Here is a 115,343-nt window from a genome sequence, read left to right on the forward strand (position 1 = left end):
CACCCAAGTTTGAAAGAATTAAAATGGGGGGGGGGGGGCGCCCCCGCGAAGAGGTCAGCACCAACACCATAAAAATAAAGTGTGGAACTCGGACCATGCGCCAACTCCCCTCCCTCAACATGCTCCGCGTCTTCGAAGAAGTCGCCCGCCACCGCAGCTTCAGCCAGGCCGCCGTCGGCCTCAACGTGACCCAAGGAGCGGTCAGCCGGCAGATCAAGCAGTTGGAGGACTACCTCGGTGTCGCTCTGTTCATCCGCACGCCGCAAGGCCTGGCCCTGACGGAAGCCGGCTTCGCCCTCTCGCCGCACCTGAGTGACGCCTTCGACCATATCGAGCGAGCCCTGCAGGCCGTGCGCGTGCCCAACCTGCGCCAGCGCCTGCGCATCGTCGCGCCGCCGACCTGGGCCACGCGCTGGCTGTCCGCGCAATTGCGGCGCTTTTGCGAGCGCTACCCGGACATCAACCTCAGCGTCACCCATCAAAACAGTCACGCAAGCCTGGCGGAAATCGACTGCCAGATCCGCTTCGGCCTGGAACCGGCGCTGCATTGCAGCAGCGAATTGCTGGTGATGGAACGCCACATCGCCGTGGCCAGCCCGGAGCTGTTCATCGACGGCCAGCCGCCCGACCTGCGCCGCGCCCCGCTGCTGCATATCCTGCACGACGGCAAGCGCTTGAAGGTCTGGGAGAACTGGCTGGCGGCCATGGGCCGGGAGGACATCGATGCGGACCAGGGCCTGGAATTCAGCACCCTCGACCAGGTGATTCACACCGCGCTGGCAGGCGGTGGACTGGCAGTGATCGACCGGCAGATGATCGAGCGGGAGTTGGCCAATGGCAGCCTGCTGCCGATCACCCCCGTGGAGGTGATCGGCCCGTATGGCTATTGGCTGGATGTGGCGCCGGACAAGCTGGGCTTATCCAAGGTTCGGCTGTTTACGCAGTGGCTGGGCCAGGTCAGCAATCCCTGATGGCACGGGCGCCTCGGCCTTGCACGCCTGGCTCAAGGTCAACGCCTTGGTTTCCGGCGCCCAGGCCCAGGAGATGAGCGCGCCCAGCACCAGGATCGCCGAGAGAATGCCCATGGTCGGGCTCAAGCCGATGCCGGCCACGCTCACCGGCAGCAGGAAGGTACTGACCGCCGAGCCCAGGCGGCTCACCGCCGTCGCCAGGCCGATGCCGCTGGCACGCACTTCGGTGGGGAAGCTTTCTGCCGGGAACACCCCGACCAGGTTGCTCACCGCCGACAACACCAGGGTGAACACGCCGAAGGTCAGCACCATCAGCCAGGCCATGCTGGCCGGCAACACCGCGAGCAGGAACAGCGCGACGGCGAGGATGATGAACGAGTTGATCAGGAAGCCCCGGCGCGAGAACTTCACCGTGCACCAGATGCCGATCAGCGCACCGACAATCAGCAACAGGTTGAGCAGCAGTTCGGTGCCAAAGCCCTGGGACAGGCCCATCTTCTGCAGGATCGACGGCAGGAACGTGTAGATCGCAAAGTACGGCATCACGATGCACACAAAGAACAGGCAGTTGAACGCCGTGCGCTTGCGGTATTCACGGCTGAACAGGACGCCGTAGCCCGAGCGGGTCGGCGTCGACGGTTCTTCATCGAGGACCACGTGTTCGCCGAGGTGCTTCTTGACGATGGCGCGGGCTTCGGCGATGCGCCCACGGTTGATCAGCCAGCGCGGTGATTCCGGGGTGCCGATACGCGCGATCAGGATCAGCCCGGCGGGAATCGCCGAGGACGCCAGCATCCAGCGCCAGGCATCGTCACCCAGGCTGAGCATCGCCGTGCCGACAAAGGTTGCGGCCACGTAGCCGAAGGTCCAGATCACACTGAATGAGCCCAGCAGCACGCCGCGATGTTTCTTCGGCGAGAACTCCGCCAGCATGGCATGGCCGACACTGAAATCACCGCCCAGGCCAATGCCGATGAGGATGCGGCACAACAACAGGCCCATGGCCGTTTCGGCATAGAACTGCATGACCGAGGCGACAGTGATCAACACAAAGCTGACCAGGAAGATTTTCTGCCGGCCGAGGGTGTCGGAGATCCAGCCGAAAAACAGGCTGCCGAGGAACAGCCCGATCAGCGCCGAGGCACCGATCAAGCCTTGCCAGAAGGCGTCGAGTTGCATCTGTGGGCTGAGCAGGGTGAAAGCGATACCGATCAGGCCGAGGATGTAGCCATCGGTGAAGTGCGCGCCGAAGGTCAGGCCGGCGATCTTCAGGTGAAAGCGGCCGATCGGCAGGTCGTCGATATTGACGGGTTGGGCGGTCATGGTGTTCTCCCTATTGTTGTTTTTGATGGAGTAACGGTGGGCGTGCGCCTTGTGGTTGCTCTGTGTAGGCGCTGGCTTGCCTGCGAGCGGTGGATCGGTCGAAACATGGGTCGCTGGCGTACCGCTGTCGCAGGCCAGCCAGCTCCCACAGTCGACCTCTGCTGCTTGCAGACCTGGGATCTACAGCCCGCCCATCAACAGGTATTTGATCTCCAGGTAATCATCCAGGCCGTACTTGGAGCCTTCGCGGCCGAGGCCGGATTCCTTGATGCCGCCAAACGGCGCGACTTCGGTGGAGATGATCCCTTCATTGATGCCGACCATGCCCGCCTCCAGGCCTTCGGCCATGCGCCACACACGGCCGATGTCGCGGCTGTAGAAGTAGGCTGACAAGCCGAACGGCGTGTCATTGGCGCGCTGCAGCACCTCGGCTTCATCGCTGAAGCGGAAGCACGCCGCCACCGGGCCGAAGGTTTCTTCCTGGGCGATCAGCATCTCGCCGTGGGCTTCGGTGAGGATGGTCGGCTCGAAGAAGGTGCCGCCCAGCGCATGGCGCCGGCCGCCGCACAACAGCTTGGCGCCCTTTTCCAAGGCGTCGCCCACGTGGGCTTCAACCTTGGCCAGCGCGGCGGCGTTGATCAGCGGGCCTTGCTCGGTGTCGCCGTCCAGGGCGCTGCCGACGCGCATGGCCTTGACCGCCTCGGCGAGTTTGGAGGTGAACGCGTCATACACGCCGCCCTGGATAAAGAAGCGGTTGACGCACACACAGGTCTGCCCGGTATTGCGGAACTTGGACGCCATCGCGCCTTTGACGGCGGCGTCGAGGTCGGCGTCGTCGAACACAATGAATGGCGCGTTGCCGCCCAGTTCCAGCGAGACTTTTTTCAGCGTGTCCGCCGCCTGGCGCATGAGCAATTTGCCGGTGCGCGTCGAGCCGGTGAACGACAGCTTGCGCACCACACTGGAGGCCTGCAGCGCGCCGCCGATGGCCACGGCGTCACCGGAGACAATATTGAACACACCGGCGGGAATGCCGGCCTGCTCGGCAAGGACCGCCAGGGCGAAGGCCGACAGCGGGGTTTCCTCCGAGGGCTTGAGGATCATCGTGCAGCCCGCCGCCAGCGCCGGGCCGACCTTGCGGGTGACCATCGCCAGGGGGAAATTCCACGGCGTGATCGCCGCGACCACGCCGATGGCTTCCTTGGTCACGATGATGCGGGCATCGGCCTTGTGGCTCGGAATCACGTCGCCATAGGCACGCTTGGCCTCTTCGCCAAACCACTCCAGGAAGCTCGCGGCGTAGACCACTTCGCCCATGGCTTCGGCGAGGGGCTTGCCCTGCTCGAGGCTGAGCAACTGCGCGAGGTCTTTCTGATGGCTGAGCATCAGCTCGCTCCAGCGCTTGAGGCGCTGGCTGCGCTCCTTCGCCGTGAGCGTGCGCCAGGCTGGCAACGCCCGGTGGGCGGCGGCGATGGCCAGGTCGGTGTGCTCAGCGCCGGCGCGTTGTACGTCGGCGATCAGCGCGCCATTCGCCGGGTTGAGCACCGGGTAGGTCGGGCCACCGCTGGACCATTGGCCATCGATGTAGTTGCCAGTACGGATCAGCGGGTTCATGCCACGGCCTCGATCAGGTTGAAACGGTCCAGGCCCGGACGGGCCGCACGCAGGATGCGCTTGCCGGCGGTGTAGTCGTTGATCACATCGCACGGTGTGTAGTTGCGTTCCAGCTCATGCAGTTCTTCGGCATCCAATTGGGTGTCGAGGGCGGCCAGCGCGCTGTCGAACTGCGCGGTGGTGTCGGCACCCACCAGCATCACATCGACACCTGGATGGTTGGCGACCCACGCCTGGGCGATCTGCGCGTTGGACACGCCACGGGCACGTGCCACGCGCTGCACCGAATGGGCGATATCGAACGAGGTTTGGTCGCTGTACATCTGCTGGGTGAAGAAATCGGTCTGGTTGCGCGTCGACTGCACCTCGCCGGTGAGCAAGCCGCGCGCCAGCGGGCTGAACACCGAGACGCCGAGGCCCTGGTCGCGGCAGAACGGAATCATCTCGCGCTCTTCCTCGCGGTAGGCGCAGTTCAGTTGCAGCTGCATGTTGATCGGCTTGACCCAGCCATTGCGTTCGCAGGCCAGGAGAATTTTCGCCAGCTGGCCGGTGAGCATGGTCGACACGCCGATGTAGCGCGCCTTGCCGGAACGCACGATGTCATTGAGGGCGCTCATGGTTTCTTCGACCGGGGTGTTCACGTCGAAGTAATGCAGCATGAACACGTCGACGTAATCCATGCCCAGGCGGCTGAGGGATGCGTCGATGCTGTCCATGATGTGCTTGCGCGAATGGCCGCTGGCGTTGATGCCGCCGCGGGTGCCGTAGCCGACCTTGGTGGTGACCACGATCTCGTCACGCCGGGCGACGCGCTTGAGGATGCGCCCTACCACTTCCTCGCCGACACCGGCGGAATAGAAGTCGGCCAGGTCGATGAAATTGACGCCGTTGGCCAGGGCGTGGGCGACGATCGGCTCGCTTTGCTTCTCGTCGAAGATCCACGGTTTCCAGTCCGGGGTGCCCATGTTCATGGTGCCCAGGCACAGGCGCGAGACTTGCAGGCCGGAGTTGCCCAAACGAATGTATTGCATGGGGATGTCCTCAGGCTTTAGGCGTGTAGAAAGGGTTGCTGATCTGGTTGACCACGTCCGCCAGTTGCGCGGTGTACGGCGTACCGGTGAGGGCGGCGCGGATCGCGGTGCGGCAGGCGTTGTAGTTGTTCAGGTAGACGGCATCGAGGTCGTCGCAGGCCGGGTTGACCCAGTTGGCGGTGACGATGGCCCACTCGTCTTCGGCCTCGGCCGGCAAGGTGCCGTCCAGCAACGCTTCGAGCACGGCCTTGGCGATACCGGCCTGGGACGCGCCCCAGGTGGCGTTGCCGTGCAGGTCGCTGCCGATCGCGGCCTTGTTGACGTAGAGGGTCATGGGCTTGACCGGGATGTTCGGCTGGGCGATCACCATGAACGGGCAATGCCCTTGGCTGGGAGACGCCAGGCTGTTGGCGAACGCCTGGCCGGCCGGGCCGTTGCGCGGGCCGATCAGGATATTGATGTGGGCCGCGTTGACGCCCGGGCCTTCAAAGCCTTCGCCGATGTACAGATCCAGTGTTTTCATTTCGCAAACGCTCTTTGTTGTTATGGGGAGCTGGTTGGCGATTTTTTAGCACTGGCGCTGAGGGTGGGCGTAACCATTAAAAGTCATGGGGCTGTGAGTTTTTCTCATGCCCGCGGAAAAGCGCGCTCCATCTTGATGATCTCGATGCAAACCGGGCTGTTGCCACGGCTGAAGGTGCCCTCGCCAATCTTGCGAAAGCCGCTCGCGGCATAGAATTTTTCGGCGGTGAGGGTCGCTTCCAGATACGCCTTGGCATGACCGGCAGCTTCGATGCGCGCCAGCGCTTCGCGGAGCAGGCGAGCCCCTACGCCCTGCCCGGCGGCCTGGCCACGCACAAACAGTTTACTGACTTCGTGGCCATCGATTTCCACGACCCCCTGGATCACGTCCGTGCAGGCCAGCCACACATTGCCGGCTACGATTGCCTCGCGGTACGTCTCGGGCGAGCGGCCATCCAGCCACATGCTGATCTGGGTCGGGCCGTAATCGGCGTGGCACAGGCTTTCGACGGAGTTTTTATGCACCTGGAAAATGCCTTCGGCGTCTTCCAGACGGGCGGCGCGGATCAATAAATCGCTCATTCCCTTGAGGTCCTGATTCGGGTCAATAATCCCGGCCTTTATAGCTGACCCGCGTCACGGCAGCCACTCGAGAGCGCACATCTTGTGCGTTGACCATCTTTGTTACACACCATATAGTGTGCCCACAAACAGAACAGACCACTACATAGTGTGCAGAATCGATATTTACCGACCACACTATGCGCAGTATTTCAATGCCTAGTAGCCTGCAAATTACATATTTTTGGACGGGTTCACACGCCGTCAGAACAGACCAGGAAGGAGTATTTCAATGCTGAGTTGGGATGAAGTCGACAACGAAGACACCGGTGCAGCGGTGATCAAGGGCGCCAACGCCGGCCACGCCAGTGAAGCCAACATGGACCGCCTGGATGGCGCAGGCGCCGCCGCCGCGCTGGAAGCGCGCAACGTGACGGCCAACGACTCCGCCGCGATCATCCGCGCCAAGGCCGCCCTCGACAAACTCGACGTCGCCGAAGGCCTCGCCGAGCTGGAAGGCTCCGCCGCCCGCGTCGCCGTTGACGAAAAGCGCATGATCAACTGCCGCGCCGACCTCAACCAACTCGTGCCCTTCAAGTACGACTGGGCCTGGCAGAAGTACCTCGACGGCTGCGCCAACCACTGGATGCCGCAAGAGGTCAACATGACCGCCGACATCGCCCTGTGGAAAAACCCCGAAGGCCTGACCGACGACGAACGTCGCATCGTCATGCGCAACCTCGGCTTCTTCTCCACCGCCGATTCGCTGGTTGCCAACAACCTGGTCCTGGCCGTGTACCGCCTGATCACCAACCCGGAGTGCCGCCAGTACATCCTGCGCCAGGCCTTCGAGGAAGCGATCCACACCCACGCCTACCAGTACTGCATCGAATCGCTGGCCATGGATGAAGGCGAGATCTTCAACATGTACCACGAGATCCCATCGGTCGCGAAAAAAGCCGCCTGGGGCCTGAAATACACCCGTTCGATCTCCGATCCCAAGTTCGAAACCGGCACCGTCGAGACTGACAAAGAGCTGCTGCGCAACCTGGTCGCCTACTACTGCGTCCTGGAAGGCATCTTCTTCTACTGCGGCTTCACCCAGATCCTGTCGATGGGCCGCCGCAACAAAATGACCGGCGTCGCCGAGCAGTTCCAGTACATCCTGCGTGACGAATCGATGCACCTGAACTTCGGTATCGACGTGATCAACCAGATCAAAATCGAAAACCCACACTTGTGGGATGCCGAGATGAAGGAAGAAGCGACCCAGATGATCCTGCAAGGGACTCAGCTGGAAATCGAATATGCGCGTGACACCATGCCTCGTGGGGTGTTGGGGATGAATGCGGCGATGATGGAGGATTATCTGAAGTTCATCGCCAACCGTCGCCTGTCGCAGATTGGGTTGAAGGAAGAGTATCCAGGGACCACTAACCCGTTCCCGTGGATGAGCGAGATCATGGACTTGAAGAAAGAGAAGAACTTCTTTGAGACCCGTGTGATCGAGTATCAGACTGGTGGGGCGTTGAGCTGGGACTGATTGACTTTGTGGACGCTATCGCCGGCAAACCGGCGATGGCGCCCTGAATACCGCCATCGCTCCTCAGTTGGAAACCTGCTCCAGAAAGATCAGCTTCAACGGCTCGCTGAGCAGCTCATCCGCCGTCGCGGCAAACCGCTGAAAGTATGCCGTCGCAAAATGCGCATCGAGTGCCGCCTGGTCCTTGAACGCTTCACGCATGTAGAACGTGCCGGGTTCGTCCCGCAGTTCATACAGCACATAGTCAAGGTTGCCGGGTTCTGTGCGCGTAGGCTCCACCAGCGCCAACAAGCCTTCCTTGAGCGCCTGTTGTTTGCCTGGCTTGGCCTTGAGGACTGCGATCGATACCAGCTGTTTGTTCATGACGGTAACTCCGTTAGAGGGCGGACTTGCGAAGACGCTGCTCGCAACGGCAATCATCACTGCGCAGAGCCAGTATCCCAGGGGTTTGAGGGTGAGTTTCATGATCGGTACTCGGTGTGGAATGCGCCCATCTTTGCCCGCTCAGCCACAAAGAAAAACCGACAAAACGCGCTAACACTTTCATCACCAGATTGAAAATGAGCCCACGTTTTCTTGATTAGAAAAGCAGTCGCTATTTATGCCCAATCAAACCATCAAGACGCCCTGCGTCGGCCTCTGCTCTACCGTCTACGGTGACCTGGTCTGCCGGGGGTGCAAGCGTTATCACCATGAAGTCATCCAGTGGAATGGCTACAACGCCGATGAAAAGCAGGCGGTGTGGCTGCGCCTGGAACAGCTGTTGGTGCAGGTGATGGCCAGCAAGCTCGAAGTGCTTGACCCGCAGCGCCTGCGCCAGCAGCTGGAAGACCGCAAGATTCGCTTCATGCCGCACCAATCGCCGTATTGCTGGGCCTACCAGCTGATTGCGCGGGGTGCGCGGGTGATTTCCAAGCTGGATGCGTATGGCCTGGCGTTGCTGCCGGAGTTTCGCGAGCGCAGCCTGGCGGATTTGCGCGATGCGATTGACCGCGAGTTTTTCCTGCTGTCCGAGGCGCATTACGAGCGGTATATCGCCCCGGTCTTCTTGAAAGAAGCGTTTGGGCCGGCCCTGATCGCCACCCTCTGACCAACACCGCCGCCCCGTAGGAGCCCGGCTGGTCGGGCTCCCGCAGGTTCAGCGGGTCCAGGACGCTTCGCGTTCCGCCTGCAGGCCGTACCGCTCAATCGCCTGCTGGCACACCTGCGGCTGCAGACTCCCCTGCTCCACCAACGCCGTCAGCGCTGCCAGCACCAGGTGATGGCGGTCCACTTCAAAGAAATCGCGCAACGCCGCCCGCGTATCACTGCGCCCGAAGCCATCGGTGCCGAGCACGGTGTAGCGCGAGTCCAGGTACGAGCCAATCATCTGCGGCACTGCGCGCACGTAGTCAGACACCGCGATCACCGGCGCGCCGGTGGGCAGGCAATCCGCGAGGTGGCTGCTGCGTGCGGCTTCCTGCGGGTGCAGGCGGTTCCAGCGTTCCACCTCGCGCGCTTCACGCGCCAGTTCGCTGAAACTGGTCACGCTGAACACTTCGCTGCTCACCTGCCAATCGTCTGCCAGCAACTGCGCCGCAGCCTGCGCCTCGCGCACCAGCGTGCCCGCACCGAGCAGGCGCACCTGGGCGCCGGCGGTGCCTTGCAGACGATACAGGCCCTTGATGATCGCCGCTTCAACCCCTTCCGGCAGGCTCGGCTGCGGGTAGTTTTCGTTCATCAGGGTCACGTAGTAGAACTCGTCCACGTCGTGCTCCAGCATCTGGCGCATGCCGTGGTCGAGGATCACTGCAAATTCGCCGGCAAATGCCGGGTCATAGGCGCGGCAGTTCGGCACGGTGGCGGCCGTGAGGTGGCTGCTGCCGTCCTGGTGCTGCAGGCCTTCGCCGCCGAGGGTGGTGCGCCCGGCAGTGGCGCCGAGCAGGAAACCGCGGGCGCGCTGGTCGGCGGCGGCCCAGATCAGGTCGCCCACGCGCTGGAAGCCGAACATCGAGTAATAGATGTAGAACGGCAACATGCGCAGGCCATGCACCGAGTAGCTGGTGGCCGCTGCGACCCAGGAGCTGATGGCGCTGGCTTCGCTGATGCCTTCCTCCAGGATCTGCCCGTCCGTGGCCTCGCGGTAGCTGAGGATCGAGCCGATGTCTTCCGGCTCGTAGCGCTGGCCGACGCTGGAATAGATACCGATCTGCTTGAACAGGTTGGCCATGCCGAAGGTGCGCGCCTCGTCCGCCACAATCGGCACGATGCGCGGGCCCAGCGCCTTGTCCTTGAGCAACTGGGTGAGCATGCGCACGAAGGCCATGGTGGTGGACATTTCCTTGCCGTCGGCGGCCGTGGCGAAACCGGCATAGCCCGCCATGGGCGGGATGCTCACCGGCGCAGCAAATTGGCTGCGGCTGGGCACATAACCGCCCAGGGCCTTGCGCCGCTGATGCAGATAACGCAGCTCAAGGCTGTCGTCCTCGGGCTTGAAGAAACTCAGCGACTCGGCCTGTTCATCACTCAGCGGCAACTGGAAGCGATTGCGAAAGGCGATCAGAGCCTCGCGATCAAGCTTCTTCTGCTGGTGCGTGGTCATCTTGCCCTGCCCCGCCTCGCCCATGCCGAAGCCCTTTTTGGTCTGGGCGAGGATCACCGTGGGCTTGCCCTTGACGCGGCGCGCGGCGTGGTAGGCGGCGTGGATCTTGACCATGTCGTGGCCGCCGCGCTTGAGACGGTCGATCTGTTCGTCGCTCATGCCCTCGACCAGCCTGGCCAAGGCCTCGCTCTGGCCAAAGAAGTGTTCGCGGTTGTAGGCACCGTCCTTGGCGGCGAAGGTCTGGAATTGCCCATCGACGGTGTTCGACAGCGTATCGACCAGCGAGCCGTCGGCGTCCTTGGCGAGCAAGGCGTCCCAATCCGAACCCCAGACCAGCTTGATCACGTTCCAGCCAGCGCCGCCGAACAACGCCTCCAGTTCGTCGATGATGCGCCCGTTGCCGCGCACCGGCCCATCGAGGCGCTGCAGGTTGCAGTTGACCACCCACGTCAGGTTATCCAGGCCTTCGCGCGCGGCCAGGGTCAGCGCAGACATGCTTTCCGGCTCGTCCATTTCACCGTCGCCGAACACGCCCCACACGTGGCGGTCGGTGGTGTCCTGCAAGCCGCGATGCTGCAGGTAGCGCATAAAGCGCGCCTGGAAAATCGAGCTGATCGGGCCAATGCCCATGGAGCCGGTGGGGAATTGCCAGAAATCCGGCATCAACCACGGGTGCGGATAGCTGGAGAGCCCGCGCGCACCGGCTTTTGGTCCGCCGAGTTCCTGTCGATAGTGGGCCAGGTCGCCCTCGTCCAGGCGCCCCTCGAGAAACGCACGCGCATAGATGCCCGGCGCGGAATGCGGTTGGTAGAACACCAAATCGCCGCCAAACCCATCGTTGCGGGCGCGAAAAAAGTGGTTGAAGCCCACTTCGAACAGATCCGCCGCACTGGCGTAGCTGGCAATGTGGCCGCCGAGTTCGCCATACGCCTGGTTGGCGCGCACCACCATGGCCAGCGCGTTCCAGCGCACCAGCGAGGCCAGGCGCTCTTCCGTCGCGAGGTCACCGGGGAACGCCGGCTGCTGCTCGACGCTGATGCTGTTGATGTAGGGCGTGCCGTGGCGCGGAGTCCAGTCGATGTGCGGCGCACTGGCGTCGCGGGCCAGCAGGTCGAGGATCTGGCGGGCGCGCTCGGACCCGGCGTTGGCCACCAGCGAGGCCAGGGCATCGCGCCACTCGTCCTGCTCCAACTGATCCGTGGCTGTGTGATTGACTGCACTCGCGAAACCGTTCATGGGCACCTCCGGGCTTTTTTTCCAGTTTATGTGGGTGCCGGAGGATTTTTTGCCTGTTATCAGGCGCAGATAGCAGAATTTTGAGCATGAATCACTGCCAATCCTGGTTTTACCAGCACGTTGTGCTCAGCCAACCCGCAAGCCCGCAAGTGTGTTTAAAATGCCGCCCGCTCAATGACTGACGTTTAACGATGACCCCAGACGCCCTCGCCACCCTGCATGCCCACCTGCTCACCGCCCTGGCTACTCCGCCGAGTGAAACCCGGCGCCTGTTCCACGGCCGTGGCCGTTGCTGGCCGGGCCTGGAACAATTGACCGTGGACTGGCTGCAAGGCGTGCTGCTGGTCGCGCTGTTCAAGGAGCCCGAGGCCGCGCACCTGCAGGCCTTGAAACACCTGCTGCAGGCTGAGTTCGGTACCCATACCATTGCCCTGCAACACCGCTACCTGCCGCAAAGCACCACCGAATGGCTGGCGGGCGCCGCCGTCGACGAGAAGGTGATTACCGAAGGCGGCCTGCGCTACCTGATCGACCTGGGTAAAAAACAGAATAGCGGGCTGTTCCTCGACATGCGCTACGGGCGCAACTGGGTGCGCGAACAGGCCAAGGGCCAGCGCGTGCTCAACCTGTTTGCGTACACCTGCGGGTTTTCCGTGGCGGCCATCGAAGGCGGCGCCGACCATGTGGTGAACCTGGACATGGCGCGGGGCGCGCTCAGCCGTGGCCGCGACAACCATCGCCTGAATGGTCACGACCTGAGCAAGGTCAGCTTCCTGGGCCACGACCTGTTCAAGTCCTGGGCCAAGGTCATCAACAGCGGCCCTTATGACCTGGTGATCATCGACCCGCCGTCGTTCCAGAAAGGCAGCTTTTTGCTGACCAAGGACTACCAGCGCGTGCTGCGTCGCCTGCCGGACTTGCTGACGCCACAAGGCACGGTGCTGGCGTGCATGAACGACCCGGCCTTCGGCGAAGACTTCCTGATCGACGGCGTAACCCGCGAAGCACCGGGCCTGCGCTTTGTCGAGCGGCTGCAGAATCCGCCGGAATTTCCGGATATCGACCCACAAAGCGGCTTGAAGGCCCTGGTGTTCCGCCAGGGTTGATGCCGAAACGTCCTACGCTTGCTACGCTAAGCAATACACCGGGGTGGTGAACCTTATCCCCCCCTTCCCGGTCGATACCTGCATTCCCCGGCCAGACCCGACGGTGTCACACCGTCGGCTGCCCCGTTTCACCTTTTGGAGAACCGCCCGTGATATCGACCCTGCATGTAGCCAGACTCAAAGCCTGGGGCGCCCACGGCTTTACCGCCACCGGCGTGGTACTGGCCTTCCTGGCCACCCTGGCGCTGCTGGAAAACTCGCCCAAGGCCTGCCTGCTCTGGCTCGGCTTCGCGCTGGTAGTGGACGGCGTCGATGGCTCCCTGGCGCGACGGGTCAATGTCAGCACGGTGCTGCCCAGCTTCGACGGCTCGGTGCTGGACCTGGTGATCGATTACCTCACCTACGTGTTTATCCCGGCACTGTTTATCTACCGCTATATCGACCTGCCGGAATTTACTCACCTGTTCACGGTGTCGGTGATCCTGGTGTCGTCGCTGTTCTGCTTCTGCAACGTGAACATGAAGAGCAAGGACAACTACTTCGTCGGCTTCCCCGCCGCCTGGAACGTGGTGGCGCTGTGCGTGTACATCATCCAGCCGGAAGCCTGGGTGACCTTGCTGACGGTGATCGGCCTGGCACTGCTGACCGTGACCCCGATGAAGTTCCTGCACCCGTTCCGGGTCAAGCGGTTCATGCCGATCAACATCGCAGTGACCACCATCTGGCTGCTGTGCAGCTTTTTGATGGTGATGGATTACCCGAATACCAACCCGTGGACATTTGGGTTGTGGTCGTTGATGTCGGCGTACTTCCTCGGGATTTGTATCTGGCGTACGGCGCTGGAGTGGCTGGGCAACCACAAATAACCGCGCCGACACCAATCATTTGCAGGGGCCGGCTTGTCGGCGATTGCGGTTCGTCAGCTCCTGAGAGAGTGGCTGATGTTGCGCTATCGCCGGCAAGCCGGCTCCTACATTTGGATCTGTGGACATCCGGCAGGTAAGATGCAGGCCTTCGGTGTAGCCCCTTCGCTGCGCCCTTCCAAGAATAAGCCCTGCCATGCCCTTCGAACTCAGCGTTGACCTGACCACCCTCGCCATTCTCGCCGTCGTTGCCTTTATCGCCGGTTTCATCGACGCCATCGCCGGCGGTGGTGGCCTGCTGACCACCCCGGCACTGCTCACCGCCGGCATGCCGCCACACCTGGTACTGGGCACCAACAAGCTCAGTTCCACCTTCGGCTCCGCCACCGCCAGTTTCACCTTTTACCGGCGCAAGCTGTTCCATCCGCGCCAGTGGGTGCATGCCATCGTCGGGACGCTGATCGGCGCCCTCACCGGTGCCGTAGTCGCGCACTACCTGCCTGCCGAAACCCTGAACAAGATGCTCCCGGTGATTGTGTTCGGCTGCGGCCTGTACCTGTTGTTCGGCGGCACGCCCAAGGCGCCGCTGGACGCCGATGCGCCGATCAAGAAGAAATGGCAATCCACCCAGGGCTTTGGCCTGGGCTTCTATGATGGCGTGGCCGGACCCGGCACCGGGGCGTTCTGGACCGTCAGCACGATGCTGTTGCACCCCATCGACCTGGTGAAGGCCAGCGGCGTGGCGCGCAGCATGAACTTTGTCAGCAACGCGGCAGCGCTGTCGGTGTTTATCTTCAATGGCTCGGTGGACTGGATCGTCGGCCTGGCCATGGGCATCTCGGTGATGGGCGGCGCGTTTTTTGGCGCACGCAGCGCTATCAGCGGCGGCGCCAAATTCATTCGCCCGGTGTTTATCACCGTGGTGCTCGGGCTGACAGTGCGCCTAGCCTGGCAACACTGGTTCAGCGTGGCCTAGGCGCCGAGCCACATAGAGGTCGATCAGGTAACGCGCAATCGAACGTGACGCCGGCAGCGGCGGCAGGTCGTGGATGTTGAACCATTGCGCGTCCTCGATTTCGTCGGCCTGTGGCACGATGTCGCCGCCGGCGTACTCGGCGTGGAACCCCAGCATCATCGAATGCGGGAACGGCCAGCACTGGCTGCCCTGGTACTCGATATTCTTGACCTCGACCTGCACTTCCTCGCGAACTTCGCGGATCAGGCAGTCTTCGGCCGACTCGCCCGGCTCGGCAAACCCTGCCAGCGTGCTGTAGACACCGGTCACAAAACGCGGCGAACGCGCCAGCAGGATTTCGTCGCCACGCGTCACCAGCACAATCATGCTCGGCGAGATCCGTGGATAGCTGCGCAGGTCACAGGCCTGGCAAAACATCGCCCGTTCCCGTGGCACCTGGACCATCGCCTGGCCACAACTGCCGCAGAAACGGTGTTCGCGCGCCCAGGTACCGATCTGCGCGGCGTAGCCGAGCACTTTGTACAGGGTGTGATCGCCTTGCAGCATGAAGCCGCGCAGGCCTTGCCAGCTGCAGTCGGGCACTTGCGCCGCCGCGTCGAGTTCCAGCAGGTACACCGGTTCGCCATCAAGGTGACCAATGCCGTGTTCGGCGAACACAGCAAGGTCCTGGCGCTTGAGCCATTCCCGGGGGAACAGCGGGCCGTTGGCATCATGCAAAAAGCCGTCGCGGCTGCGGGCGACGGCCCAGCCGCCGGGGGCGTCGTTGTCCAGCAGCGTTGTGGTAATCCAGCCTGGGGTCATGTCAGTCAATCCACGAATTCGGGTTTCTGCTTACTCATATGGGCCGCAATGGCCACGCGCAGGTCGTTGGATTGCAACATAGCCGAGTTCCAGGTGGCAACGTATTCCAGACCATCATTGACTGTATGGTCACGCATGTAGCTGATCATCGCCTTGGTGCCAGTCACCGCAATCGGCGACTTGGCGGCGATTTCATGCGCGATTTCGAAGACTCCGGCCAGCAGGCTGTCCTGATCGGCATACACCCGATTGACCAGGCCGATGCTGCGCGCTTCCTCGGCGCCGAACTGGCGACCGGTGTAGGCCAGTTCGCGCAACATGCCGTCGCCGATAATGCGCGGCAGGCGCTGCAGGGTGCCGACGTCGGCGGCCATGCCGATGTCGATTTCCTTGATCGAGAACTGCGCGCCCTCGGCGGCGTAACGCATGTCGCAGGCGCTGATCAGGTCGATGGCGCCGCCGATGCAGTAACCCTGGATCGCCGCCAGTACCGGTTTGCGGCAGTTGTCGACGGCGTTGAATGAGGCTTGCAGCTCGAAGATCTTGCGGCGCAGCAAGCGTGCGTTACGGCCCACATCCTTGCCGAATTCATTCGCGACCGAAGCCAGCATCATCAGGTCGATACCCGAGGAGAAATGCTTGCCGGCACCACTGAGCACCACCGCGCGGACGGCGTCGGTGTCTTCGATCCATTGGAAAATGTCGATGATCTCGGTCCAGAACGCGGCGTTCATCGCGTTGATCTTTTCCGGGCGGTTGATCTGCACATGGGCAACGTTGCCGGTGAGTTCGACGACAAAAGCTTGGTATTCGGACATGGCAGTGATCCCTGACTGGCGAGTGATAAGGCCCGAACTATAACAAGGGTACGCCACGGCGCATCGGCCAAAACCGGGACTGGCAAAGGTAATGGAATGTTGTGAGGACGCGCTGCGTGCAGTGCCGATACATTTCATCCGTAAGGCCCGGTTTATCGGCTATACAATCAGGGCCACTGCCTGGAGCCGCCTATGCCGACCACGTTTCGCTCATCCTTGATCCTGGCCCTGGTGGTCGTGCTGACCGGCATCGGTGCCGGCTTGGGCGGGATGCTCCTGGCGTTGCTGCTGCATGGCATCCAGCACCTGGCTTACGGCTACAGCCTCGACAGCCTGGTCAGCCATGCAACCTTTTTATCCGGCGTGACCGCCGCAGCGCCCGAACGGCGCCTGCTGGTGCTGGTGGTGTGCGGACTGGTCGCAGGGCTGGGCTGGTGGACGCTTTATCGCTACGGCCGCCCGCTGGTGAGCATCCGGCAGGCGGTGTCCGAGAAGATGCCGATCATGCCGCCCAAGACCACCCTCGCCCACGCCTTGCTGCAGATCATCACCGTGGCACTCGGCTCGCCGCTGGGGCGTGAAGTGGCGCCGCGCGAAGTCGGTGCGCTGGCGGCGACGTGGTTGTCGCAGCGGGCGCGGCTGGAACCGCACATGCACCGCCTGATCGTCGCTTGCGGTGCAGGGGCCGGATTGGCGGCGGTGTACAACGTGCCATTGGGCGGCGCGGTCTTTGTGCTGGAAGTGCTGGTGGGCGCGTTCAGCTGGCCGGCGGCGATCATCGCCCTGGCTACCTCGGCGATTGGCGCGGCGGTGGCCTGGGTCGGGCTGGGTGCCGAATCGCAGTACGTGGTGCCGCACTTTGTGCTGAGCCCGGCATTGATCGCCTGGGCGCTGGTGTGCGGCCCGGTGTTCGGCGTGGCCGCGTATGGATTCACCCGCCTGACCGGCGCGGCGCGGGCCAACGCCGCGCGCGGCTGGCGCCTGCCAGTGTGGTCATTGATCAACTTCACTCTGATCGGCGGCCTGGCGATGCTGCTGCCGCAAATCCTCGGCAATGGCAAAGGCCCGGCGCAACTGGGTTTCGACAATGAACTGACGATCGGCCTGGCGGCGCTGTTGCTGCTGGTCAAGGTGTTGATCACCACCAGCAGCCTGCGCGCCGGCGCCGAGGGTGGCCTGCTGACGCCGGGCCTGGCGAATGGCGCGCTACTGGCGATCATCCTCGGTGGCGCCTGGAGCCTGGCCTGGCCCGGCGTGCCGCTAGGCGCGTTCGCGATCATCGGCGCCGCAGCGTTCCTGGCCGCCAGCATGAGCATGCCGCTGACCGCGATCGTGCTGGTGGCGGAATTCACCCGGATCGACCATGACTTCCTGGTGCCGATCATTCTGGCGGTAGTGGGCGCGGTGTGCGTGAGCAAACTGTGCCAGCGGTTCGGGTAAAAACCCTGCAAACCGCTGGATAAAAACCGCCTCAAGCGCCATCCTTTGCGCTTTAAGCCGCCCCATCTGCGGCGCTCGACGCTCAAGGAAATGCCATGCACGCCCAACCCCTCACCGCCGCCGATTTCGACTTCATCGAAGAGACCCTGCTCAAGTACGGCGACGACCACTCGGTGCTGAACCTGGCCGAACTCGACGGTTACTTCACCGCGCTGGTCTCCAGCCCAGCCCAGGTCGACGTGGCCGAGTGGTTCCCGGCGATATGGGGCGGGCAGAACCCGGAGTGGGACAACATGGATGAAGCACAAAGCTTCCTCGAACTGTGCGTGCGCCACCTCAACACCCTGGCCAGCCAACTGGCCACCGACGCCCGTGGCTTCAAGGCTCGCTTCGACGAAACCGAACACCAGGGCCAGAACGTCACCCTGGCCGAAGAATGGTGCTTTGGCTACATCCGCGGCGCGGCCATCGGCAACTGGCCGGAACTGCCGGCGGAACAAGCCGCACTGCTGGAAAAAATCTCCTGGTGCGCCGAACAGGACAACTTCGAATTACCCGCCGACCTCGACGTGCAAACACACCAGCAGCGAGTCAGCGAACTCGAACCCGCCGCACGCGCGCTGCATGACTACTGGTTGGCAAAACGATAAAAAGCTGCAGAGCGCATCTAAAACCCCGAGTCGCCAAGCCGGCTCCTAAAGGTTTTTGCTTTTGATCTAACCTCTCAGGCCGGCTATCAGGCCGCCGTGCTTTTGCTCTTGATCGTGATCGTGATCTTGATCTTGATCTTGATCTTGATCTTGATCTTGATCTCAGGCGCCCCATCAAACACGCTGGCCGGAATTCGATATTGATTTGGGGGGTAAACCGGCAGGGATGCCGGTTTAGCCGCCCCGCGCCATGGATGGCGCGTGGCGGCGGCCCCCCAAATCAATGTCGGATTACGGGCACACCGAGCCTAGGCGAGGTGCCGAGTGTTGGGGCAAGAGCCCTTTTGGTTACTTTTGGGGCTCTTTTCCAAAAGTGACCCGCTGTAAGAGCGGAACCAATCTCAGCCCTCACCCAAACAACGGATATGCCCCCAACCTGATCCAACCCCCCCAGCGCCCCGAAGCCCGCCATCGCAGGCAAGCCAGCTCCCACAGTGACACCAAATCCCACCCAATAAATATCAGCAACCACGACCCCAAGCTCGACAAGCACCGCATCTATACCCGATTATTCAAATCCGCCCCGTCGGCCACTCCGTGCCACCTCGCCTAGAATCAGGAGCCTCGTACCTTGAGTTCGCAGAAAACCGTGACCGTGACACCGCCCAATTTCCCCCTCAATGGCAAGGTCGCGCCCCCCGGCTCCAAATCCATTACCAACCGCGCCCTGCTGCTGGCGGCCCTGGCCAAGGGCACCAGCCGCCTGAGCGGCGCCTTGAAAAGCGATGACACCCGCCACATGTCGGTCGCCCTGCGCCAGATGGGCGTGACCATCGACGAGCCGGATGACACCACCTTCGTCGTCACCGGCCAAGGCAAACTGCAATTGCCGACGCAGCCACTGTTCCTCGGCAATGCCGGCACCGCCATGCGCTTTCTGACCGCCGCCGTCGCCACCGTTGAAGGCACCGTCGTGCTGGACGGCGACGACTATATGCAAAAACGCCCGATCGGCCCGCTGCTGGCCACCCTGCGCCAGAACGGCATCGCGGTCGACAGCCCGACCGGATGCCCACCGGTCACCGTGCACGGTGCGGGCAAAGTCGCGGCTAAACGCTTCGAGATCGACGGCGGCTTGTCCAGCCAGTACGTGTCGGCCCTGCTGATGCTGGCGGCCTGCGGCGAAGCGCCGATTGAAGTGGCGCTGACCGGCAAGGACATCGGTGCACGCGGCTACGTCGACCTGACCCTGGACTGCATGCGCGCGTTCGGCGCACAGGTCGAGGTGGTCGACGACACCACCTGGCGTGTGGCACCGACCGGCTACACCGCGCACGACTACCTGATCGAACCCGACGCCTCCGCCGCCACCTACCTGTGGGCCGCTGAAGTGCTGACCGGTGGGCGCATCGACATCGGCGTCGCCGCGCAGGACTTCACCCAGCCGGACGCCAAGGCCCAGGCGGTGATCGCGCAATTCCCGAACATGCAGGCCACGGTCGTCGGTTCGCAGATGCAGGACGCCATCCCGACCCTGGCGGTGCTCGCCGCATTCAACAACACCCCGGTGCGCTTCACCGAGCTGGCCAACCTGCGGGTCAAGGAGTGCGACCGTGTGCAGGCGCTGCATGATGGCCTGAATGAAATCCGTGCGGGCCTGGCCACGATCGAGGGCGATGATTTGCTGGTCGCCGCCGACCCTGCGTTGGCCGGCACCGCGTGCAATGCCTTGATCGACACCCACGCCGACCACCGCATCGCCATGTGCTTTGCGCTGGCCGGGCTGAAGGTCGCGGGCATCCGCATCCAGGATCCGGACTGCGTGGCCAAGACCTATCCTGAGTACTGGAAGGCCCTGGGCAGTCTCGGGGTCCAACTGACCTACTGAGGTATCGGCGCCGGAATGGGGAGGCAATGCACATGACAATTCGCCAACCCTGCCCACCCGGCGCCTGCGTCTGCGAACGTGAACAACTGCTGGAACGTCCCGGCGCCGACCTGCGCATCCTCAGCCTGACGCGCCAGGAAGAAAAACGTCTGGTCGAACGCCTCGAAAACCTGCAGAGCCTGCAGGACCTCGAACGCATGCAGCAACGCATGTACGAACTCCTCGGAATCCGCGTGCAAATCGCCCCCGGCCACACCGAGGTCAAGAGCATGCGCGGCATCCAGATCGTCATCGACGACCTGCCAGGCCTGTGCCGCAAGACCCGCCAATCGATCCCGGCGGCGATTCGCCGGGGCATGGAAAAACACCCCGAGATCGCCTACCGCCTGCTGGATGCCCACGACCTGTTTCGCGACGGTTGAACCGCGCTCGAACTAGCGCCCTGGCACATGGCACTGGGTACGCTTGATTCATTCAAAGCAACCTGGAACAGGCTGGCGCTCAGGCGTTCTCTCGTACCTGACGCGGGACAAACAACTGCCGGCCGAGCTTCTCGGCGGTGCGTAAATGGCTTTGCGCGCTGTCGCTTTCCGACTCCAGCAACAGCTCGGACGTCAGCACCTGCGCCCCACAGTAGTCAAAAATCCCGTAGTCGATCTGCGTACGCATCGCCTGGGCATAACCATGCCGTTCAAACGCGCTTTCATCGGCGGCGCCCAGCGCCAGCAGATGCACCTGCAAGTGCCGCAGCTTTTTCACCACCGGCGTGTCCGGGCCGTAGTCGATGGCCCAGCCGTTGACGAACACGCGGTCGACCCAGCCCTTGAGCAGGCCCGGCAGCGACCACCAGTAGATCGGGAATGCCAGTACCAGCGCATCGGCGCGGTCGATGCGCGCCTGCTCGGCCAATACGTCGGCCGGTGGCGTGGCGCGAGTGCGGTGTACGCGGTGGTCGGCGGCGGTGTAGCGCGGGTCGAAGCCTTCGGCGGCGAGGTCGGCGATTTCCACGGTGTGGCCGCTGGCAGTCAGGCCGGCGGCCACCTGCGCCGCGACGGCGTGAGTGAGGGATTGTGGGTCGTGGTGCGCGACAACGATGAGTGCATGCATGACATTGACTCCCTTTGGGCTTAAGCTACGACTAGTAAGTTACAGCCACTAAGTTACTTTTGGTATATAAGCATGTCAAGCAGTCAGTCCCCTGCCCCACGCCGGCGCTTGAGCCGTGAAGATCGTCTGCGCCAACTGCTCGATGTGGCCTGGCAACTGGTCCGCGATGAAGGCACCGAAGCCCTGACGCTGGGGCGCCTGGCGGAACTCGCCGGAGTGACCAAGCCGGTGGTCTACGACCATTTCGTCACCCGCGCGGGTTTGCTCGCCGCGCTGTATGCCGACTTCGACGCGCGCCAGGACAAGGTGTTTACCCAAGCCATCGAGGCCAGCGATGCCACGCTGGAAGGCCGCGCGTGGGTGATCGCTTCGAGTTATGTCGATTGCGTGCTGTTGCAGGGCCGGGAGATTCCGGGGGTGATCGCCGCGCTGAGCAGCTCCCCGGAACTGGAAACCCTCAAGCGCGAATACGAGGCGATTTTCCTCGCCAAGTGCCGCGACGCGCTGTCGCCCTTCGCGCCCGGCGGCACGGTGTCCCAGGTCGGCCTGCGGGCGGTGCTGGGTGCGGCGGAAGCCTTGTCCCAGGCGGCAGCCAGTGGCGAAGTCAGCCGTGAAGAGGCGCAGCAGGAACTGCTCGCGACCCTGCTGGCGATGGTCAACCGCGGGCGCGGTTGACGCGGCGGTTTACGCCGGAAGATTCTGGACGAACAACCGCACCTTGCGCGTCAGTTGATCCAGATGCCGGTCGCGCTGTTTCTCCGCGTCGAGCATCGCGCGCTTGCCGTGCTTTTGCAGCAGGTACGTGTGGATCTGGCGCACTTCCAGCGAGCTGTAGATCGACGCCACGTCCAACACCCCCATCAGGCCATCAGTGCCGTAGTCGCGGGTATTCATCAGCACCTGGGTGCCGCGCGCGCCCCGCACCTGAAAGCCCATGCGTTCAAAAACCGGTACTTTTTCTACCGAGCACGCGAGTTCCGCATGGGGATAACGGCTTAACACATCGTGCATCATCGCGCGCGCCACACCCTGGCGCCGATGGCCGACTTGCACGGCCATGAACGCAATCCCGCAGGCTTGCGGATCGTCCTTGACGGGCAGGTACAGGCAAAAGCCAAGCAGTTTTTCCGCGTCCATCGCCACGACCAACTCGACGGCAATCCCCTTTGAACCGTCCAGGGCTTCCAGGTACAGGTGCACTTCAAAACCGATGGCGTACTGGTAGATGTTGTAGAGCAGGTTGCTCGGCGGCAGCGCGACGCTGCTGATGTCGGTGAGGTTGTCCACCACCATCTGCAGGACCTGCGCGTTGATGGGCTCGGGGCACGGTGTCGTGTAGCGGGTAAGGCTGTACATGCAAATTCCTGGGGTTTCGCGTCAAGGCAGCGGCGATTGTACCTGTTGCGGCGAGTGTATGGCCTGCCGGCCGCACCCAAAAGCCACGCCGATATTGACAAGGTAAAATCGTAACGACTATTGTCTGACAACCTGATCAACAAGGTTTTCCCATGCTTGAGCTTCAACGCCCCGATTCGCTGGTCGTACGGGTTGTCAGTGCCATCCGCGCAGAAATCGACTCCGGCCAACTGCCGCCGGAGTCGCGCTTGCCCACGGAACAGCAACTGGCCGAACAACTCAACGTCAGCCGCTCTGTAGTGCGTGAAGCCATTGCCCAGCTCAAGGCCGATGGCGTGATCACTGCGCGCCGGGGCCTGGGCTCGTTTATCTCGCAGACGCCAGCCGGTACGGTGTTTCGTTTCCCGCAGCCGAATGGACGACGCCCCGACCTCGCGCAGATGTTCGAAGTGCGCCTGTGGATCGAGACCCAGGCCGCCGCGATTGCCGCGCAACGCCGCGATGAAGCCGACCTGCAGCGCATGAAAAGCGCGCTGCAGGCCATGCAGGAGCACCGCGACAACTTCGAAGCGGCCGCCCTCGCCGATGTGGAGTTCCACCGCGCCATCGCCGACGCCAGCAAGAATGACTACTTCGTGGCCTTCCATGACTTCCTGCGCAGCCAGCTGGCCAGCGCCCGCAAGACCGCTTGGGAAAACTCCGCCTCGCGTTTTGTCACCGGCTCTGCCGACGCCACCCAGGAACACCAGGCACTGTTCCAGGCGATTGCCGACGGCGACGCCCAGCGTGCCGCCGCGAGTGCCGAGGCCCACCTGCGTGCGGCAGCACGCCGCCTGAGCCTGGAACTGCCCGCCAAACATTGACCGAATACACCCTTTTGCAGCGTGTCCTCGACACGCCATTTTTTTAACCAAAACATTAGTCTGACAACCTGATAAGCAGACTGATGTGCAACCGTAGGTACCCCACGCAATGATTCACGATTTTTGCATCATCGGCGGCGGCATCGTCGGCCTCGCCACCGCCATGGAGCTGCTCAAGCGCCAGCCGGGCGCCTCCCTGGTGATCCTCGAAAAGGAATCGGTGCTGGCCAAGCACCAGACCGGCCACAACAGCGGCGTGATCCACGCCGGCATCTACTACGCGCCGGGGAGTCTCAAGGCCGACCTGTGCAAGCGTGGCGCCGAAGCAACCAAGCAGTTCTGCACCGAGCACGGCATCAAGTTCGAGGTGTGCGGCAAGCTGCTGGTGGCGTCCAGCCCGCTGGAAATGCAGCGAATGGAAGCGCTGCATGCCCGCGCCCAACTCAACGGCATGCAGGTCGAGCGCCTCGATGCGGACCAGTTGCGCGAGCGCGAACCGAACATCGTCGGCCTGGGCGGGCTGTTCCTGGATGCCACCGGCATCGTCGATTACCGCCAGGTGTGCGAGACCATGGCGCGGGTGATTCGCCGCAGCGGTGGCGAGATCTGCCTGGAACGCACCGTCACCGGCATCCATGAAGACACCGACACCGTCACCATCAACACCCTTGGCGAAACCTGGCGGGCGCGTCACCTGGTGGTGTGCGCTGGCTTGCAGTCGGACCGCCTGGCGACCCTGGCCGGGATCAAGATCGACCACCAGATCATCCCCTTTCGCGGCGAATACTTCCGCCTGCCACCGGAAAAAAACGGCCTCGTCAATCACCTCATCTACCCGATTCCCGACCCGGACTTGCCGTTCCTCGGTGTGCACCTGACCCGCATGATCGACGGCAGCATCACCGTCGGGCCGAACGCCGTGCTGGGCCTGGGTCGCGAAAACTACCGCAAGTTCTCGATCAACTGGCGCGACGTGGCCGAGTACGCGCGCTTCCCCGGCTTTTGGAAAACCGTCTGGCAGAACCTCGGTTCGGGCACCACCGAGATGAAGAACTCGTTGTTCAAATCCGGCTACCTGGAGCAGTGCCGCAAGTATTGCCCGTCACTGACCCTCGACGACCTGCTGCCCTATGAAGCCGGGATCCGCGCCCAGGCGGTGATGCGCGACGGCAGCCTGGTGCACGACTTCCTGTTCGCCCAGACCTCGCGAATGCTCCATGTCTGCAACGCGCCCTCACCGGCCGCGACGTCAGCCATGCCGATCGGCGCGATGATCGCCGACCGCCTGTTCACGCCCCAGTAACACCCGGCAATACGCCTCCATTTGACAATAACTACAAAGACTCAGAAGGAAGTACAGCATGACGGCATCTGCCTCCATCCCCGGCACCGAAACGCCCGAACAAACCCGCAAGCGCCTGCGCAAAGTCGCCGCCGCGACTATCTTTGGCTCAATGCTGGAGTGGTACGACTTTTACCTGTACGCGACCATGGCGGCGATTGTGTTCTCGAAAATCTTCTTCGATAACAGCGACCCGAAGACCGCCACGCTGATGGCCTTTTCGACCTTTGCCATCGGCTTTATCGCACGCCCGTTCGGCGGCATCCTGTTTGGCTACCTGGGCGACAAGTTCGGTCGCAAGCAAGTGCTGGTACTGACCTTCTGCCTGATGGGCGTGTGCACCACGCTGATCGGCCTGATCCCCAGCTACGCCTCCATCGGCATCTGGGCGCCGATCGTGCTGGTGTTCATCCGCATCATCCAGGGCCTGGGTGCGGGGGCCGAACTGTCCGGCGCAGCGGTCACCTCGTATGAGCACGCTGCGCAGGGCAAGCGCGGCAGCCAGGGCGCATGGCCGGCGCTGGGCCTGAACTTGGGCCTGTTGCTCTCGTCGCTCACCGTGTACCTGCTGACCATCAACGGCAACGAGTTCCTGCTGGCCGGCGGCTGGCGTATTCCCTTCGTCTGCAGCATCGTGCTGGTGGGCGTCGGCCTGTGGGTACGCAAGAGCATTCCGGAAACCCCGCAGTTCAAGGAGCTGAGCAAAGAAGCCGCCAAGGCCAAGGCCTCGCCGCTCAAGGCCCTGTTCAAGAACGACCTCAAAGGCCTGGCGGTGGTGTTCTTCGTGGCCATCGGCTACAACGCCCTGAGCTACATCTTCAAGACCTTCTCCCTGGCGTACCTGACCCAATTCAAAGGCGTGGATGTGCACGTCACGTCGCTGTCGGTAACCATCGCCAGCCTGATCGCCATCGTCGCCGTGCCATGCTTCGGCTGGCTGTGTGACAAGTGGAGCAGCAAGCACGTGCTGATCCTCGGCGGGCTGTGCTCGCTGCTGTTCGCCTACCCGTTCCTGGCCCTGCTCAACAGCGGCGAAAGCCTGATGATCTACATTGCGATCGGCGTCGGCACCGGCGTCCTCGCACCGATGATGTTTGCCCCGCAGGGCTCGTTCCTGAGCCGGCAGTTCCCGACCCAGACGCGCTCTTCCGGCTTCGGTACCGGCCGTGAAATCGGCACCGCCATCGCTGGCGGCCTGGCGCCACTGGGTGCGCTGTCGATGGTGGCGGCATCGGCCACCCATTCCACTGATGGCGTGGTGATAATCCTCGCCATTTCGGCGCTGCTGGTGGTGGTGTTTGCGTTGTGTGACCAGGGCCGCAAGCACTCGGCATTCAAGAACTGAGGAAAAAAGTTCGGACCAACGGGTGCATGGACGCACCTACATCGCGCATCATGGGCACTTTCAAGCTCAAGGGTAACGTCCATGCGCGTTCTGTCATTGATGATGGGTCTTACGACGCTGGCCGCCAGTACGGTGTTCTGCGCCAGCGCGATGGCGAATGAAGAAATCCAGCTGGTGCAACAGATCAACGACTACCGCAGCCAGGTACAGCGCTGCGGTGACCAGGGTTCCCAGGAACTGCCACCTTTGGCCAGCGACACCCGCCTGGTGCTGCCGGCCACCAATGTCGGCGACTTGCAACAGGCCCTGGCCCGGGCGGCATACCCGATGGTGAATGTACAGGCCATCAGCCTGTCCGGCCCCAAGGATGCCCAGGCTGCCATGAAGGCGGTGCGCGAGAGTTTCTGCCGCGTGGTGCTGGACCCGCAATTTGTCGATATCGGTGTGAGTAACAGCGGCCAGGACTGGCGCATCGTCCTCGCCCGTCCACTGCTGTCCAGCGGCCTTGGCGACTGGCAGACTGAAGGCAAGCAACTGCTCACCCTGATCAACACCGCGCGCGCGCAAGCGCGCCAGTGCGGCACCCAGGCATTCAGCGCGACCACCCCGCTGTCCTGGAACGACGACCTGGCCGGCGCCGCCAACAGCCACACGCGCAACATGGCCAACGGCAATTTCTTCGACCACCTCGACCACGACGGCCGCACCCCCGGTGACCGCGCCGAACTGGCCGGCTACCCGGCGAAAAACATCGGCGAAAACATCGCCGCCGGCCTGGACACGCCGCGCAAGGTCGTCGACGGCTGGCTCGCCAGCCCCGGGCATTGCGCCAACCTGATGAACCCGCAGTTTCGCGAATTGGGCGCGGCCTATGCCATGGACCCGAAAAGTGACGCAGGGATCTACTGGACCGGTTTATTCGGCACATCGCAGTAAAAAACAGCGCCCGGATCGCGGAATATTTATCTATTCAAATGGATGCAGCATCAAATTGCCATCTCGTGGATAATTCCGCTGAACTGGCAACGGTCATTCCGGTCTGTTGCTTGTTAGCCTGACCTCTTCAGGCGCTCGACCGATTGTGGCAAACAAGGTGTTCTCCCAATGATGAATTGGCTGCAAAGCAGCAGCGACATGGCTGAGCGGGTACGCCAGCATGATTGGGCAAGTACGCCCCTGGGCCCGCTGGAACAATGGCCGGATGTGCTCAAGACCACGGTAGCGTTGTGCTTTGCCTCGAGCTTTCCCCAGGCCATCGTCTGGGGGCCGCACCTGATCACGCTCTACAACGATGCGTTTGTGCCCATCCTTGGCGACAAACCCTATTCGCTGGGGCGACCTTTCAGCGAAACCTGGCACGAAGTGTGGGACCAGGTCGGCCCCATCGCGGACGCGGCTTTCGAAGGGCATGCCACCTACATCGAGAACTTCCCGCTGCTGATCGAGCGTGGCGCGGGCCCCGAGCAGGCCTACTTCACCTTTTGCTACAGCCCTATCCGCGATCCGCAGGGCAAGGTCGTCGGCTTGCTGGACACGGTGACCGAAACCACCGCCACGGTATTTCTTGCGCGGCGCCTGGCGGTGCTGGATGCGATCGGCAACGCCGTGACCAATGCCACCGATGCCGAAACCATCATGTCCACCACCACGCGCCTGCTGGCCGAGCACCTGCAGGTGTCCAACTGCGCCTATGCAGACATGGACGCCGATGAAGACGGCTTCACCATTCGCGGCAATTGGGCGGCGCCCGGCTCGCCGAGCATCGTCGGACGCTACAGCCTGGCTTCGTTCGGTGAGTTGGCCGTACAACGCCTGCATGCCGGCGAGCCGGTGGTGGTGCAGGACAATCGCATCGAATTCGCGCCGCACATCGCCGCCAGCTACCAGGCCCTGGGCGCGTTGGCGACCGTGTGTTTCCCGCTGATCAAGCATGGCCGGCTCACCGCGCTGATGGCCGTGCATCACAAAGCGGCGCGCGTGTGGTCGCCCTATGACCTGGCCCTGGTGGGCGAAGTCACCGAACGCTCCTGGGCACATATCGAGCGCGTGCGTGCCGACGTCGCCGTGCGTGAAGGCCTGGCGGCATTCACCGAGCTGAATGCGACCCTGGAACAGCGGGTGGCGGAACGCACCACCGCCCTCTCCCAGGCCGAAGCCGCGCTGCGCCAGTCCCAGAAGCTGGAAGCCATCGGCCAGTTGACCGGCGGCGTCGCCCATGACTTCAACAACCTGCTGACGATCATTCGCTCGTCGGTGGATTTCCTGCGCCAGCCCGGTCTCTCCGAGGAGCGGCGCCAACGTTACATGGGCGCGGTGTCGGACACCGTCGAGCGGGCGAGCAAACTCACCAGCCAGCTGCTCGCCTTCGCCCGGCGCCAGCCATTGAACCCGGAAGTGTTCGATGTGAGCCTGCGGGTCAAGAATATCGGCGAGATGCTGGAAAGCCTCACCGGGGCGCGGATCCAGGTGCGCGTCGAGCTGCCCGACAGCCCGTGCCATGTGCGCGTCGACTCCAGCCAGTTCGAAACCGCGCTGATCAATATGGCCCTCAACGCCCGTGACGCCATGAACGGCCAAGGCACGCTGACCCTGCGCGTGACCACCGTGGCGGCCCTGCCGCGTATCCGTGGCGACGCCGAGTCGCGCCAGCCCTTCGTCACGGTGTCCCTGGCGGACACCGGCAGCGGCATGGCCAGCGACAACCTGGAGCGCATCTTCGAGCCGTTCTTTACCACCAAGGCCGTCGGCAAAGGCACCGGGCTGGGCTTGTCCCAGGTGTTCGGTTTCGCCAAGCAGTCCGGCGGCAACGTCGACGTGGCCAGCACCCCGGGCCAGGGCACGGTATTTACCCTGTACCTGCCGGCCGTTGAGTCCCAGGCAGTCCAGTTGGCGCACCTGCAGCAAGCCGCGTGCCCGGACCATGACCCGTCGCACCGCCATATCCTCATCGTGGAAGACAACCTCGACGTGGGCCGCTTCGCCAACCAGATCCTCCAGGACCTGGGCTACCAGACCACCTGGGCCACCGATGCCGAACAGGCACTGGCGATGGCCGGCGCGGACGCCATGGCCTTCGACGGGGTGTTCTCGGACGTGGTCATGCCGGGGATCACCGGCGTGATGATGGCCAGGGTGCTGCGCGAGCGCCGGCCGGACCTGCCGATAGTTCTCACGTCGGGCTACAGCGAGGAGCTGGCTGACAGCGGCTATGAAGGCTTCGAGTTCCTCGCCAAGCCCTATTCCGCCGACCAGGTCGCACGGGTGCTGGCCAAGGCCATGCTCAAGGACTGAGCCTATTCCGCCACGGCCACTTGATTGCGACCCAAGGCCTTGGCGCGGTACAGCGCCTTGTCGGCGGTGTTCATCAGGCCGTGCAAATCCTGGTCAAGGGTATGGGTGGAGGCCACGCCGAGGCTGGCGGTCAAGCCATGCACCGGCTCGGAGACCAGGCCGGAAATCGCCTTGACCAACTGCTCGGCAATGTCTCGCGCCGCCTCCAGCGAGGTATTGGGCAGCAGCACCGCGAACTCCTCGCCCCCCAGGCGGCCGTACACATCGGCCTGGCGGAACGAAGCACTGATCACCCCGCCAATCTGGCGCAACACCTGGTCACCGGCCTGGTGACCGTAGGTATCGTTGATCTGCTTGAAATGGTCCATGTCCAGCATCAGCGCGCACAACGGCTGCTGGTTGTGGCGGCATTGCGCGTACAACACCTGGGCATGTTCGAAAAACGCGCGACGGTTCATCAGCCCGGTGAGTTCGTCGGTCTGTGCGGCGCGTGTAGAGATGTTGTGGGCCCGTTCCATTTGCCGGGTCAGGCGAAAGGCTTTTTCCAGCGCATCCGACAGCTTGCGCGTGGCGCTGACCACAAACGTGGAGAACACCAGCACCGCGACAGCCACCCCGACTTGCATCGACGACGGCTGGAACAACAGCCACAGCGTGCACGGCAGCAGCACCAGGGCCAGGGACGCCAGGGTCATGTAGCGATACGCGGAATAACACGAGACGGCACTGACCGACATGCCCACCGTAAACAGCATGACCAGCACCTGCGACACTCGATCGTCTGTCGGCATCACGGCCAGTGCGCCGGCACCCCAGACGCCGGCAGACAGCATCAGCGTGATCCAGTAGCGACGCTCCCAGCGCTGCGGGGTGCGCTCGTCGTTGGGACAGCGGAACCACTCCATGAACATCTTGACCCGCAGCAATGACGTGGCCGCCAGCACCAATAGCCAGACCAGCATGACCGTGTGGTCAAAGCGCTCCCAACACAGCCAGCAGAGCATCACCGCAGCGAGGTAACTGCCGAAAATCGCGGCAAAGGATTGCCGAAACAACTGATGCAAACGGTCAGTCCGCACCTGTTCCTCTATAAAGCAATCCTGGTCCTGCCTACGCCCAAGGCCGTTCATGAAATTCGCCTGATTCAACTGCCACGACAAGGGTGCCATTGTGGCACCCTGCCAGTAGCGCGGACAACAGAATCCAGCCGTGTAGAGCGCTTTAAAGCGCTTGCGGCCGCAGAATCAGCACCCCCAACGGCGGCAGATTCAACGACAGCGAGACCGCCTGCCCATGACGCGGCTCATCACGCGTGGAAACGGTGCCACCGTTACCGTAATTGGAACCCGCATACAGGTCGGCGTCGCTGTTGAGCACTTCGCTCCAGCTCCCGGCAAACGGCACGCCGACGGCGTACGCCTCACGCGGCACCGGGGTGAAGTTGGCAACCACCAGCACCGGCTTGCCATCCTTGCTCCAGCGCAGCCAGGCATACACGCTGTTGATCGCATCGTCGCCGATCAGCCATTGGAAGCCCTGGGGCGCGTCGTCCTGTTCGTGCAGGGCCGGTTCCTCGCGGTACAGGCGGTTCAAGTCGCCCACCAGTTTCTGCACGCCGCGGTGTTCCGGGTATTGCAGCAGGTACCAATCCAGCTGCTGATCGTGGTTCCACTCGCGCCACTGGCCGAATTCGCAGCCCATGAACAGCAGCTTCTTGCCAGGGTGCATCCACATGAACGCCAGGTAAGCGCGCAGGTTGGCAAATTTTTGCCAGCGGTCGCCGGGCATCTTGTCGATCAACGAGTGCTTGCCGTGCACCACTTCATCGTGGGAAATCGGCAGGATGAAACGCTCGGACCAGGCATACACCAGGCCGAAGCTCAGTTCATTGTGGTGATGGGCGCGGTACACCGGGTCCTGCTGGATGTAGTGCAGCGAATCGTGCATCCAGCCCATGTTCCACTTGTAGTTGAAACCCAGGCCGCCCTGTTGGGTGGGCTGGCTGACGCCGGGCCAGGCGGTGGATTCTTCGGCAATCACCAGCGCGCCGGGCGCCTCCAGGGCGACCACGTCGTTGAGGTGGCGCAGGAAGTCGATGGCTTCGAGGTTCTCGCGACCGCCGTGGCGATTGGGCACCCATTCGCCGGCCTTGCGCGAATAATCGCGGTACAGCATCGACGCCACGGCATCCACGCGCAGCCCATCGATGTGGAAGTGCTTGAGCCAGTGCAGCGCCGAAGCCAGCATGAAGCCGTGGACTTCGGTGCGGCCCAGGTTGTAGATCAGCGTGTCCCAATCCTGGTGAAAGCCTTCGAGCGGATTGGCGTATTCATACAGCGCGGTGCCATCGAACTGCGCCAGACCGTGGGTATCGGTAGGAAAATGCGCCGGCACCCAGTCGAGAATCACACCAATATCCGCCTGATGCAGTGCATTGACGAAGTAGGCAAAGTCTTCCGGCGAGCCAAAGCGTGCCGTCGGGGCGAATTGCGACAGCGCCTGATAGCCCCAGGAGCCGCCGAACGGGTGCTCCATGATCGGCATCAGTTCAACGTGGGTGAAGCCCAGTTGCTGCACATAGGGCACCAGCCGTTCGGCCAGCTCGCGCCAGTTGTATTGGCGCGAGACCTCGCCCGCCTCGTCCAGCTCGCACTGCCAGGAACCCACGTGCAGCTCGTAGATCGACAGCGGCGCGGTGGTCTTCTGACGCTCGACGCGCGACTGCATCCACGCATGGTCCTGCCAGTCCACCTGCAACGGCGCCGCGACCTTGGAGGCGGTGTCCGGCGGCAGTTGGGTCGCCAGCGCCATCGGGTCGGCCTTGAGCGGCAGGATCCCGTTGGCAGCGAGAATTTCGTATTTGTAGGCTGCGCCCGGTTGCAGGCGTGGGATAAAGATCTCCCATACACCGGACGGATGACGCAGGCGCATCGGGTGCCGACGCCCGTCCCAGATGTTGAAGTCGCCGACCACCGACACACGCCGGGCATTCGGCGCCCACACGGCAAATCGCACGCCCTCCACGCCGTCGACGCTGGTCACTTGGGCGCCCAGGCAGCTGCCGAGGTCGCGGTGATTGCCTTCGGCAAACAGGTACAGGTCCATTTCACCCAGCAGCAGTTGCTGGAAGCTGTACGGGTCTTCGGTGATCTGCTCACCGCCCGCCCACTGGATTTTCAGCAGGTAGGCCTGGCGAGTCGCGAAGTGCCCGACAAACAAACCCGGCACCTGGGTCGCATCGAGGCTGCCGATCTGCTCGCCGCTGTCGCGTGCCAGCACCTGCACACTGAGGGCTTCCGGCAGGAAGGCGCGGATAAACTGGCCGCCCTGCTCGTCATCGTGCGGCCCCAGGATCGAGAACGGATCATGGTGCTCGGCGCGCACCAGCGCTTCGACGTCGTTGGACGCCGGCAATGCAGTCAATTTCGGCTGCAGCGGTTCTTTATGTGTAAAGCTCATGACGTCTCCCCACCGCGTACAGTTTTCGATATAGGTACAAGCCCGCTCAGCAAGCCGTGCAACCCTTGCAGGGGCACTGGCAGCCAGGTCGGGCGATTTTCCGCTTCGTAAGCCACTTCATACGCGGCCTTCTCGAGGCTGAACAACGTCAGCGCAGCGTCCTGGCCCTTGGCATCCTGCCAGTCATGCGCCAGTGTAGACGTAGCTGCCTGATAAGCCTGGATAAATGCCTGGCGCGCTTCTTTCAGGTAACGGTCGGTCACGCGCTTGCGGGCAATGTCCGCCTCCGTCGAGTGATCCACGCCCTGCACATTCAGCGCCATCGCCGCCGCGTAATCAAAGGAGCGCAACACCCCGCTCACATCCTTGTACGGGCTGTGCTTGCCCCGGCGCTCATGCAGCGGCCGCGCGGGCTCGCCTTCAAAGTCGATCAGGTAGGCATCGCCCTTCACCACCAGCACCTGGCCCAGGTGCAAATCACCGTGGACACGAATGCGCAGGCCGCCCAGCGTGGCTTTCGCCAAGGCCTGCACATGGCTGGCGATGGCTTTTTTCTGCGCCAGCAATTCACTGACCAGCGCCTGATCGCCAGGGTTCAATTGGCTTTGGTGCAGCTTGAGCAATTGCAGGGCGCGGTCGATCTGTGCACCGACATCCTTGGCCCAGGCCTGGGTGTCCTTGACCGTGGTGACCTCGGGCTTGAAGTCTTTGTTGGTGGTCTTCGCCCCCAGTACCCCATGCATCTCGCCCAGGCGCTGCCCGAGCAATCCGGCAAAGTCGGCCAGTTCGCCCAGGGCGTTGTAGTGTTGTTCCTGCTCGGAGATGGCTTCGGCGAGTTCGTCGCGGATCGCGCGTTCGAGGTTGTTCTGGGTCCAGCTCCAGGCATCGCCCTGGTTGCTCAGGTAGCCTTGGGCAATCATCAACAGGTTGTCGTCGCCCGCCGCATCGCGGCGCACCATCGAGCCCAGCAATGGTGAAATGTTCGGGTAGTCGGCGGCGGTCAGGTAGGCGCTCATTTCCAGCTCCGGGTGCACCCCGGCGCTGACTTTGCGGATCAGTTTGAGCACCAGGCTTTCGCCCACCACCACTGAACTGTTGGACTGCTCGGCCGACAGGTAGCGCACCACCGACTCGTCATTGAGCTGCAACTTGGCCAGGTGAGGCGTGGCTTCAAAACGCAGGTCGCCATCGCTGGTGTTCAGCACGGTGCCGGCTTGCAGGCCCTGGATGACCGCGCGAATAAAGTGCTCAAGGCTGAAGGCATCCGTCACCAACCCGACCTGGCGCACACGGCGCACGCGGGCCAGCGCCAATTGCTGTGGCAAGGCGCTGGTGAACTGGTCTTCGCCGAGAAAGCCGAACGGCAGCTGATAACGGTTGACCTGGCCACCCGCGGTCACCTCAAGCTCGCTGAGCAACACCGGGTGCTGCGGGTCGCCAAAGCGTGCGCCATAGACAATGCGCACGCTGTCGATGGCCGTGTCCTTGCCGGCAAACCAGCGCCGCTTGGGCAGCCAGGCCGGCAGCGAGGTCTGCTCCAGGGTCGCGCGGCACGGCTCTTCGAGCAGCTCTTCCATGCGTTTTTTCAGCACCAGCGTGGTGAAGTCCGGCATGCTTTGCGCCGGTTCCACATGCCAGCTCGGCATCTGGTTTTCTGCCGCCAGCACGAACCAATAGAAGCCGTATGGCGCCAGGGTCAGCAGGAAATTCAGCTGGCCAATCGGCGGGAATGCATTACCGCCCAGCATCTCCACCGGCACCATGCCGGCGAAGGCCGACAGGTCCAGTTCGGCTGCCTGGGCACTGCGCGACACGTTGGCCACGCACAGGATGATTTCGGTACGCCCATCGTCGCCGGTGAATTCGCGGGTGTAGGCGAGGATGCGGCGGTTGCTGGGCGAGAGCATTTTCAGGCTGCCACGGCCGAACGCCTTGGACTGCTTGCGTACCGCAAGCATGCGGCGGGTCCAGTTGAGCAGCGAGTGTGGATCCTGGGCCTGGGTTTCGACGTTGACCGACTGGTAGCCGTATTGCGGGTCCATGATCGGCGGCAACACCAGGCTCGCCGGGTTGGCGCGGGAAAAACCGCCGTTGCGGTCGATGGACCACTGCATCGGCGTGCGCACCCCGTCACGGTCGCCCAGGTAGATGTTGTCGCCCATGCCGATTTCATCGCCGTAATACAGGGTCGGCGTGCCTGGCATCGACAGCAACAAGCTGTTGAGCAATTCGACACGTCGACGGTCACGCTCCACCAACGGCGCCAGGCGCCGGCGGATACCCAGGTTGATCCGCGCGCGGCGGTCAGCGGCGTAGTAGTTCCACAGGTAATCGCGTTCTTTGTCGGTGACCATTTCCAGGGTCAGTTCATCGTGGTTGCGCAGGAAAATCGCCCATTGGCAGTTGGCGGGGATCTCCGGAGTCTGGCGCAGGATGTCGGTGATCGGGAAGCGATCTTCCTGGGCCAGCGCCATGTACATGCGCGGCATCAGCGGGAAGTGGAAGGCCATGTGGCACTCGTCACCGTCATCACCCTTGCGGTCACCGAAGTACAGCTGGGTGTCTTCAGGCCACTGGTTGGCCTCGGCGAGCAGCATGCGGTCGGGGTAATGCGCGTCGATCTCGGCGCGGATCTGCTTGAGCACGCCGTGGGTTTCCGGAAGGTTTTCGTTGTTGGTGCCATCGCGCTCGATCAGGTAGGGAATCGCGTCCAGGCGCAGGCCGTCGATGCCCATGTCCAGCCAGTAGCGCATCACCGACAGCACGGCTTTCATCACCTGCGGGTTGTCGAAATTGAGGTCCGGCTGGTGGGAATAGAAGCGGTGCCAGAAGTACTGGCCGGCGACCGGGTCCCAGGTCCAGTTGGATTTTTCGGTGTCGAGGAAAATGATGCGTGTGCCGTCGTACTTCTGGTCATCATCCGACCACACGTAGAAGTCCCGCGCCGCCGAACCGGGCTTGGCCTTGCGCGCGCGTTGGAACCATGGGTGCTGGTCCGAGGTGTGGTTGATCACCAACTCGGTGATGACCCGCAATCCGCGCTTGTGGGCCTCGGCGATAAAGCGCTTGGCGTCGGCCATGGTCCCGTAGTCGCTGTGCACGCCCCGGTACTCGGCAATGTCATAGCCATCGTCGCGGCGCGGCGAGGGGTAGAACGGCAGCAGCCAGATGGTGTTCACGCCCAGGTCGGCGATGTAGTCGAGCTTGGCGATCAGCCCGGGAAAGTCACCGATGCCGTCGTTGTTGGAGTCGAAATAGGATTTGACGTGAACCTGATAGATCACCGCGTCCTTGTACCAGAGCGGGTCTTTGATAAAGGTGGCAGCCTTGGGTTTCTTCGCCATTGGAAACTCCTGAAATGCGTGAACATCCACTTGAAACACCGCGAACCCGTGTCGGAGCCGGCTTGCCGGCGGTCGCGGTGTTTCAGCGAAAAAAAGGTGTCAGGCCCGCTGCCATCGCCGGCGAGCCGGCGCGTGCAGGGGAGACGGTCTCAGGCAACAGTGAGGCGCCAGATCCCGAACGGCATATGCGGCTCCAGGCGGGTCCACTGGTTTTTGCCGTACCAGGTCCAGCGATGGCCGTTCATCAAGTCTTCGCCTTGGGTCTGGGCATCGTCGGGCAGGCCCAACTCCCATAGCGGCAGCTCGAAATGCGCTTCCTGGGCGTTGAACGGGTCGAGGTTGACGGCCACCAGGATGAAGTTGCTGCCATCCTCGCTGCGTTTGCCGAAATACAGGATGTTGTCATTCCAGGCGTTGTAGAGCTTGAGGCCCAAGTGCGTGTGCAGGGCCGGGTTCTGTCGGCGAATGCGGTTGAGTTGGGCGATCTCGGCAATGATGTTGCCGGGCGCGGTGAAGTCCCGGGGACGGATCTCGTATTTCTCCGAGTCCAGGTATTCCTCTTTGCCCGGCACCGGCGCCGCTTCGCACAGCTCGAACCCCGAATACATGCCCCACAGGCCCGAGCCCATGGTCGCCAGTGCGGCGCGGATGAGAAACCCCGGCCGACCGGATTCGTGCAGGAAGCCGGGGTTGATGTCCGGCGTGTTGACGAAGAAGTTCGGCCGGTAGCATTCACGCCACGGCGACTGGTTCAGCTGCGTCAGGTACTCACCGAGTTCGGCCTTGGTGTTGCGCCAGGTGAAATAGGTGTAGCTCTGGGAATAGCCGACCTTGCCCAGGCGCGCCATCATCGCCGGTGTGGTGAACGCCTCGGCGAGAAAGATCACGTCGGGGTACTTGGATCGCACGTCGCTGATCAGCCATTGCCAGAACGGCAGCGGCTTGGTGTGAGGGTTGTCGACGCGAAAAGTCTTCACGCCCTCTTCCACCCAGCCCACCACGATGTCGCGCAATTCGGTCCACAGGCTCGGGATCGCGTCGGCGGCATAGAAGTCGACGTTGACGATGTCCTGGTATTTCTTCGGCGGGTTCTCGGCGTATTTGATCGTGCCGTCCGGGCGCCAGTTGAACCAGCCCGGGTGTTGCTTGAGCCACGGATGGTCCTGGGAGCATTGGATGGCGAAGTCCAGGGCGATTTCCAGGCCGTGATCGGCGGCGGCCTTGACCAGGCGCCGGAAGTCATCGCGACTGCCCAATTGCGGATGGATTGCCTCATGGCCGCCCTCCTCGCTGCCGATCGCATACGGGCTGCCCGGATCCTCCGGACCGGCGGTGAGGGAATTGTTCTTGCCCTTGCGATGGCTGCGGCCGATGGGATGGATCGGCGGGAAATACAGCACGTCAAATCCCATGTCGTGGATCATCGACAGGCGCGAGTGCACATCGTTAAAGGTGCCGTGACGGGCGGGATCGTCAGTGATCGAGCGCGGAAACAGCTCGTACCAGCTGGCAAATTGCGCCGCCTCGCGCTCGACATCAATCGGGTAGACACGGCTGATGCTCAAATAGGCACGGTGGTCGGCCTGGGTCATCAAATGTGCACTGTCTTCGTGCAGGAACTGCGCGACCTGCTCGGTTTCCAGCAGGCCGGAGAGTTCGTGGTGCAGCAGCATCAGGCGGTCGCGCAACTCGTTGTCGCTGCGTTCGGCGGCCTGCAGCACAAGGCTGCGACCTTCCTGCAACTCCAGGCTGACCGGTACCCCGGCCTCATGTTTTTTGCGCAGTTCGTAGCAGAAGCTGGCGAAGGTATCGATCCAGGCTTCAATGCAGTATTCGTGGGGGCCTTGGTCACTGACGGTAAACCCGCCTTCCCAGCCATTGTTGCCCACGTCGTTCATCACCACGCTGTGCCAGTTTTCCTGGTGCAGCGGGCGCCAGCGGATCAGCACCGCCAGCTTGTCGTGGCCGTCGGCAAAGACTTTGCTGGTGACGTCAATGCGCTGGCCAACCACCGCCTTGACGGCGAATTCGCCGCCATCGATCACGGGAGTGGTGCTTTCGATCGCGATCCTGGGCAGCAACAATGCCTGGGACAGCGGCAAGAGGGATTCTTCTGGAACCTGTGTTTCAGCAGTCATCGAGCATCTTCCCCTTACGCCCTGTGGACGCTCTTTGCTTGATCTGAATTCTGAGACGACGCCGCTCTCCCTGAGCAGGGCCGTATAAGGTCCGAGCCTGCCTCACCGGGAAAAGTTCAGGTGGATGTGCGGCCATTGAGCGGGAATCAAATCGCCCCGGCGGCTGTCCACCGATAGAGCAAAGCACAAAGGAGGCCACACCGATGAATATCCCGATCCCGGCAGAAACCCCGGACCCGAATATCGACAACCCGACGCTGCCACCCACCGAGCCGGAGCCGATTCCGGAACAAGACCCGCCCCAAGACCCGCCACCCGTGGAGGAGCCGCCGACCACCATGCCACCCGTGATTGTCAGCCCTTCTCAAAGCGCTTGACGATTTTTGGCATCACGCTGAACACCAGCAAAGCCAGCAAGGTACTCAGCACCGCTGTCGATTCCCGGCCCAACCCGGCCGAGACCCCAATCGCAGCGGTCATCCACAGGCCGGCGGCGGTGGTCAGGCCCTTCACGTGCCCTTCTTCCTCATCCTTGCCCTTGATAATGGTCCCGGCGCCGAGGAAGCCAATCCCGGCAATCACGCCCTGGACCACGCGGCTCATGGCATCGGCCTGATTGCCGGACATCTGCGGCACCATCACGAACAACGCCGCGCCCAAAGCTACCAGCATGTGCGTGCGCACACCTGCGGCCTTGCCCTTGCTCTCGCGCTCGAAGCCGAGAATCCCGCCCAGCACCGCAGCGATCAGCAGGCGCACGGTGATTTGGGTGAGTTGTTTCGCATCGCCGATATCGGCAAATTCAGCTTGCAGGGTTTGCCACACTTCTTGCCACCAGGCGTCCATGGATGCCGTCCTTTTTGTCTTTATGGGTCAACGATGGACAGCGGCGACCGCCAGTCAGTTGCCTTGAACCCGCGCACATCGCTGCGCCCTAACGCTCATAGCCCATGAGAAAGGAGAACGGCATGCCCATTCGTATCGAAAACCAGCTGTGCTACTTCATGCTCGATGACAATGGCCAGGAAAAGAGCGTGCCGGCGACAGGCGTTAATATCGTCACCGACACCGACAAATCCATGTCCTACGTGGAATTGGCGGCCGAGCGCATCTATATCACTGAAGCCGAGGCCGATGCGCTCACGGTCGCCGGTGCCCACGACGGTCGCCAACATGTGAAGGCCGAAGAACCTGGTTCGTTGATTTAATTGATCTGTATCAGCACGCCCAGGATAGCGCTGCACCCCTGATGCAATGGGGTGCAGCACATTGTCGCAGCGGCGCTCGAAGCCCCCATCTGATCCGTTTTTTATCGCCCCAGCTGAGTCTGTTATGCACACAGCGCCACGCGCATAGTTCATCCGCCTGATGGAGGCTGATGAGCGAACGACCATGAGCGAAAGAATCCCCACCGTGGAAACCTTTGTGCCCATACACCCAAAGAAGGTGAAGGCCAAATCCAGCGACAACCTGATTCATACCCGCAGCTTCACCGGCCTGTTCCGCACCTTGCGTATCGGCGGTGCCGGCTTGCTGTTCCTGGCCTTCTTCGGCACCGTGTGGCTGAACTGGGGCGACCGCCAGGCGGTACTCTGGGACCTGGCGCAGAGCAAATTCCATATCTTTGGCGCGACCTTCTGGCCCCAGGATTTCATTTTGTTGTCGGCGCTGCTGATCATCTGCGCCTTCGGCCTGTTTGCGATCACCGTGTTCGCCGGCCGCGTCTGGTGCGGCTACACCTGTCCGCAAAGCTCGTTCACCTGGCTGTTCATGTGGTGTGAGAAAGTCACCGAAGGCGAGCGCAATCAACGTATCAAGTTGCAAGCGGCGCCGTGGAGCCTGAACAAACTGGCGCGGCGCGCGGTCAAGCACACCCTGTGGCTGGGCATCAGCGTGCTCACCGGGCTGACCTTTGTCGGCTACTTCACGCCCATCCGCCCGCTGGCCGCCGAGCTGCTGACCTGGCAAATGGGCGGCGTCAGCCTGTTCTGGGTGCTGTTCTTCACCGCTGCCACTTACCTCAACGCCGGATGGCTGCGCGAAGCGGTGTGCATGCACATGTGCCCGTATGCGCGCTTCCAGAGTGTGATGTTCGACAAGGACACGCTGACCATCTCCTATGACGCCGCCCGTGGCGAAAGCCGTGGCCCGCGCAAGCGTGAGGCCAAGCCGGCCGACGTCGGCCTGGGGGATTGCATCGACTGCCAGCTCTGCGTGCAGGTGTGCCCCACCGGTATCGACATCCGCGACGGCCTGCAAATGGAGTGCATCGGTTGCGCGGCCTGTGTCGACGCCTGCGACTCGATCATGGACAAGATGGGTTACGCGCGCGGCCTGGTGAGCTACACCTCCGAACATCAACTGCAAGGTGGCAAGACTCATCTGCTCAGGCCACGCCTGATCGGCTACAGTGCCGTGCTGCTGGTGATGATTGCCGCGCTGGTGGTAGCCCTGGTCGGGCGGCCGATGGTGTCGCTGGATGTGACCAAGGACCGTGGCATGTTCCGCGAAAATGCCCAGGGCCTGATCGAGAATATCTACAGCCTCAAGGTCATCAACAAGACCCAGCAACGCCAGGATTACCGCCTGGAGCTGGTGGACGGCGAAGGCTTCCAGTTGCAGGGTAAGACCGAGATCAGCCTGGCGCCTGGGGAGATCAGCGATGTGCCGGTGTCCGTGGCCCTGCTGGCCGACAAACCGGCCAGCAGCTCGCAGACCTTGCGTTTCAAGGTCACGGATGTGGATGAACCCTGGATCTACAGCGCGGCCGACAGCCGTTTTGTCGCCCCGTTGAACCGCTGAGGTCTATCCGATCCAGTGGGGATTCAAATGCGGGCGCTGACTTGCCGGCGCCGGCCATGGACTTGCGTACACTTTCAAAAAGCTGATTAGGCCCCCATGAAACGCTACGAAAAATTTGCCGACGACATTGCAGAACTGATCCGCTCCGGCGTACTCGGCCCCGGCCAGCGTGTGCCTTCGGTGCGCTACGCCAGCCAGACCTACGGCGTCAGCCCATCCACGGTGTTCCAGGCGTATTACCTGCTGGAGCGACGTGGGTTGATCCGCGCCCGGCCGCGCTCGGGTTACTTCGTCAATACCCACGCACCGAGCCCGTTTTCCGAGCCGGTGGTGAGCGAGCACGTGCACGAGTCCACTGAAGTGGATGTGAGCGAACTGGTGTTCTCGGTGCTGGACTCGATCAAGGACCCCAACACCGTGCCGTTCGGCTCGGCCTTTCCCAGCCCGATGCTGTTCCCGCTGCCGCGCCTGGCCCGCTCCCTGGCCAGCGCCAGCCGCGAGATGGACCCGCGCCTGGTGGTCACCGACATGTCGCCGGGCAACCCGCAACTGCGTCGGCAGATTGCCCTGCGCTACATGGTCGGCGGGCTGATGCTGCCCATGGAAGAACTGCTGATCACCAACGGCGCACTCGAAGCACTCAACCTGTGCCTGCAGGCCGTGACCGAACCCGGCGACCTGGTCGCGATCGAGGCCCCGGCGTTCTACGCCTGCCTGCAAGTGCTCGAACGCCTGAAACTCAAGGCAGTCGAAATCCCCGTGCACCCGCGCGACGGCATTGACCTCAACGCGCTGGCACAAACCCTGGAGCGCTACCCGATCAAGGCCTGCTGGACCATGACCAGCTTCCAGAACCCGATGGGCGCGACACTGCCAGAGGCCAAGAAACAGGCACTGGTAGAACTGCTGCGCAGCCATCAAGTGCCACTGATCGAAGACGATGTGTACGCCGAGTTGTATTACGGCCAACACGCGCCGAAACCGGCCAAGGCGTTTGATAACGAGGGCCTGGTGATGCACTGCGGCTCCTTCGCCAAGAGCCTCGCGCCCGGCTATCGCGTGGGCTGGGTGGCCGCCGGGCGCTACGCGCAGAAAGTCGAACGCCTGAAGCTGATGACCTCGCTGTGCCCATCGATGCCGGCCCAGGCGGCGATTGCCGATTATCTGCAGCACGGCGGCTACGACCGGCACCTGCGCAAATTGCGCTATGCCCTGGAGGAACAGCAAAGCGCCATGCTCGCCGCCATTGCGCGTTACTTCCCGGCCCAGACGCGCGTCAGCCAACCGGCCGGCGGCTATTTCCTGTGGCTGGAATTGCCGGAGCAAACCGACTCATTGAAGCTGTTTCAGATGGCGCTGGCGCAAGGCATCAGCATTGCGCCGGGCCCGATCTTCTCGGCTACCCAGCGCTTTCGCAACTGCATCCGCCTGAACTACGGCAGCCCGTGGACTGAAGCGTCGGAAAAAGCCATGGAGACCTTGGGGCGGATCGTCCGCTCCTTTTGAGCAGGAACCAAATCGCAGGCTGGACCACATAGGGGAGGCATTGTTCTTACATCAAACAATGTGCCTTCACTCGTTCAGCCCCGAGGTTTCCATGAGTACGATTACACCCGAAAGCATTAAGCCACTCCCTGTTCCTCCTAACTACATGCGCGTGGGAGAACAACAGCAAGTCCGCGCAATGGAGGGGCCGACAGGGCGCCCTGCCGGCGATCATCGATCTGCCGAGCAAATTACCGAGCAGAGTCCCATCCTGGCGCGCTTGCTTGAAAGCCGGGACCATTACCCGCTTGCTGACGACCTCAAGCGCCAGGTCGGTGACTGGAGCCGCGCCAATCCCGACCCGGACGCTCGCGCCAATGCCGCCTATGACCTGGACAAAGTACTGCGATTCATTGACAACGTGGACGACGAAAAGCTGAGCGGCAGCACGAGCCGCAATGGGCAAATCGATGGTTTTCATGACGCTGGCTACGCAGTCGTGCAAAACTCCGAAGCCAGCCTGCTCAGAGACTTTTCAACCAAGGGTTATGATGTGTTGCGCAATCTCCAGACATGAGGGTGCGGCGTTTCAACGGCCGCCGCCCAGGTCCAGGAAGGTACCGGTGGCATACGAGGCCTTGTCCGACAGCAACCAGATAATCGCTTCCGCGACTTCATCCGGGCGTCCGCCACGGGCCATGGGGATACCGGATTCAAGTTTACTGACGCGGTCCGGGTCGCCGCTCAAGGCGTGGAAGTCGGTGAAGATATAACCCGGGCGTACCGCGTTGACGCGAATGCCCTCGCCCGCGACCTCTTTGGACAGGCCCAGGGTAAAGGTGTCGAGCGCGCCCTTGGAGGCCGCATAGTCAACGTACTCCCCCGGCGAACCCAGGCGCGCCGCCACCGATGACACGTTGACGATACTGCCGCCCTGCCCGCCATGCCTGGGCGACATGCGCAGCACCGCGTGCTTGGCGCAGAGGATCGGGCCGAGCACGTTGGTCTTCATGATTTTCAGGATGCGGAATTCAGACATTTCATCGACCCGCGCTTTGTGCGCCACGGTGCCGGCGTTATTGACCAACGCAGTGACACGCCCCAACTCGGCATCCACACGGTTGAACAGCGCGATCACCTCATCTTCAATGCTGACATCCGCACGCACGGCAATCGCCTGGGCGCCCAAGGCACGCACCTGTTCGAGGACGCTGTGGGCGGCGGTTTCATCGGACTGGTAGTTGATGCAGATGCGATAGCCCTCGCGCGCTGCCAGCAGTGCCGTCTCGGCGCCAATCCCGCGGCTACCCCCGGTGATGATGACAACTTTGTCCATGCGTGCGGTCTCCTGATCCAACCTGATGGTTATGGTTGGATCCAATACTAACCGTCACGCACGGCTTTTGTCAGGCGCGACTGCCTCTTCGGCACGCTGGATGTCGAGCATGAAACTGTCGGCCGGCAGCGGATGGCCGAGCAGGTAGCCCTGCAGGGAATTACACCCCAGCCGGGTGAGAAAATTCTGCTGCACATCGGTCTCCACCCCCTCGGCGACAATCCGCAAGCCCAGTGCCTGGCCCAGGGCAACGATTGCCGAGACGATGGCGGCATCGTCGCTGTCGTGCTCCAGGTCACGCACGAAGCCGCGGTCGATCTTCAACTCGTTGGCGGGCAAGCGCTTGAGGTACATGAGGCTGGAATAGCCGGTGCCGAAATCGTCAATGGACAAATCCACGCCCATTTCCGACAACTGCTGCAACACCGTCATGCTCGCATCGGCATCGCTCATGGCGGTGGTCTCGGTGATTTCCAGGGTCAGGCTGTTGGCCGGCAACTGGTGCCGCGCGAGTGCCGTGGCGACACTTTTGACCAGCCCGGCATGGCAGAACTGCAGCGCCGAGAGGTTCACGGCGATGCGCCAGTCTTCATAGCCCTGCGCGTACCACAGACTCATCTGGCGGCAGGCCTCGTCGAGCACCCACTCACCAATCGGAATGATCAGGCCAGTCTTCTCCGCCAGCTCGATAAAGGTCGCCGGCAGCAACAGGCCCTGTTGCGGATGTTCCCAGCGCAACAACGCCTCGGCACCGACCGGGATGCCACTGACCGCATCGAACTTGGGCTGGTAGTACAGGCGAAATTGCTGCTGCTCGACGGCATTGCGCAGGTCCTGCAGCAACTGCAGCTGCTTGCGCGCATTGGTATTCATCGACACATCGAAAAAGCTGTAGCCGTTCTTGCCCATGCCCTTGGCGTGGTACATCGCGGCGTCGGCGTTCATCAGCAGTTCCTGGGGGCTGTTGCCATTGCCGGGGAACATGGCGATGCCGACGCTGGCGGAGATTTTCAGTTCATGCTCGGCCACCTGGAACGCGCGGTTGATCAGTACCACCTGGCGTTCGGCGAGACCGAGGGCGTCATCCGGCTGGGTCAGTTGCACCAGCAACACAAACTCATCCCCGCCGATGCGCGCCAGGGTGTCCTGGCTGCGCAGGTCCTCGCGCAGGCGCAGGCCGACTTCACGCAACAGTTGGTCGCCCATATGGTGACCAAACGCATCGTTGACCGGCTTGAAGCCGTCGAGGTCGATAAACATCAGCGCGAAGCAACCGCCCTGCTCTTTGACCGCTTGCATGGCCTGTTGAATGCGATCCGCCAGCAACGTGCGATTGGGCAAGCCGGTGAGCATGTCGTGCAGCGCCAGGTGGGTGAGTTCCTGATTGGCCAGGGTCAGTGAGTCGGCGAGTACGGCCGTGCGGGCTTCCAGGCGCGCGTCGAGCAGCGAGGTCAGCAGCGCAATGATCAACACCGCCAGTGAGGTCACCAGCACCAGGTTATCCAGGCCCTTGCCGCTCAAGCCGCTCAACGCGGCGCCGCAGTAGCTCTCATCGGCAAATTGCGCCGCCGCCATGCCGGTGTAGTGCATGCCGACGATGGCGATCCCCATCACCACCGCCGCGCCGCCCCGAGCCAGGCGCACGTAGGGGGTGTTGCGACGCAGATTGAACGCAATCCACAGCGCTGCACCGGAGGCCACCACCGCGATCAGCAACGAGGCGCCAAACAAGGTGGGGGCGTAGTCGATGCCGGGGGTCATGCGCATCGCGGCCATGCCGGTGTAATGCATGCTGGCGATGCCGGCCCCCATGATCAGCGCACCCAAGGCCAGCTGCCACGCGGGCAATCGTGGCTGGCTGACCAACCACAAGGCAAAACCACTGGACAACACCGCGATCAATAACGACAGCGCGGTAATGCCCAGGTCAAACCCCAGGGCAAACGGCAGGCGCAGCGCCAGCATGCCGATAAAGTGCATGGACCACACGCCCACTCCCATCGCCAACGCCCCGCCGGCAATCCATAGGTAAACAGCGCGCCCCTTGGCCGTCGCGAGACGACCGGTCAGATCCAGGGCGGTGTAGGAAGCGAGAATCGCGACAAACAGCGAAATCACGACCAGCGAGGGGGAATAACTACCGATGAGCATGGGACTTCTCGTACACAACGGGCCCGAGAGACCCGTGCGAAGTGGCAAAGCGGGCGATTGTAGCGAGAATAATTCTTGAGCACTTGATTAATTATCAGAGCGCCATTAGTGGCAATTTGACGTCAATCATCTGGCTCACCGGCGCTGCGCAAGGCACTGCAGACGCCGCCTTTGCAAGCCGGCGCCGACAGTGGATTGGGGTGGGTCAGTCCTTTTCGGCGATGGGCGTTTGCCCATCCCAGCCACCGCCCAACGCGGCGATCAGTTGCACGCTGGCCACCAGGCGTGTCTGCAGCAAGGTCAGCACGGTGCGCTCGTTGCTCAGCGCGGTGGCCTGTACCGTCACCACGTCCAGGTAGGCGATCAGCCCGGCCTTGTACTGGTTCTGGGTCAGGCGCAGTGACTCGCGCGCGGCGTCGAGTGCTTCATTGCTCACCACTGCTTCGTCTTCCAGCACCTTGAGCTGCACCATGTAGTTTTCCACTTCACGGAAGCCATCGAGCACGGTCTGGCGGTACTTGGCCACGGTTTCGTCATAGGAGGCCACGCTGCGGTCGACTTCCGCCGAGCGCTGGCCGCCGTCGAACAGGGTCATGGCCAGCTTGGGGCCCACCGACCAGAAGCGGTTCGGCAGGCTGATCCAGTCGGCGTAGGTGCTGCTGGAATAGCCGCCAGCCAAGCTCAGGCTCAGGTCCGGGTAGTAGGCTGCCTTGGCCACGCCGATATTCGCGTTGGCGGCGATCACCGAGCGTTCGGCCGAGGCGATATCCGGGCGGCGTTCCAGCAGTTGCGACGGCAGGCTCACCGGAATCTGCGGCAGCGCCGGGATGTCCTTGCTCACCGCCAGGTTGAAGTTGGCCGGAGCCTCGCCGATCAATACGGCAATCGCGTTTTCCAGCTGGGCGCGCTGCCAGATCAGGTCGATCAGGCTCGCTTGGGTGGTCTTGAGCTGGGTCTGCGCCTGGGCCACCGCATCCTTGCCGGAGACGCCGGCACGGTATTGGTTTTCGGTCATTTGCAGGGAGCGCTGGTAAGTCTCCAGGGTCGCTTGCAACAGGCGCGTCTGCTCATCCATCACGCGCAGTTGCAGATAGCTTTGCACCAGTTCCGACTGCTGGCTCAGGCGCATCGCCGCGAGGTCGGCCGAGCTGGCCTCGGCACTGGCTTCGTTGGCTTCCAGGCCACGGCGCAACTTGCCCCAGATATCCGCCTCCCAACTCACGCCCAACTGCGCATTGAGGGTGTCGCGGATGCCACTGCTGGAACTGCTGAGGCTGGCGTTACTGCTGCCGGTGCCTTGGCTCGCGCGGGTTTTGCCGGCGCTCAGGTCGACAGTGGGGTAAAACGCCCCGCGCGAACTGCGCACCAGGGCCTGGGCCTGGCGAAAGCGCGCCTCGGCCTGGGCCACGGTCTGGTTCGAGTTGTTCAGGCGCAACACCAGGTCATTGAGTTGGCGATCGCCGTACAACTCCCACCAGGCGCCACGGGCCAGGGAATCGCTCGGCGTGGCCTGGCGCCAGCCCTGGGCCTCCTTGAACTGTGCTGGCTCGACCACTTCCGGGCGCTTGTAATCCGGGCCGACGGCGCAGGCGCTGAGCAGCAGCGCAAGCCCCATCGTAGGCGCGAGTTTGCTCGCGAAGGTCGCCAACGATAACGCGCCCAGCCGGGGCACACGCGGTGTCCGGTTTTTTTTCGCCGGCACGCCGGCGCCTGCGGAGCAAGGCGCGTTGTCGAGGTCCGCCACGGCGACCGGATGCGGTGCGTTGGCATTGATTGAATCAGTCATAGCGCAGTGTCCAGGGCAGCATCGGTGCGCACGCCGCGCCAGGCGTTGAAACGGTGGCGCGCACGGTCGAGATAGAGGTAGACCACCGGGGTGGTGTAGAGGGTCAGGACCTGGCTGAACACCAGGCCGCCAATAATGGTCAGGCCCAGCGGGTGGCGCATTTCCGCGCCATCGCCGGTGCCAAGCAGCAACGGCAAGGCCCCGAGGATGGCCGCCAACGTGGTCATCAGGATTGGGCGCAAACGCAGCAGGCAGGCACTGCGAATCGACTCCAGCGGCCCCATGCCGTCGTTGCGTTCCAGTTGCAGGGCGAGGTCGATCATCAGGATCGCGTTTTTCTTCACCACACCGATCAGCAGGAACAGCCCCAGCAAGGAGATCAGGCTGAACTCGCCGCCGGTCAGGTAGATGGCGAGCATGGCGCCAACCCCGGCCGACGGCAGGGTCGAGAGAATCGTCAGCGGGTGGATGTAGCTTTCATACAGGATGCCCAACACCAGGTACACCGCCACCAGCGCGCCGAGGATCATGAACGGCTGGCCTTTCTGCGTGGCCGCGAAGGCATCGGCAGTACCGGCCATCTTGGCGATCACGTCTTCCGGCAGGCCGACCTTGGCAATCGCCCGCTCGATGGCGGCCGTGCCCTGCTCCACCGTGACGCCGGGCGACATGTCGAAGGCGATGTTTTCAGAGGCGAACTGGCCTTCGTGGCTGACGCGGTCGTCCGCCAGGCTGTTTTCATAATGGGCAATGGTCGACAACGGTACCCGTGCGCCCGTGGAGGTAATCACCTGCATCTGGTTGAGGGTGATCGGGTCCTGGGCGTATTTGGGGTTGACCTCCATCACCACCTGGTACTGGTTGAGGCTGTCATAGATGGTCGAGATCTGCCGCTGGCTGTAGGCGTTGTTGAGCACCGCCGTGACCATGTTCATATCGATACCCAGGCGCTTGGCCTGGTCGCGGTCGACAATCAGCGTGACCTGCGCCGCGCCGCGCCCTTCGCGGGCGTCGATGGCGGTCAGCTCCGGCAGCTCGCGCAAGGCGGCGACCACTTTCGGGTACCACAGGCGCAACGCGGCCAGGTCACCACTTTGCAGGATGTAGGAATACTGCGCGCTGGTCTGGTCGCGGCTACCGCCAAATTGCAGGTCCTGGTCGGCCATCAGGAACAGGCGCCCGCCCGGCACCAGCGGTACATCCTTGCGCAGGCGCTCGATCACCGCCTGGGCGGAAATCTTGCGCTCGCTGATCGGCTTGAGCCGCACCAGCATTACCGCGTTGTTGGTGCCGTTGTTGCCGCCGATAAAGCCGGCCACGCTGAGCACTGCCGGGTCCTTGAGCACGGCCTTGCGGAAGGTTTCCATCTTCGGCTGCATCACGCTGAACGACAGCCCGTCATCACCGCGCACAAAACCGATCAACTGGCCGGTGTCCTGCTGCGGCATAAAGGTTTTCGGCACCACCACGTACAGCGCCACGTTCACGCCGATGGTCAGCAACAGGCTGAGCAGGGTCAGGCGGCGGTGGCGCAGCACCCAGTCGAGGCTGGTGGCGTAGCCGGCGACCATGCGGTCGTTGATCTTCTGGCTCCAGCGCTGCAGGCCGGTCATCTGCCCTTTCACATGCGGCTTGAGCCAGCGCGCGCAGAGCATCGGCGTCAGGGTCAGCGAAACAATCAGCGACACAATGATCGCCGCCGACAAGGTGATGGAAAACTCGCGAAACAGATTGGTGACGATGCCGCCCATGAACAGGATGGACAGGAACACCGCCACCAGCGACACGTTCATGGACAGCAAGGTGAAGCCCACTTCCTGGGCGCCCAGGTACGCCGCCTTCATCGGCGGCACGCCGTCGTCGATATGCCGGGAAATATTCTCCAGCACCACGATGGCATCGTCGACCACCAGGCCGGTGGCGAGGATCAGCGCCATCAGCGAGAAGTTGTTCAACGAGAATCCGTACAGGTACATGATCGCGAACGTGCCCACCAGCGACACCGGCACCGCCAGGGTCGGGATCAGCGACGCACGGAAGTTGCCGAGAAACAGGTAGACCACCAGGATCACCAGCCCCACCGCAATCAGCAAGGTCATCTCGGCTTCATGCAACGTGGCGGTGATCACCGGCGAGCGGTCCATGGCCAGGCTGAGCTTGACGCTGGATGGCAGCACCGCCTGCAACGCCGGCAGTTGCGCCTTGATCTGCCTGACGGTCTCGATGATGTTGGCGCCGGACTGGCGGTTGATCACCAGCAGCACCGCCGAGTCATTGTTGAAGAAACCACTGTTGTAGCGGTCTTCGACGCCGTTGCTGATCTTCGCCACGTCGCCCAGGCGCAGTGCCGCGCCGTTCTGGTAGCGAATCAGCAGCGGCTCATAGTCCTTGGCCTTTTCCAGCTGGTCGTTGGCCTGGATCTGCCAGTTGCGCTCGCTGTCTTCCAGGGAGCCCTTGGGCCGCCGCTGGTTGGCGTTGGCGATGGTGTTGCGCACGTCGTCCAGGGCCACGCCGTACTGGTCGAGGGCCTTGGGTTCCAGCTCGATGCGCACCGCCGGCAGGGAACTGCCGCCGATCTGCACTTCGCCCACGCCCGGCACCTGGGACAGGCTTTGCGAAAGGATGGTGGACGCCAGGTCGTACAACTGGCCCTTCTGCAACACGTCCGAGGTCAGCGACAGCACCATGATCGGTGCCTGGGACGGGTTGATCTTCTTGTAGGTGGGCATGCTGCGCATGCCGCTGGGCAGCAGGTTGCGCGAAGCATTGATCGCCGCCTGCACTTCTCGCGCCGCGCCGTTGATGTCGCGGTCGGAGTCAAACGCCAGGATCACCCGGGTGGAGCCCTGGCTCGACGAGCTGCTCATGGTAGTGATGCCGGCAATCGCGCCGAAGGAGCGCTCCAGCGGCGTGGCCACGGTGGACGCCATCACCTCGGGGCTGGCCCCCGGCAGGCTGGCCGACACCACGATCACCGGGAAGTCGATCTGCGGCAACGGCGACACCGGCAGCAGGTTGAAGCTCACGCCCCCCAGCAACATGATCGCCAGGCTCAGCAGCATGGTGGCTACCGGCCGGCGAATGAACGGTCCGGACAAATTCATGACTCAACCGGCTCCAGGCTTTGCGGCTCTTTGCGCCAGCGACGGCCCAGGCGATCGAAGTACAGGTAGATCACCGGCGTGGTGAACAGCGTCAATACCTGGCTCACCAGCAGACCGCCGACCATCACCAGGCCCAGGGGCTGACGCAGTTCGGCACCGGAACCGGTGGCCAGCATCAGCGGCACCGCACCAAACAGCGCGGCCAGGGTAGTCATCAGGATCGGCCGGAAACGCAACAGCGCCGCCTGGTAGATCGCGGTCTGTGGGTCGAGGCCCTGGTTGCGTTCGGCGTCGAGGGCGAAGTCGATCATCATGATCGCGTTCTTCTTCACGATACCGATCAGCAAAATGATACCGATGATCGCAATCATGCCCAGGTCATTGCCGCTGAGCAGCAACGCCAGCAAGGCTCCCACCGCCGCCGACGGCAACGTGGACAGGATGGTGATCGGGTGAATGTAGCTCTCGTAGAGCACGCCGAGCACGATGTACATGGTGACCACCGCCGCCAGGATCAGCAGCAAGGTGCTCGACAACGACGCCTCGAACGCCTGCGCCGCGCCCTGGAACTGGGTCTGCACGCCCACCGGCATGCCGATGTCCTTCTGCGCCTGGTTGATCAGCTCCACGCCTTTGCCCAGCGCGACGCCGGGGGCCAGGTTGAACGACATCATCACCGCCGGGAACTGGCCGATATGCGCAATCGCCAACTGCGCCTGGCGTTGCTCCACATGGGCCAGGCTCGACAGGCGCACCTGCCCGCCATCGGTGGTTTTCACGTGGATCTGGTTCAGCGCCGCAGGGCCGAGGGTTTCCCCGGACTGCGCCTGCAGCACCACGCGGTACTGGCTGGCCTGGGTATAGATGGTCGAAATCTGCCGCTGGCCGAAGGCGTCATACAGCGCGTCGGTAATGGTCGACACACTGACACCCAGGCGCGAGGCCGCATCACGGTCGATTACCAGGTACACCTGCAGGCCTTTGTCCTGCAGGTCGCTGGCCACGTCGGTGAGTTCCGGCATCTGGCTCAGGGCGTGCACCAGCTTGTCGCTCCACAGCGCCAGCAGGTCGGCGTCCGGCGAGGACATGCTGAACTGGTACTGCGTGCGGCTGACGCGGTCTTCAATGGTCAGGTCCTGCACCGGCTGCATGAACAGGCGAATGCCGACCATCTTGTCGATTTCCGGCTGCAGGCGGGTGATCACCTGGGCCGCGCTCAGGTCGCGCTGGCCATGGGGCTTGAGGTTGATCAGCAGACGGCCGCTGTTCAGCGTGGCGTTATCGCCATCCACGCCGATATACGACGACAGGCTTTCCACTGCCGGGTCGGCGAGGATGATCTTCGCCAGCTCCTGCTGGCGCTGGCTCATGGCCGCAAAGGAAATCGACTGCGGGGCTTCGGAAATCCCCTGGATCACGCCGGTGTCCTGCACCGGGAAGAAGCCCTTGGGCACCACCAGATAGAGAACTACGGTGAGGCCCAGCGTGGCGATGGCCACCAGCAGGGTCAGCGGCTGGTGCTTGAGCACCCACTGCAACTTGCGCCCGTAGGCCTCGATCAGCCAGTCGATCCAGGCGCCGCTGGCCTTGTAGAAACGGCCCTGCTCCTCTTCCTTGGGTTCCCGCTTGAGCAGGCGCGCGCACATCATTGGCGTGAGGGTCAGCGACACCACCAGGGAAATCAGGATCGCCACGGCCAGGGTGATGGCAAATTCGCGGAACAGCCGCCCCACCACATCGGCCATGAACAGCAGCGGGATCAACACCGCGATCAGCGACAGGGTCAGGGAAATCAGGGTGAAGCCGATCTGCTTGGCGCCCTTGAGCGCAGCATTCAAGGGTGTCTCGCCCTCCTCGATATAGCGCGAGATGTTCTCCAGCATCACGATCGCATCATCCACCACAAAGCCGGTGGCGATGGTCAGGGCCATCAGCGTCAGATTGTTGATGGAGAAACCGGCCAGGTACATCACGCCAAAGGTACCCACCAGCGACAGCGGCACGGCAATGGACGGGATGATCGTAGCGCTGACCCGGCGCAGGAACAGGAACGTCACCATCACCACCAGGGCAATGGCGATGAGCAATTCGTGTTGCACATCGGTGACCGAGGCGCGGATGGTCTGGGTGCGGTCGGTCAGCACCGTCACATCGAGGCCGGCCGGCAGGTTGTCGGTGATGCTCGGCAGCAGCGCCTTGATACGGTCGACCACCTCGATCACGTTGGCACCCGGCTGGCGCTGGATATTCAGCAGCACGGCCTGGTTTTCGTTGGCCCAGGCGGCGAGGCGCTCGTTTTCCGCACCGTCGACAATTTCAGCCACGTCTTTAAGGCGCAGCGGCGCGCCATTGTTGTAGGCCAGGATCAGTTCGGCATATTGCTGCGGCGAGACCAGCTGGTCGTTGGCATCCAGCATCGACACTCGCGTGGGGCCGTCGAAGTTGCCCTTGGGCTGGTTGACGTTGGAGGCGGCGATCAGGGTGCGCACGTCCGACAGGTTCAAGCCGTTGGCCGCCAGGGCCTCGGGGTTGACCTTGATGCGCACGGCCTGGCGCTGGCCGCCGGCGATGCTGACCATGCCGACGCCGCTGATCTGCGCGATTTTCTGCGCCATGCGCGTGTCGACCAGGTCATTGAGCTTGGGCAGCAGCATGGTCTTGGAGGTAATCGCAAGCGTCAGCACCGGGGTATCCGCCGGGTTGACCTTGTTGTACACCGGCGGCGCCGGCAAATCCTTGGGCAGCAGGTTGGTGGCGGCGTTGATCGCGGCCTGCACCTGTTGCTCGGCGACATCCATATTGATGTCGAGGTTGAAGCGCAGGGTCAACACCGACGCGCCGCCGGAGCTGGTGGACGCCATCTGGGTGAGACCGGGCATTTGCCCGAACTGGCGCTCCAGCGGCGCGGTCACCGCGCTGGTCATCACATCGGGGCTGGCGCCGGGGTACAGGGTCATCACCCGGATCGTCGGGTAGTCCACCTGGGGCAACGCCGATACCGGCAACAGGCGATACGCGATGATGCCGGCCAACACAATCGCCAGCATGCTCAGCGTGGTGGCGACCGGGCGGAGGATAAACAGCCGCGACAGGTTCATGAACCGACCTTTTGCGCCTTGCCGGCGGAGGCGCCGGTCTCCCCTTTAGCTGCCGGCTGGCCCTGCAGGTGTTCGGTGGGGGTGGTCAGCACTTCGCTGCTGTTGTTGACCACTTCGATTTCGCTGCCGTCCTTGAGGCGGTCGGTGCCTTCGAGCACCACACGGTCGCCGGCCTTCAGGCCTTCCTTGATCACCGTGTTGTCGCCGTCGGTATCGCCGACCACCAGGGGCTGGACCTTGACCTTCTTGTCACCGTCGAGCACGTAGACAAAGGTACCTGTGTTGCCGAACTGGATCGCCGCCGACGGCGCCAGCACCACATTGTGCAGGGTGTCGGCCAGCAGGTGCACATTGACGAACTGATTCGGGAACAGTGCCTGGTCCTTGTTATCGAACCGCGCCTTGAATTTCAGGGTGCCGGTGGTGACATCGATCTGGTTGTCCAGGCTTTGCAGCACGCCTGTGGCCTGCTGCTTCACGTCGCCACGGTCCCAGGCTTCGACGGGCAGCTTGTTGCCGGCGTGGTAGCGGGCGAGCACGGTTTCCAGGGTGTTTTCCGGCAGGGTGAACGCCACGCTGATCGGCTGGGTCTGGGTGATGACCGCGAGGAACGTGGTGTCGTTGGCCGCGACCAGGTTACCGACGTCGACCTGGCGCAAGCCGACGCGGCCGCTGATTGGCGCGCGGATCTTGGTGAATTCGAGGTTGAGCTTGGCGTCGTCCACCGCGCCCTGGTTGGTCTTGACCGTGCCCTGGTATTGCAGGACCAGCGCTTCGGCGGTGTCCAGGGTTTGCTTGGCGATACTGTCCTGGGCGTACAGGCCGCGATAACGCTCGACGTCGACCTGGGCGTTTTTCAGCTGGGCCTGGTTCTGCATCAGCGTGCCCTGGGCCTGGAGCAAGGCGTTCTGGTAGCTGCGCGGGTCGATCTCGGCCAGCAGGTCGCCCGCCTTGACCATCTGCCCTTCTTCAAAGGCGATCTTCACCAGCTCGCCGCCCACCCGGCTGCGCACATTGATGGTATTGAGCGCCGTCACCGTGCCCAAGGCCTTGTAGTACACCGGGAATTCCCCCAGCACCGCAGGCGCCACACGCACCGGGATCGGGCCGGTAGACCCGCCGAAGCCCGGGCGCATCATCCCCGACTTGCCGGCATGCCCAGCCGGTTTTTGCGCGTCGGCTTCCTTGTGGCTGCCGGGCCAGAATTTCCAGCACAGGCCGGCGATGACCAGCAGCACGAGCAGGCCGAACAGCCAGCGGCGGGAGTTGCGGGGGGAGGATTGCATGGAGTGATCAACCATTGGGCGCGAGAGCTTCTTCTTTGGGAGGCTGAAAGATAAGCACTGGAGCGCTTTAAGAAAAGCGCCTTTACCGGCTATTTACCTTGGGCTTACAACTTTTAACTTCTGACCTTAGTCCATTGCCTATTTCGCTAAGCGCCTGAACGACAAATAAAAACGGCCTGGACTAGGCCAGGCCGCAATCATGTAGCACGCGTGTTACTGCAAAACGACAGTAATGCGCCGAAACAGTTACTTCAAAACAGCCAGGGCGGCTTCGTAGTTGGGTTCCTGGCCAATTTCGCTGACCAGTTCGCTGTGCAGGACCTTGTCGTGTTCATCCAGCACCACCACGGCACGGGCGGTCAGGCCACGCAGTGCGCCTTCGGCGATGGAGACGCCGAAATCAACGGCGAAGCCCGGGTCGCGGAAGTCCGACAGGTTTTTCACGTTTTCCAGGCCTTCAGCGCCGCAGAAGCGCGCCTGGGCAAACGGCAGGTCGCTGGAGATGCACAGGACCACGGCGTTGTTCAGGTCATTGGCCTGGGCGTTGAACTTGCGGACCGAGGTCGCGCAGGTCGGGGTGTCGACGCTTGGGAAGATATTCAGCACTTTGCGCTTGCCGGCGAAGGTCGCCAGGGTTGCGTCCGACAGGTCGCCGGCGGTGAGGATGAAATCCGGAGCCTGGGAACCGACTTGCGGCAGCTCGCCTTCAACCTTGATTGGGTTGCCACGGTGGGTGACTTGAGCCATGAACAGAATCCTTATGCTGGGTTTTGGTTAAACGAATTCGAGAGGCCGAAGTTAACCACAAAGTGCCGTGGCTACCTACCACCAGACGCAAATTGTCATGCCACCGGGTTGTGGTTTAATTGCGCGCTTTTGCCCTGCCCTTAAAGGAAGCCGTTGTTGATGAATCAGCCTGCCACCAAAGTCCTGGTCATTGGTTATGTCTGGCCGGAGCCGCGTTCTTCGGCGGCGGGCGGGCATATGATGCAGATCCTTGAGAGTTTTCTTACACAAGGTTGGGACATTACCTTCAGCAGTCCGGCGACCATCGGCGAACACAAGGCGGACCTGCCCGCCCTCGGCATCCGCGAATGCGCGATTGAACTGAATAACAGCAGTTTCGACGATTTTATCCGCGAACTGGCCCCGGACATCGTGCTGTTCGACCGCTTCATGATGGAAGAGCAGTTCGGCTGGCGCGTGGAAAAATGCTGCCCCGACGCCCTGCGCGTGCTCGAGACCTCCGACCTGCAAAGCCTGCGGGACGCGCGCCAGCAGCGCTTCAAGGAGCACCTCAAGGCCCATCCCGACACCGACGACTTCAGCGCCCTCTTCACCCCCGCGCTGCGGGAGGAATTCGAGTTGATGGCCGACACCGACCTGGCCAAGCGCGAAATCGCCGCGATTTATCGTTGTGACATCAGCCTGATGATCTCCGACGTCGAAATCCGCCTGCTCACCGAGCAGTTCAAGGTGCCCGCCGCCCTGCTCCACTGGTGCCCGCTGATGCTGCAGCCGCCGGCCGCGGCGTTTGTGCCGTTTGAAGACCGCGCGCACTTCCTCAGCATCGGCAACTTCCGCCACGCGCCTAACTGGGATGCGGTGCTGTGGATGAAGAACAGCCTGTGGCCGCTGATCCGCCAGCAATTGCCCGGCGCCCAGTTGCATATCTACGGCGCCTACACCCCGCCCAAGGCCACGGCCCTGCACAACCCGGCGCAAGGCTTTCACGTGATGAACTGGGCCGAAGACGCGCTGCAAGTGATGACCGCTGCACGCATCTGCCTCGCGCCGCTGCGCTTTGGTGCCGGCATCAAGGGCAAGCTGGCCGATGCCATGTTGTGCGGCACGCCGAATATCACCACGCCGATCGGCGCCGAAGCGATGGGTGACGAGCTGCCCTGGCCCGGCGTGATAGCCGAGGACGCGCAGGCATTGGCCGCTGCGGCGGTCAGCCTGTACCAGGACCGCGCACGCTGGACCCAGGCGCAGGAACGCGGCCGCCACTTACTGGCCAGCCGCTATGACCAGGACCTGCACGGCCCGGCGCTGGTGACCTGCCTGGAACACTGCCGCAGCCACCTTGCCGCCCATCGCCGGGATAACTTCACCGGCAGCATGCTGCGCCATCACGCGCATAAAAGTACGCAGTACATGTCCCAGTGGATCGAGGCCAAAAACCGCCTCGCCTGAACACCGGTGCTGGCGAGGTCGCGCGCGAGGGGGCATTATCCCAGGCAGCAACCACAATAAAGCGACGGCAGCATGACCCGAGCAGCGCGAATCACCGACCCTTCCTACGAGCTGATGGACGATCACAACGGTCTGTCCATCATCTATCGCCAACATGGCTTCCCCTGCCCGCTGGTGCGCTGGCATTTCCACAAGGAATACGAACTGCACTTGATCGTCGCCAGCTCGGGCAAGGTGTTTATCGGCGACTACATCGGCAATTTCTACCCCGAAAGCCTGTTTCTCACCGGCCCCAACCTGCCGCACAACTGGATCAGCCAGGTCGAGGAAGACGAAGTGGTGCCCAAGCGCGACATGCTGGTGAACTTCACCGATGAGCTGTTCGAGCACGGCAGCCATATTTTCGCCGAACTCAAGACGCTCACGCCGCTGCTGGAACGGGCGCAATACGGCATCGAATTTCGCTGCAAAAAGACCATCGCCCAGGCCATGACTCTGATGCAGCGCATCGAGGATGCCCAGGGCATGGCGCGCCTGGGGCACTTTTTCATTCTGTTGGAGGTGCTCAGCGCCTGTGAGGACTACCAGTTGCTGTCGGGGGTAAACACCGCGCACCTGGCAGACGAACACAGCGTGGACCGCACCAACCGCGCGGTGGACTACATCTTCGCCCACTACGCACGCGAGTTGCCGCTGGAGGAAGTCGCGGAATACCTGGGGATGAAGCCGACGTATTTTTCCCGGGTGTTCAAGCAGGCCACCGGCCGCACGTTTATCGAGTTTGTGAACCGGTTGCGCATCAGCAAATCCTGCGAGCTGCTGGCCGATGGCGACAAGGCGGTGACGGACGTGTGCTTTGAGTCGGGCTTCAACAACATCTCCAACTTCAATCGGCGTTTCCAGCAATTGAAAGGCATGACCCCTTCCCACTACCGGCGCCTGGCGGTGCAGCGGCTCACCGAGCAGAACCTGAGCTGACGGCGATCATCAAATGAGTGCGCGCAAATTAAATCGGCACTCGCCCCGCCTTGACAGGAACGAGAACGCAATCCCTTGCCACTGAGCGGAGTACCCACTTTTAAACCGGCGGGTGGTACTCATTTATTCTCATGCACAGGGCACTCCATGATCAATGTTCAGCCATCGCAGGGGCTCAGCACTGTCCCTCGAAACACTCTGACCCCGCCCGCGAGCCCTTTAGGCTCTGCGACACTTGAGGTGATCAAGCTTTTTTGTAGACCGGCGAATGGCAGTCAAACGTTGCCCGCAACCGCACAATCAAGTGATATACCGTCGACAGCCCGCCAGCGCATCGAACATCTTCTCGGGTTTGCAGTCACCAAGGAACAACCGAGCCTGGCTGAACAAATCGGTCAGTGGGTCGAGGACGCTGGTGATCCGCTGACCGACGCGGTGCTGCGCAGTGAGGTGCAGCAACGCCTTGACCAGCCCAGCGCGATCAACCCGCGAAAAACCTATACCCAACTGATTCAGCAAATACTCGACGGTGCGCAGCCCCATTCACCGAGCGCCCCAGCGGACCAGCGCCCGCTAAACCGCAACCAGCGGGCGGTGGCGTCAGCCCCCCCCGCAACACGTGCTGCGGCAATCCGCCAATTCGCCGATGCTCTCGTTGACAGCAGTGATCGGCAGTTGGCCATCGGTGTCGCCAACAGCCTGGTGCGCCAGAGGCTCGCAGCCGAAGCCGATGAATCGGTGAATGCCGAAAACAAGGTCACCGTCCCAACCGACTCCACCTTCGGCCAGGCCTGGGCCGAACTGTCAGATGCGATGTACTCGGAGCCCTTCAAATCGTTTGCCGAGGTCCATGGTCTTGATATTTCAAAACTGATCATCGGGCCGAACAGTCATCTGCGCGAAATATCAGGCGGCAGCGTCCGCATCTTCCCGCATCATGACGCTGCATGGGTGGCCGCTTCAGGGAAGGTGCTGGCGGCCGTCACCAAAATCATCGGCGATCGCGGCGGCGTGGTTGCCTATTATGGCCGCGATCAAGCATCAGCCTATAACATCGCGAACTTTTATGGCTTGCAACTGGGCCTGATCCAAAGTGACCAGACGCTGGCCAGCATCGGGCGACTGTTTCACGAGGGCACCTTCAATGCGTTCAGCAACAACGACCCCGAATACACCGTTTACGCGCCCATCAAGCGGCGCCAACAAGAAGCGGGCCAGCGCATCGCGGATTTACCACAGGACCAATTGATCGAACGCCTTGCCAGGTTCACACCGCCAACCACGGCACGCAAGGTTCAGGACGCTGACCGAGACCTGGCGCAGCAGTGCAGCCAGGCATTGATCAAAAGGGTGCATGAATTTGATATCACGCTCCAGGACGTGCCCGAGTATTCCACTTTCAACCAAGCGCGTAAAAGCCTGCTGACGGAGCTGAGCGGCAGTGCATTTACCACCTTTGTGCGCGAGAACAGCGTTGACCCAGCCAGCGTGAGGATCAACCCCGAGTCCGGCGATATGACGGCTAAGGTCAAAGGCAAAGACACCGCCTTTACCGTCAACGATGTGTCAGGCTGGAATAATGCCTGGGAAGCTATCCAGGGTGCGGTCAAGCAACTGGCTGCCGGATCACGTGGCGATATTCGCTACCCGTCACCCTCTTCTGCAACGCTTGATGAGGTCATGCAGTTCTACAACGAAGAAATGCCTCGCCGACACGATCCTCGAACAAGTAACTGGCGCAAGCTCGATTTCATCTCGATCCTCAAGCGAAGTGCCGCAATGGTCAATAACGACGGCTTCAAGGCGCTCGTTGACCCAAGCATGAATGATCCGATGTCACTGGCTGTAAGGGCGAACCAGAGCGCCATAACGCGAGCGCTGGGACAAACGTCCATTCCACTGTCGAGACTTGAAACGCTGGCGGCGACCGTCGATTCCACACCGATTGCGACATTGAACGCCGCGCCACCGGATAACCTGGAGAACGCCGAGCGCGCGCTGGCTGATGCCACCTACCGCGCAATGCTCGACGTGAAAAGAGACCCGACCCAAGCGCCGTCGAAAATGGTCGGGCCGATCCCGGTCGGCAGCCTGTTCGGTCAGTGGCGCAATAACCTGGATAAAGCCATCAGCGGCAACGGTTTCGTTGAATGGGCCAAAACACACAACGTTGACTTGACCTCCCTGCGCTTCGACCCCAGAGGCGACGCGCTGATAGGCACAGTCAACGGCGTTGACCAGCGCTTCACCGCCGGCGACTTTGGGAAAAAATACCCGGAGTATTTTGACGTCCTCGCCCCCGTACTGGCCGCCGCCGCAGTATTCGCGCATAACACGCCAATAACGCTGGCTAACGCCAAAGGCAGCGATGCGCCGTTGAAATGGGTGGGCACCTTCTACAACATCAGTACGCAACCGGGTGCCCAGGCGTTCGAACGGAGCCTGCAGCACCTGGCGAGCACAAAGAGATTCCTGAACAGCCCCAGGTCTGCAGAGCAAGTGGAGAACTGGCTGAACCAGCAAAAAATCGGATTGGGTGATAGCAATGACCGGTATGCCCTTATCAACCAACTGAAAAACGGCAACATCGATAACGACGACACCACAGGTTTCACTGTCGACGAGGGCTCATCCCACCACCCCAAGGGCCTGACGACCGTGCAGAAATTCCTCGCCGACCAAGGTTGGTTCGAGGCCAAGACGGCAACGCAGACGGATAACTTGCTGCGGGCCTTGCAGACACCCATACCCCAGGCCCCGGCCTTGGGCAACCGCTGGGGTTTCCTCTCCACCGACCTGCCTCTCAGCCCCGCCCAACGCGACAACGTGAACGATCTGGCAAAAAAAGCCATTGGCTCGAGCACCACGCTCCTCAGCTACCTCAGTGCTCAAGTCAGCAATCTCCAAACCAATCGCCCTGAGCAAGCGCTGGACCAACTGCTATCCAGTGACGGTGCCCTGGAGCTGGCCACAACTCTGCAAACCGAGATGAAGGGTGCAGTCACTTTGACCAGTCTCAAGCAGTGGCTACTGACAGCGCTGGTACTGGAACTCGATCCCTCGGCGGGTACCTCACGCAATGCCCTCGCGGGCTTTGATCTGATGCACGCGGATAACTGGGGATTGGGCACGGACAAGATTCGTGAGCGGTTCAACAGACACTTGACCGATAATCGAAATATCCCGCCAAACCTTACGCCAGTAGTCGCGCGCCTGTTGATGACGGGTGCCGCGCCCCATCTGCTGGTTAACGATGTGCCGTCGTCCCTAACCATGGGTTCGACCGAATGGGTCAGCTTTACCACCGCCGTCAATCGGATCGAACTGAGCGCCCCCGGGGCAGCCACGGACATGACCTTCGAGCAAGTCATGAACCTTGACCGGATCAACCCTATCAACGCACGTGAATCCCAACTCCAATCGGTTGCCCAGATGAACCCGGTGCTGGATTGGGCCATTGTGAATCAGCACGTGGTGAAGAACGACAAAGACGAATACACCCTCGAACAGCTCACCAGCAGCCAACAGGCGCTCAAGAAACAAATGGGCGAAGTGGCCGACGCCAGGCGCTTCCTGAGTAACTTTGCGCCGCCAGAAAGAAGGAAAATGGCACTTGAGGCGCTGAGAGAAAAATTCGGTACCCACATCGACTACGAGCGCCCGTACCTCACTGAAAAAGTTGGCCCGGGTGGCCTATTTTCCAATATCCGCGCGAGCATTGTGGAGGTGTATGAGGCTGGCCGTATGGGTGAAAGCTGGCGCTGGGAATCGACAGGACCCGATTTTGATGCCCTGAGTGCACGTGCGTCCGAGTTGCCCGACATCAACGCGACATTTGACCAAGCCATCAAGGAAGACTTCCCGCTACGCAGGACCCACACCCTGTCCCTCTTCAAAGACATGCTCAGCAAACTGCCATTGGCAGAGCGCGATAGCCTCAACTTTGGTGCGGTGCAATTCCTGCACGTGAAAGGCGCGGGTGAAGGCATGGTGATGACTTCCGTATACAAAAATGTCCGAAGAGATTTCGCTGTATACCCGTCGGTGGGGAAAATCATCCCTATACCCGACATTAACCCGTCAACGAAGCTCGGCGAAAACGTCCGCCTTGCCATTGATGCTGAAGCTTTCAAAACAGGTTCAGAACCCAAGCCGGGCGTCGAATCCGACGTTGTATTAAGAAACAGCGAGCAATTGATTCTGGTGGACACTCACGACGGTGATAGTCGCCCCCTGTTGCGCGAGCGGCTCTTCTACGAGCGTAGTCCGAACAGCTTGCCGAGTGGCTACGACGGCGAGCGGTTCTCCGAGTTGGCCAAGGTCCTGGTCGATACGGTGTATTTGCGCAAAGCCTCCTCAATCGCTTCACAGCGCGGCCTGAGCAACACCGTTGAAAATGGAAGGGAGCCCAGCGACTACTTTCAGGAAGCGTTGCGGTTCTTGCCGGGAGGCTCCAGCCTCGAGGACATCTACCACGGTGAATTCGCCGAAGCGGCAAAAGACCTGGCCATTGATATCGTGATGTACGCCGCCACCGAGGGCGCAGGCAAAATCTGGAGCGTAGCCAAGTCCGGTGCGGCGTGGGCAGCCACCAAAGTTTCGGCAAAATACATCGAGAAGTTTGGTGTCAGAGAAGCGGAAAATATTGAACTCAAGGATATAACAACCGCCAGCAGCGCGAAGTCGCTCAACGCGGTCAGCCGTATGCAGGACAGATACCTGGCGAAACAGGTGGGCGGCGAACCGGTCGTGGCAGCCGACAGGGCCGATGGTGTGATCATTCAAACCGGCAGCACGCGCCAGACCATGCTCACTGCGGTGCGTCAGGACGGTAATTGGTACGCCTACGACGCTAAAACCGGGGCGGCTTATGGTCCGGCACTGGAGAACTTCCTCTCTGATACCTCATCGACGATGAGGCAAGAGACCTTTTCGGACGGTACTCAAGCGTTGGTAACACAACGCCCCTTGGCCGCCGACGCCTACACCCTGCCTCGCACCCATGGCTTTGACCTGATCAATGAGGGCAAGGTCTACCGTTACGATACCCGCACCCCAGGGGCGTTGAGCGATCTGGAGTCTGCTGATCATTTCAAACCTCTCGAAGAGTTCGAGGCCATTTGCCCTGCACCTGCCATGGGTGCCGCAAGGATCCGACGCGGGACCAACGACAATTGCTTCAGCAAAGTCATTGAGGCTGTTCCCGCAACATCTGCCAAGGAACTTCAGGCGCTTGAGCACAGACGCCTGTTCCCTTCAGAGCGGGGTTTGCTGAGCAAGGGCCAATTTGTCATTTTCGAGCGGCGTAAATACAAAATGGTTGATGGCGAAATGGGCCCGCAACTGGTTCCGACGGCTGATGGCAAGCGCATCGTATACAAATCGCAGATCGGCGGTAGCCTCAAACAGGATCCGCAATTCGGCTTTCCCCCGGGAGGAGCCACTGACTACATGAAGCAAAAAACCCGAGTGGTCACGCTCGATAGCATCAGTGATGCCTGCAAAGACAAGCGCGAGCTTCGTGGTGTGATTGTGGATGGCCCCGCCGGCAAACACTTGGTGATAGAGGCTGACACCGCTGAATTTTATTCCGCCAGGCTGAATGATGCGCCCGGCGGCAAACTGACCTTCAACCGATGCGCATACGACGACATTCCGATGGTCAAACAATACCGCGAGACATTTACCCGCCTTGAAGGTGCGAACGGGGTGCCCAATGACGCGGATTTCATTGCCTTGCCCAAACTCAGTGATGCATTCAAAGAGCTGGAGCATTCGAACTACTCGAAACAGGAGATCGATGAGCTCAAAACGTGGTGCAAAGAGTTTACGCCGGAACAACAACGCGAAGTTCTCTACCAACTGCAACGGAGCAACGCCATTGGCAAGGCGAATATCGGGCTGAAGCCGAATCGAGTTTACGCACTGACCACACCCGCCGACTTTGCCACGTGGACTCCCGAGCAAAAAAACGGGTTCTTCGCACGAGAAGCAAAAAACAGCGTGAATCGTTCAATGAAAGCCACTGGGCTGGGGCCCGGTAACCAAATTCGCTCAAGTGCGGATAGCGCACGCGCGCAAGCGGCGCGCATTACCAATACATGGCTGCGTGAAACCGTTGAGGCCCATGCAGTGAATCGCCCCAACTTGATTCTGAAAACCGGAGCAGGTAACTGTGGCGAAATGGCCATGGTGTCCAGAGATATTGTCAGGAAAAGCGGTGGCCATGCTTATGAATGGAAGGCGTCGGACGCACACGCATTCACAGTCATTGGCGGGCCTTCCACACTGCCCGTTGGCACAGTGAACTTCTCGGAAGCGGCCTGGGCGGATGCCTGGATTGTCGACCCATGGGCAGATATCGCTTGCCCAGCCCGCCTTTACACCCAGAAGTTGAACGAGGTAATGGCCCAGTGGGAACGCGAAAACTTGAAAATCATGGACCAAGGCAAGCTGATGAGCCCACTCGACAGCACCTGGCTGAATAAGCTCATCGTCAGGCCGAAGCAACCGTACACCTTTGGGTATGATGCCGCCTGACCACGTTGAAATATCGGGCAAAAGCGCTTGCAACGAAATGGCAGCGCTTTTTGTCCGGACATCCAGTGAAACGTTTCACCCACTTTCTTATCCAGTGCAAAAAAGTATCAGTGCAAGTGCGCCCAAGGATTTGTCATAACCCCATTTGAAGGCTGTAATCAACGCACACTCTTCCTGGCCGTTCGCGGGAAGACACAACAACAATAACTGTCCTTCTGCAGCCCCTGGGCGCAGAAATGGAGTGCGCGATGAAGTTCACAGCAAAAACTCTGCTTGCCTGTTCTTGCATGACTGTATGCATGACCCTCAGCGCCGTCAGCTTTGGCGCGCAAACCCTGACCATTGCCACCGTCAACAACAGCGACATGATCCGCATGCAAAAGCTCTCGAAAACCTTCGAGACCGAGCATCCGGATATCAAGCTGAACTGGGTGGTGCTTGAAGAAAACGTGCTGCGCCAACGCCTGACCACTGACATCGCCACCCAAGGCGGGCAGTTCGACGTGTTGACCATCGGCATGTACGAAGCCGCACTCTGGGGCGCCAAGGGCTGGCTGGAACCGATGAAGGATCTGCCCGCTTCCTACGACCTCGATGATGTATTCCCTTCGGTGCGTGACGGTTTGTCCGTCAAGGGTTCGCTGTATGCCCTGCCGTTCTACGCCGAAAGCTCGATCACCTATTACCGCACCGACCTGTTCAAGGACGCCGGGCTGAGCATGCCCGAGCACCCGACCTGGACCCAGATCGGCGAATTCGCGGCCAAACTCACCGACAAGAGCAAAGAGCAATACGGCCTGTGCCTGCGCGGCAAAGCCGGTTGGGGCGAAAACATGGCGCTGATCACCACCCTGGCCAACGGCTACGGGGCGCGCTGGTTCGATGAGAAGTGGCAGCCGGAATTCACCGGCCCCGAATGGAAAGACGCGCTGAACTTCTACGTCGACAACATGAAGAAATCCGGCCCGCCGGGTGCCTCCAGCAATGGTTTCAACGAAAACCTGGCGCTGTTCAACAGCGGCAAGTGCGCAATCTGGGTCGACGCCAGCGTGGCCGGCTCGTTTGTCACCGACAAGACCCAAAGCAAAGTGGCTGACCATGTCGGCTTCACCTTTGCCCCGCACGAGAAGACCGATAAGGGCACCTCGTGGCTGTACTCCTGGTCACTGGCGATCCCGACCAGCTCCAAGGCCAAGGACGCCGCCAAGGTGTTCACCAGTTGGGCGACCTCCAAGGAATACAGCCAGTTGGTGGCCAAGACCGACGGCATCGCCAACGTACCGCCGGGTACGCGCAAATCGACCTACAGCGACGAGTACATGAAGGCCGCGCCGTTCGCCAAGGTGACCCTCGAATCGCTGAAAGTCGCCGACCCGACCAAACCGACCCTCAAGCCCGTGCCGTATATCGGGATCCAGCTGGTGACCATTCCTGAATTCCAAGCGATTGGTACCCAGGTCGGGAAGTTCTTCTCGGGTGCGCTGACCGGTCAGCAGACGGTGGATGCTGCATTGACCGCCGCGCAGACCACCACCGAGCGTGAAATGAAGCGGGCGGGTTATCCCAAATAAAGCCGGCACACCGCCGTCACTGCTTTATGTGAGAGCTGGCTTGCCGGCGATGCAGGCAAGTCAGCTCTCACCCTGACCGCGCTCCGATTCTCGTTCTGCATGTACCTGACTGGTCCTGATCCTATGAATACCACCACTGCCCAAGTGCAAACGACCACGCCTCACACGCCACGCAAAAGCCGCCTGGCCAACCCCGGCTGGTTTCTCGTCACCCCTTCGGTCGCCATGCTGCTGCTGTGGATGATCGTGCCGCTGGGCATGACCCTGTACTTTTCGCTGATCCGCTACAACCTGCTCTACCCTGGCGAAAACCAATTCGTGGGGCTGGAGAACTTCACCTATTTCATCACCGACTCAGGCTTCCTGCCGGGCGCCACCAATACCCTGTTGCTGGTCGGCAGCGTGCTGTTGATCAGCGTGGTGTTCGGCGTGTTGATCAGTGCCTTGCTGGAGGCCAGTGAGTTCCTGGGCCGTGGCATCGTGCGGGTGATGCTGATTTCGCCGTTCTTCATCATGCCCACCGTCGGTGCGCTGATCTGGAAAAACCTGATTTTCCACCCGGTGTCAGGGATTCTCGCCGCCGTCTGGAAGCTATTCGGCGCCGAGCCGGTGGACTGGCTGGCGCACTATCCGTTGCTGTCGATCATCATCATTGTGTCGTGGCAGTGGCTGCCGTTTGCGATCCTGCTGCTGATGACCGCCATGCAGTCCCTCGACCAGGAACAAAAGGAAGCCGCACGCCTGGACGGCGCCGGCGCCATCGCGATCTTCTGGCACCTGACCCTGCCCCACCTGGCACGCCCGATTGCCGTGGTGGTGATGATCGAAACCATCTTCCTGCTCTCGGTGTTCGCCGAAATCTTCACCACCACCAACGGTGGCCCGGGCTACGCCTCGACCAACCTCGCCTACCTGATCTACAACCAGGCACTGGTGCAGTTCGACGTGGGCATGGCCTCGGCCGGCGGCTTGATTGCCGTGGTCATCGCCAATATCGCGGCGATCATCCTGGTGCGGATGATCGGCAAAAACCTGACTGACAAGCCTTGAGGGCCGCGCCATGACGCTTCAACAATCCCGCCGCCTGCAAAGCCTGTTGCTCGGCACTTTGGCCTGGGCCATCGCGATCCTGATTTTCTTCCCGATCTTCTGGATGGTGCTGACCAGCTTCAAGACCGAAATCGATGCGTTCGCTACCCCACCGCAGTTCATCTTCACGCCGACGCTGGAGAACTACCTGCACATCAACGAGCGCAGCAACTACTTCAGCTACGCCTGGAACTCGGTGCTGATTTCGTTCAGTGCCACCGCCCTGTGCCTGCTGATCTCGGTGCCCGCCGCCTACTCCATGGCCTTCTACGAGACCAAGCGCACCAAGGGCACGCTGCTGTGGATGCTCTCCACCAAGATGCTGCCACCGGTGGGCGTGCTGATGCCCATCTACCTGCTCGCCAAGAGCTTCGGGCTGCTGGATACGCGCATCGCGCTGATCATTATCTACACCCTGATCAACCTGCCGATTGTGGTCTGGATGGTTTACACCTACTTCAAGGACATCCCCAAGGACATCCTCGAAGCCGCGCGCCTGGACGGCGCCACCCTGTGGCAGGAAATGGTCCGGGTGCTGCTGCCGATCGCCAAGGGCGGCCTGGCGTCCACGGTATTGCTGTCGCTGATCCTGTGCTGGAACGAAGCGTTCTGGTCGTTGAACCTGACCTCGTCCAACGCAGCACCGCTGACTGCGCTGATCGCCTCCTACTCCAGCCCTGAAGGCTTGTTCTGGGCCAAGTTGTCCGCCGTCTCGACCCTGGCCTGCGCGCCGATCCTGATCTTTGGCTGGATCAGCCAGAAACAGCTGGTACGCGGTTTGTCCTTCGGCGCCGTGAAATAACGGCCTTTCAATAAAAAATTCAAAGCGGAGGCTCATCATGGCCAACCTGAAAATCAAGAATCTGCAAAAAGGCTTCGAAGGTTTCTCGATCATCAAAGGCATCGACCTGGAAGTGAACGACAAGGAGTTCGTGGTCTTCGTCGGCCCCTCGGGCTGCGGTAAATCCACCCTGCTGCGCCTGATCGCGGGCCTGGAAGAAGTCAGCGAAGGCACCATCGAACTGGACGGCCGCGACATCACCGAAGTAACCCCGGCCAAGCGCGACCTGGCGATGGTGTTCCAGACCTATGCGCTGTACCCGCACATGAGCGTGCGCAAAAACATGTCGTTTGCCCTGGACCTGGCCGGCGTCGACAAGAAACTGGTCGAGAGCAAAGTCAGCGAAGCGGCGCGCATCCTCGAACTCGGCCCGTTGCTGGAGCGCAAGCCCAAGCAGCTGTCGGGCGGTCAGCGCCAGCGCGTGGCGATCGGCCGGGCGATTGTGCGTAATCCGAAAATCTTCCTGTTCGACGAACCGCTGTCCAACCTCGACGCCGCCCTGCGCGTGCAGATGCGCCTGGAGCTGGCGCGCCTGCATAAAGAGCTGCAGGCGACCATGATCTACGTGACCCACGACCAGGTCGAAGCCATGACCCTGGCCGACAAGGTCGTGGTCCTCAACAGCGGCCGTATCGAGCAAGTGGGCTCGCCGCTGGAGCTGTACCACCAGCCGGCCAACCTGTTTGTCGCGGGCTTCCTGGGTACGCCGAAGATGGGCTTCCTCAAGGGCAAGGTCACGCGCGTCGAAGGCCACGGCTGCGAGGTGCAACTCGACGCCGGCACCACCATCAGCCTGCCGTTGAGCGGCGCGACCCTGAGCGTCGGCAGCGCGGTGACCCTGGGCATTCGTCCGGAACACCTGGAAATCGCCGCGCCGGGCCAGACCTCCCTGACCGTCACCGCCGACGTCGGCGAGCGCCTGGGCAGCGACACTTTCTGCCACGTCATCACCGCCAATGGCGAGCCGTTGACCATGCGGATCCGTGGCGACATGGCCAGCCAATACGGCGAGACGCTGCACCTGCACCTGGACCCGGCGCACTGCCATCTGTTCGACACCGACGGTGTAGCCGTGGCCCGTCCACTGCGCGCTGCCGCCTGATTTCGCGAGAGTTGTGATGAAACTGAATAAGCAGAACCTTACCCAACTGGCGCCGCACGTGAACATCCCGGCCTATGCGATTGCCAGCACCTCCCAGGGCATCGCCCATATCGGCGTCGGCGGTTTCCACCGTGCGCACCAGGCGTACTACACCGATGCGCTGATGAACACCGGCGAAGGCCTGGACTGGAGCATCTGCGGCGTCGGCCTGCGCAGCGAGGACCGCAAGGCCCGCGACGACCTGGCGGGCCAGGACTACCTGTTCACCCTGTATGAACTGGGCGACACCGACGACACCGAAGTGCGCGTGATCGGCTCGATCAGCGACATGCTGCTCGCCGAAGACAGCGCCCAGGCATTGATCGACAAACTGGCCAGCCCCGAGATTCGCATCGTCTCGCTGACCATCACCGAAGGCGGCTACTGCATCGACGACAGCAACGGCGAGTTCATGGCCCACCTGCCGCAGATCCAGCATGACCTGGCGCACCCCGGCGCACCGAAAACCGTGTTCGGCTTTATCTGCGCCGCGCTGACCCAGCGCCGCGCCGCCGGCACCCCGGCGTTCACGGTAATGTCCTGCGATAACCTGCCCCACAACGGCGCCGTCACGCGCAAGGCGTTGCTGGCCTTTGCCGCGCTGCACAATGCCGACCTGCACGACTGGATCAAGGCCAATGTGAGCTTTCCGAACGCCATGGTCGACCGCATCACACCGATGACCAGCACCGCCCACCGCCTGCAGTTGCACGACGAGCACGGCATCGACGATGCCTGGCCGGTGGTCTGCGAACCGTTTGTGCAATGGGTGCTGGAAGACAAGTTCGTCAACGGCCGCCCGGCCTGGGAGAAGGTCGGCGTGCAGTTCACCGATGACGTGACGCCCTATGAAGAGATGAAGATCGGCCTGCTCAACGGCAGCCACCTGGCCCTGACTTACCTGGGGTTTCTCAAGGGCTACCGGTTCGTGCACGAGACCATGAACGACCCGTTGTTCGTTGCGTACATGCGCGCCTACATGGACCTGGATGTCACGCCGAACCTGGCGCCGGTACCGGGTATCGACCTGACCGACTACAAGCAGACCCTGGTCGACCGTTTTTCCAACCAGGCGATTGCCGACCAGTTGGAGCGCGTGTGCTCGGATGGCTCCTCGAAGTTTCCAAAATTCACCGTGCCGACCATCAACCGCCTGATAGCCGATGGGCGCGAGACCGAGCGTGCGGCGCTGGTGGTCGCGGCCTGGGCCTTGTATTTGAAGGGCGTGGATGAGAATGGCGTGAGCTATAAAATCCCCGACCCGCGTGCGGAATTCTGCCAGGGGCTGGTGAGTGATGAGGCGTTGATCAGCCAGCGACTGCTGGGAGTGGAAGAGATTTTCGGCACGGCTATTCCCAACTCGCCGGAGTTTGTGGCAGCGTTCGAGCGTTGCTATGGGAGCTTGCGTGATAACGGCGTCACCGAAACCCTACAGAACCTCCTGAAGAAACCGGTTTAAAAAATGTGTGAGGGGGCTTGCCCCCGATGAGGGTGTGTCAGGCAAATATCCTTCACTGACCCACAGCCATCGGGGGCAAGCCCCCTCCCACACTGGACCGGGTTGCCAATCCAAAAAAATAACACCGCTGAGCACACCCTCATGACCCAGCAAAACCTGTTCCTCGGCATCGACTGCGGCACCCAAGGCACCAAGGCCATCGTCCTCGACGCGTCCAGCGGCAAGGTGCTGGGCCTCGGTGCTGCGGCGCACACACTGATCAGCGGCGCGAATGGCCGTCGCGAACAGCACACCCAGGAGTGGCTGGACGCCTTTACCGAAGCCACCCACCGCGCCTTGCAACAGGCAGGCGTCGACGGCCAGGACATCCTTGGCATCGGCGTGTCCGGCCAGCAGCACGGCCTGGTGCTGTTGGATGACAGCGGCCAGGTGCTGCGCCCGGCCAAGCTGTGGTGCGACACCGAAACCGCACCCGAAAATGATCGTCTGCTGCACTACCTGGGCGGCGAAAGTGGCTCGCTGGAACGCCTCGGCGTGGCCATCGCGCCGGGCTACACCGTGTCCAAGTTGCTCTGGACCCGCGAGCAGCACCCGGACGTGTTCGCGCGCATCGCGCATATCCTGCTGCCCCACGACTACCTCAACTACTGGCTCACCGGCCGCGCCGTGGCGGAATACGGCGATGCCTCCGGCACCGGTTACTTCAATGTGCGCACCCGTGAATGGGACGTGGCGCTGCTCCAGCACATCGACCCCAGCGGTCGCCTGCAGGCCGCGCTGCCCGACCTGATTGACGCCGACCAGGCGGTGGGCACGATCCTGCCGGCCATCGCCGAACGCCTGGGCATCAACCCCAACGCGCTTGTCTCCAGCGGCGGCGGCGACAACATGATGGGCGCCATCGGCACGGGCAACATCGCCCCCGGCGTGATCACCATGAGCCTCGGTTCCTCGGGCACCGTGTATGCCTTCGCCGACCAACCCAACGTGAGTGAGCAGGCGTCGGTGGCGACTTTCTGTTCCTCCAGCGGCGGCTGGCTGCCGTTGATCTGCACGATGAACCTGACCAACGCCACCGGGGTAATCCGCGAGCTGTTCGAACTGGACCTCAACGCGTTCAACGCCTTGGTCGAAAAGGCCCCGATCGGCGCCGACGGCGTGAGCATGCTGCCGTTTCTCAACGGCGAACGCGTGCCCGCCCTGCCCCACGCCACCGGCAGCCTGCACGGCCTGACCATGACCAACCTGACCCGCGCCAACCTGTGCCGCGCCGTGGTCGAAGGCACCACCTTCGGCCTGCGCTACGGTCTCGACCTGCTGCGCCACACCGGCCTGCAAAGCCTGCGCATCCGCTTGATCGGCGGCGGTTCGAAAAGCCCGGTGTGGCGGCAGATGGTCGCCGATATCATGAACACCGAAGTAATCTGCACCGAACAAAGCGAGGCTGCGGCCCTGGGCGCGGCGATCCAGGCGGCGTGGTGCCAGTCCGGCGAATCCCTGGCCAGCCTGTGCGACCGGTGCGTGAGCGTCGACCTGGCCAGCCGTACCCTGCCGGTGGCAGCCAGCGTCAGCGCCTACCAACAGGCGTACGCGCGCTATCAACAGCTAGTAGCAACCCTTTAAGAGCGAACGACTATGTATCTGGTGTGCGGTGAAGCGCTGTTTGATTTTTTCAGCGAGGAAGATGCCAGCGGGCAGGCTTCCAAGGTCAATTACAAGGCAATTGCCGGTGGCTCGCCGTTCAACGTGGCGGTGGGTCTGCGCCGCCTGGGCATCGATGCCGGGCTGTTCGGCGGGTTGTCGACCGACTTCCTCGGGCGTCGCTTGTTGCAGGTGCTCAAGGATGAAGGCGTCAGCGAGCAGTTCCTGGTGGAGTTTGCCGCGCCGACGACGTTGTCGATGGTCGCCGTGGGCGCCAATGGTTCACCGCAGTACAACTTCCGCGGCGAAGGCTGCGCCGACCGCCTGCTGGAAGTCGCCCATCTGCCGGTGCTGGGCGCGGACATTCGCGGCTTGCATGTCGGCTCGTTCTCGCTGGTGGTGCAGCCGATCGGCGATACCCTGCTGAGCCTGGTCAAGCGCGAAAGCGGCAAGCGCCTGATCAGCCTGGACCCCAACGTACGCCTCAACCCCCAGCCGGATATCCAGCTGTGGCGCGAGCGCGTGGCGGAGCTGGTCAAGCACGCCGACCTGATCAAGGTCAGCGACGAAGACCTGCACCTGCTCTACCCCGACCAGTCGCCGGAAAGCGTGCTGCAAGGCTGGCTGCAGCACCGCTGCCAGTTGGTATTCCTCACCCGTGGCGGCGACGGTGCCAGCGTCTTCAGCCGCCAGCACGGCAACTGGTCGCAACCGGCACAGAAGGTGGTGATGGCCGATACCGTCGGCGCTGGCGACACCTTCCAGGCCGCCTTGATTGCCTGGTTGACCGAGCAGAACCTGGATTCGGTAGAGGGCCTGCAGCAACTGACGCGCACGCAGATCGACACGATGCTCGGCTTCGCCATTCGCGCTGCCGCGTTGACGTGTGGCAAGACTGGGCCGGATTTGCCGTATCGTGATCAACTCGGCTGAATCCAGCCTTTATGAAGGTTTTGTCAGCCAGGCAAAAATTAATCGACGGTTAATCCCGCAAGTCGAGAGTGAAAGTGTACTCACTTGCGGAGAACCACCATGAAACTGCGCACTTTAATGCTTGGCGGCGCGCTGGCGCTGGCGGCGGTGTCGGGCTTGGCCCAGGCTGCCGATCAAACGGCGACTGTCACCCCTGTGCCCTACCACTACGGCATGCCGATGAACATCGCCAAGGTGCTGGCCATGAACGAGGCCCAGACCAATGACTGCAAAGTCATCAAGGCGGATATCAAGTTTGTGGACACGGCCGGCAAGGTCGAAGACGTGAGCTATCGGAAAATGTCCGAAGCCTGCGATTTCCAGAATTGAGCCGGTGAAAGACCCAGGACAGGCCCGCACAGGAAGGAGTAGTCTTGCGGGCTTGTCATACGGCTGAAGGGATTCGCCATGCAGTTGAGTTTCCGCTCTCTCGCAACATTCACCGCCCTGCTCTGCTTCGCCCTTGCACTTGTCTGGGGCCTGCGTCCTGACCTGCTGCTGTGGGTATGGAGTGTCGAATATTCCAGCGCCACCGGGCTGGTGTCGCGCCGCAATGCCGCGCTGTTCCTGGCCATCGGCCTCATGTTCTACCGTGCTCGCCTTGCCCCACCCTCAGACACACGCCGCGCCCTGACCAGCGGGTTTATCGCCGGCTGCCTGGTGCTGGCCGTATTGGGGTTCGGGGAGTGGATCAATGGCAATGCAGGCCCTGGGATCCTGCTGGCGGTGGCAACGGAAACCGTATTGGGCCTGGCGTTTATCCAGGCCCACAGGTCTTCGGTCACTCACTCTCAAGCGTCGATCTAGTACAGGTTGCGCGCACCTGCCCGTTGCAGCGCGGGTGCATGGCTGTGCTTGAGGTCTTCACGCAACCCGGTGATCAGATTGCACAAGGCTCGACTGCTGTCGAGTTTGTCGGCGTTGATACCTTTGACTTCCAAATCCACCCGGTCACGGTCGCGGTCGTCATAGACCTTGATCGTCAGCGAGGCATCTTCGGCTTTGGTGCATTCGCACCGTTTAGGCAGGAAACTTCCTTCGATAATACTGCGAAGTTCTAATTCCGAAAGCATGGCCAACCTCTCCTTTTCTGAGACTGCCAATCGATTGTTTTTAGTCTGGCAAGCGTGTGCCTGCCGCGTCTTGCCGCCCCTGGAAGACGCTTACCATCACCAGCCTACTCGGCAAAATCCAGTCTCGTTGTAACCATTCCTCATAAGCACCTAGCGCCCTTATATAAGCTTGGACGGGCAGGTGAAATAATCGTCGAACCGCTGCGATTAATCGTTTAACCCCACGCCTGGTATCAAACTACGCCTTGCGCGACCACTCTTTCAGCAACATATCGCAAACTATCGAAGTTAATGTTCGCTCCGGAATTAACCGCTACCAATGTCTGCCCCGCTACGCCACGTGTTGACACGTATTGGCGAATACCCGCGACCGCCAAGGCACCGGAAGGCTCGGTGATGGAGCGGGTATCGTCGTAGATCAACTTGATTGCGCTGCACAGCTGGTCATTGCTGACCGTGATCACTTCATCCACCCATTGCCGGCAGATTTCAAAACCGAACGCACCGATCTGCGCGACCGCCGTGCCATCGGCAAACCCGTCGACACTCGGCAACACCACGCGCTCACCGGCGCGCAGGGCCGCCAACAGGCAACTGGAGCCTTCGGGCTCGACGCCGATGATGCGCACTTCAGGCCGCAGGTATTTGACGTAGGCCGCGATCCCGGCAATCAGCCCGCCGCCGCCGACCGGGACGAAGATCGCGTCCAGCGGCCCTTGCTGCTGGCGCAGGATCTCCATGGCCACCGTGCCTTGGCCGGCGATGACGTCCGGGTCGTCGAAGGGCGACACGAAGGTATAACCGGAGGCGTCGGCGAGTTGCAGCGCGTGGGCCAGGGCAAAGGGAAAGCTGGCACCGTGCAACACCGCTTCGGCGCCCCGGGAGCGCACGCCCAGCACCTTCAATTCCGGCGTCGTCGCGGGCATCACGATTCGCGCCCGGATCCCCAGTTCACGCGCCGCCAGCGCCACCCCCTGGGCATGGTTGCCCGCCGACGCGGTGACCACGCCCCGCGCCTTCTGCTCGGCGGTCAGTTGCACGAGCTTGTTGTAGGCGCCGCGAATCTTGAAGGAGAAGGTCGGCTGCAAGTCTTCGCGCTTGAGCAGCACCTGGTTGCCGAGCAATGCCGACAGCGCCGGCGCGGCTTGCAGGGGCGTGCGCACCGCCAGGTCATAGACCGGGGCGGCGAGGATCTTTTTCACATAGTGTTCAAGCAGGCCTGCATCAGCGCGGGGAGGAACGGGACAGCTGCTCATGGGTGTCTCCTGGTGTATGTAGAGCCCGGGAGACGGAAAAACAAAACCCGCCTCAAGGGCGGGTCTGGGTGCAGCCGTGTGCTATCCCGCCAAATGAGGAATGGCGGTAATAATAATGCTTGGCTGGCTGCGGAAGGCTTGGAAGGTCATGCCAGGAAATTAACCGGCCATCCGGAGCAAGTCAACATCCTGTTTACTTCAAGCATACGAAACATATACGATTCGTATATCAATCCAACACAGTGAAGACCATGGGCATCGTCAAGATCAGCGACCAACTGCACGAACAACTCCGCCTGGCCAGTGCGGCCATGGACCGCTCCATCAACGCCCAGGCCGAGTTCTGGATCAAGGTCGGCCTGCTCGCCGAACTGAACCCCAGCCTGCCCTACCACGAGTTGATCAACAAACTGCTGCTGGACAAGCCCGACCTGATCCGGGGGCGCAGCTGATGATCAAGACCGCCGCCCAACTGGCTGTCATGCGCGAATCCGGGCGCCTGCTGGCCAAAGTGTTCGACATGCTCGACGGGTTTGTCAGCGCCGGCCGTTCCACCCTGGAGCTGGACAGCGCCGTCGAGGCCTTCATCCGCAACGACCTGAAAGCCCGCCCCGCCAGCCTCGGGCAATACGACTACCCGTTCTCCATCAACACCTCGATCAACGAGGTGGTGTGCCACGGCATGCCCAGCGCCAAGGAGATCCTCAAGGACGGCGACATCATCAACATCGACATCACCCTGGAAAAAGGCGGCTTTATCGCCGACTCCAGCAAGATGTACATGATCGGCACCGTGGCCCCCAAGGCGCGGCGCCTGGTGGAAATGACCTTTGAGGCGATGTGGGCCGGCATCCGCCGGGTCAAGCCCGGCGCACGCCTGGGCGATATCGGCCATGCAATCCAGAGCCACGCGCAGGCCAACGGCTACAGCGTGGTGCGTGAATACTGCGGCCATGGCATCGGCAAGCAGATGCATGAGGACCCGCAGATCCTGCACTTCGGCCGCCCCGGCACCGGCATGGAACTGCGCGAAGGCATGGTGTTTACCATCGAACCGATGCTTAACCAGGGCAGTTCCAAGGTGCGCAGCCTGAAAGATGGCTGGACCGTGGTGACCAAGGACAACAGCCTGTCGGCGCAGTGGGAACATACCGTGGCGGTGACGGCGGATGGCTTTGAAGTGCTGACCCTGCAAACACCGCCAGGCGAGTAACCTTTGGCGAGCGGGCTTGTCCCGCGTTGGGCTGCGCAGCAGCCCCAAACCAGGCGCAGAGGCGTGCCTGATGCATCGCCACCTTTACATCGTCGCGCCCGCCATCCGCTTGAGCACTAGCACCATCAAGCCTGCCCCCAACCCCATCGCCGCCAGTAACAACGGGTACGACACCCACCACGGCGTACCCGCCGTCATCATGCTGAACTCCGACATCCCACCCACACTGGCAATCAGGTTGAGCGGCAGGAACACCACGTTGATCAGCGTGAGCTTGCGCAACAGATTGTTCATGCTGTTGTTCATCAGGTTGCCGCGCGCATCGATCAGCCCGGAAAACACATTGGAATAGATCTCGGCCTGTTTGTAGCACTGATGGTTCTCGATGATCAGGTCATCGATCAGGCCGAGGATTTCCGCGCCGAAGTGCTCCTTTTCCGCGTGGTTGCGCAGCCGCGACAGCACGGCGCCATTGCTGTGCAGCGCGTTGATGTAATAGATCAGGCTTTCACTGAGGTTGAACATCTGCATCAGGTGATGGTTGCTCATCGATGCGTTGAACTGCTGCTGCAACTCGCGCGCGACCAGCTTGATCACCTTGAGATGGCCCAGGTAGTGGTGGATGTTGTTAAGCAGCAGGTCGAGCAATACGTCGAGCGGCGTGTGCAGCGGCCGGCGCTGGCCGAGGCCGCTCAGCGGGGTTTCATCGGTGGCGATTACCAGCAGCCGGCCGGGTGAAAACAGCAGGCCGCAGGACGACACTTCGAACACCAGGTTGCCGCCGCCGGAATAGTTCTCCGGGCGCTTCCAGATCAGGAACAGGTTGTCGGGGTGAAACTCGATGCGCGAGACCTCGTCCGGGTCCAGGGCCGACGCGAGTGCGTGCTCATCCAGCTTGTGGTGGTCGCGCAGCCATTCACGCTCGCTCGGGTCAGGGTTGTTGAACAACAGGATCGGGGCCGAGGCGCTGTCCACGCCAAGCAGTTTTCCATTGATAAGCTCAAAACGCTGGATCATCGCGACTCACCAGACCTGGCCCTGGCGTTTCAACTCCAGGCGCCGTACGAATTCCTCCAGCACCAGGCCATACAGGTCGTCCTGCAGATAGGCGTCTTCGATGCCCGCATCCAGGTTGGGATTGTCGTTGACCTCGATCACCACCACCTTGTCGCCGGACTGCTTGAGGTCGACGCCGTAGAGCCCGTCGCCGATCAGGTTGGCGGTCTTCACCGCCAGTTCCACCACCGCCCTGGGCGCTTCGTGGACCGCCAGGGTGCGGCACTCGCCGTTGATGTCCGAGCCAATGGCTTTGTGGTTGTAGATCTGCCAATGGCCCTTGGACATGAAGTACTGGCAGGCAAAGATCGGCTTGCGATTGAGCACGCCGATGCGCCAGTCGTATTCGGTGTAGAAGAACTCCTGGGCCAGCAGCAGCACCGAATGTTCGAACAGCTCGGCAGTGGCCTTGAGCAAGGCTTCCTGGCTTTCGACCTTGATCACACCCCGGGAGAAACAGCCATCGGGGATCTTCAGCACCAGCGGGAAACCCAGGCGCTCGCCGACCCGTTCGAAATCTTCCGGTCGCTCCTTGTAGAGAATCTCGGTGGCGGGCATGCCCAGTTGATGGCTGTTGAGCAGGTCGGTGAGGTAGACCTTGTTGGTGCAGCGCAGGATCGAGGCCGGGTCATCCATCACCACCAGCCCTTCGCTCTCGGCTTTCTTGGCGAAACGGTAGGTGTGGTTGTCGACGCTTGTGGTCTCGCGGATCAGCAAGGCGTCGTATTCGGCCAGGCGCGAGTAGTCCTTGCGCTCGATCAACTCCACATCGATGCCCAGGCCCTTGCCCACTCGGATGAAATTCTCCAGCGCCTTGGCATTGGACGGCGGCAGTTGCTCCTGGGGATCGTGAAGAATCGCCAGGTCATAACGGGCCAGACGACGTGAACGGGGCTGGCGCCAGATCTTGCGGCTGAAGTTGTCGAGGGCGTGGGCGAATTGATCTTCCTGGTCATCGCGCAACTTGTGCAGTACGCCGGACTTGACCCCTTCAATGTGCCAGCCGTTGTTCTTTCTGAATTCAACTAACAGGATCGGGCACGGGAACGCTTCAAACAACTGGCGGGCCAACTCCTGCAACGGTTCAATATTGGTTCGACCAAAGTAAAGGGTCAGGGTAAAGCCTTCGGTATTGCTGTAGAGATGATGACTCAAGGCTTTATCGAGGGTTTTATCCAGGTCATCCAGCGCCAGGCCGTAGAGTGACTTCTTGGTCAGCTCGCTGATGGTGCGCACCGACGGAATCACCTTGTGCCCGCGCGCTTCAGCCAGCAACGAACAGTAGTAGCCGTGCCCCAGGTACTTGTAGCTGCGGCACAGGTTGATCACCTGCACACGCTTGCCGGTCTCGCTTTCGCGGGTCTGCTCCAGGTATTCCTGCGCGGTGACGATGTCTTCGCTGGGGAAGTAGGAGGCCCAGTCTTCCTTGCGCTCGACAATGATCACAACTTGACTGGCGCCTTTGGGGGGTGCGGAAAAATAACCCTTATTGGTTATTGTCGCCGCGACAGTTTGCTCGGATACTTCACGCCAATGACCTTGTACCGCCGACATAATATTTGATCCGCTTTAGAGAACTCGACCTTTTCTATTAAGCACGATCCTTTAGAGAAGTCCCGTTTCGTTACGCAACTTTTACGGCGGTCATATGGCTCTTTTCTTTCGCGTTGCAGTCCCCGAAGACGTGCCTGAATTAGTGGCACTGGAACAGCACTGTTTCACCACTGACCGGCTGTCACCGCGCAGTTTCCACTGGATGGTCAGCCGCGCCCATGGCCGGTTGCTGGTGGCGGAACAGGACGGGCAATTGCTCGGCTATGCGCTGGTGCTGTTCCACCGTGGCACCTCGCTGGCGCGGCTGTACTCCATCGCCATCGCCGAGCACGCGCGCGGCATGGGCCTGGGCAAACAGCTGCTGAGCCGCATCGAGGCCTGCGCAGTGGAACACGACTGCGCCTACCTGCGCCTGGAAGTGCGCACCGACAACCCCGGCGCCCTCGCCCTGTATGAACGCAGCGGCTACCGCCGCTTTGCCCTGATCAACGACTACTACGAAGACCACAGCCCGGCCCTGCGCCTGGAAAAACGCATCCTGCAGCACCAGGATGCGCGCTCGCACAGCGTGCCGTATTACCAACAGACCACCGACTTCACCTGTGGCGCCGCCTGCCTGTTGATGGCCATGGGCGCGCTGGTGCCGGAGCGCCCGGCCCTGCGCCGCGAAGAGCTGCAGATCTGGCGGGAAGCGACCACCGTGTTCATGACCGCCGGCCATGGCGGCTGCAGCCCGCAAGGCCTGGCCCTGGCGGCGTGGCGTCGGGGCTTTCGGGTGCGGATGCAGGTAAATGTGCGCGGGCCGTTGTTTCTAGATGGCGTACGCGATCCACATAAAAAGGACGTCATGCGCGTGGTGCATGCCGCGTTCGAGGAAGAGTTGGAAGGCAGCGACGTCGAGCAGGTTTTCGGCGGCGCCCTGGACTTGCCCCGGCTGTTGCAGGAGGGCGGGCAGCCGCTGGTGTTGATCAGCAGCTACCGCCTCACCCGCTCGAAATCCCCGCATTGGGTGATCGTCACCGACTGCGACGACGACTTTGTCTACCTGCACGACCCGGATGTGGACCACAGCCAGCACCGCCAGCCCCTGGACTGCCAGCACATGCCGGTCAGCCATGCGGAGTTCGAGCGCATGTGCCGCTTTGGCAACAACAAGCTGCGCGCGGCGGTGGTGGTCTTCACCCGGTGAATGCTCAGGCCACCTGCTTGATCGCGGCCTTGGCTTCCAGCTCGCGCACCAGTGGCAACACGCGCTGGCCGAAGTACTCGACCTCTTCCTGGAAGTGCAGGAAACCGGCCAGTACCAGGTCCACGCCCACGGCCTTGAGCGCGACGATGCGCTCGGCGATCTGCTGCGGGGTGCCGATCAGGTTGGTCTTGAAGCCGTCGTTGTACTGCACCAGGTCTTCGAAGCTGGACTTGGCCCAGTTGCCCTCGCCTTCGGGGGAAGCCTTGCCGGCCTGCCGGGCCGCGTCGCCGAACGCATTCACCGCCTCCGGGTCGGCCTTGTCGATGATTTCCGCGAGCACGGCGCGGGCTTCTTCCTCGGTATCCCGGGCGATGATGAAGGCGTTGACGCCGACCTTGACCGAATGGTTGTTCGCAGCGGCCTTGGCGCGAATATCATCGACCTGGGCCTTGATGCCTTCCGGGGTGTTGCCGTTGGTGAAGTACCAGTCCGACACCCGCGCCGCCATGTCGCGCGCCGCCCGCGAACTGCCGCCCTGGAACACTTCCGGCTGGCCCAGCGGCTTGGGCTTGAGGGTGTATTGGTTGAAGCGATAGAAGTCGCCCTTGAAGGTGAAGTTGTCCTGGGTCCAGATACCCTTGAGGGCTCGGATGAACTCCTCGGAACGGCGATAACGCTCGTCGTGTTCCAGCCAGTGTTCGCCGATGGCCTGGAACTCACCCTTGAACCAGCCACTGACGATGTTCACCGCGATGCGGCCGTTGGTGAGCTGGTCAATGGTTGCCAGTTGCTTGGCCGCCAACGCTGGTTGCCACGGGCCGGGCAGAATCGCGGCAATCACTTTGAGCGTGGTGGTTGCCGCCAGCAGTGCGTGGCTGAACGCCACGGACTCATGCTGGTTCTCGGCGCCGTAGCCGGCGGTGAAGCGAATCTGCGTCAGGCCATATTCGAAGCCGGCGGCTTCGGCCAGTTGCGCCAGTTTGCGGTTGTAGTCGATGCCCCAATGGGTGCGCTGTTCGATCTTGCTCACCACCAGCCCACCGCTGACGTTGGGCACCCAATAGGCAAATTTCACGGCTTGCTGACTCATCGATCACTACCTCGCACACAGGGATGTAACGAGGGGTTGAGCAGCAAGCGTGCCAGCCGTGGGCAAACGCACGCGCCGTGCGGGCTACGGCGGCAAACCCGGTCGGCGCTCAGGCGCAGACGCCTGTCACGGATCGTGGCGGTTTGTCGGTTCACTGTTGCTGGGGCAACAGCTGGCGCAGCATCTCCCGCGTAAACATGGGCCCGGACACCCGGCACGGAGTGTGCAATCACCCTTGGCATTGATCACTGCCCTGGAGCTTTTGCCCATGACCGAACAACACGTCATCAACCCGCTGTCCACCGGCGTCGACTACACCACCCTCGCCGCGCGCTTTCGCCCGATTTTCCAGCGTATCGCTGCGGGTGCAGTGGAGCGCGAGCAAACCCGCACCCTGCCCCATGAACCGATCCAGTGGCTCAAACACGCCGGTTTCGGCGCGGTGCGGGTGCCGGTGGAATACGGCGGTGGCGGCGCGTCGCTGCCGCAGTTGTTTGAATTGCTGATCGAGCTGGCTGAAGCCGACTCCAACGTGCCCCAGGCCCTGCGCGGGCATTTCGCGTTTGCCGAAGATCGCCTCAACGCCGCCCCGAGTGCCGGCCGCGATCTGTGGTTCAAGCGCTTTGTCGACGGCGATATCGTCGGTTGCGCCTGGACTGAAATCGGCACCGTGGCCATCGGTGAGGTGGTCACCCAGGTCAGCCCGGATGGCGATAACTGGAAGCTCAACGGCGAAAAGTTCTACAGCACCGGCAGCATTTTCGCCGACTGGATCGACGTGTACGCCCAACGCAGCGACACCGGCGGCGATGTGATCGCCGCCACGCGCGCGCGTCAGCCCGGCGTGGTGCACAGCGATGATTGGGACGGTTTCGGCCAACGCACCACCGGCAGCGGCACCTCGCGCTTTACCGATGCGGTGGTGGAGGCGGACAACGTCATCGACTTCGCCACCCGCTTCAAATACCAGACCGCGTTCTACCAGTTGGTGCTGCTCGCCAGCCTCGCCGGTATCGGCCGCGCCGCGTTGCGCGATGTCGCCCATCAGGTGCGCAGCCGCAAACGCATCTACAGCCACGGCAATGCGCCGCATGTCAGCCAGGATGCACAGATCCAGCAGGTGGTGGGTGAAGTCGCGGCGCTGGTGTATGCCGCCGAAGCCAGCGCGTTGAAAGCCGCAGCGCCGGCGCAACAGGCTTACCTGGCGCGGTTTGGCGGCGATGATGCGGCCGAGCACGCGGCCAATCTGGCCGCCGAGATCGAGTCGGCCACGGCGCAGGTGGTGGTGTCGGAATTGATCCAGCGCGCCACCAGCGAACTGTTCAATGCGCTGGGGGCGTCGGATGTGCGCCAGGGCAAGTCCCTGGACCGCCACTGGCGCAATGCGCGCACGGTGTCGTCGCACAACCCGGTGATCTACAAGGCGCGGATCGTCGGCGACTGGGTGATCAATGCGACTGAGCCGCCGTTTGTGTGGCAGATCGGTAATGGGCCGGCGAAAGCCTGAATCAAGGTTGATCGCAGTCAGCATGTGGGAGGGGGCAAGCCCCTCTCATCTTTGGACCCTGATTGTGTCTTAAAAGGCCAGTTTGTAGCCGATGGTCATCAACATGATCGCCAGGCACGGGCGCAATACGCCGTCCGGGACTTTGCCGGTCATGTGGCTGCCCAGGTAAATGCCCGGCAGCGAGCCCATCAGCAAAAAGCCCAGCAGGTGCCAGTCCATATTGCCCATGCCGGCGTGGCCCAGGCCCGCCACCAGGGTCAGGGGCACGGCGTGGGCGATCTCGGTGCCCACCAGGCGGCGGGTGGCCAGGAACGGATAAAGGATGAACAACGCGACGGTGCCCAGTGCGCCGGCGCCGATGGAGGTCAGCGCGACCATGGTGCCCAGCACGGCACCGGTCACCACCGTCAACGCATTCAGGTTGCGCGGGTTCATGTGGTAGCCATCGCCGGCATGGCGCTGGGCGAAGGCCAGCAGGCTTTTCTTGAACAGGATCGCCAGGGCCGTCAGCAGCAGCACCACGCCGAGGGCCTGCTTGATCACCGCGTTCATGGCGCTGGGGTCAGTGTGCAGGCTGGCGAGGAACCACAGGGTCAGCAACACGGCAGGCACGCTGCCCAGGGTCAGCCAGCCGGTGATGGTCCAGTCGATGTTCTTGTTCTTGCTGTGTACCAGCACGCCACCGGACTTGGTGATCGCGGCGTACAACAAGTCAGTGCCGACCGCCGTGGCCGGATTGATGCCGAACCACAACAGGATCGGCGTCATCAACGAGCCTCCGCCCACGCCGGTCATGCCCACGATAAAACCAACGATCAGGCCCGCGACTACAAAACCAACATTACCCACATCCATTACAACTTCCCGCGGCCTTATAAATTTCTGGCCGCAGGATAGCGATTTTTCTTATAACGACTTATATCAATATGATCTGACTTTATGCCTTTTAGCTCAGTCGACGGCAGACATACGCCTGAGTCTGGTACGGGAAGGCCACGGTGTCACGCCCGCGCAGGTCTGGATGGGTGTCGATCAAGTCCTGCAACTGCGCGGTCACCTTGGCCTTTTCCGCGTCCGGCAGCGCGGCGATAAAGCTCACCGAGAGGAAGCGATCCATGATCACCTCTTGAGGGCTGCCGACATGGCTATACGGGAAACAGCTGAGTTCAGGCGCGGAAAAAAGCTCGCCGGTAAAGGCTTCGCGCCAGCGCCCGGTATGAAAGCGCGGCGTGTCGCCCTCGTAAGGCGTGATGATCGCGGTGATTGCCGCGACCCAGGCGACCGACTCATCGCGCACATTCCACACCAGTCCCAGCCGGCCCTCGGGTTTGAGTACGCGGTGGATCTCCTGCAGCGCCGCCTGGGTCGAGAACCAGTGGAACGCCTGGGCGCAGACCACCGCGTCGGCACTGGCGGCGGCCAGGGGCATGGAGTCGGCGGTACCGTCGACCAGGCGCACGTCCGGCAACAGCTTGCTCAACTGCGCGCCCATCGCCTGCACCGGTTCGACGGCGATCAGGGTCGGCGCCAGGGTGCTGAGCAAACGCGTGAATTTGCCGGTGCCGGCGCCCAGGTCAATGACAGTTGACTGCGCGTCAACGCCGAGCGCCTCCGTAAGCCAGCCGGTCAGTTGCCGTGGATAATCCGGCCGGCCCTGGGCGTAAGTGACGGCCTGGGTGGAGAAACCTTGTTGAGCAGACGCGTGGACACCAGTCATTGCCAATCTCTCCTCGGATAAAGCGGGGACACAGTGTGCGCCTTCATGACTTTATTTTCTAATCGCTGCATCCAATCGTACGCGTCATGGGTAGTCCTTCCAGTACCCCCGCTGTTTGACTGAATGGAGAAGCACCGATGAACGCTAAAAACACTGCTCTGCCTTACCGGCTTGTTGATCGCCGCCCCCGCCGCTTTTGCCCAGTCCGGCTTGCCCGATAGCATCAAAGTGCCAGCGGGCCACAAGGTCGCGCTGGAAACCACCGGCGTTGGCGAAATCACCTACGAGTGCCGCGACAAGCCGAATGCCGCCGGCCAGACCGAGTGGACCTTCGTCGGCCCCAAGGCCGTGCTCAATGATCGCAGCGGCAAGCCCGTCGGCACCTATTTCGGCCCACCGGCCACCTGGCAGGCCAAGGACGGTTCGAAAATCACCGGCACCCAGCTCGCCGTGGCGCCGTCGGGTGCCGGCAACCTGCCCTATCAACTGGTCAAGGCCAACCCGGCCGAAGGCAAGGGCGCGATGAGCGGCGTAAGCTACATCCAGCGGGTCGCGCTCAAAGGAGGCGTTGCCCCCAGTACCGCGTGCAGCGCCGCCAACAAGGGTGAGCAGGCGGTTGTGAGCTACCAGGCCGATTACATTTTCTGGTCCGCCAGCTGAGCAAAGTCAGCTACGCTGCCCCCTGTGGGCGCCGGCGTGTCGTGGCGAGCAAGCATGCTCGCCACACAGGGGCCGTGGCGGTGGTTAATTCAGTGCCAGGAATACAACGTTTTGCCTGAGACCCTCTTTGATTACCCAGCCTGCCTCTCGGCCTGTGCCCGGGGCGACCAACGCGCCCTGCGCCAGTTGTATGAGCAGGACAGCAGCCGTTTGCTCGGCGTCGCATTGCGCATCGTGCGGGACAAGGCCCTGGCCGAAGACATCGTGCACGACGCGTTTATCAGGATCTGGCGCGGCGCCGGCAGTTTCGACCCCGTGCGCGGCTCGGCACGCGGCTGGGTATTCAGCGTGACCCGCCACCTGGCGCTCAACCACGTACGCAACCAGCATCGCGAGGTGGCGCTGGGCGAGGAACACGAACAGCTCGCCGCCGACACCGAGACCTTTGAATTTCCCGCGCGCTCGGGGCAGATGCACACCTGCCTGGAGCAACTCGACCCGGTCCGTCGCACCTGCATCCTGCATGCCTATGTCGACGGTTATTCCCACAGCGAAATCGCGCAAAAACTGAGCACCCCATTGGGCACTGTCAAAGCCTGGATCAAACGTAGCCTCACCGCGTTGCGGGAGTGCATGGCATGAACGAAACACTCGACGAACTGGCCAGCGAATACGTGCTCGGCACCCTGCCCATCGAGCAGCGTGCCGAGGTGGAGCGCCGCCTGCCGCACGATGCCGAACTGCGGGCCGCGGTGGATGCCTGGGAGCAACGGCTATTACCCCTGACAGCCCTGGCAGCACCGGTGCCGCCCTCGCCTCACCTGTGGCGGCGCATCGAGCGCACCCTCGCACCCGCCGCCAGCGGCGTGCCGTGGTGGAACCTGCTGGCCGTGTGGCGCGGCCTTGCCGGTGCCGGCCTGCTGGCGAGCCTGGTGCTGTCTGCGTTGCTGCTGACCCGCCCACCCGGCGCCGCGCCGAGCTTCGTGGTAGTGCTGGTGGCGCCACAGAGCCAGGCGCCGGGCTGGGTAATCCAGGCCAGCCACAATCAGCAGATTCAGTTGATTCCATTGGGGGTGATGGAAGTCCCGGCCGACAAGGCCCTGCAGTTCTGGACCAAGGGCGACGGCTGGCAAGGGCCGGTGTCCCTGGGCCTGGTCAAGCCGGGACAGACCCTCTCGGTGCCGCTGGACAAGCTGCCGCCGCTGACGCCAAACCAACTGTTCGAGCTGACCCTCGAGGCCCCGAGCGGCTCACCCACCGGCAAACCCACGGGGCCGATCCAGGCAATCGGCCGCGCGGTCAAAGTGCTCTGATCAGGCGACGCAGGGCAGCCACACGCGAAACCGGGCACCGCCCAGTGGCGAGCCCTGCGCGGTTAACGTGCCGCCCTGGGCTTCGAGGGCGCGCCGGCTGATCGCCAGGCCCAGGCCGAAGCCGCCGGTGGCGCGGTCGCGGCTGCGGTCGAGGCGGTAGAACGGTTCGAAGATGCGCTCGCGCTGGTCCAACGGAATGCCAATGCCATCATCGTCCACCCAGATTTCACAGCCCTTGGGGCAGACCTTGACCCCGACCTGGATGCGTTTTTCGCAGTAACGCGTGGCGTTGCGCAGCAGGTTCTGCAAGGCACGGGCGGTGAGGCGCGGGTCGAGGCTGAAGCGCTCCACGGCGCAATCGAGTGCCACATCAATAACGATTTCGGGGTTTTCCAACTCGTCATCGACACTGCCGAGCACGCTGTCGATAAATTCGTCGAGCACCACCTCGACGCGTTCGGGCAATTGCGCCGGGTTTTGCAGGCGGCTGTAGGACAGCAATTCCAGCACCAGTTCATCCAGCTCGCGAATATGCGCCACCAGGCTTTGCAGGCGCTCGCGGCTGGCTTCGGGCAAGTCTTCGGAGAGCGCCAGGGCGAGACCGAAGTCCAGGCGTGTCAGCGGTGTGCGCAATTCGTGGGAGACGGCGTTGAGCAGGTCGCGCTGCTGGTTGAGCAGGTGCTCGATGTCGCCGGCCATGGTGTCGAAGACCGAGGCCAGGCTGCCGATGTTGGAGCTGGGGGCAATCCCCGTGCGCGCGCTCAGGTTGCCGCGACCGAGTTGGGTGGCCGTGCTTTTCAGGCGTTCCAGGTCACGCCAGTGCGGGCGCAGCCAGACCAGCAGACACGCCAGCAACGCGATGCCGATCAACACGTTCATCGACCAGTACAGCAGGTTCATGTCCAGCGAATCGGGAGGGATGGTCAGCTTGACCACGAACTGGTCGTTGATCGGTGAGCTGACCTCCTCCATCCAACCCCACTCCCCGAGGCGGATCACCGGCTTGCCCTGCTCCAACTGCAAGGCCTCCGCCGGGGTGTAGCGCGCGTCCTGACGCAGCAGTAGCTGGACTTTCAGCGGCGCGAAGTCGCGGTCCAGTTGTTCGGTGACCTGTGACCAGCGCTCCACCGGTGCGCGCAGGTACTGCTTGACGATCAGCTTTTGCATGCCCCGCGACTGCTCGACGTTGTAGTCGAGGTAGCGATGCTCGAACAGTTGGATCACCAGCTTGGGAATCAAGAAGATTGCCGCGCTGTAGGTGATGATGATGATCAGGGAAAGGCGCAGCAGTACGCGAAACATGGATCAGCATTCCCACTCGGAACGACTGAACAGGTAGCCCTTGCCCCACACCGTCTTGATCTTGCGCGCTTCGCCGGCGTGGTCGTCGAACTTGCGGCGCAGCTTGGAAATGGCCACGTCCACCGAACGGTCGGTGCCGTTGAACTCGATACCGCGCAGGCGTTGCAGGATCTGGTCGCGGCTGAGCACCTCGCCGGCATGCCGGGCCAGCACCACCAACAGGTTGTACTCGCCGCTGGACAACTCCACCGCCTGCTCGCGCCAGGTCACGGTGCGCTCCGACAGGTCGATGCACAGGTTGCCCATGAGGATCTGGTCATTGGCCACCTGGGGTTCGGACAAACTGCTGCGCCGCAGCAAGGTGCGCACCCGCGCCAGCAGCACGCGTGGCTCGCAGGGTTTGGTCACATAGTCGTCGGCGCCCATTTCCAGGCCAAGCACCTGGTCGTGGCTGTCATCGCGGGCGGTGAGCATCAGAATCGGCAAACCCGCCGAGTCGGCGCGCAGCAGGCGGCAGACTTGCAGGCCGTCGAGGCCCGGCAGCATCAGGTCGAGGATCACCAGGTCCGGCGGGTTGAGCCGCGCGCGCTCACGCACGTGGTCGCCACGGCTGAGCACGCTGACGTGGTAGCCATTGCGCTCCAGGTAGCTGGCAATCAGCTCGGAGAGTGCGGCGTCGTCTTCCACCAGGAGGATGTTGGGCATAAAGGTGTTTCCAGAAAATACAGTTATTGGTCGTACACAAATCCCATGTGGGAGGGGGCTTGCCGCCGACAGCGGTGGGTCAGTGAAGGCTGTTTCGACTGATACACCGCGATCGGGGGCAAGCCCCCTCCCACATGGGATCTCCAGTGCTTGCAGGATTGTGCAAGGATATACGCCCTCTGCCGACTATGGGTCGCACCTTACATTTCTTCACAGACCACCTACACAGCTTCACAGCACCACGGCGCAGGTGACCTTAGGATGCGCCAGTCAATATTGGGATAAGAGCATGTCAAAGAATCTGTTTGCGCCGTTTTGCCTGCTGGCCCTGACGCTGGCACTGAGTGCCTGCGACAAGTCGGCCACGCAAGCGCCGGAAATGCCGCTGGCCAAAGTCCGCATTGAAACCCTGCAGGCCAAGCCCCTGTCCATCAGCAGCGAGCTGAGCGGGCGCATCGCCGCGCCGCGCATCGCCGAAGTGCGCGCGCGGGTAGCCGGTGTGGTGATGCAGCGGGTGTTCAAGGAAGGTCACGACGTCAAACAGGGCGACGTGCTGTTTCGCATTGACCCGGCGCCGTTCAAGGCTGACCTCGATAGCGCCCAGGCCAACCTGAGCAAGGCCGAGGCCAATGCGTTCCAGGCACGCCTGCAGGAGCAGCGCTACAGCCAGCTGGTCGAAGGCAACGCCATCAGCGGCCAGGACTACGACAACGCCCGCGCCGCCGTGCGCCAGACCAACGCCGAAGTCGCCGCCAACAAGGCGGCCGTCGAGCGCGCCAAGCTGAACCTGGGCTACGCCACCGTGACGGCGCCGATTTCCGGGCGCATCGGCCGCGCGCTGGTCACCGAAGGTGCACTGGTCGGCCAGAACGAGGCCACGCCCCTGGCGATCATCCAGCAACTGGACCCGATCCACGCCGACCTGACCCAATCCACCCGCGAACTGAATGACCTGCGCCGCGCCTTCCGCGCCGGCAGCCTGAAGCAGGTCGGCCAGGACCAGGCCAAGGCCACCCTTATCCAGGACGATGGCAGCCTCTACCCACTGCCGGGCAAATTGCTGTTCGCCGAAATCAGCGTCGACCCCGGCACCGGGCAGATCATCCTGCGCAGCGAATTCCCCAACCCGGACCTCGATTTGCTCCCTGGCAGCTTTGTGCGCGTGCGCCTGGAGCAGGCCGTCGATAAACAAGGCATCAGCGTGCCGCAACGCGCCATCGTCCGCGACAGCGCCGGTATCCCCATGGTGCTGCTGCTGGACGCCGAGCAAACCGTGAGCCAGCAACCGGTGGAACTGGGTGCGGTGGTCGAGGATCGTTGGATCGTCAGCAGCGGCCTCAAGCCCGGTGACCGCATTGTCGTCGAGGGCCTGCAACACGCGCGCCCCGGTGAAAAAGTCCAGGTGGATGACAGCCCCGTGCCGCTCGCCCAGGCACCCGGCCAATAAGGATTATTGAGAATGCCGCAGTTCTTTATTGATCGCCCGATCTTCGCCTGGGTGGTCGCCCTGTTTATCCTGCTCGCCGGTTTGCTGGCGATCCCGCAGTTGCCGGTGGCGCAGTACCCCAACGTCGCGCCGCCCAAGGTCGAGATCTACGCGGTGTATCCCGGCGCCTCGGCCCAGACCCTGGACGAAAGCGTGGTCAGCCTGATCGAGCAGGAGCTCAATGGCGCCGACCACCTGTTGTATTTCGAATCCCAGAGCAGCCTCGGTTCGGCCACCATCACCGCGACGTTCCAGCCGGGCACCGATCCGGAAATGGCCCAGGTGGATGTGCAAAACCGTCTCAAGGCGGTCGAGCCGCGCCTGCCGCAAGCGGTGACGCAGCAGGGCTTGCAGGTGGAGAAAGTGTCCGCCGGTTTCCTGCTGCTGGTGACCCTCACCTCCAGCGACGGCAAGCTTGATGACGTAGCGCTCAGCGATTACCTGGCGCGCAACGTGATGAACGAGCTCAAGCGCCTCGACGGGGTCGGCAAGGCGCAGTTGTATGGCGCCGAGCGCGCAATGCGCATCTGGATCGACCCGCAGAAGCTGATCGGCTTCAACCTGACCCCGGCGGACGTGAATGCCGCGATCAGCGCGCAGAACGCCCAGGTTTCCGCTGGCAGCATCGGCGACTTGCCGGGCACCAGGACCCAGGAAATCACCGCTGCGATCCTGGTCAAGGGCCAGCTGTCGACGCCGGCGGAATTCGCCGACATCGTGCTCAAGGCCAACCCGGACGGCTCCACCGTGCGCATCGGCGATGTGGCGCGGGTGGAAATCGGCAGCCAGGAGTACCAGTTTTCCACGCGCCTGAACGGCAAGCCGTCCACCGCCGTCAGCGTGCAACTGGCGCCGGGCGCCAACGCGTTGAACACGGCGACCCTGGTGCGGGCGAAGATGGACGAGCTGTCGCGCTACTTCCCGGCCAATGTCGAATACAAGATACCGTACGACACCTCGCCGTTCGTCAAGGTCTCGATCACCAAGGTGGTCTACACCCTGCTCGAAGCCATGGCGCTGGTGTTTGCGGTGATGTTCCTGTTCCTGCAGAACGTGCGCTATACGCTGATCCCGACGCTGGTGGTGCCGATCGCGCTGATGGGCACCTTCGCGACCATGCTGTTGCTGGGGTTCTCGATCAACGTGCTGACCATGTTTGGCATGGTGCTGGCCATCGGCATCCTGGTGGATGACGCCATTGTGGTGGTGGAGAACGTCGAGCGGATCATGGTCACCGAGGGCCTGTCGCCCAAGGAGGCGACGAAGAAAGCCATGGGCCAGATCACGGGCGCTATCGTCGGGATTACCCTGGTGCTGGTGGCGGTGTTCCTGCCGATGGCGTTCATGGCCGGTTCGGTGGGGGTGATCTACCAGCAGTTCTCGCTGTCGATGGCCACCTCGATCCTGTTCTCGGCGTTCCTGGCCCTGACCTTGACCCCGGCGCTGTGCGCCACCCTGCTCAAGCCGATCGCCAAGGGCGAGCACCATGCCAAGGGTGGTTTTTTCGGCTGGTTCAACAAACGTTTCGAGCAACTCACCGATCGCTACGAAGGCTGGGTGGCCTATGCGCTCAAGCGCAGCGGCCGCTATCTGCTGGTCTACCTGGTGTTGCTGGTGGGCCTGGGGCTGATGTTCAGCCGCCTGCCCTCCTCGTTCCTGCCGATCGAAGACCAGGGCTACACCATCACCGATATCCAGCTGCCGCCGGGTGCAAGCAAGAACCGCACGGTGCAGGTCGCCGAGCAGATCGAAGCGCACAATGCCAGCGAGCCGGGGGTGGGCGATACCACCATGATCATGGGCTTCAGTTTCTCCGGCTCGGGGCAGAATGCGGCGCTGGCGTTCACCACGCTCAAGGACTGGTCGCAGCGTGGCAGCGATGACTCCGCCGCCTCGATTGCCGACCGCGCCAACGCGACGTTCAGCGAGCTCAAGGATGCGATCGCCTATGCGATCCTGCCGCCGCCGGTGGATGGGCTTGGCACTTCCAGCGGGTTCGAATTCCGTCTGCAGGACCGTGGGGGCGTCGGCCATGCCGCATTGATGCAGGCCCGTACCGAACTGCTGGCGGCCGCGGAAAAAAGCCCGATCCTCGCCAACGTGCGCGAAAGTGCGCTGGCCGAGGCGCCGCAGGTGCAGCTGGAAGTCGACCGCAAGCAGGCCAATGCGCTGGGCGTGTCGTTTGCCGATGTCGGCAACGTGCTGTCCTCGGCCATCGGCTCGGCGTATGTCAACGATTTCCCCAACCAGGGCCGCATGCAGCGGGTGGTGGTGCAGGCCGAAGGTGACCAGCGCAGCCAGGTCGCGGACTTGATGAAGATCCACGTGCGCAACAACGCCGGAAAGATGGTGCCGCTGTCGGCGTTTGTCGAAGCCAAGTGGACCCAGGGCCCGGCGCAGCTGACCCGCTACAACGGTTATCCGGCGATTGCCATCAGTGGTGAGGCCGCGCCGGGCCACAGCACCGGCGAAGCGATGGAAGAAATCCAGCGCCTGGTCAGCCAGTTGCCGGCGGGCCTTGGCCAGGAATGGACCGGGTTGTCGTTGCAGGAACGCTTGTCCGGCTCGCAGGCACCCTTGCTGTTGGGGCTGTCGCTGCTGATCGTGTTCCTGTGCCTGGCGGCGCTGTATGAAAGCTGGTCGATCCCGACCTCCGTGCTGCTGGTCGTGCCGTTGGGCGTCCTCGGTGCGGTACTGGCCGTGACCTTGCGTGGCATGCCCAACGATGTGTTCTTCAAGGTCGGCTTGATCACCATCATCGGGCTGTCGGCGAAGAACGCGATCCTGATCATCGAATTTGCCAAGGACCTGTATGACCAGGGCGAAGACCTGATCGATGCGACCCTCAAGGCCGCGCGGCTGAGGTTGCGACCGATCATCATGACCTCCCTGGCGTTCATCCTCGGCGTGGTGCCGCTGGCGATTGCCACCGGCGCCAGCTCGGCGAGCCAGCAGGCGATTGGGACCGGGGTGATCGGCGGGATGATTACCGCGACGTTGGCGGTGGTGTTTGTGCCGGTGTTTTTTGTGGTGGTGATGAAGCTGGTGCGCAAGAAGGGCTGATGCGGGCGGTGGTTCTTGTGAGGAATGCTGAGATTTTTGGTTAGCTTGTTGTGGCCAGTGGACTTGCCATGGCTAGTGAGCTTGTTGTGGTGAGCAGGCTTCATGTGGTGAGCGGGCTTGCCCCGCGTTGGGCTGCGAAGCGGCCCCAAAACCATCCACCCCGGAATATCTGGAAAACCGCAGTGAGGCTATTGGGGCTGCTTCGCAGCCCAACGCGGGGCAAGCCCGCTCACCACATGAGGTCTGCTCACCCCATGAAGCCATCTTCACCCCATAAAGCCATGCTCCCCCCATGCCCCCCGCTCCCCACAAGCTCACCATTGGGCCAGCCGCTGCAGAATGCGCTAAGGTGCTCACAAATAGCCATGTGTGAGCTGCCATGCCGTTTCTAGCCCGTACCCATCCTCGCCTCTCTTCCGCCGCCGTGCTCGGCCTTGCCGTGGGCATCCTGGCGCCGGCGGATACTCTCGTGAGCAAAATCCTCATCGGCTGGAACGCCGGGGTCTGGACCTACCTGGTACTGATGCTGTGGCTGACCATCCGCGCCAAGGCCCAGGATGTAAAACGCATCGCCGAGATCGAGGATGAAAACGCCGGGCTGGTGCTGTTCATGGTGTGCATCGCGGCCATCGCGAGTTTGGCCACCATCACGTTCGAGCTGGTCGGCAGCAAGGACCTGGCCACGTCCGAGCGCCTGCTGCACTACGGTTTTACCGGGCTGACGGTGATCGGCTCGTGGTTGCTGATCGGGGTGATTTTCAGCGTGCATTACGCCCGCCTCTATTACACCTGGGAGGGCAAGGAGCCGGCGCTGCGTTTTGCCGAAGGCTTGCTGACCCCCAATTATTGGGACTTCCTGTATTTTTCCTTCACCATCGGCGTGGCGGTGCAAACCTCCGACGTCGGCGTTGCCACCCGGGGCATGCGCAAGGTGGTGCTGGGCCAGTCGTTGATCGGATTCCTGTTCAACACCGCGATCCTGGGTTTCTCGATCAACATCGCCGCCGGACTGTTCGGCTAGGCTGCACAAACCTTCTAGACGCCCTGGAGCCGCTGGGCGCTAATACCCTTACACATTCCGTCCCGGTGTCTTATGGCCGCACGCAATTGGATCGACCTGTCCCAGGACGCCGACACCGGCATCGAGACCCTGCGCGCGCATTTCGAGGGGCATGCCTACGACCCCCATTGGCACGACAGCTACCTGGTCGGTGTGACTGAACAAGGCGTGCAGCAATTCAACTGCCGTCGCACCCGTCACAACAGCGTGCCCGGCCAGGTGTTCCTGGTCGAGCCCGGCGAGTTGCATGACGGCGATGCGCCCACGCCGGACGGCTTTACCTACCACATGCTCTACCTCGACCCGCAGTGGCTGGCGCGGGAAGTGAGTGCGGTGTTCGAAGAGGCGCCGCTCGACAGCCAGCTGGGTTTCGCCCACACCTTGACCAGCGACCCGCGCCTGGCCATTGCCACCAGCCAGGCCTTCCAGACCCTGCACAGTGGCGAACTGCGCATCGTGCGGCAACGGGCCATGGACCAGTTGCTCGAGCGCCTCACGGCCCAGCTGCACTGGCGCAGCCGTTACCGCGAGGATCCGCGCCTGCCGCGGGTGGCCCACAAGGCACGGGAATACCTGCACGCCCACCTGCATCACGACGTCGGCATGGATGAACTGGCGCTGGCCTGCGGCGTCGACCGCTTCCGCCTGACCCGCGCGTTCAAGAGCGCCTTCGGCCTGCCGCCGCATGCCTATCTGGTGCAACTGCGCCTGGCGCGCGCCCGGCACTGGCTGGCCAAGGGCGAGCAACCGGCCGATGTGGCAATCGCCCTGGGCTTTGCCGACCAGAGCCACCTCGGTCGCTGGTTCGTGCGCGCCTACGGCCTGACGCCCGCCGCGTACCGCAAGCGCTGCTCAAATCTTCCAGACAGGTAACGTGCGCGCTGGCGAAGATCGACTCCATCGATTGGTTTACCGGAGTCACCTACCATGTTGCCCACGTTGCTGCCGTTCATGCTGTTCGCCTTTGTCGCCTCCATCACCCCCGGCCCCACCAATATCCTGGTGCTCAGCAACAGCGCGCGGTATGGCTTCACGGCCGCCTTGCCGATTATCCTCGGAGCGTGCGCCGGCGCAGCGGGAATCGTGCTGCTGGTGGGGGCCGGCGTGGGCCAGTCGCTGGTGCAACTGCCCAGGGTACAAAGCGCGATGCAGTGGGCTGGAGTGGCGTGGCTGAGTTATCTGGCCTGGCAGATTTTCCGCGCACCGACAACCGCGATCGACCCGCAATCGGCGCACAAACGCCTGGGCTTGACGGGCGCCGCCAGCCTGCAATTGATCAACCCCAAGACCTGGATGATGGCATTGGCGGTGGTCAGTGTGTTCGCCGGCACTGGCGCAGACCGCCAGCACCAGGTGCTGATCCTGTCGCTGGTGTTTTTCCTGATTTCGCTGCCCTGTCTCGGCGCCTGGGCGATGCTGGGCGCAGGCTCCAGCCGGGTCTTGCGCTCGACGCAGGCCATGCGCCGTTTCAACCAGTGCATGGCCTTGCTCCTGCTGGGTTCGACCTGGCTGGGCGTACTGATCTGAAGGCACAAAAAAGGGGAAGCCCAAGCTTCCCCCTGTTCAAGTGCGTGTGCGCCTTGGAGTAACAGGTACCACTCGCCATTCGTCGGATTGGTTCGGGATGAAGGCCAGGACTATCGTCACCCGCCCTTGACGAAATGGTCGTCGATGGTGTTTCCTGAAACCGGTTTCAGGGCCAGCACCACGGTCACTGGAACCCTTGACTCCAATAAAAAGGTGCAACCGTCGTGAATTCATTTTCCGCCGCCCAGCGCAGCCGTGTGACCATGCTTGACGTGGCCGAGCGCGCGGGTGTGTCCAAGGCCAGCGTGTCGCGTTTTATCGGCGATGACCGCGCCTTGCTCTCCGATGCCATCGCCCTGCGCATCGAACAAGCCATCGACGAACTCGGCTACCGCCCCAACCAGATGGCGCGTGGCTTGAAGCGTGGCCGCACGCGCCTGATCGGCATGCTGGTGGCCGATATCCGCAACCCCTATTCCATTGCCGTGATGCACGGTGTCGAAACCGCCTGCCGCCAGCACGGCTACAGCCTGGTGGTGTGCAACACCGACCGCGATGATGCCCAGGAGCGCCAGCACCTGGCAGCACTGCGCGCCTACAACATCGAAGGGCTGATCGTAAATACGCTCGGCCATCACCTCGACCAACTGCTGGAACTGCAACGCGAAATGCCCCTGGTGCTGGTGGACCGCAAGCTCGAGCCGCTGCACAGCGACCTGGTCGGCCTGGATAACCCGGCGGCGGTGCGCATGGCGGTGGAGCACCTGGAACAGCAGGGTTACCGCGATGTGTTGCTGGTGAGCGAAGCCACCGATGGCACCAGCTCACGCCTGGAACGCCTGGACAGCTTCAAGGCCGAAATCGCCCGGCGTCCGGCATTGACCGGCGCCATCGTGGAACTGGATGACCAGTTGCAACAGCACCTGCAGCGCTTTCTCGCCAACCCCGGCCGCAAGGCTTTGTTCTGCGCGAACGGCATCGCCGCACTGGCCTGCACCCGCGCCCTCAAGGCATTGGGCTGCGAGTTGTTTGCCGACGTCGGCTTGATCGCCCTCGATGACCTGGACTGGTACCCGCTGGTAGGCACCGGCATCACCGCCCTCGCCCAACCGACCGAGGCGATCGGCGCCAGCGCCTTCGACTGTCTGCTCAAGCGCTTGCGCGGTGACACCGAGCCGACTCGCACCCTGGATTTCTTGCCCCAACTGATCGTCCGAGGCTCCACAACCCCCACGTAGGAGTCGGCTTGCCGCCTCCTGCAGCGTTGATTTGCGTATAAAAATGAAACCGGTTTCAGAGGTAGACAACAATGCATAAATACCCCGTCTCCATCAGCCTTTCCAGCTACGGCGCCGACCTGGTCCGCCAGCAAGGCCAGTTGAGTTTTGTCCAGTTGCTGGCCTCCGCGGGTGCCCAGCGCATCGAATGGCGTGAAGAACTGCTGACCCACGAACAACCCGCGCAACTGGCCGAAGCCGCTGCTGCGCAGGGCCTGGAGTGCGTGTTCTCATCGCCCCTGGAACTGTGGGTCGCCGGCCGTGCGCAGCCGAATGCCGAATTGAGCGCGACCCTGGACCGCGCCCAGGCCTTCGGTGCGCGCTGGCTGAAAGTCTCGCTGGGTTATTTCACCGATACCAACGACCTGGAAAGCCTGCACGCCCTGCTCAACCGTCACTCGGTCAAGTTGTTGGTGGAAAACGACCAGACCCTGTACGGCGGGCGCATCGAGCCGATGCAGCGGTTTTTCACCGAGGTCGAACGCCAAGGCCTGCCGGTGAAGATGACCTTCGACATCGGCAACTGGCAGTGGCAGGACCAATCCGCGCTGACCGCCGCGCGCCTGTTGGGCCGGCATGTCGACTACCTGCACTGCAAGGCCGTAGCGCGCCGCGCAGACGGCAAGCTGGTGGCGCTGCCGCCTGGCGCCACCGACCTGCATCTGTGGGAACAACTGCTCAAGCACATGACTCAAGGTATTACCCGGGCCGTGGAATTCCCGCTGCAGGGCGATGACCTGGTCGCGGTCACCGCACAGCAGGTCGCTACCCTCGCCCACCTTGGCCAACCGCCTGCGGAGAATGCGCATGTCTGAGATCGATATCCTCTCGTTTGGTGAAACCATGGCGATGTTTGTCGCCGAGCAGACCGGCGAACTGGCCCAGGTGGCGCAGTTTCACAAACGTATCGCCGGGGCCGACAGCAATGTCGCCATCGGCCTGTCGCGCCTGGGTTTCAACGTGGCCTGGCTGAGCCGGGTGGGCAATGATTCCCTCGGGCGCTTTGTGGTCGACACGCTCAAAAATGAAGGCCTGGATTGCCGGCATGTGGCGGTCGACCCGCTGCACCCGACCGGTTTTCAACTCAAGTCCCGCGAAGAAGCCGGCGCTGACCCGCAGGTGGAGTATTTCCGCAAGGGCTCGGCGGCCAGCCACTTGTCCATCGCTGCCATCAGCCCGGCGCTGCTGCAGGCGCGTCACTTGCACGCCACCGGGATTCCGCCGGCGCTTTCTGACGCTACCCACGAGCTGTCCATTGAACTGATGACCCAAATGCGCAGGGCCGGACGCAGCGTGTCGTTCGACCCGAACCTGCGCCCTTCGCTGTGGGCCAGCCAGGCGCAGATGATCAGCGCCATCAACGCGCTGGCGGCCCTGGCCGACTGGGTCCTGCCGGGCCTGGGCGAAGGCCGCTTGCTCACCGGTTATGACGACCCGGCCGATATTGCCGCGTTTTACCTCGACCAGGGCGCCGAAGCCGTAGCGATCAAGCTCGGTCCGGACGGCGCCTACTTCCGTACGCAGATGGACAAAGGCTTTGTTGCCGCGGTGCCGGTCGAAAAGGTCGTCGACACCGTGGGTGCCGGCGATGGCTTCGCCGTGGGCATGATCAGTGCCCTGCTGGAAAACCTCAGCTTTCCCGAGGCGGTCCAGCGCGGCAACTGGATCGGCAGCCGCGCCGTGCAGAGTCGCGGCGACATGGAAGGTTTACCCAAGCGCGAAGAATTGCCCAACCGATCCGTTGCATGACCCATCACCTGTTGCCACAACTACAACAAGCTCAGGAGCAACCCCATGGAAACCGTGAAACTCGCCACCCGTCGTTGGTGGTACATCATGCCCATCGTTTTTATCACCTACAGCCTGGCGTACCTGGACCGCGCCAACTACGGCTTCGCCGCCGCCTCCGGGATGGCCGAAGACTTGATGATCACCCCCGGCATGTCATCGCTGCTGGGTGCATTGTTTTTCCTTGGCTACTTTTTTTTCCAGGTGCCGGGGGCGATCTACGCGCAAAAGCGCAGCGTTAAAAAACTGATCTTTGTCAGCATGATCCTCTGGGGCGGGCTGGCCACGCTGACAGGCGTGGTGTCCAACGCCTACATGCTGATCGTCATTCGCTTCATGCTTGGCGTGGTCGAGGCTGCCGTGATGCCGGCGATGCTGGTGTACCTGTGCCACTGGTTTACGCGTGCCGAACGCTCGCGCGCCAACACCTTCCTGATCCTCGGCAACCCGGTGACCATGCTGTGGATGTCGGTGGTCTCGGGGTATTTGGTGCAGCATTTTAGCTGGCGCTGGATGTTCATCATCGAAGGCCTGCCGGCGGTGCTCTGGGCGTTTATCTGGTGGAAGCTGGCGGATGAAAAACCCGCCGACGCCAAGTGGCTGAGCGAGCAGCATAAAAAAGACCTGGAAAGCGCGTTGGCCGCCGAGCAGGTCGGGATCAAGGCGGTGAAAAACTACGCCGAAGCGTTCCGTTCGCCGAAAGTCATCATCCTCGCGCTGCAGTTCTTCTGCTGGAGCATCGGCGTGTACGGCTTCGTGTTGTGGCTGCCGTCGATCCTCAAGAAAGGCTTGCAGATGGACATGGTCGAGGCCGGCTGGCTGTCGGCCCTGCCTTACCTGGCGGCGGTGATTGCCATGCTGGCGGTGTCCTGGGGCTCGGACAAACTGCAAAAGCGCAAACGCTTCGTCTGGCCACCGCTGCTGATTGCCTCCATCGCGTTCTATGCGTCCTACGTGCTCGGCGCCGAACACTTCTGGTGGTCCTACACCCTGCTGGTGATTGCCGGCGCCTGCATGTACGCGCCTTACGGCCCGTTTTTCGCGATTGTGCCGGAAATCCTCCCGGCCAACGTCGCCGGGGGCGCCATGGCGCTGATCAACAGCATGGGCGCCCTGGGCTCGTTCGGTGGCTCGTACCTGGTGGGTTACCTCAATAGCAGCACCGGTTCGCCCGGCGCTTCGTACCTGCTGATGAGCGGCGCGTTGCTGCTGTCAGTGGTGCTGACGATTTTCCTCAAGCCCGGCGCCAGCGACCGTGAACGTGCGCCGTTGCCCACCCTTGAATTGAAGGCCAAAACCTCATGAAAAAATCTGTCGTGCTTTACAAGAAACTCTCCGCCCCCTTGATGGCGCGCTTGCATGAGCAGGCCGACGTCACCCTGATCGAAGCGCTGGACCAGACCGGCCTGGCCAAGCTGCGCGACGCCCTGCCCGGCGCCCATGGATTGCTCGGCGCCAGCCTGCGCCTGGATGCGCAATTGCTCGACCTGGCGCCGCAATTGGAAGCGGTGGCCAGTGTGTCGGTGGGCGTCGACAACTACGACATCGACTACCTGACCCAACGCGGCATCCTGCTCAGCAATACCCCGGACGTGCTCACTGAAACCACCGCCGACACTGGCTTCGCGCTGGTCCTGGCCACCGCCCGGCGCGTGGTCGAATTGGCCGACATGGTGCGAGCCGGCCAGTGGAACAAGAATATCGGCCCGGCGCACTTCGGCACTGACGTACACGGCAAGACGCTCGGCATCATCGGCATGGGCCGCATTGGCGAGGCCTTGGCCCAGCGCGGGCATTTCGGCTTCGGCATGCCGGTGATCTACCACAGCCACGCGCCCAAGCCCGCCGTGGAAAAGCGCTTTGGCGCGCAGTACCGTAGCCTGGATGACTTGCTGCAACAGGCCGACTTTGTCTGCCTGACCCTGCCGCTCACGGCCGAAACCGAGAAACTCATCGGCGCCGAGCAGTTCGCGCGGATGGGCCCGGAGACGATCTTCATCAATATTTCGCGGGGCAAGGTGGTGGACGAAGCGGCGCTGGTCGAGGCGTTGGAGAAACGCACGATTCGCGCGGCGGGACTGGACGTGTTCGAGCGCGAGCCGCTGGATCACGACTCGCCGTTGCTACGCCTGAACAATGTAGTGGCCACGCCGCATATCGGCTCGGCCACCCATGAAACCCGCGAAGCGATGGCCCAGTGCGCGGTGGACAATCTACTCGCGGCGTTGGCCGGTGAGCGGCCGAAGAACCTGGTCAACCCCACGGCCTGGAAGCAATAAACGGTCTGAATAATCGGCTCCCGCCCACCCCCTGCAGGTGCCGGCTTACCGGCGCCTACCAGGGTTGACCGTACGTCCAATCAGATCACAAACCTGGCAACCATCCCGTTCAAATCCACCGCCAGGCGCGACAACTCATGGCTGGCCGCGCTGGTCTGGTTGGCGCCCGCCGCCGACTGCGTGGCCAGGTCGCGGATGTTCACCAGGTTGCGGTCCACTTCACGCGAGACCTGGGCCTGTTCTTCCGATGCGCTGGCGATCACCAGGTTGCGTTCGTTGATCAGGCTGATGGACTGGGTGATCTGCTCCAGGGCCACGCCGGCGGCGCGCGCCATTTCCAGGGTGTTCTGGGTGCGTTGGTTGCTCTGCTGCATCGACTGCACGGCTTCACCGGTACCGTTCTGGATACCGGCGACCATCTTCTCGATTTCCTGGGTCGACTGCGCCGTGCGATGGGCCAGGGCCCGCACTTCGTCCGCCACCACCGCAAAGCCGCGCCCCGCCTCACCGGCACGTGCTGCTTCAATCGCGGCGTTGAGCGCCAGCAGGTTGGTCTGCTCGGCAATCGCGCGGATCACGTCCAGCACCTTGCCGATATCCCGGCCCTGGGACGCCAGGCCTTCGATCAGCACTGCCGTGTTTTGCACATCCTGGGTCATGGTCTGGATCGCCCCGACGGTTTCCACCACACGGTCGCGCCCTTCCCGCGCGGCCTGATTGGATTGGCCGGACGCTTCGGAGGTGGACACCGCGTTGCGTGCGACTTCTTCCACGGCGGCGGTCATTTCGTTGACGGCCGTGGCGGCCTGGTCGATCTCATTGTTCTGTTGCTGCAGGCCACGCGAAGCTTCCTCGGTGACTGCGCTCAACTCTTCCGCTGCCGAGGCCAGTTGCGTCGCCGAGCCGGCGATGTGCTGGATAGTCTGGCGCAGGTTGGCTTGCATGCTCGCCAACGCGCTGATCAAGCGGGCGGGTTCATCCTTGCCGTCATCCGCGATCACTTTGCTCAAATTGCCGCCGGCGATGGTTTCCGCCACTTCCACGGCCTTGCGCAACGGGGTGACGATGCTGCGGGTCAGCAGCCAGGCCAACAGCACGGTCATCAGCGCAGCGACCACCGACACAATGATGATGCCGCTGACGGCCTGCTGGTAACTGCCCTCGGCTTCGCGGCCAGCCTGGTCGGCATCGGCACTGTTGATCGCAATCAACTTGTTCAACTGCTCGCCCATCAGGTCGGTACCGTCCTTGATCCGCGTGTTGATCAGGGTGCGCATCTCATCGACTTTGTTTTGCTGGGACAGCGACATCATTTCAGCCTGTGCGGCGAAATAACTGTCGAGCGTCGCCGCGAAGGTCTTGTACAAGGCCGATTCTTCAGGGCCGGCCGGCATCACGGCGTAGGCCGCCTGGGCCTGCTTGACCTTGTCCATCAGCACCGCCACGCGGGTCTTGGCCTCGTCCAGGGCCGCTGGCTCGCGATTGATCAGGATGCGAAAGGACAAGATGCGCAGGCGCAGGACGTTTTCGGTCATGGTGCCGAGAAACTTCACGCTGGGTAACTGATTGGTCCCCATGTCCAGCGATGACTGGCGAATCGTGGTCATGCGGTTGACCGCAAACACACCCAGGATGATGACAAGCAACGCAATGAACGCAAAACCGAGGAAGGCGCGGGGAGCAATGTTCAGATTACGGAGGGACATAGGGGTGCTCTCAAGAAGTAGTGTTGGCGAGCGTCCCTGCCGCGACACGATCCGTCAGCGTCAACGCGCTGTTCGGACCTCTGGCACCACTGTTGTAATAAGTGTGTGGGGCCTGTCCAGGCTATCGGCCGACTTGAGAAATTAATGCGGGTGTTTCGAAATATATTTACACACTTCTGACGACCGGCACTTTCTGGCATCCTGCGCCTCCATTTCCCAGCCTGGCCCGTACTTTGTCTGACGCTCAAGCCCCCCGCCCCCGTTATAAATCCGACCTGATCTACGGCCTGGAAGACCGCCCGCACTTCACCGCGGCGATTTTTGCGGCGTTGCAGCATGTGTTGGCCAGTTTTGTCGGCATCATCACCCCGACCCTGATCGTCGGCGGCGTGCTCGGCCTGGAAAGCGAAGTGCCCTATCTAGTGAGCATGGCGTTGTTCGTGTCCGGGCTCGGCACTTTTGTGCAAGCGCGCACATTCGGCCCGATCGGCTCCGGACTGCTGTGCCTGCAAGGCACCAGTTTCTCGTTTATCAGTGTGATTCTCAGCGCCGGCTTCATGGTCAAGGCGCGCGGCGGCGGCACCGATGAGATCCTCTCGACGATCTTCGGCATCTGCTTTTTCGCGGCGTTTATCGAAGTGGTGCTCAGCCAGTTCATCGGCAAGCTGCGCAAGTTGATCACCCCGGTGGTGACCGGCACCATCATTACCCTGATGGGCCTGTCGCTGATCAAGGTAGCGGTCACCGACATGGCCGGCGGGTTTGGCGCCAGCGACCTCGGCGCCGCCAGCAATATGGGGCTCGCGGCCCTGGTACTGCTGACCATCGTGGTGCTCAATCGCTTCAATAACCCGTTCCTGCGCCTGGGCTCGATCGTGATCGGCCTGACCCTCGGCTTTGTCGTCGCCTGGTGGCTGGGCCGCGTCGACATGGCTGCCCTGCCCCAGGTGCCGCTGATCAGCGTGCCGGTGCCGTTCAAGTACGGCTTTTCGTTTGACTGGGTGGCGTTTATCCCGGTGGCGGTGATCTTCCTGATTTCGCCGCTGGAAGCCGCCGGCGACCTGACGGCCAACTCGATGATTTCCCAGCAACCGGTCAAGGGCCCGCTGTACATCAAGCGCATCAAGTCGGGCTTGCTGGCCGACGGCCTCAACTCGGCCATGGCCGCTACCTTCAACAGCCTGCCGATGGTGACCTTCGCGCAGAACAACGGCGTGATCCAGCTGACCGGCGTCGCCAGCCGCTACGTGGCGTACTTCATCGCCGGCCTGCTGGTGCTGCTGGGGCTGTTCCCGATGATCGGCGCAGTGCTGCAACTGATGCCCAAGCCGGTGCTGGGCGGCGCCACGCTGATCATGTTCGGCACCGTGGCCGTGGCCGGCATCAAGATCCTCGCCGAAGCCGGGCTGCATCGGCGCAACGTGCTGATCGTGGCGATCTCGCTGGGCATGGGCCTGGGCGTCGCCGCCGTGCCGGAAGTGCTGCGCGAGCTGCCAAAAGCGCTGCACAACATCTTCGAGTCGCCGATCACCGTGGGTGCGTTCTGTGCAATCCTGCTGAACATTTTCCTGCCGGAAGAGTTCATAGAACTGGAAGAAGATGAATTTGATCCGGAGTCCTCTACCCTCAAGGTCATGCAGGATCCGGACGTCACCTAATAGGAGCCCCTTTCAAATGCGCAAGCTCATGGTTGTATCCCTGTTGCTGCTGACCTTGAGCGCCTGCGCGCTGTTCCCCAACCGCGACCCGGTAAACATCAACGTGGTCGGCATCGAACCGCTGCAAAGCCAGGACCTGGAAGTGCGCTTCGCCGTGAAGCTGCGGGTGCAGAACCCCAATGAAACGGCGATCGACTACACCGGCGTGGCCCTGGACCTGGAGGTCAATGGCCGGCCGCTGGCGTCGGGGGTGAGTGATCAGAGCGCAAGCATCCCGCGGTTTTCCGAGACTGTTCTGACAGTGCCGGTCAGCGTTTCGGCGTTTTCAGTGTTGCGCCAGACCCTCGGCCTGAGCCAGACCCAAAGCCTCAATAACCTGCCCTACGTGCTGCGCGGCAAACTCGCAGGCGGCCTGTTCGGCACGATGCGCTTCGTGGACCGGGGCACCCTGGACCTGCCGAACACCGCGACCTGGTAACCGCCATGCAACCGACGCTATTGACCGAACGCCTGATTTTGCGCCCTCTGACCCTGGACGACGCCGACGGAATCCAGCAGCAATTCGCGCATTGGGACGTGGTGCGCTACCTCAACGCCCTGGTGCCCTGGCCCTACCCGGCCGATGGCGCGCGCACCTACCTGGAACAGATCGCCTTGCCCGCCATGGCCCGTGGCGAGGAATGGCACTGGTCGATCCGCCTTAAAGCAGCGCCCGGGCAACTGATCGGCAACGTCAGCTTGATGGACGAGCACGACAACAATCGCGGTTTCTGGCTGGGCCCGCAGTGGCAGGGGCAAGGGTTGATGACCGAAGCCAGCGCGGCGGTGACCGACTACTGGTTCGGCGTACTCAAGCGAGCGGTCTTGCGCGTGCCCAAGGCTGCGCCGAACCTGGGGTCACGGCGGATTTCCGAGCGCACGGGCATGCGTTTGATCAGGACCGATCACGGTGAATTCGTCGAAGGCATCTTCCCACGCGATATCTGGGAAATGACCCGTGAGGAATGGCTGGAAAGCAAATCCCCTCAACGCTGAACGCCACCTGTGGGAGCGATTGGCATCGAGACCCGTGAAGAATCGCTGGGCCACAATCGGCACGGTCCGAACTGCGGGCTTGCCCACGAAGGCGGTCTGTCAGTAAAAAATCTGCTGCATGTTGATGTGCGTCGCCACGTGTCTGCGTGCGGGCATCAACAGGCGTCTTCCATTCATGACTGCCCACTCGTCGCTACTGTCAATTCTCACAGGTGCTGAATCGCATCTATTTGACGCTAAATCCTGTGTACGACCTGCCGCGCGTCACTCGCCAGTACGGGTCATTCCACTACTCACAGGACGCCTGATCATGGATCAAGAACAGCTCTCCAACCCGCGGCTGCCCGCCGTATGCCCGCCCTTACATCCTGAACCGGGGGCTGACGACATTTTCGACCTGACCACCCCCGAATACCACGCACCCGTGCCATTTTCCGAGCTCCCACTTTACATCCCCGGCATGACCACGCCTGTGGTCGGCTTCGACGGTGGGATCAACCTGGCCGCCCTGGACAACCACCGCGACGAGGGTCTGCTGTGCATCCTGTTGCCCTATCTGGACATGACGCAGCTGGATTTCATCGAGCTGTTCTACCGCGATGTCATCACGCCCGTGGCGACTCACACAGTGACCAAGGAACAAGCCGACAAGGGCATACAGATCCCGTTGTACATCCCCCGTTCGCGGTTTACAGACGGCCCCGTGGAACCGATTTTTTTCCGGGTTACGCGAGTGCACGGTGGAACGGAGGAGACTCGCCGCTTCAGGCTCAAAATCGACACCGTAGCGCCTGCCGGGCCGGATCCGATACCTAGCGAGCCGTGGCACTCCAACCTGGGCGCGCCCGAGCCGGATACCGACTTCGTCGATGAAGCAGCAGCCGGTCTGGGAGTGAAGGTGGCAATTCCCTTCTACCCCCTTGACATCAACAGGCCCGCCAACACCTACCGCACGGTGCGGGACCGCATTCGCCTGAGCATTGGCGGATTTATCCTCAACCACCGGGTCACCGAAGGCGAGGCAGCCGGCCGCGAGCCGATTGTCATCTGGGTGTATGCGGGCACCTGGGCGCAGATCGGCAGCGGCTCCCACGTCTGCGAGTACGAAGTCGTCGATGAGGTGGGTAACTATTCCCCAGGCTGGTCACCGGCGGTGTTGATCGAGGTCGAGCTGGATGATGGCGCCGAACCGCTGCTGCCTGAGTGCTACATCTACGAAGCACCTGCGGACGTCCTTGATGTGGACGAGCAGATGGGGGAAGACGCCACCATCGAAGTCTCCGTTCATCGCTTTGACTATGTGGTCGGCGATCTGATTCGGGTCAGGGCTATTGGCCGCAATGCGCAGGGGGTGAGCGTCACCACCTACTACGAACATCGCGTCACGGTCACCGGGCGCAATGCCCGCATCCCCTTCCCGTTCGAGGATTTTGCGCAACTGGTGGGCGGGCGTGTGCAATTGTCCTATGAGCGCATACGCGCTGGCGTTCCAAACCGGCGCTCGCACACGACTATCGTGCAGGTCACCGGCACACCGATTAACGTCAGCTTGCCAGCACCTCGCGTGGACGAGGCGCCGGACGGCGCAACCCTGCCGCCGGAATCGGCATATGTCACCGTAAGAATTGACGAATACACAGGCCAGGACCCTTTCGACCTGGTCACCCTGTTCCTGGTTGGCGTGTATGCCAACGGTTCGCGGTATTACCGCGAGGTTTACAACGCGGCCGGTGAGGGGCCTATCACCTTCCGGTTGGTGAACGGGATCAACGGCGATATCGCCAAACTCGAAGGGGGTACCCTCAGGCTTTCTTATACCGTCACTAACGCCCAAGGAACTCGCCCCTCGCAGGATCTGCTGCTCGATATCGGATTACCCCAGGCCTCGTTGCCTGAACCATTCGTGGAACAGGCACCGCCTCCCGAGTATGTGTTCGATCCAGACCAGTCAAGCGGTGACGCACGCATCCTGGTCCGGGCACACACCGATATACAAGAAGGCGACATCATCACCTTGTACTTCGAAGGTAGCGCCATCGGCGGCAGTGCGCCTCCCATCATCTTCCAGGTATTGCCGCACTGGGTTGGCCGCGACCTGCCATTTACCGTCCAGCGCCAGTATGTTCTGGCCAATCTCAACAGATCGGCGCGTATTTACTACACCCTCACCCGTACGGGTGTACGCACGCGGTTATCCCATCCCGTCGTGATGAAAGTCGGTGCCATGCTGACCTTGGATGTACCTGAAGTGCTGGAAGCCACGAAGACAGGCCCGACGAGTGCGCAGATGAATCCGTTGCATATCGATCAAGCCGCGGTGTTCACCATCCGCGTGAGGTATGCGCCGATGCTTTATACCGATGACATCACCGTCTTCCTGTTCGGCAAGCCCGGTTTTGCGATACCGGCCATCAAACCGAAGCCGGGCGACCCGTCCTTGGGGTATGTTGATTTCTATGCCTCCGGCAGGAATATCGCAGCTCATCTGGGGCAGGTACTCAGAGTGGGCTATAGCGTCCACCGCCAGGGAGCCCTCACAAACTCCGAGGTACTGGACTTGCGGGTACTGGCGTTTGATGAGCTGACGCCCAATCCACTTCCCTTCCCAAGGATCAACGACATCGCTCCGGGCGGAACGCTGAACCTCAACACCATTGTCGGCGATGCGACCGCCGCCGTGGCCAAGTGGCCCCTGAGTGCGGCGGGCGATCGGGTGTGGCTGACCTGCAGCAGCGCAGGCGTGGGTGACTTGAACCTGTTGACGGCACACACGCTCACATCAACGGAGGCGGCGAATGGGCTGCATAACCTGCCAGTACTGCGCAGTTGGCTGGAGTCGATCCCCAACAACAGTCCCATCCATGTGACGTTCCAGGCAACATTCGATGGCACCCTGGATGCCGGGAGCATCGTCACCTTTCCGATCACGACATACACCGTTGTGCAACGGAGCAAGCTGTCGATGGAATGGCCTTTCACCACCGGCAGCTGGCACGGCTGGAGCGCAGATGGACCGTACAGAGACACGAACAACATCGCCAATGAAGGCGTAGGGCTTGGGATTGGCTCCTATACCGACGGGTCTTACAACTTTGCCGGGCCGGTCATCGCCTATACCGTCCAGGTACAAGCCAACAAGACCTATGACTTGAGCTTTTCACTGCGCGCCATACGAGCCACGGGCGCAAACGCAACCAACATCTATCTCACCGTCAATGGCAGTGCTATCGGCTCAGCCGTGAACACACAAAGACAAACGACCTGGCGCACCGGTACTGGCATCTATACCGCGTCGACCACAGGGTCGGTAAGGCTTGGTCTATACAACACGATCGCCAGTGGCGACGGGAATGACTTCTACATCGGGCAAGTCACGATGAAGGAACGGTAACTAACTGAAACAACTGATCGTTCCCAGCTCGCCCGGGAACGATCAGCCCCCTCCTTCAGGTTTACAGGTAAACTCCCTCCTTTTTCACCTTCCCCACGGAGTTCGCCTTGCGTCTGTTCCACACCTCCGACTGGCACCTTGGCCAAAACCTGCACGGCCAGGAACGCGACTTCGAACACGCCTGCTTCCTTGAATGGCTGCTGCGCCAGATCGGCACCCAGCACCCGGATGTGCTGCTGATCGCCGGCGATATCTTCGACACGGTCAACCCGCCGCTCAAGGCCCAGGAGCGCCTGTATGACTTCATCATCAGCGCCCACGAACAAAACCCGAAACTGACCATTGTGATGATCGCCGGCAACCACGACTCCGGCTCGCGGATCGAGCTGCCCGCGCCGTTGATGCGGCGCCTGCGCACCCATGCACTGGGCCGCGTGTTGTGGCTGGAGGATGGCGAACTGGACGCCGAACGCCTGCTGATCCCGCTGCCCGGCGCCAACGGCAAGGTCGCCGCCTGGTGCCTGGCGCTGCCGTTTCTGCGCCCGGCGGAAGTCACCGGCGCCCACCTCGGCGACGATTACCTGCGGGGGATTGGCCAGGTGCACGAACGGTTGATCGCGGCGGCCAATGCCAAACGCAAAAAAGGCCAGCCGTTGATAGCCATCAGTCACGCGCACATGGCTGGCGGTTCGGTGTCGGAAGATTCCGAGCGCAGCCTGATCATCGGCAACGCCGAGGCGCTGCCGGCCAGCTTGTTTGATAAAAGCGTGAACTATGTGGCCCTCGGCCATTTGCACAAGCCGCAACGGGTCAATGGCGAAGAGCGCATTCGTTATAGCGGATCGCCGATTCCGCTGTCTTTTTCCGAAATCGGCTACAAGCATCAGATTCTCGATGTGACCTTCCAGGGCCAGTGCCTGGTGAGTGTCGAGCCGCTCCTGATCCCGCGCTCGGTCAACCTGCAGCGCCTGGAGGCCGCGCCACTGGCGGACATCCTCAAACAGCTGGCGGACTTGCCCGACATCGACCTGCTCGCCGAAACGCAGCGCCATCCGTGGCTGGAAGTGCGCGTGCGCCTCGACGAACCGCAACCGGACCTGCGCCAGCAAATCGAAACCGCGCTGCAAGGCAAGGCCGTGCGCCTGGTGCGCATCGCCGCCGACTATGCAGGCAAGCGCGGCAGTGACGACACTGACGAAGAGCGCCTGGTCGAACTCGACCAGCTCACGCCCCAGGAGCTGTTCAGCCGCGCCTGGCAGGACAGCTACGGCAGCGAGGTGGATGAACAGACCTTGAAGGATTTCGCCGTGCTGCTCCAGGAAGTGCAACACGCGGGGGAACAGCCATGAAGATTCTTGCCATCCGCCTGAAAAACCTCGCCTCGCTGGCCGGCCCGTTCGAAATCGACTTTACCGCCGAGCCGCTGGCGAGTGCCGGGTTGTTCGCGATCACCGGGCCGACCGGTGCGGGTAAAAGTACCCTCCTCGATGCGCTGTGCCTGGCGCTGTTTGGCGCGGTGCCACGCCTGGGTGATACCGGCCAGGCCAAGATGCCGGACGCCGACACGGATATTTCCATCGGCGACCCGCGCACCCTGGTCCGACGCGGTACCGGCGGCGGCTATGCCGAGGTGGATTTCGTCGGCGTCAATGGCCGTCGTTATCGCGCGCGCTGGGAAGCCAATCGCGCCCGCGACAAGGCCAGCGGCAAGTTGCAGAACAGCCGCCAAAGCCTGATCGACCTCGACAGCGACCAACTGCTGGCCAGCCAGAAAACCGAATACAAGACCCAGCTGGAATTGGCCCTGGGCCTGAATTTCGAGCAGTTCACCCGCGCCGTGTTGTTGGCGCAAAGCGAATTCAGTGCGTTCCTCAAGGCCAATGACAACGAGCGCAGCGAACTGCTGGAAAAGCTCACCGACACCGCGCTCTACACCCAGCTCGGTCGCCGCGCGTTCGACAAGGCCAAGGAAGCCAAGGACGCGCATAAACACCTGCAGGACCAGGCCACTGGCGTGGTGCCCCTGGCCCCCGAGGCCCGCGCCGAACTCGACGAGCAATTCGACGCTGCCCAACAGCAGTTCAAGGCGCAACAGGCGCAACTCAAGCAGCTGGAACTGCAGCACACCTGGCTCAAGGAGCTGCGTGAATGGCAAGACCGCCAGCTCAGCGCAACCGAGCAATTGCAGCGCGCGCAGGCCGAGTGGGACAGCCTGGGCCCGCAACGCCAGGACCTGAGCCGCCTGGACCAGCTGGCGCCGCAGCGCCATCACTTTGCGCGCCAGGCCGAACTCGACAATCTGCTCACGCCCTTGGCCGCGCAGATTCAGGCGCATCTGGCGCAACAGGCCGAACTGCAGACCCGCCAGGAGCAGGCACTCCAGCAGCAGGCGGCGGCCCACGCCGCGCTGGCCGAGGCCGTCAAGCAACAAGCTGACGCCGCCCCGCTGCTGCTGCAAGCCTTCGCCGAACACAACACCCTCGCCCACTTGACCAAGGACCTGGCCAAGCGCACCGAAGACAAACTCCAGCAAGAAACCGCCTGCACCGAAGGCCAGGCGTTGCTCAAGGGCTTGCAGGACAAGCACACCCACGTTGCCGAGCGCCTGCAGCGGCTGGCCGCCGAGCTTGAGCGCAGCGCCGTCCTCGCGCCGCTGAGCGATGCCTGGAGCGCCTATCGCGACCGCCTGCAACAGCTGATGCTGATTGGCAATCGCCTGAACAAAGGCCAGGCCGAACTGCCGCAACTGGAACAGCGGGCCACCCGCGCCGCAGAAAAATTCGCCGAGCAACGCGACGCCCTGGACCTGCTGTATCAGGAAGCGGGTGCCGAACCCCATGCCGTGGCCGAGCAGATCCAATTGCTGGCCAGCCTGCTACAGGACAATCGCAAGCAACAGCGCGCCTTTGAAGACCTCACGCGGTTGTGGGACAGCCAGCAACAGCTGGACCAGCAGGCGAGCGCGCTGACGCAAAAACTCGCGGACGCCCAGCAACAACGCGAACAACTGAACCAGGCCGGCCTGCAAGCCAAGGCCGAACTGACCGTCGCCGAGCAAACCCTGACGGTGACCAAGCAATTGCTGGAACGCCAGCGCCTGGCCCGCAGTGCCAGCGTCGAGGAGTTGCGCGAGCAGTTGCAGGACGACCAGCCGTGCCCGGTGTGCGGCAGCCATGAGCACCCGTATCACCAGCCCGAAGCCTTGCTGCAAAGCCTCGGTCGGCATGACGACAGCGAAGAGGCGGCGGCGCAGACAGCCGTCGACACGCTCAAGGAAAAACTCACCGAGCTGCGCGGCGAAGTCGGCGGCCTGATTGCCCAGCAAAAGGAATTCCTGCAACAACAGGAGCAGGTGGTCAGCCAACAGCAAGGCCTCAAGCCGAGCCTGGATGCGCATCCGCTGGCGGCCGCGCTGTTCAATCAGGACACGGCCAAGCGCAGCGACTGGCTGACCCAGCAACTCAGCCAACTGACCCAGAACATCGCCCAGGACGAACAGCGCCAAGGCGCCCTGCTCAACCTGCAACAAAACGCCGGGCGCCTGCAGCAACAACTGCAAGCAGCCCAGGATGCCAGCCAGCAGGCTCGCCAGTTGCTGGTGGACCAGCAGCGCGAGCTGTCCAGCGACCGCGAGCGCCTCGACGAAGAACTCAACGCCTTCGCCAGCGTGTTGCCCGCCGACACCCTCGAAGGCTTGCGCCGCGAACCGGCCGCGACGTTCATGCAGCTGGACCAGCAGGTCAGCCAACGCCTGGAGCAACTGGGCCATCAGCGCGATGAACTGGCCGAGCAGCAGGAGCGCCAGCAGGCCATCGAGAAAGAACAAACCCACCAGCAACATCGCCAGCAGCAACTCGACGCCCTGCTCCAGCAGGTCGCGGAATTGGCCGCACAACGGCAGGCCGCCGAGGAAAAACTCAGCACCCTGCTCGGCGAGCACCCCAGCGCCGAACACTGGCAGCAGCAACTCGACCAGGCGGTGGCGCAGTCACGCCAGAGCGAAACCGACGCCAACCAGCAACTGCAGGACACGCGCGACGCCTTGATCCAATTGGCCGCCGACCTAAAAGCCCAGCAGGAACGCCAGCAGGCGCTGCAAGCCGAGCAACAGGGTCTCGTCACACGCCTGCAGGACTGGCGCGCGCTGCACCCCGAACTGGACGACGAGGGCCTGGCCCGCTTGCTGGCCCTCGACGAGTCGCACATCAACGCGCTGCGCCAACAGCTGCAGCACAGCGAAAAAGCCGTCGAACAGGCCAAGGTCCTGCTGCAGGAACGCGAGCAACGCCTCGCCGAACACCAGGCTCTGCACAACGGCAACCTGGAGGCCGAACACCTCGACAGCACCCTGGCCGCGCTCAACCAGCATCTGGCCGAGGGCGAGAAACACTGCGCCGAACTGCGCGCGCGCCAGTCCGAAGACCAGCGCCGCCAGGACGCCAACCATGCCCTCGGCGAGCAGATCGCCAGGGCCTATGACGAATGGCAACGCTGGGCCCGCCTGAATGCACTGATCGGCTCGGCCAATGGCGACACCTTCCGCAAGATCGCCCAGACCTACAACCTCGACCTGCTGGTGCACCACGCCAACGTGCAACTGCGCCAACTGGTGCGCCGCTATCGCCTCAAGCGCGGCGGCAGCATGCTCGGCCTGTTGGTACTGGATACGGAAATGGGCGATGAACTGCGCTCGGTGCATTCACTGTCGGGTGGCGAGACCTTCCTGGTGTCGCTGGCCCTGGCGCTGGGCCTGGCATCGATGGCGTCGAGTACGTTGAAGATCGAGTCGCTGTTTATCGACGAGGGCTTCGGCAGCCTCGACCCCGAATCCCTGCAATTGGCGATGGACGCCCTCGATGGCCTGCAGGCCCAGGGCCGCAAAGTCGCGGTGATCTCCCACGTGCAGGAGATGCACGAACGCATCCCGGTGCAGATCCAGGTCAAGCGCCAGGGCAATGGCTTGAGCACCCTGGAGGTCAAGTGAGCGAGGCGCTGCTGTATTCGTTCCGGCGCTGCCCGTATGCCATGCGGGCGCGGTTGGCGTTGCGCTATTGCGGCGTGCCGGTGCAGATCGTCGAGGTGAGCCTCAAGGCCAAGCCGGCCGCGATGCTGGCGCTATCGCCCAAGGGCACGGTGCCGGTGCTGTGCGTCGACGGTCGGGTGATCGAGGAAAGCCTGGAGATCATGCAATGGGCCTTGGCGCAAAATGATCCTGAGGATTGGTTGCTCGGGGGTGACCCGCGGGTGCTGGCATTGATTGCCGAGAATGACCAGGTGTTCAAACATCACTTGAATCGATACAAGTACGCCGAACGCTACCCGCAGCAGCCGATGGAACACTATCGGGCCGAAGGCGAGGTGTTTTTGCAGCAGTTGGAGGGGTTGCTGGCGGAAAATGACTACTTGCTGGCCGGGCATTTAAGCCTGGCCGACGTCGCACTGGCGCCGTTTGTGCGCCAGTTTGCCCATGTGGATCGCGAGTGGTTTGCCGGTACTCCTTATCACAGGCTGCAAACCTGGTTGCAACGCTTTCTGGAGTCGCCGCTGTTTGCAGCGGTAATGGCAAAACCTGCAGGCTGAGCGCAGATCAAAAATGCGGGCGCGGGCCGCTTGGGGTGAAAGTGCCTCTCATGGTGGGCAGGCCTCTCATGGTGAAAGGACCTCTTGGGGGGTGAGCTCTCCTCTCATGGTGAAAGGACCTCTTGGGGTGAGCTGGTCTCCAATGGTGAAAGGACCTCTTGTGGTGAGCTCGCTTCTTGTGGTGAGCGGGCTTGCCCCGCGTTGGGGGGGGGG

90 protein-coding genes are annotated in these 115,343 nt (G+C 62.4%); 57 read left to right on the forward strand and 33 right to left on the reverse strand.

Translation table 11 applies throughout. The features are described from left to right. Positions 1-95: 95 nt before the first annotated feature. On the forward strand, positions 96-971 hold the full coding sequence (locus NTD80_RS02925) for a LysR substrate-binding domain-containing protein (RefSeq protein WP_262132080.1): 876 nt from the start codon (positions 96-98) through the stop codon (positions 969-971). Here NTD80_RS02925 and NTD80_RS02930 read toward each other — a convergent pair. From NTD80_RS02930 to NTD80_RS02950, 5 genes are all read right to left on the reverse strand, one after another. Further along, on the reverse strand, positions 918-2,294 hold the full coding sequence (locus NTD80_RS02930) for an MFS transporter (protein ID WP_262132082.1): 1,377 nt from the start codon (positions 2,292-2,294) through the stop codon (positions 918-920). The two genes, NTD80_RS02925 and NTD80_RS02930, sit on opposite strands and share 54 nt — an antisense overlap. 180 nt (positions 2,295-2,474) lie before the next feature. After that, positions 2,475-3,908 (reverse strand): NAD-dependent succinate-semialdehyde dehydrogenase, encoded by a 1,434-nt coding sequence (locus tag NTD80_RS02935; protein ID WP_262132084.1) that lies wholly within the window; start codon positions 3,906-3,908, stop codon positions 2,475-2,477. Next, positions 3,905-4,939 carry an aldo/keto reductase gene (locus NTD80_RS02940; RefSeq protein ID WP_262132086.1) on the reverse strand — a complete coding sequence of 345 codons (1,035 nt, stop codon included), beginning with the start codon at positions 4,937-4,939 and terminating at the stop codon, positions 3,905-3,907. The genes NTD80_RS02935 and NTD80_RS02940 overlap by 4 nt, the downstream gene beginning before the upstream one ends. A 10-nt stretch (positions 4,940-4,949) precedes the next feature. Continuing rightward, entirely contained in the window at positions 4,950-5,462 is a 513-nt protein-coding gene (gene fae / locus NTD80_RS02945; protein ID WP_065906694.1) for a formaldehyde-activating enzyme, read from the reverse strand. A 104-nt stretch (positions 5,463-5,566) separates the two neighbouring features. After that, positions 5,567-6,043 carry a GNAT family N-acetyltransferase gene (locus NTD80_RS02950; RefSeq protein WP_262132087.1) on the reverse strand — a complete coding sequence of 159 codons (477 nt, stop codon included), beginning with the start codon at positions 6,041-6,043 and terminating at the stop codon, positions 5,567-5,569. Between the two features lie 271 nt (positions 6,044-6,314). Here NTD80_RS02950 and NTD80_RS02955 point away from each other — a divergent pair, with 271 nt between their 5' ends. Beyond that, complete coding sequence (locus NTD80_RS02955) at positions 6,315-7,565, forward strand: ribonucleotide-diphosphate reductase subunit beta (RefSeq protein ID WP_005788524.1); 1,251 nt, start codon at positions 6,315-6,317, stop codon at positions 7,563-7,565. 63 nt (positions 7,566-7,628) lie between these two features. Here the strand turns inward: NTD80_RS02955 and NTD80_RS02960 are convergent, their stop codons facing one another. Next, on the reverse strand, positions 7,629-7,928 hold the full coding sequence (locus tag NTD80_RS02960) for a putative quinol monooxygenase (protein ID WP_262132089.1): 300 nt from the start codon (positions 7,926-7,928) through the stop codon (positions 7,629-7,631). Between the two features lie 238 nt (positions 7,929-8,166). Between NTD80_RS02960 and NTD80_RS02965 the strand changes: the two genes are divergently transcribed. After that, a complete protein-coding gene (locus NTD80_RS02965; RefSeq protein WP_106804105.1) occupies positions 8,167-8,655 on the forward strand; it encodes a DUF1289 domain-containing protein in 489 nt (162 codons plus the stop codon). A 48-nt stretch (positions 8,656-8,703) separates the two neighbouring features. Here NTD80_RS02965 and mdeB read toward each other — a convergent pair whose 3' ends face one another. Then, positions 8,704-11,382, reverse strand: coding sequence for an alpha-ketoglutarate dehydrogenase (mdeB, locus tag NTD80_RS02970; protein ID WP_262132090.1), 2,679 nt, complete (start codon positions 11,380-11,382; stop codon positions 8,704-8,706). Positions 11,383-11,573: 191 nt separating this feature from the next. On the opposite strand from mdeB, the gene NTD80_RS02975 reads away from it, so the two are divergent. The 3 genes from NTD80_RS02975 (at position 11,574) to NTD80_RS02985 (ending at position 14,327) form a co-directional block, all read left to right on the forward strand. Continuing rightward, positions 11,574-12,488, forward strand: a complete 915-nt coding sequence (locus NTD80_RS02975) for a class I SAM-dependent methyltransferase (protein WP_262132091.1) — start codon at positions 11,574-11,576, stop codon at positions 12,486-12,488. Positions 12,489-12,637: 149 nt separating this feature from the next. After that, positions 12,638-13,354, forward strand: a complete 717-nt coding sequence (pcsA, locus tag NTD80_RS02980; protein WP_065906682.1) for a phosphatidylcholine synthase — start codon at positions 12,638-12,640, stop codon at positions 13,352-13,354. Between the two features lie 193 nt (positions 13,355-13,547). Next, positions 13,548-14,327 (forward strand): TSUP family transporter, encoded by a 780-nt coding sequence (locus NTD80_RS02985; RefSeq protein WP_065906679.1) that lies wholly within the window; start codon positions 13,548-13,550, stop codon positions 14,325-14,327. Here the strand turns inward: NTD80_RS02985 and nudC are convergent. Continuing rightward, entirely contained in the window at positions 14,295-15,128 is an 834-nt protein-coding gene (gene nudC, locus NTD80_RS02990) for an NAD(+) diphosphatase (protein ID WP_065906678.1), read from the reverse strand. The two genes, NTD80_RS02985 and nudC, sit on opposite strands and share 33 nt — an antisense overlap. A gap of 5 nt (positions 15,129-15,133) precedes the next feature. Continuing rightward, positions 15,134-15,946, reverse strand: a complete 813-nt coding sequence (locus NTD80_RS02995) for a crotonase/enoyl-CoA hydratase family protein (RefSeq protein ID WP_106804109.1) — start codon at positions 15,944-15,946, stop codon at positions 15,134-15,136. 192 nt (positions 15,947-16,138) lie between these two features. Here NTD80_RS02995 and NTD80_RS03000 point away from each other — a divergent pair, with 192 nt between their 5' ends. From NTD80_RS03000 to NTD80_RS03015, 4 genes are all read left to right on the forward strand, one after another. Beyond that, a complete protein-coding gene (locus NTD80_RS03000) occupies positions 16,139-17,386 on the forward strand; it encodes a chloride channel protein (RefSeq protein ID WP_120448423.1) in 1,248 nt (415 codons plus the stop codon). A 95-nt stretch (positions 17,387-17,481) separates the two neighbouring features. Next, complete coding sequence (locus NTD80_RS03005) at positions 17,482-18,036, forward strand: UPF0149 family protein (protein ID WP_065906675.1); 555 nt, start codon at positions 17,482-17,484, stop codon at positions 18,034-18,036. A 631-nt stretch (positions 18,037-18,667) separates the two neighbouring features. After that, positions 18,668-19,924, forward strand: a complete 1,257-nt coding sequence (locus NTD80_RS03010) for a 3-phosphoshikimate 1-carboxyvinyltransferase (RefSeq protein WP_065906673.1) — start codon at positions 18,668-18,670, stop codon at positions 19,922-19,924. Between the two features lie 32 nt (positions 19,925-19,956). Further along, complete coding sequence (locus NTD80_RS03015; RefSeq protein WP_262132093.1) at positions 19,957-20,346, forward strand: hypothetical protein; 390 nt, start codon at positions 19,957-19,959, stop codon at positions 20,344-20,346. Positions 20,347-20,425: 79 nt separating this feature from the next. Here the strand turns inward: NTD80_RS03015 and NTD80_RS03020 are convergent, their stop codons facing one another. Continuing rightward, complete coding sequence (locus NTD80_RS03020; RefSeq protein ID WP_065906672.1) at positions 20,426-21,031, reverse strand: NAD(P)H-dependent oxidoreductase; 606 nt, start codon at positions 21,029-21,031, stop codon at positions 20,426-20,428. Positions 21,032-21,103: 72 nt separating this feature from the next. Here NTD80_RS03020 and NTD80_RS03025 point away from each other — a divergent pair, with 72 nt between their 5' ends. Further along, on the forward strand, positions 21,104-21,706 hold the full coding sequence (locus NTD80_RS03025) for a TetR/AcrR family transcriptional regulator (RefSeq protein WP_065906671.1): 603 nt from the start codon (positions 21,104-21,106) through the stop codon (positions 21,704-21,706). Between the two features lie 9 nt (positions 21,707-21,715). Here NTD80_RS03025 and NTD80_RS03030 read toward each other — a convergent pair whose 3' ends face one another. Continuing rightward, positions 21,716-22,387 (reverse strand): GNAT family N-acetyltransferase, encoded by a 672-nt coding sequence (locus NTD80_RS03030; RefSeq protein WP_262132094.1) that lies wholly within the window; start codon positions 22,385-22,387, stop codon positions 21,716-21,718. A gap of 152 nt (positions 22,388-22,539) precedes the next feature. On the opposite strand from NTD80_RS03030, the gene NTD80_RS03035 reads away from it, so the two are divergent. From NTD80_RS03035 to NTD80_RS03055, 5 genes are all read left to right on the forward strand, one after another. Continuing rightward, complete coding sequence (locus NTD80_RS03035) at positions 22,540-23,250, forward strand: FadR/GntR family transcriptional regulator (protein WP_262132095.1); 711 nt, start codon at positions 22,540-22,542, stop codon at positions 23,248-23,250. A gap of 109 nt (positions 23,251-23,359) precedes the next feature. Continuing rightward, positions 23,360-24,553 carry an L-2-hydroxyglutarate oxidase gene (gene lhgO, locus NTD80_RS03040; protein ID WP_262132096.1) on the forward strand — a complete coding sequence of 398 codons (1,194 nt, stop codon included), beginning with the start codon at positions 23,360-23,362 and terminating at the stop codon, positions 24,551-24,553. A gap of 58 nt (positions 24,554-24,611) precedes the next feature. Continuing rightward, positions 24,612-25,937 carry an MFS transporter gene (locus NTD80_RS03045; RefSeq protein WP_106804115.1) on the forward strand — a complete coding sequence of 442 codons (1,326 nt, stop codon included), beginning with the start codon at positions 24,612-24,614 and terminating at the stop codon, positions 25,935-25,937. Positions 25,938-26,018: 81 nt separating this feature from the next. Continuing rightward, positions 26,019-26,873: a CAP domain-containing protein gene (locus NTD80_RS03050; RefSeq protein WP_262132097.1), complete on the forward strand. Its 855-nt coding sequence runs from the start codon at positions 26,019-26,021 to the stop codon at positions 26,871-26,873. A 168-nt stretch (positions 26,874-27,041) separates the two neighbouring features. Beyond that, the gene (locus NTD80_RS03055) at positions 27,042-29,228 is read left to right on the forward strand and encodes an ATP-binding protein (RefSeq protein WP_262132098.1); all 2,187 of its coding nucleotides are present in this window, start codon (positions 27,042-27,044) and stop codon (positions 29,226-29,228) included. 2 nt (positions 29,229-29,230) lie between these two features. Here NTD80_RS03055 and NTD80_RS03060 read toward each other — a convergent pair whose 3' ends face one another. The 4 genes from NTD80_RS03060 to NTD80_RS03075 form a co-directional block, all read right to left on the reverse strand. After that, a complete protein-coding gene (locus tag NTD80_RS03060) occupies positions 29,231-30,397 on the reverse strand; it encodes a sensor domain-containing diguanylate cyclase (protein WP_213552876.1) in 1,167 nt (388 codons plus the stop codon). 52 nt (positions 30,398-30,449) lie between these two features. Beyond that, complete coding sequence (gene glgB / locus NTD80_RS03065; protein ID WP_106804117.1) at positions 30,450-32,687, reverse strand: 1,4-alpha-glucan branching protein GlgB; 2,238 nt, start codon at positions 32,685-32,687, stop codon at positions 30,450-30,452. Beyond that, positions 32,684-36,031 carry a maltose alpha-D-glucosyltransferase gene (treS, locus tag NTD80_RS03070; protein WP_262132099.1) on the reverse strand — a complete coding sequence of 1,116 codons (3,348 nt, stop codon included), beginning with the start codon at positions 36,029-36,031 and terminating at the stop codon, positions 32,684-32,686. The genes glgB and treS overlap by 4 nt, the downstream gene beginning before the upstream one ends. A gap of 149 nt (positions 36,032-36,180) precedes the next feature. Continuing rightward, a complete protein-coding gene (locus tag NTD80_RS03075) occupies positions 36,181-38,169 on the reverse strand; it encodes an alpha-1,4-glucan--maltose-1-phosphate maltosyltransferase (protein WP_262132100.1) in 1,989 nt (662 codons plus the stop codon). Between the two features lie 203 nt (positions 38,170-38,372). Here NTD80_RS03075 and NTD80_RS03080 point away from each other — a divergent pair, with 203 nt between their 5' ends. Further along, positions 38,373-38,546, forward strand: a complete 174-nt coding sequence (locus NTD80_RS03080; protein WP_162946078.1) for a hypothetical protein — start codon at positions 38,373-38,375, stop codon at positions 38,544-38,546. Here the strand turns inward: NTD80_RS03080 and NTD80_RS03085 are convergent. Continuing rightward, complete coding sequence (locus NTD80_RS03085) at positions 38,524-39,015, reverse strand: MgtC/SapB family protein (RefSeq protein ID WP_065906642.1); 492 nt, start codon at positions 39,013-39,015, stop codon at positions 38,524-38,526. The two genes, NTD80_RS03080 and NTD80_RS03085, sit on opposite strands and share 23 nt — an antisense overlap. Before the next feature lie 122 nt (positions 39,016-39,137). On the opposite strand from NTD80_RS03085, the gene NTD80_RS03090 reads away from it, so the two are divergent. The 4 genes from NTD80_RS03090 to NTD80_RS03105 all read left to right on the forward strand — a co-directional run bounded on the left by NTD80_RS03090 (position 39,138) and on the right by NTD80_RS03105 (position 43,033). Further along, positions 39,138-39,377 (forward strand): DUF3203 family protein, encoded by a 240-nt coding sequence (locus tag NTD80_RS03090; protein WP_262132101.1) that lies wholly within the window; start codon positions 39,138-39,140, stop codon positions 39,375-39,377. 184 nt (positions 39,378-39,561) lie between these two features. Continuing rightward, a complete protein-coding gene (ccoG, locus tag NTD80_RS03095) occupies positions 39,562-40,971 on the forward strand; it encodes a cytochrome c oxidase accessory protein CcoG (RefSeq protein WP_262132102.1) in 1,410 nt (469 codons plus the stop codon). Positions 40,972-41,067: 96 nt separating this feature from the next. Further along, entirely contained in the window at positions 41,068-42,477 is a 1,410-nt protein-coding gene (gene mapR, locus NTD80_RS03100; RefSeq protein WP_262132103.1) for a GntR family transcriptional regulator MpaR, read from the forward strand. 91 nt (positions 42,478-42,568) lie between these two features. Then, positions 42,569-43,033 carry a hypothetical protein gene (locus tag NTD80_RS03105; protein ID WP_262132104.1) on the forward strand — a complete coding sequence of 155 codons (465 nt, stop codon included), beginning with the start codon at positions 42,569-42,571 and terminating at the stop codon, positions 43,031-43,033. A 12-nt stretch (positions 43,034-43,045) separates the two neighbouring features. Here the strand turns inward: NTD80_RS03105 and NTD80_RS03110 are convergent, their stop codons facing one another. From NTD80_RS03110 to tpx, 7 genes are all read right to left on the reverse strand, one after another. Further along, a complete protein-coding gene (locus NTD80_RS03110) occupies positions 43,046-43,792 on the reverse strand; it encodes an SDR family oxidoreductase (RefSeq protein WP_065906637.1) in 747 nt (248 codons plus the stop codon). A gap of 54 nt (positions 43,793-43,846) precedes the next feature. Then, complete coding sequence (locus NTD80_RS03115; protein WP_262132105.1) at positions 43,847-45,943, reverse strand: putative bifunctional diguanylate cyclase/phosphodiesterase; 2,097 nt, start codon at positions 45,941-45,943, stop codon at positions 43,847-43,849. 205 nt (positions 45,944-46,148) lie between these two features. After that, a complete protein-coding gene (locus NTD80_RS03120; RefSeq protein WP_226939992.1) occupies positions 46,149-47,558 on the reverse strand; it encodes an efflux transporter outer membrane subunit in 1,410 nt (469 codons plus the stop codon). Positions 47,559-47,725: 167 nt separating this feature from the next. Further along, positions 47,726-50,833, reverse strand: a complete 3,108-nt coding sequence (locus NTD80_RS03125) for an efflux RND transporter permease subunit (protein WP_262132106.1) — start codon at positions 50,831-50,833, stop codon at positions 47,726-47,728. After that, on the reverse strand, positions 50,830-53,931 hold the full coding sequence (locus tag NTD80_RS03130; protein ID WP_065906631.1) for an MdtB/MuxB family multidrug efflux RND transporter permease subunit: 3,102 nt from the start codon (positions 53,929-53,931) through the stop codon (positions 50,830-50,832). The genes NTD80_RS03125 and NTD80_RS03130 overlap by 4 nt, the downstream gene beginning before the upstream one ends. Further along, on the reverse strand, positions 53,928-55,232 hold the full coding sequence (locus NTD80_RS03135) for an MdtA/MuxA family multidrug efflux RND transporter periplasmic adaptor subunit (RefSeq protein WP_262132107.1): 1,305 nt from the start codon (positions 55,230-55,232) through the stop codon (positions 53,928-53,930). Before NTD80_RS03135 ends, NTD80_RS03130 begins: the two co-directional genes overlap by 4 nt. Positions 55,233-55,463: 231 nt before the next feature. Beyond that, complete coding sequence (gene tpx / locus NTD80_RS03140) at positions 55,464-55,964, reverse strand: thiol peroxidase (protein WP_120448412.1); 501 nt, start codon at positions 55,962-55,964, stop codon at positions 55,464-55,466. Positions 55,965-56,123: 159 nt separating this feature from the next. On the opposite strand from tpx, the gene NTD80_RS03145 reads away from it, so the two are divergent. The 12 genes from NTD80_RS03145 to NTD80_RS03200 all read left to right on the forward strand — a co-directional run bounded on the left by NTD80_RS03145 (position 56,124) and on the right by NTD80_RS03200 (position 74,452). Then, on the forward strand, positions 56,124-57,413 hold the full coding sequence (locus NTD80_RS03145) for a glycosyltransferase (RefSeq protein WP_262132108.1): 1,290 nt from the start codon (positions 56,124-56,126) through the stop codon (positions 57,411-57,413). A gap of 72 nt (positions 57,414-57,485) precedes the next feature. Beyond that, a complete protein-coding gene (locus NTD80_RS03150) occupies positions 57,486-58,391 on the forward strand; it encodes an AraC family transcriptional regulator (RefSeq protein ID WP_262132109.1) in 906 nt (301 codons plus the stop codon). Positions 58,392-58,538: 147 nt separating this feature from the next. Beyond that, positions 58,539-64,931: a hypothetical protein gene (locus tag NTD80_RS03155; protein ID WP_262132110.1), complete on the forward strand. Its 6,393-nt coding sequence runs from the start codon at positions 58,539-58,541 to the stop codon at positions 64,929-64,931. 287 nt (positions 64,932-65,218) lie between these two features. Beyond that, the gene (locus NTD80_RS03160; RefSeq protein ID WP_371920659.1) at positions 65,219-66,502 is read left to right on the forward strand and encodes an ABC transporter substrate-binding protein; all 1,284 of its coding nucleotides are present in this window, start codon (positions 65,219-65,221) and stop codon (positions 66,500-66,502) included. A gap of 123 nt (positions 66,503-66,625) precedes the next feature. Then, a complete protein-coding gene (locus tag NTD80_RS03165; RefSeq protein WP_065906617.1) occupies positions 66,626-67,552 on the forward strand; it encodes a carbohydrate ABC transporter permease in 927 nt (308 codons plus the stop codon). Between the two features lie 10 nt (positions 67,553-67,562). Then, positions 67,563-68,393, forward strand: a complete 831-nt coding sequence (locus NTD80_RS03170; protein WP_032886872.1) for a carbohydrate ABC transporter permease — start codon at positions 67,563-67,565, stop codon at positions 68,391-68,393. A gap of 37 nt (positions 68,394-68,430) precedes the next feature. Next, positions 68,431-69,534: an ABC transporter ATP-binding protein gene (locus NTD80_RS03175; protein ID WP_262132111.1), complete on the forward strand. Its 1,104-nt coding sequence runs from the start codon at positions 68,431-68,433 to the stop codon at positions 69,532-69,534. 16 nt (positions 69,535-69,550) lie between these two features. Further along, a complete protein-coding gene (locus tag NTD80_RS03180; protein ID WP_065906615.1) occupies positions 69,551-71,032 on the forward strand; it encodes a mannitol dehydrogenase family protein in 1,482 nt (493 codons plus the stop codon). 141 nt (positions 71,033-71,173) lie between these two features. Then, on the forward strand, positions 71,174-72,655 hold the full coding sequence (gene xylB, locus NTD80_RS03185) for a xylulokinase (RefSeq protein ID WP_262132113.1): 1,482 nt from the start codon (positions 71,174-71,176) through the stop codon (positions 72,653-72,655). A gap of 12 nt (positions 72,656-72,667) precedes the next feature. Beyond that, the gene (locus NTD80_RS03190) at positions 72,668-73,606 is read left to right on the forward strand and encodes a carbohydrate kinase family protein (protein ID WP_106804128.1); all 939 of its coding nucleotides are present in this window, start codon (positions 72,668-72,670) and stop codon (positions 73,604-73,606) included. 99 nt (positions 73,607-73,705) lie between these two features. Continuing rightward, a complete protein-coding gene (locus NTD80_RS03195; protein WP_065906599.1) occupies positions 73,706-73,975 on the forward strand; it encodes a DUF2790 domain-containing protein in 270 nt (89 codons plus the stop codon). Positions 73,976-74,053: 78 nt separating this feature from the next. Further along, positions 74,054-74,452 (forward strand): hypothetical protein, encoded by a 399-nt coding sequence (locus NTD80_RS03200; RefSeq protein WP_262132114.1) that lies wholly within the window; start codon positions 74,054-74,056, stop codon positions 74,450-74,452. Here NTD80_RS03200 and NTD80_RS03205 read toward each other — a convergent pair. Both NTD80_RS03205 and ilvA read right to left on the reverse strand, forming a co-directional pair. Then, positions 74,449-74,718 carry a DUF1652 domain-containing protein gene (locus tag NTD80_RS03205; RefSeq protein WP_065906595.1) on the reverse strand — a complete coding sequence of 90 codons (270 nt, stop codon included), beginning with the start codon at positions 74,716-74,718 and terminating at the stop codon, positions 74,449-74,451. The two genes, NTD80_RS03200 and NTD80_RS03205, sit on opposite strands and share 4 nt — an antisense overlap. Before the next feature lie 233 nt (positions 74,719-74,951). Further along, on the reverse strand, positions 74,952-75,974 hold the full coding sequence (ilvA, locus tag NTD80_RS03210; protein WP_262132116.1) for a threonine ammonia-lyase, biosynthetic: 1,023 nt from the start codon (positions 75,972-75,974) through the stop codon (positions 74,952-74,954). 251 nt (positions 75,975-76,225) lie between these two features. Between ilvA and NTD80_RS03215 the strand changes: the two genes are divergently transcribed. After that, positions 76,226-76,426, forward strand: coding sequence for a ParD-like family protein (locus NTD80_RS03215; RefSeq protein WP_027606410.1), 201 nt, complete (start codon positions 76,226-76,228; stop codon positions 76,424-76,426). Beyond that, positions 76,426-77,187, forward strand: coding sequence for a type I methionyl aminopeptidase (gene map, locus NTD80_RS03220; RefSeq protein ID WP_262132119.1), 762 nt, complete (start codon positions 76,426-76,428; stop codon positions 77,185-77,187). Before NTD80_RS03215 ends, map begins: the two co-directional genes overlap by 1 nt. An 84-nt stretch (positions 77,188-77,271) precedes the next feature. On the opposite strand, the gene NTD80_RS03225 is transcribed toward map, so the two are convergent. Next, positions 77,272-78,204: a magnesium transporter CorA family protein gene (locus tag NTD80_RS03225; RefSeq protein WP_262132120.1), complete on the reverse strand. Its 933-nt coding sequence runs from the start codon at positions 78,202-78,204 to the stop codon at positions 77,272-77,274. Positions 78,205-78,210: 6 nt separating this feature from the next. Next, on the reverse strand, positions 78,211-79,797 hold the full coding sequence (locus NTD80_RS03230; protein ID WP_262132121.1) for a RimK family protein: 1,587 nt from the start codon (positions 79,795-79,797) through the stop codon (positions 78,211-78,213). A gap of 94 nt (positions 79,798-79,891) precedes the next feature. Here NTD80_RS03230 and NTD80_RS03235 point away from each other — a divergent pair, with 94 nt between their 5' ends. Continuing rightward, positions 79,892-80,986, forward strand: a complete 1,095-nt coding sequence (locus tag NTD80_RS03235) for a peptidase C39 family protein (RefSeq protein WP_262132123.1) — start codon at positions 79,892-79,894, stop codon at positions 80,984-80,986. Between the two features lie 4 nt (positions 80,987-80,990). Here NTD80_RS03235 and sfnG read toward each other — a convergent pair whose 3' ends face one another. Next, positions 80,991-82,076 carry a dimethylsulfone monooxygenase SfnG gene (gene sfnG, locus NTD80_RS03240; protein ID WP_213552896.1) on the reverse strand — a complete coding sequence of 362 codons (1,086 nt, stop codon included), beginning with the start codon at positions 82,074-82,076 and terminating at the stop codon, positions 80,991-80,993. A gap of 268 nt (positions 82,077-82,344) precedes the next feature. Here sfnG and NTD80_RS03245 point away from each other — a divergent pair, with 268 nt between their 5' ends. Beyond that, positions 82,345-83,583: an acyl-CoA dehydrogenase family protein gene (locus NTD80_RS03245; protein ID WP_262132124.1), complete on the forward strand. Its 1,239-nt coding sequence runs from the start codon at positions 82,345-82,347 to the stop codon at positions 83,581-83,583. 69 nt (positions 83,584-83,652) lie between these two features. Here NTD80_RS03245 and NTD80_RS03250 read toward each other — a convergent pair whose 3' ends face one another. Both NTD80_RS03250 and NTD80_RS03255 read right to left on the reverse strand, forming a co-directional pair. Next, a complete protein-coding gene (locus NTD80_RS03250) occupies positions 83,653-84,438 on the reverse strand; it encodes a sulfite exporter TauE/SafE family protein (protein WP_065906582.1) in 786 nt (261 codons plus the stop codon). A gap of 91 nt (positions 84,439-84,529) precedes the next feature. Continuing rightward, positions 84,530-85,300, reverse strand: a complete 771-nt coding sequence (locus tag NTD80_RS03255; RefSeq protein WP_201144186.1) for a class I SAM-dependent methyltransferase — start codon at positions 85,298-85,300, stop codon at positions 84,530-84,532. A 153-nt stretch (positions 85,301-85,453) separates the two neighbouring features. On the opposite strand from NTD80_RS03255, the gene NTD80_RS03260 reads away from it, so the two are divergent. The 3 genes from NTD80_RS03260 to NTD80_RS03270 all read left to right on the forward strand — a co-directional run bounded on the left by NTD80_RS03260 (position 85,454) and on the right by NTD80_RS03270 (position 87,273). After that, positions 85,454-85,960, forward strand: coding sequence for a DUF3455 domain-containing protein (locus tag NTD80_RS03260; RefSeq protein ID WP_262132148.1), 507 nt, complete (start codon positions 85,454-85,456; stop codon positions 85,958-85,960). Positions 85,961-86,071: 111 nt separating this feature from the next. Further along, positions 86,072-86,602, forward strand: a complete 531-nt coding sequence (locus NTD80_RS03265) for a sigma-70 family RNA polymerase sigma factor (RefSeq protein ID WP_262132125.1) — start codon at positions 86,072-86,074, stop codon at positions 86,600-86,602. After that, positions 86,599-87,273, forward strand: coding sequence for an anti-sigma factor domain-containing protein (locus tag NTD80_RS03270; RefSeq protein ID WP_120448394.1), 675 nt, complete (start codon positions 86,599-86,601; stop codon positions 87,271-87,273). The genes NTD80_RS03265 and NTD80_RS03270 overlap by 4 nt, the downstream gene beginning before the upstream one ends. Here NTD80_RS03270 and NTD80_RS03275 read toward each other — a convergent pair whose 3' ends face one another. Both NTD80_RS03275 and NTD80_RS03280 read right to left on the reverse strand, forming a co-directional pair. Then, positions 87,274-88,575 (reverse strand): ATP-binding protein, encoded by a 1,302-nt coding sequence (locus NTD80_RS03275; protein WP_262132128.1) that lies wholly within the window; start codon positions 88,573-88,575, stop codon positions 87,274-87,276. A 3-nt stretch (positions 88,576-88,578) separates the two neighbouring features. Further along, positions 88,579-89,280, reverse strand: a complete 702-nt coding sequence (locus NTD80_RS03280) for a response regulator transcription factor (RefSeq protein ID WP_065906561.1) — start codon at positions 89,278-89,280, stop codon at positions 88,579-88,581. A 289-nt stretch (positions 89,281-89,569) separates the two neighbouring features. Between NTD80_RS03280 and NTD80_RS03285 the strand changes: the two genes are divergently transcribed. From NTD80_RS03285 to NTD80_RS03330, 10 genes are all read left to right on the forward strand, one after another. Further along, a complete protein-coding gene (locus NTD80_RS03285) occupies positions 89,570-90,727 on the forward strand; it encodes an efflux RND transporter periplasmic adaptor subunit (protein ID WP_065906558.1) in 1,158 nt (385 codons plus the stop codon). A gap of 12 nt (positions 90,728-90,739) precedes the next feature. Then, positions 90,740-93,829, forward strand: coding sequence for an efflux RND transporter permease subunit (locus tag NTD80_RS03290; protein WP_262132130.1), 3,090 nt, complete (start codon positions 90,740-90,742; stop codon positions 93,827-93,829). A gap of 379 nt (positions 93,830-94,208) precedes the next feature. Next, a complete protein-coding gene (locus NTD80_RS03295; RefSeq protein ID WP_065906555.1) occupies positions 94,209-94,850 on the forward strand; it encodes a DUF1345 domain-containing protein in 642 nt (213 codons plus the stop codon). A gap of 72 nt (positions 94,851-94,922) precedes the next feature. Beyond that, positions 94,923-95,762, forward strand: a complete 840-nt coding sequence (locus NTD80_RS03300; RefSeq protein WP_065906553.1) for an AraC family transcriptional regulator — start codon at positions 94,923-94,925, stop codon at positions 95,760-95,762. 54 nt (positions 95,763-95,816) lie between these two features. Further along, positions 95,817-96,416 carry a LysE family translocator gene (locus tag NTD80_RS03305; protein ID WP_262132131.1) on the forward strand — a complete coding sequence of 200 codons (600 nt, stop codon included), beginning with the start codon at positions 95,817-95,819 and terminating at the stop codon, positions 96,414-96,416. A 224-nt stretch (positions 96,417-96,640) separates the two neighbouring features. Beyond that, positions 96,641-97,654 carry a LacI family DNA-binding transcriptional regulator gene (locus NTD80_RS03310; protein ID WP_315413200.1) on the forward strand — a complete coding sequence of 338 codons (1,014 nt, stop codon included), beginning with the start codon at positions 96,641-96,643 and terminating at the stop codon, positions 97,652-97,654. A gap of 71 nt (positions 97,655-97,725) precedes the next feature. Then, positions 97,726-98,508, forward strand: a complete 783-nt coding sequence (locus NTD80_RS03315; RefSeq protein WP_106804146.1) for a sugar phosphate isomerase/epimerase family protein — start codon at positions 97,726-97,728, stop codon at positions 98,506-98,508. Further along, positions 98,501-99,442, forward strand: a complete 942-nt coding sequence (locus NTD80_RS03320; protein ID WP_262132133.1) for a sugar kinase — start codon at positions 98,501-98,503, stop codon at positions 99,440-99,442. The genes NTD80_RS03315 and NTD80_RS03320 overlap by 8 nt, the downstream gene beginning before the upstream one ends. A gap of 45 nt (positions 99,443-99,487) precedes the next feature. After that, on the forward strand, positions 99,488-100,786 hold the full coding sequence (locus NTD80_RS03325; protein ID WP_262132134.1) for an MFS transporter: 1,299 nt from the start codon (positions 99,488-99,490) through the stop codon (positions 100,784-100,786). After that, the gene (locus NTD80_RS03330) at positions 100,783-101,760 is read left to right on the forward strand and encodes an NAD(P)-dependent oxidoreductase (RefSeq protein WP_262132136.1); all 978 of its coding nucleotides are present in this window, start codon (positions 100,783-100,785) and stop codon (positions 101,758-101,760) included. The genes NTD80_RS03325 and NTD80_RS03330 overlap by 4 nt, the downstream gene beginning before the upstream one ends. Before the next feature lie 80 nt (positions 101,761-101,840). On the opposite strand, the gene NTD80_RS03335 is transcribed toward NTD80_RS03330, so the two are convergent. Beyond that, entirely contained in the window at positions 101,841-103,466 is a 1,626-nt protein-coding gene (locus NTD80_RS03335; RefSeq protein WP_262132138.1) for a methyl-accepting chemotaxis protein, read from the reverse strand. A gap of 233 nt (positions 103,467-103,699) precedes the next feature. On the opposite strand from NTD80_RS03335, the gene NTD80_RS03340 reads away from it, so the two are divergent. The 7 genes from NTD80_RS03340 to NTD80_RS03370 all read left to right on the forward strand — a co-directional run bounded on the left by NTD80_RS03340 (position 103,700) and on the right by NTD80_RS03370 (position 115,130). Next, on the forward strand, positions 103,700-105,124 hold the full coding sequence (locus tag NTD80_RS03340) for a nucleobase:cation symporter-2 family protein (protein WP_262132140.1): 1,425 nt from the start codon (positions 103,700-103,702) through the stop codon (positions 105,122-105,124). 16 nt (positions 105,125-105,140) lie between these two features. After that, positions 105,141-105,602, forward strand: coding sequence for an LEA type 2 family protein (locus NTD80_RS03345; protein ID WP_201144177.1), 462 nt, complete (start codon positions 105,141-105,143; stop codon positions 105,600-105,602). 5 nt (positions 105,603-105,607) lie between these two features. Next, positions 105,608-106,159, forward strand: coding sequence for a GNAT family N-acetyltransferase (locus NTD80_RS03350; RefSeq protein WP_262132141.1), 552 nt, complete (start codon positions 105,608-105,610; stop codon positions 106,157-106,159). 310 nt (positions 106,160-106,469) lie between these two features. Continuing rightward, positions 106,470-109,550: a hypothetical protein gene (locus NTD80_RS03355; RefSeq protein ID WP_262132143.1), complete on the forward strand. Its 3,081-nt coding sequence runs from the start codon at positions 106,470-106,472 to the stop codon at positions 109,548-109,550. A 107-nt stretch (positions 109,551-109,657) separates the two neighbouring features. Further along, positions 109,658-110,899, forward strand: coding sequence for an exonuclease SbcCD subunit D C-terminal domain-containing protein (locus tag NTD80_RS03360; RefSeq protein ID WP_262132145.1), 1,242 nt, complete (start codon positions 109,658-109,660; stop codon positions 110,897-110,899). Next, positions 110,896-114,534: an SbcC/MukB-like Walker B domain-containing protein gene (locus tag NTD80_RS03365; protein WP_262132146.1), complete on the forward strand. Its 3,639-nt coding sequence runs from the start codon at positions 110,896-110,898 to the stop codon at positions 114,532-114,534. Before NTD80_RS03360 ends, NTD80_RS03365 begins: the two co-directional genes overlap by 4 nt. Beyond that, positions 114,531-115,130: a glutathione S-transferase gene (locus NTD80_RS03370; protein WP_262132147.1), complete on the forward strand. Its 600-nt coding sequence runs from the start codon at positions 114,531-114,533 to the stop codon at positions 115,128-115,130. The genes NTD80_RS03365 and NTD80_RS03370 overlap by 4 nt, the downstream gene beginning before the upstream one ends. Positions 115,131-115,343: the final 213 nt, after the last annotated feature.

Origin of the sequence: Pseudomonas sp. 13B_2.1_Bac1, assembly GCF_025466155.1 — a bacterium.
In the GTDB taxonomy this organism is placed as follows: Bacteria; Pseudomonadota; Gammaproteobacteria; order Pseudomonadales; family Pseudomonadaceae; genus Aquipseudomonas; species Aquipseudomonas aylmerensis.

What these genes read in the sequence shown, in the direction of transcription:
- NTD80_RS02975 (WP_262132091.1), top strand. Translation starts at nt 11,574, where the DNA reads ATGACCCCAGACGCCCTCGCCACCCTGCATGCCCACCTGCTCACCGCC.
- NTD80_RS03205 (WP_065906595.1), bottom strand. Translation starts at nt 74,718, where the DNA reads ATGCTTTCGGAATTAGAACTTCGCAGTATTATCGAAGGAAGTTTCCTG.
- NTD80_RS02950 (WP_262132087.1), bottom strand. Translation starts at nt 6,043, where the DNA reads ATGAGCGATTTATTGATCCGCGCCGCCCGTCTGGAAGACGCCGAAGGC.
- NTD80_RS03045 (WP_106804115.1), top strand. Translation starts at nt 24,612, where the DNA reads ATGACGGCATCTGCCTCCATCCCCGGCACCGAAACGCCCGAACAAACC.
- map (WP_262132119.1), top strand. Translation starts at nt 76,426, where the DNA reads ATGATCAAGACCGCCGCCCAACTGGCTGTCATGCGCGAATCCGGGCGC.
- nudC (WP_065906678.1), bottom strand. Translation starts at nt 15,128, where the DNA reads ATGACCCCAGGCTGGATTACCACAACGCTGCTGGACAACGACGCCCCC.
- ccoG (WP_262132102.1), top strand. Translation starts at nt 39,562, where the DNA reads ATGAGCGAAAGAATCCCCACCGTGGAAACCTTTGTGCCCATACACCCA.
- mapR (WP_262132103.1), top strand. Translation starts at nt 41,068, where the DNA reads ATGAAACGCTACGAAAAATTTGCCGACGACATTGCAGAACTGATCCGC.
- NTD80_RS03105 (WP_262132104.1), top strand. Translation starts at nt 42,569, where the DNA reads ATGAGTACGATTACACCCGAAAGCATTAAGCCACTCCCTGTTCCTCCT.
- NTD80_RS03250 (WP_065906582.1), bottom strand. Translation starts at nt 84,438, where the DNA reads ATGGATGTGGGTAATGTTGGTTTTGTAGTCGCGGGCCTGATCGTTGGT.
- NTD80_RS03295 (WP_065906555.1), top strand. Translation starts at nt 94,209, where the DNA reads ATGCCGTTTCTAGCCCGTACCCATCCTCGCCTCTCTTCCGCCGCCGTG.
- NTD80_RS03135 (WP_262132107.1), bottom strand. Translation starts at nt 55,232, where the DNA reads ATGGTTGATCACTCCATGCAATCCTCCCCCCGCAACTCCCGCCGCTGG.
- NTD80_RS03000 (WP_120448423.1), top strand. Translation starts at nt 16,139, where the DNA reads ATGCCGACCACGTTTCGCTCATCCTTGATCCTGGCCCTGGTGGTCGTG.
- NTD80_RS03355 (WP_262132143.1), top strand. Translation starts at nt 106,470, where the DNA reads ATGGATCAAGAACAGCTCTCCAACCCGCGGCTGCCCGCCGTATGCCCG.
- NTD80_RS03030 (WP_262132094.1), bottom strand. Translation starts at nt 22,387, where the DNA reads ATGTACAGCCTTACCCGCTACACGACACCGTGCCCCGAGCCCATCAAC.
- NTD80_RS03120 (WP_226939992.1), bottom strand. Translation starts at nt 47,558, where the DNA reads ATGGGGCTTGCGCTGCTGCTCAGCGCCTGCGCCGTCGGCCCGGATTAC.
- NTD80_RS03125 (WP_262132106.1), bottom strand. Translation starts at nt 50,833, where the DNA reads ATGAATTTGTCCGGACCGTTCATTCGCCGGCCGGTAGCCACCATGCTG.
- NTD80_RS03280 (WP_065906561.1), bottom strand. Translation starts at nt 89,280, where the DNA reads ATGCCCAACATCCTCCTGGTGGAAGACGACGCCGCACTCTCCGAGCTG.
- NTD80_RS03160 (WP_371920659.1), top strand. Translation starts at nt 65,219, where the DNA reads ATGACTGTATGCATGACCCTCAGCGCCGTCAGCTTTGGCGCGCAAACC.
- NTD80_RS03270 (WP_120448394.1), top strand. Translation starts at nt 86,599, where the DNA reads ATGAACGAAACACTCGACGAACTGGCCAGCGAATACGTGCTCGGCACC.
- NTD80_RS02955 (WP_005788524.1), top strand. Translation starts at nt 6,315, where the DNA reads ATGCTGAGTTGGGATGAAGTCGACAACGAAGACACCGGTGCAGCGGTG.
- mdeB (WP_262132090.1), bottom strand. Translation starts at nt 11,382, where the DNA reads ATGAACGGTTTCGCGAGTGCAGTCAATCACACAGCCACGGATCAGTTG.
- sfnG (WP_213552896.1), bottom strand. Translation starts at nt 82,076, where the DNA reads ATGAGTCAGCAAGCCGTGAAATTTGCCTATTGGGTGCCCAACGTCAGC.
- NTD80_RS03215 (WP_027606410.1), top strand. Translation starts at nt 76,226, where the DNA reads ATGGGCATCGTCAAGATCAGCGACCAACTGCACGAACAACTCCGCCTG.
- NTD80_RS02930 (WP_262132082.1), bottom strand. Translation starts at nt 2,294, where the DNA reads ATGACCGCCCAACCCGTCAATATCGACGACCTGCCGATCGGCCGCTTT.
- NTD80_RS03200 (WP_262132114.1), top strand. Translation starts at nt 74,054, where the DNA reads ATGCAGTTGAGTTTCCGCTCTCTCGCAACATTCACCGCCCTGCTCTGC.
- glgB (WP_106804117.1), bottom strand. Translation starts at nt 32,687, where the DNA reads ATGAGCTTTACACATAAAGAACCGCTGCAGCCGAAATTGACTGCATTG.
- NTD80_RS03090 (WP_262132101.1), top strand. Translation starts at nt 39,138, where the DNA reads ATGCCCATTCGTATCGAAAACCAGCTGTGCTACTTCATGCTCGATGAC.
- NTD80_RS02965 (WP_106804105.1), top strand. Translation starts at nt 8,167, where the DNA reads ATGCCCAATCAAACCATCAAGACGCCCTGCGTCGGCCTCTGCTCTACC.
- NTD80_RS03345 (WP_201144177.1), top strand. Translation starts at nt 105,141, where the DNA reads ATGCGCAAGCTCATGGTTGTATCCCTGTTGCTGCTGACCTTGAGCGCC.
- NTD80_RS03150 (WP_262132109.1), top strand. Translation starts at nt 57,486, where the DNA reads ATGACCCGAGCAGCGCGAATCACCGACCCTTCCTACGAGCTGATGGAC.
- NTD80_RS03110 (WP_065906637.1), bottom strand. Translation starts at nt 43,792, where the DNA reads ATGGACAAAGTTGTCATCATCACCGGGGGTAGCCGCGGGATTGGCGCC.
- NTD80_RS03325 (WP_262132134.1), top strand. Translation starts at nt 99,488, where the DNA reads ATGGAAACCGTGAAACTCGCCACCCGTCGTTGGTGGTACATCATGCCC.
- NTD80_RS03320 (WP_262132133.1), top strand. Translation starts at nt 98,501, where the DNA reads ATGTCTGAGATCGATATCCTCTCGTTTGGTGAAACCATGGCGATGTTT.
- xylB (WP_262132113.1), top strand. Translation starts at nt 71,174, where the DNA reads ATGACCCAGCAAAACCTGTTCCTCGGCATCGACTGCGGCACCCAAGGC.
- NTD80_RS03195 (WP_065906599.1), top strand. Translation starts at nt 73,706, where the DNA reads ATGAAACTGCGCACTTTAATGCTTGGCGGCGCGCTGGCGCTGGCGGCG.
- NTD80_RS03080 (WP_162946078.1), top strand. Translation starts at nt 38,373, where the DNA reads ATGAATATCCCGATCCCGGCAGAAACCCCGGACCCGAATATCGACAAC.
- NTD80_RS03190 (WP_106804128.1), top strand. Translation starts at nt 72,668, where the DNA reads ATGTATCTGGTGTGCGGTGAAGCGCTGTTTGATTTTTTCAGCGAGGAA.
- NTD80_RS03275 (WP_262132128.1), bottom strand. Translation starts at nt 88,575, where the DNA reads ATGTTTCGCGTACTGCTGCGCCTTTCCCTGATCATCATCATCACCTAC.
- NTD80_RS03300 (WP_065906553.1), top strand. Translation starts at nt 94,923, where the DNA reads ATGGCCGCACGCAATTGGATCGACCTGTCCCAGGACGCCGACACCGGC.
- NTD80_RS03035 (WP_262132095.1), top strand. Translation starts at nt 22,540, where the DNA reads ATGCTTGAGCTTCAACGCCCCGATTCGCTGGTCGTACGGGTTGTCAGT.
- NTD80_RS02995 (WP_106804109.1), bottom strand. Translation starts at nt 15,946, where the DNA reads ATGTCCGAATACCAAGCTTTTGTCGTCGAACTCACCGGCAACGTTGCC.
- NTD80_RS03230 (WP_262132121.1), bottom strand. Translation starts at nt 79,797, where the DNA reads ATGTCGGCGGTACAAGGTCATTGGCGTGAAGTATCCGAGCAAACTGTC.
- NTD80_RS03015 (WP_262132093.1), top strand. Translation starts at nt 19,957, where the DNA reads ATGACAATTCGCCAACCCTGCCCACCCGGCGCCTGCGTCTGCGAACGT.
- NTD80_RS03235 (WP_262132123.1), top strand. Translation starts at nt 79,892, where the DNA reads ATGGCTCTTTTCTTTCGCGTTGCAGTCCCCGAAGACGTGCCTGAATTA.
- NTD80_RS03170 (WP_032886872.1), top strand. Translation starts at nt 67,563, where the DNA reads ATGACGCTTCAACAATCCCGCCGCCTGCAAAGCCTGTTGCTCGGCACT.
- NTD80_RS03075 (WP_262132100.1), bottom strand. Translation starts at nt 38,169, where the DNA reads ATGACTGCTGAAACACAGGTTCCAGAAGAATCCCTCTTGCCGCTGTCC.
- lhgO (WP_262132096.1), top strand. Translation starts at nt 23,360, where the DNA reads ATGATTCACGATTTTTGCATCATCGGCGGCGGCATCGTCGGCCTCGCC.
- NTD80_RS03055 (WP_262132098.1), top strand. Translation starts at nt 27,042, where the DNA reads ATGATGAATTGGCTGCAAAGCAGCAGCGACATGGCTGAGCGGGTACGC.
- NTD80_RS03305 (WP_262132131.1), top strand. Translation starts at nt 95,817, where the DNA reads ATGTTGCCCACGTTGCTGCCGTTCATGCTGTTCGCCTTTGTCGCCTCC.
- NTD80_RS02960 (WP_262132089.1), bottom strand. Translation starts at nt 7,928, where the DNA reads ATGAACAAACAGCTGGTATCGATCGCAGTCCTCAAGGCCAAGCCAGGC.
- NTD80_RS03350 (WP_262132141.1), top strand. Translation starts at nt 105,608, where the DNA reads ATGCAACCGACGCTATTGACCGAACGCCTGATTTTGCGCCCTCTGACC.
- NTD80_RS03285 (WP_065906558.1), top strand. Translation starts at nt 89,570, where the DNA reads ATGTCAAAGAATCTGTTTGCGCCGTTTTGCCTGCTGGCCCTGACGCTG.
- NTD80_RS03365 (WP_262132146.1), top strand. Translation starts at nt 110,896, where the DNA reads ATGAAGATTCTTGCCATCCGCCTGAAAAACCTCGCCTCGCTGGCCGGC.
- NTD80_RS03245 (WP_262132124.1), top strand. Translation starts at nt 82,345, where the DNA reads ATGACCGAACAACACGTCATCAACCCGCTGTCCACCGGCGTCGACTAC.
- NTD80_RS03115 (WP_262132105.1), bottom strand. Translation starts at nt 45,943, where the DNA reads ATGCTCATCGGTAGTTATTCCCCCTCGCTGGTCGTGATTTCGCTGTTT.
- NTD80_RS03005 (WP_065906675.1), top strand. Translation starts at nt 17,482, where the DNA reads ATGCACGCCCAACCCCTCACCGCCGCCGATTTCGACTTCATCGAAGAG.
- NTD80_RS03335 (WP_262132138.1), bottom strand. Translation starts at nt 103,466, where the DNA reads ATGTCCCTCCGTAATCTGAACATTGCTCCCCGCGCCTTCCTCGGTTTT.
- NTD80_RS02940 (WP_262132086.1), bottom strand. Translation starts at nt 4,939, where the DNA reads ATGCAATACATTCGTTTGGGCAACTCCGGCCTGCAAGTCTCGCGCCTG.
- NTD80_RS03020 (WP_065906672.1), bottom strand. Translation starts at nt 21,031, where the DNA reads ATGCATGCACTCATCGTTGTCGCGCACCACGACCCACAATCCCTCACT.
- NTD80_RS03060 (WP_213552876.1), bottom strand. Translation starts at nt 30,397, where the DNA reads ATGGCACCCTTGTCGTGGCAGTTGAATCAGGCGAATTTCATGAACGGC.
- NTD80_RS03175 (WP_262132111.1), top strand. Translation starts at nt 68,431, where the DNA reads ATGGCCAACCTGAAAATCAAGAATCTGCAAAAAGGCTTCGAAGGTTTC.
- NTD80_RS03180 (WP_065906615.1), top strand. Translation starts at nt 69,551, where the DNA reads ATGAAACTGAATAAGCAGAACCTTACCCAACTGGCGCCGCACGTGAAC.
- NTD80_RS03225 (WP_262132120.1), bottom strand. Translation starts at nt 78,204, where the DNA reads ATGATCCAGCGTTTTGAGCTTATCAATGGAAAACTGCTTGGCGTGGAC.
- NTD80_RS03085 (WP_065906642.1), bottom strand. Translation starts at nt 39,015, where the DNA reads ATGGACGCCTGGTGGCAAGAAGTGTGGCAAACCCTGCAAGCTGAATTT.
- NTD80_RS03025 (WP_065906671.1), top strand. Translation starts at nt 21,104, where the DNA reads ATGTCAAGCAGTCAGTCCCCTGCCCCACGCCGGCGCTTGAGCCGTGAA.
- NTD80_RS02985 (WP_065906679.1), top strand. Translation starts at nt 13,548, where the DNA reads ATGCCCTTCGAACTCAGCGTTGACCTGACCACCCTCGCCATTCTCGCC.
- ilvA (WP_262132116.1), bottom strand. Translation starts at nt 75,974, where the DNA reads ATGAGCAGCTGTCCCGTTCCTCCCCGCGCTGATGCAGGCCTGCTTGAA.
- NTD80_RS03145 (WP_262132108.1), top strand. Translation starts at nt 56,124, where the DNA reads ATGAATCAGCCTGCCACCAAAGTCCTGGTCATTGGTTATGTCTGGCCG.
- NTD80_RS03315 (WP_106804146.1), top strand. Translation starts at nt 97,726, where the DNA reads ATGCATAAATACCCCGTCTCCATCAGCCTTTCCAGCTACGGCGCCGAC.
- NTD80_RS03130 (WP_065906631.1), bottom strand. Translation starts at nt 53,931, where the DNA reads ATGAACCTGTCGCGGCTGTTTATCCTCCGCCCGGTCGCCACCACGCTG.
- NTD80_RS03330 (WP_262132136.1), top strand. Translation starts at nt 100,783, where the DNA reads ATGAAAAAATCTGTCGTGCTTTACAAGAAACTCTCCGCCCCCTTGATG.
- NTD80_RS03165 (WP_065906617.1), top strand. Translation starts at nt 66,626, where the DNA reads ATGAATACCACCACTGCCCAAGTGCAAACGACCACGCCTCACACGCCA.
- treS (WP_262132099.1), bottom strand. Translation starts at nt 36,031, where the DNA reads ATGGCGAAGAAACCCAAGGCTGCCACCTTTATCAAAGACCCGCTCTGG.
- NTD80_RS02925 (WP_262132080.1), top strand. Translation starts at nt 96, where the DNA reads ATGCGCCAACTCCCCTCCCTCAACATGCTCCGCGTCTTCGAAGAAGTC.
- tpx (WP_120448412.1), bottom strand. Translation starts at nt 55,964, where the DNA reads ATGGCTCAAGTCACCCACCGTGGCAACCCAATCAAGGTTGAAGGCGAG.
- NTD80_RS02935 (WP_262132084.1), bottom strand. Translation starts at nt 3,908, where the DNA reads ATGAACCCGCTGATCCGTACTGGCAACTACATCGATGGCCAATGGTCC.
- NTD80_RS03155 (WP_262132110.1), top strand. Translation starts at nt 58,539, where the DNA reads ATGATCAATGTTCAGCCATCGCAGGGGCTCAGCACTGTCCCTCGAAAC.
- NTD80_RS03255 (WP_201144186.1), bottom strand. Translation starts at nt 85,300, where the DNA reads ATGACTGGTGTCCACGCGTCTGCTCAACAAGGTTTCTCCACCCAGGCC.
- NTD80_RS03050 (WP_262132097.1), top strand. Translation starts at nt 26,019, where the DNA reads ATGCGCGTTCTGTCATTGATGATGGGTCTTACGACGCTGGCCGCCAGT.
- NTD80_RS03290 (WP_262132130.1), top strand. Translation starts at nt 90,740, where the DNA reads ATGCCGCAGTTCTTTATTGATCGCCCGATCTTCGCCTGGGTGGTCGCC.
- fae (WP_065906694.1), bottom strand. Translation starts at nt 5,462, where the DNA reads ATGAAAACACTGGATCTGTACATCGGCGAAGGCTTTGAAGGCCCGGGC.